The organism is Komarekiella delphini-convector SJRDD-AB1 (genome assembly GCF_014831675.1).
Lineage (GTDB): Bacteria > Cyanobacteriota > Cyanobacteriia > Cyanobacteriales > Nostocaceae > Komarekiella.
This window is the reverse complement of sequence record NZ_VJXY01000024.1, coordinates 1-115,343: the sequence shown is the minus strand read 5'-3', so window position 1 is coordinate 115,343 and position 115,343 is coordinate 1. Positions and strand designations below refer to the sequence as shown.

Below are 115,343 nucleotides of genomic sequence, written 5' to 3'. Positions count from 1 at the left end.
GATTATATAGAAAAAATTCCACATCCACTCGCTCAAACCTTGCTGTTTGGACAGAGAAGATGAATTATTTAAGCATTTTTTAACATGAGGTTGCAGAATCAATATGGGTAATAACATTTATTATTTACATATCTCCTTGATCGCCCTGACCAAGAGGGGTTAGCTGATAGGTATGGCAGAAGCTTGCAGTGTAAGATTGAGTGTGGAGTAAACCTGTGAGTTCCATCTCAGGGAAATACTTCGTGTCAAGATAAAGTGCTGGTTACTTAACAACCTGGTGCGGCGACTAAGTAGTAAGACTTAGTAGGTCGTTGATGAGGCGTTTGCCACAGAAGGTACATTATTTAAATTATGATTTGCATATACATATCTATCTACATACAGATTTCTATATTTCACTCCTTGATAAGATACTTAAACGAACTTAAAGGATTGTCGCATTCTAAATCATTATAATTCCTCAAGGTTCTAAAGCGAATCTTTGGAGCCATAATTGTTTTAACCGTTGCTATCGATGAGGAGTTTCAATACCAGTAGGATACAGAATCAGGCTAGTCACTGAAAAATTTGAGAGCAGCAAAGATAAACGCCACCGCTTGGAAAATTTAGACGCAGTCAAGTGTCCTTGAGGGCAAAGCCCATTAAATGATTTTAATGGCGTTGGTGTAACCAAAATAGCTTATGTGAGTCTTCTTGGAGAATATTACTTCAGGCTCAAAGAGCATCAGCAGTTGCCAGATGATCATGCCGGAGGTTCCCACAGGAAGAATGACCCCCAAATCCCTATGTCAATGCTACAGTACCCGCTTTATGACTTTCTAGCAACCGTACCCAGCTGCTTAGAAACAAGTACTCTGGCAGTGGTGCTGGAGATTTTTGAGAAAGAGCAGTGCGATCGCTTGGTGGTAGTGAATCAACAGCAAAGCCCTATAGGGTTGCTGTATTCTGCCCGTTTAATACAAAAATTATTAGCAGATGATGGTGATACATTTTTAAATTTACAGCAGTCACTCTCCACCTTAGGTCAAGCTCTAATTGACCCAATACAGACAATACCAGCTTCCAAGCATGTAGAGCAATTAAGTTGGTGGTTACGTTACCAACAAACCCAAAAACACCAGTTAGATTGGGCGCTAATTGACTCCGATGGCAAGTTTTTAGGGCTGATAGATAGCTTACGCTTGCTGCAATTATTGGCTAAGGAGAGAGTCACAAGCTCATTTACCCTTGGCTCAACTGCCCAAAGGTCGTCTCAAGAGACTTCCCCAGAGTATGATGCGGCTGTGACAACTCACTCGCGGGCACGGGTGCAAAATGAACATAAGTCGCTAGTACAGCTATTGGAAAGACTGCCTTGGCCTTTGATGTTGCAAACGGGTACAGGCGAGGTAGTGGCGCAAAATCCAGCTTGGTGGCAGCAATTAGGAGTTTTAAAAGATCCAGAAGGAGTCAAGCAACAGGTTGAGGCAATACTGGCCCCCGCCAAAGCCCAAAAAACAGAATACGCTACTCAAAAAGCAGCCAAGGTTCATCCTAATGGTAGAGGAAATGATCTTGATGATGAGGCACAACCGACGCCAAGCATACATCATCTAGAAGAACATACCTTGTCATTTCAGAGTGAAACAATACCCCAACCAGGCTTACCAATCTCACAGTCTCACAACCAAGAACAGCAAGCAGTTGTGGAGACTCCATTTAGTCGGTGCTTCTTGGATAGTCAAGTAGGTACTTGCACCTGTGTTGTCGAAGTTCAAAACGGTCAGGAGCGAATCTGGCAGTTTGCCAAAATCCCATTAGATAGTCCTGATTTGAAAGTCATGAATGCTGAGTCAGAGGTTTTTCTGGGCAACGCAGTAGCTTCTCAAATTGAGAGATCCGCCCACACGGCTGGTTCCTCAACACGGGCTACGCCCCTCTACGCTCACAGCACTGATTTATGGTTGGTGTTAGCTACTGATGTGACTGAACAGCAGCAGCTTTGCAAAGAACTGGCTGCTAAAAATGCCGATTTAATCCAACTAAATCGGTTAAAGGATGAGTTTTTAGCTTGTATTAGTCATGAACTAAAGACTCCGTTGACTGCCGTTTTGGGGTTATCACGGTTGCTCGTAGATCAGCAATTAGGAGAACTCAACGAGCGTCAAGCCCGTTACGCGGGACTGATTCATCAAAGTGGACGCCATTTGATGAGTGTGGTCAATGATATCTTGGATTTGACCCGCATGGAAACGGGACAGATGGATTTGACCTTAACCCCAGTTAAAATTCGGGCTGTGTGCGATCGCGCCCTATCGGAAGCAACAGCTATCCACACTCAAACCACCAAATCATCAGCCGCCCAACCTGAAACCAGCTCATCCACTCCTCAATTTACTCTCTCCATTGAACTAGGTTTAGACCAGATCGTGGCAGATGAGTTGCGCTTGCGCCAGATGCTAGTACATTTGCTTTCCAATGCCTTTAAGTTCACTGAAACATCTGGCGAAATTGGGCTGCGGGTGAGCCGTTGGGAAGGATGGATTGCCTTTACCATCTGGGACACAGGCATTGGCATTCCCGAACACCAACAACATTTAATATTCCAAAAATTCCAACAATTAGAAAATCCTCTCACCCGCCAGTTTGAAGGCACAGGTTTGGGGCTAGTATTAACCCGGGCCCTGGCTCGTCTCCACGGAGGAGATGTCAGCTTCTTATCTCGTGAAGGTAAAGGCAGCCAATTTACACTGCTTCTACCGCCCAGTCCTCCGAAAACAAGCTTTTCTGAGCCAGAGGTGGGAACCAGTGAAGACGGGGAGATACAGCCCAAAGGAATCACTACAACAGCTCGTCAGCTTGTGAGTGCGCCCTCACAGCATCACCCGACATCTTCACAACGTTTGGTCTTGGTAGTCGAAGCAGTAGCCCGATATATCGAGGATTTGACCGAACAACTCAAAGGTTTAGGTTATCGGGTAGTCATTGCGCGATCGGGAACAGAGGCGGTAGAAAAAGCTAGACGCTTGCAACCAATAGCGATATTTTTGAACCCCTTGCTACCCTTGTTGTCAGGTTGGGATGTACTAACACTACTGAAATCTGATACTGCAACCCGTCATATCTCCGTAATTGTCACGGCGACGGGAGCCGAAAAGGAGCAAGCATTTGCTAACCGAGCCGATGGTTTCTTAAGCTTGCCAGCCGAGCATCAAGTCTTAGCACCGATCCTAGAAAAATTATGTGCTACACCAGAAGTTCCTCAGCTAGGGTTAGATAGTAGCAAAATCATTCCGGCTAACACTCCACTACGAATTCTCAGGTTAGTGAATCCTGAGTTGGAATCGGTCAATCCCCACCCCTCACTTCGAGAACACCGAGTAATTGAAGTAGATGACTTAGATCAGGCAGAACTCTTAGCGCGAGTTTGGCAGTTCGATGTAGTTTTGCTAGATGTAGAAGGTTCCGTTGCCCAAACTTACCTGCAAAAACTGACAGGATACACACGCTTGGCGGCTCTACCATTGGTTACTTTTGATGTCGCAACCACTTTGGCTGCCTCTCAGATACCGGGATTGTCTGTGTTTCCCTGTTTAACACCAATTGGCAACAACAATCGCAGCGGCAAAACAGATGCTTTATTGTCAGTACTGCAAATTGCCTCTGGTATCTGCTGTCCTCCCAATATATTAGTAGTGGATTTAACAACGCTGCGTGATCTACCCCAGGGAAGACGCAAGCAGGTAAAAGGTTATCGAACAGAAAAAAATTGTTCAATCAGTAGTGAAACTGCTGAACGGGGATCTGAATGGTTCCAAGCCTTAATTCAGTACCTACAAACAGCAGGGTTTAAAGCAACGATGGCTCGCTGTTGGGCAGAAGTGCTACAACAAATTCGTCACCAAAGCGTTGATTTACTACTAATTTGCTTAGGAGAATCTGTCATTAATAAAGAGATGCTAAAAGCTCTGAGAGCTTTGAAAGATTTACCTTTAAAGTTACCACCAATTTTGATACTCAACCAGCGATTAAATCGCGCAGAGGTAATTTCTCAGTCTCAGGCTCATGAGCAAGGGGAAAAGCAGAGGAAGAATGGATTGGAATCTCTAGAAACTGTTGTGGGCGCGATCGCAACTCAAATCCTACCGCGTTCCATATCAATGGAAGACTTATTAAACCAGATTAATCATGCTTTAGCAGCCAACGGTCAACATAACAAATGCGAATGATGTCATTAGTCATTGGTCATTGGTCATTAGTTTTTCACAAAGGACAAAGCGCAAAGTCTGAGCGCCGGCTTTTGGCGATAGCTCCGCCAACGCCTGCCGTAGGATGCCCAAAGGGCTGTAGGGCGAACAGAACTTTGTAAGAGAGGACAAATCCCAAAAGACAATTTAATGAACATCAAATGATATATCCATTTTTTCACTTTTCCTTTTCTTAAAAGGAACTCGAATCAAGTTGTAAGCACCCTTGGTGGCTAAATTCTTGTAATCATCTGGCTGTAAGTCCATTTTGAGAAACTTTTTCTGTTCAGCCAGAAGCAGTAACGAAGGTGGCTGTGGTGTTTTAGCTGCCTCGTTTTGAATATGCTGGACAACTTCTTGGGGAAATCTTAAATAATTTACTTGGGTTTGGCTGTAGAATGCCACACTAGGTTTTTTAAAGCCCATCATCACTAATTCTTCATCTGGTTGTTTGGCTTGCAGTGCCATCACAGATAATTCCCTCAAAGGTAATTGACGCTCCCGATCAATAAAAAACATCGCAGGCGTCAAGACAACGATCAAAAACGCCACAAACCCCAGCAAATTAATATTGATAATATAATTCCAACGGCGATTTAGTAACAAAACTGCAACCAAGACAGCACAAACAAGCCAAATTACACCCCCTGTTACTGGTAAACCCGACTTTTGAATTAGTATACGGAAGTTGGGTATAGCCGGATCTCTACCTAATAATTGGCTTAAATTAAACATTCCTACTGCCAAAAATGAGAGAAATGCAACATTTACCCAACCGCTTACTCGGAGAAAGGAGGAGTAGGGGAAGGGAGGAGTGGAAGAGGGAGAAAGCAGAATTTGCTTGGTCTTCGGATCTAGGAAAAATTCGCTCCACAACAGCGCCACAAGGATAGCGGCGGCTGGCATTAAAGGCAACACGTAACTAGGGAGTTTGGTGACAGCAATGCTAAAAAAGCCAAAGATCCCAGCAAACCAGAACCACGCAAATAAACCCAATTGCTCAGAGCGTTCCTGGAGACGCCAGTGCGATCGCTGCCAAAACTTTAGCCTAACTATTGCGATCGGCAAATACACTGAATATGGCGCAAATCCTAACAGCACCACTAAAAAGTAAAAATACCAGGGAGCAGAATGGTGATTGACAACACCCGTAAAGCGTTCCAGATTATGATAACCAAAAAAGGAGTTAATATAACCCCAGCCATTGCGCCAAGTCACTAACGCATACCAGGGCGCTGATAAACCAAAAATAATCAAGATACCTACGAGGAGGCGCATTTCTCGCAACACCTCCCGCAGCTTTCCTAAATAGAGCAAAAACGCCACAATAATTAACCCTGGTAAGACAATTCCCACCGGGCCTTTAGCTAAAATTGCTGCTGCAATTAATACATAACAAGCTAAATACCACTTATTAGGTATTAAAGAGGTGATTTCGCTGCGAGATTGAGAAAATTCCTTCCTGATCCCTAGTCCCCCAGTTCCCAGTTTCCCAGTCCCCAGTCCCCATTGCCCCTTATCCCCAGAGGGGGCCCCGAGTTCCCCAGTCCCCCCTTTCCCTGCGTACCCCAGAAAGAAGCATAACAAAGCTGATGCCATGCATCCGGTAAGCAGCATATCTGAAACTCCAGTTCTCCCCCAAATAATCATTTCGGGATTGAGTGCGATGATAGCTGCTGCCATAAACGCTGTTAAATAGCGGCGCGCAGGACGTGAAACTTTCTCTAATTGGTCTTGTTTTGCTAGACACCACTGGATGGTGTAAAAAGCCAAACTAATTACGCCCATCGCGGCGATCGCAGAGGGAAGACGTACTGCCCACTCATTCACCCCAATAATTGCATAAGCGATCGCTTGACACCAATAAATTAAAACAGGTTTATCAAAACGAGTCTCGCCATTGAAAAATGGCGTAACCCAATCACCTGTAACAAACATTTGACGCGAAGCTTCAGCAAACAGTGGCTCTGTTTCATCAATCAAGCCAATGCTGCCTAAATTCCACCCAAAAGCTACCCAACCAATTAAACTCAACCACAAAACCGACACAGTCACAGCGAGGGCTGGACGCTTTTCTAGATTGTTGAACCACTGCTCAACAGCGCTTTTAACACTCAATTTCAGCCTCAATCAATCAATAGTCAACAATCAGTTACCAGTTATCAGATATCATTTTGCTAAGTCCCCCACTAATATAAATGGCTCATTCAAGTAGGGGCCAAATTCCTGCCTGAAACTTTAGTAACTGTTCACTGATTTAATAGTCGTTGGTTATTGATGTTTTGTTCTTCCTTATTTTTGAGTTTTTCATTGATTTTTGACTATGAACTACAAACTATGGACTCAGAACTAGTTGCCATTCCTTGTTTTGGGTGTTCCACTTAGGTGAAGGAGTTTCTCCCACAACATAAGGCCCCCAGTAGCGACGGGAACCATCTTGGGCAAAGGCAACTAAAATATCTCCCTTTTCCAGCTTTAAGTTACCTTGAGGCAAAGATAGAATCAGCCCCTTTTCACCACCTTCTTTGGGAGCAAAATCCCAATGTGCCGGAACATCATAGTTAGCCTGTTTAGAAGCTGCGCTTTTGACTCCTGACTGCCTTGCCAGTAAAGCCAGCCGCACAGGTTGATTGGTAAGATTACTCATCCGCAAAGTCCCTAATCCCTTAGCTTTGCCAGCTGATTGATTACGGGTCAAGACAGGATGAGTATTTTCTCTAGTGCTATATTCTACTTGCTTGGTTGGGATCGTAGCTGAAGTAGTTAGGCTGGCGGAGAGCGCTTTATCAGGTGAAACAGGTACAGAGGGAGTTCTCTCTAACTGTGAAGTCTCTGTTGACCTTTGTGTAGATATATTGGGTTCCGCCTCAAAAGATACGCTCATCTCAAAGCATCCCACCACTAGCCCAAGCAATCCCAAGCAAAAAGCTGCAACACCAACGTTACGGTATACTGAAAATCTCATATTGATAGTCTTTAAAAATAAGTATTTTGTTTAGGCTTGACCAAATAGTAGCCTATTATCACAAAAGGCAATCAAAGAAAGTAGCCTATTATAGATTCTCTTGAAATTTAGCTATCAAATGTATCATAAATATCATTTTTACTAGAAAACTTTGGTGGAAATAATTATCTTGATGCTTGTCCCAAAAGGGATGTAGACATTTATTTATTTAGGTATTAACCGTAGACTTAGAATAAAAAAATAAAATTTGATACAGATTAAGCGAATTCTCTTGTAGAATCAGAATTTCGGTTAGACCGCTAGCGATCGCCTACGGTGAGGCGTAGCCCATCATAACAAGGCGTCCTCTGCCAAACCTTATAGATAACTCTCCTAAGCTGTGAGATACTACAAGACGGGCAACTACCTTTCGGGGATCTATACTCCCCTGAAAATAATAAGATGGGTCAAGTTTTTTGGACACTGGAAAACCAGTACATATTCACATACTAACAAAGAAGCTTATGCTGAAAGCAATATCCTCAATATAAGAATATTTCACTAGTCGCGGCGATAGCGATAGCAATGAACAAGCGTCGGAGTTCCCCACCATATTAATTTGATTGGTGGCTCATGGCGAACCACTCCACTCAAAGAGTACTGGGAAATTGTTTCAAAATATATCTGGGGTTACAGCAAGTTCTATGATTTTTCCGCTGATTACCTAAGTTCCCAGTCCCCATTGCCCCTTATCCTCAGAGGGGGCCCCGAGTTCCCCAGTCCCCAGCCCCTTTTACGATATCTTGACTTTTGCCTAGAAGTCTCACTGATGCAAAATACTCGTCTCAACAACCTTTTTGATGCCATTGCTAGCCGTTTGGGGCAATGGTTTTTGAATCCTTGGCGGCGACTATCGCTGTTGATAATTAGTTTTTTGTTCGGTTTTTTTGTAGGAAACGCAGTTTCTACTACAGCTGGTCAAAGGGGTTTCTTAGACATTGTGGTAGCTGCGTTTTTAGTGGTGTTGACAGAATTTACTAGCAGGATATTTTATAGTCAGAGCTTTTTGTCTAGACGATCGCTTTGGGTAGACTCACTCAATTTCCTAAAAGTTGGTTTCATCTACAGCCTATTTCTTGAAGCCTTTAAGCTGGGATCGTGAGAAGAAGAGGGGAGCAGGGGAGGTAGGGGAGGCAGGGGGAGACTATGAAGTCGTGGTTTGAAGAGATTTTGACTGGAACAGAGGTAGAAGAAACTTGGCAGCAGGAAGCACGAGAAGCCGCGCTGACAGATAAGTTAAGGGCAACAGCTTTTGGGATCACACCAGAAAATGTGGATGAAGTTATCCAAGTGCGATCGCATTTACTAAAATCCGTTTTGCCAGCTTTTAGTGAATTCTGCCAGACTAATCTTCAGGTGCAACCCCAGGAAATGTTACAGGTGTTGTGGGACTTGTGGCTACCTTTAGGAATCAAACTAGCATCGCACTGCCAACAGTTGGAACGACCTCTAATTCAAGGGATTTTGGGAGCACAAGGCACAGGTAAAACCACAATGTCTAAGGTTCTCAACTTGATTCTTCAGCAGTTGGGATACCGGACTCTGGGTTTATCTTTGGATGACTTGTACAAAACTTATAGCGATCGCCTAGCCTTAATACAGCAAGATCCTCGCTTGATTTGGCGAGGGCCACCAGGAACCCATGATATAGAATTAGGCTTAAATTTAATAGATCAGATTCGCCAGCGGCAAAGTCCGGTTATAGTTCCCCGTTTTGATAAATCTGCCTATGGAGGTGCTGGCGATCGCACTACTCCAGAAATAATCACAGGTGTGGATATTGTATTGTTTGAAGGTTGGTTTGTGGGTGTGCAACCAATTAACGCAGATTTATTTGATACTGCACCGCCACCAATTATCACAGATGAAGATAAAACATTTGCCCGTGATATAAATCACCGCCTCCACGATTATCTTCCACTGTGGGCGCGATTAGACAGCTTAATTTTGCTCTATCCAACCGATTACCGCTGTTCCTTGGAGTGGCGTAAACAGGCGGAACAACAGATGATTGCTGCTGGTAAATCAGGGATGTCTAATGCAGAGATAGAGCAATTTGTCAATTATTTTTGGCGATCGCTTCACCCAGAATTATTTATCAAACCGTTGCTAGCAGATCCCACAGCGGTGGATTTAGTTATTGAGATTCAAGCTGATCATAGTTTTGGTGCAGTATATAGCGATCGCGCCTGATCTCGACTTTATCCATTTTTACGAAACCCAAAACCCGACGCTGAAAGCATCGCGGGAGTGTAGTTTTAGTTTTTCGACTTGATCGTGAATCAAGAATATAGGAAAAGTATTTGCCAAAAAACCAGAATTTTTGCCGGATAAGAAAAGCCGAGTTATTCATTTTGGATAAAGTCGAGCTGAGAGGATGTTTGAAAAGTCCTCTTGTTGGTAGCAAAACGTTCTAGATCCCCCTAAATCCCCCTTTCCAAGGGGGACTTTAATTCCGGTTTCTTCCCTTAAAAAGGGGAGCCAGCGAGGTCTTCTCCCAAAGGGAGAGGCTAGCGCCAAGGGGGTTTCCACGCCACTCCCCACAACGGATAGCGCAGCGTTAGCGAGTCATTGAGCGTCGGGAACCTCCGCAAGGGGGTGGCTCCCCATGAGCGACTGGCGTGGGTTAGAGGGGATCAACAAGTGCCTAAAATCACAGGTAACTACTTTTCAAACGACCTCTGATACCAAATTGAAACTGGACAATCAAAAATACAGGCAGAGCCTCAGATGCGACTCGCCTGTATTATTTTTAAGTGGAAGCAGATTTTAAACTGCTCGCCTTTGAATTTTGCTCAAACATAATTAAATTAAATTTGAATCTGAGCCTTCCACAACGGGAAGCCCATCAGTCTCAACATCTAACTCTTCTCGACGAAGCGTTTCTTGCGCTTCAACCATTTCTTGCTCGACCACTTTCTTAATTCTGACTTCTTCATGCACAAATGCTTCTTTGTGAATGTCAGCCGTCTCTTCATAAACTTCTATGCGTGCTACCTCACCTTCGCCGAAGTTAACACTACCAGGCGCAACCGCTTTTCCAGCATCTACAGGAGTCACTCGTTCAATCACAACTCGTTCTTTTTCGATTGGTACTGAAACCCGTGCAGTTTCAGTTTCAACACGTTTACCAATCGCTACTTCTCCTGTCTTAGTGCGAGTTTTACTTGCAATCAGCCGTTCTTGATATAGTTTGAATGTTTGATGATCCTGGTCATTGAGATCGTACAAAGAAGGCTCTTGTTGGTAGTTATAGGTATCGGGATTGTAAGTGCTAGCAGTCGAAGATGTTGCATCTAGAAATGTTGGGCGATAGACTTGCCTTACCCGTTCTTCATAGTCACGATCAACCTCTTGACGCTCATTAAACTCAGGTAAATTTTCCGCTTGCTCTTTAGTCATTCCCACAGCGTAAATACGGCTAGAATTCTGGTCAAGCCGAGAACGTCCAACTGGTAATAATACTTTTTTTCCAAAAATCCATAAGCCCAGATCAACTACAAAATATCGGAAAAGACCTTCTTCATCTACTAAAACATCACTAACTGTACCAATCTTCTCATCGCTATCTGTATAGATATCCATTCCCTTAATATCATTTTCATTAAAATTTTCATGATAGTTGGGATCGAAGTCTGCGATTTTTACAAGAGCCATAACATTTTTACTCCTACTTGGTATAGTTGATTTTTACGTCTTTAAGAACAGTCATAATTCGTAATTGATAATAAATTATGCCCCGCTGCGCTTTAAGCGTAGCTATGCCAAAGGCTTTACATAATTTGTATTTGTAATCAGTGCTTACTTTGCACTTTCTTGATTTACGAATTACATTAGCGTCGCGGGGCGTAGTCCATTAGTTAGCTTGCTTCTCGCTTTTTCTACGTTCGCATAGCGTGTCGTCGAAAGATGCTACGCGAATAGCAAGTATTACGAATTATTTGGTCATTGATTTACAAAATCAACCCCTTTTAGAGTCCAATTAAGTCCAATAAAGGGGTCGATTTCTCAAAGTTTGTCCAGCTTTTAAGCGTATTCTATGTAGAGTATGCTAGAAAAATTCAAATTTTACTAGTCAATATTCTTTTTAACTTGATCTTTAACGTCTTCTACGCCATGACGAACTTGGCTTTCAGCTTGCTTTGCTTTTCCTTCAGCTTTATCTTCAGGATCGCCAGTAATATTTCCTAGTGCTTCTTGAGCTTTGCCTTCGATGTTTTTACCAACAGCTTTTGCTCTATCTTCTATACTCATTTTACTTCTCCTTATGTTTTGACAAAATCGATTTTCAAGCTTACGTTTAGACTTACGAAATCGCTTTGTGATTGTATATACAGATTAGCTTTATCTTTTATATTGTGTCTTCTTCCAGAAGACACATAAGATTCTATGCCGAAAGAGTAATATATGTAAATTGCAATAAACTACTTAGGAAATCACTAGCATTGCACCAGATACTAATCGCTAATTGGTTATTACTATATATTTTGGTATTAACTGTAAGCGCGATCGCTCATTTAATCAGGCGGTAAGTATTGCTCCGTGAATAAACTTCTTCATGTCGAAAATGCTTTTTGTTTAAATGTGTTTATTTAGAGGGAATATTTATTTTGTTTTATGCGTTGCAATAGAAGTAAAGCATACTAGGTAACAAAAGAACAGCATGACAATAGACCAAACCAGCGATCAAGAAAGTAAGACAAATTTGCTTCAGCACCTTGTTGGAATCAGGATCATGCTGGTGGAAGATGAGCCAGATATTGCAGACTTGCTCATCTTCATTCTGGAAGCCGCAGGCGCAGAGGTGATGGCTTTTGTCAATGCAGAAATAGCCCTCGCCTTAGTTGAATCGCTTCATCCCGATATTCTGCTGTGTAATGTAAAGTTGCCCCATCATGATGGCAATTGGTTGATTGGGCAAATTCGGGTGCATTCTTGCCGATTTCTACGGCAGTTACCAGCGATCGCCATCACTTCTTATACACGTGAGGTTTCATGCCACAAGGCCTTGAGTGCTGGCTTTGATCGATTCATCACCAAGCTTGAGAATCCAGAGGAAATTATAAATGAGATTGCTTACCTGTTATCAGCCCGTGAGTAGCATAGGGCTAGAGGTGCAGGGGGGGCAGGGGAGTAGAGGGGGAAAGAAAAATTAATGATCAATAACTCTTGACAAATGACCAGAACTTACGCACGGGTAACGGAACGAACCACAGAGGACACAGCGAGAAGTCTGAGCGGAGGTTTCCTCCGGTCAGAACTTCTCAAGACAGAGGGCACGGAGAAATAAGAGTTTCAGAGAGTTTTTGCGTAAGTCCTAATGACAAATTAACCTACCCCTCTGTTTCACCTCCATATTGCAAAACGTCTTGAAGCATGGGTGCTAGTTGTTTATTTAACCGACCAGATTTGACAAATTCTGCATAAGTATCTGCTTCAATTGCTAGCAGTTCTCCTCGAAATTGTTCAGTTATAAAACTGCGAAGATTTGGATATTCAACCTGTAATTTGTCAATTTTTCCTTGCAAATCCGTAATTTCGCCCTTGATAAGTTTCTCTTGGTAACGGTAAAACTCTGGGTCGATGCCCGGACGTTGATCTGCCTGGAGGTGTTGCAAAACGCGTTCTAGAGCTATATAACGGGCAACTAACTCTAAATACTGCTCACGTAAGGGTGCGTTGCCTAGAAGATTCAGCTTTTGCAATAAAGGTTTGATGGTCAATCCCTGTGCAAGTAAAGTAAATAAAACTACTCCAAATACCGTAGCGATGATTTTCTCTCGTTCTATTAGTAGCGTCGGTACACTCAATGCCAAGGCAATGGCGACGGAACCACGTAACCCACCCCACCACAGTATAGTTTGGTCAGCCAAGGGAATTTCTGAGTTAGTGATTTTCACACTCAAGGTGCTGAGAATATAAGTAGCAATTGCTCGCATCAAAATCATTGCTCCCACTGTTATGGCGATGATTTGCAAGTTTTCTCCCAAACTAGCAAAGCGAATTTGATCACCAATTAGCAAGAACACAATCGAGTTAACAAAGAACGCTAAAAATTCCCAAAACTCGGAGACAATAATTCGCGTGCGGGGATTCATGCCGATGCGAGAGCCAAAGTTACCCAAAATCAAACCTGTGGTGACAACTCCAATTACTCCAGAACCGCCCAAGTCTTCGATAATCAGGTAAGTGCCGTAAGCGGACACCAAAGTTAAAGACTGTTCTACCATTGGCAAATCAAAGCGTTGCGTGAGGTAAGAGATGCCAAACCCAATTAAACCTCCCACCGCGACACCAATGCCGACAACTGTAAAAAACCGCACCAAAATTGGTTGTAAGCCCAATTCGACATTTCCTAAAGGCAGCGCTACCAAAAAACCGAAGGCAACCACCGCCATGCCATCATTGAATAAGCTTTCACCCTCCATTAAAGTGACTAAACGGCTACCTACACCCAATTCACGAAACAAAGCGGTTACAGAAACAGGGTCAGTAGCAGACAGGCTAGCGCCAATAAGCAAAGCTGTAGCTAACGAGAGTCCAGCTAGTTGATTGAGAGCGATCGCTACCCCTACAATCGAAATCACTACCCCCAGAACTGCATACAGGCAAATTGGCACTAAATCCTTTTTCAATTCTGACCATTTCAAATTCCATGCAGCTTCAAACAACAGTGGTGGTAAAAAAATGGACAAAATTAATTCGGGGGAAAGAGTCACCAGACGGACATCAACAAACGCCAACCCTAAGCCGACAATCACCAGTAGTAAAGTGTAGGGTATCTGGCGAAACCAGCTAAATATCTGCGGTAGTGTCGCTACGCTTAAAGATACCGAAAGTACCAAGAGAAACTGCTTGAGATTGGTGGCAATGACTTCCTCACCGATTGCTGATTCAAGTACCATAATGAGATTCCTAGTAAAATTTTGCACTTCATCTTTATCTGATTATTTTCAGACGACACCAGAGCAATATGAGAATTTAATTAGTCAGAAATCAAGAATTGACAACTAATCGAGCTTACATGTTAAAAATTTTAGACACAAGCGATCGCAGCCAGAGCAAATCTGAAGTTGCTAATTTAGCGACTTTAAGGTGAGAATCTATCAGTATTAAAATAACTTTTGAGAAAGTCATGTGGATGTTACTTTATTAGTCAAAGTTTCAATTATTCTCTTGCTAGTTGCTACAGGTGTAGCTTTACTATCCCGGCGATTACGAATCCCTTACGTCACAGGTTTAGTATTAGCAGGTTTACCAATCACTGAGTTATTATCTCGTCCGATTGGTTTAGATCCTTCCCTAGTTTTAAATCTTTTCTTACCAATTCTCATCTTTGAAGCTGGCATTAATACAGACGTCAGCCGCCTACGCAGCACATTTAAACCAATTGCCCTTTTAGCTGGCCCTGGGGCTGTGCTTTCTAGTGCTATTATTGCCGTCCTGTTGAAGCTGGGGCTGGGGCTGAGTTGGATACCTGCCTTATTTGTCGGAGTAATTCTGGCAAATACTGATACAGTTTCAATGATTGCGGTCTTTAAAGAGATACCAGTGCCCTCCAGGCTTTCTACCATTGTTGAAGGAGAAACCCTATTCAACGATGCCGCCGCCCTGGTTTCATTCAACCTGATTTTGCAAGTATATTCAACAGGTTCACTCACATTTCTAGAGGGAATCCAACAACTGCTATTTATCTCTCTGGGGGGTTGTCTTGTTGGGTTAGTTTTGGGCTACTTAAGTATACCTGTTTTTGCTCGTTTAGATGATCCTCTTAGCAGTCTCTTATTGACAGTCGCAGTTGCATTAGGAACTTTTCAGGTAGGGCAATTTCTCGGTGTATCTGGTGCTGTGGCTGTAGTTGTAGCTGGATTAATTTTCGGAAATTTTGGACTTTCTCGTAATACTTCTGCTTCTAGTCGCATTACCTTATTAAGTTTCTGGGAATATGCCAGTTTTACCGTCAATACCTTTATCTTTCTGTTGATTGGTGTAGAGATAGACTTGGTAACGCTTTGGAGAACTTTACCTGCAATTGCGCTTGCAGTTTTGGCTTATCAAGTAGGGCGAGTTCTTACAGTCTATCCGCTGCTTGCAGGGGTGCGTTGGTTTGACCGCCCAATTCCGCTACGCTGGCAACATTTACTGTTTTTAGGCAATATCAAAGGTTCACTCTCAATGGCTCTGGCGTTGAGCTTACCTACCACACTACCAGGGCGAGAAGTCCTCATTGCTTTAGTCTTTGGCAGTGTGCTGGTGTCGTTAGTGGGACAGGGTTTAAGTTTACCTTGGGTAGTAAAACGCTTAAAATTATCTCAATTTTCAGAAGCTCAGCAGCAAGTAGAAGAATTGCAAGCCCAGTTGATGACGGGTAAAGCAGCCCAAGATGAATTAGATAGCCTATTAAAGTCAGGGGTTTTACCAAAAGCCGTCTATGAAGAGATGCGTTCAGCTTATCAGGTGCGAATTGCTGGAGCGGAAAAGGCACTGCGGGAATTTTATAATCGCCGCCCAGAGGAGTTAGAAGCCAAAAATGGTGATCTTAGTAAACTCGATGCTGTTCGCCGCCGTTTACTACTGGCAGAAAAGGGAGCGCTTAATGAGGCAATGCGGAAGCGAATTCTCTCAGAAGAAATTGTGCGGGGGCGGATACAAGCTATTGATGAACAATTGCTTCAACTTGATGATGATTAAGTAGTTGTTGGGTATGGGGCATGGGGCATAGAAAGAAAGAGATCTTTTTATTTCCTGGTGTGCCTATTCAGACATGGAGGTTTAGATAGAACTAATTAAATTTTGTTTACAGGTAGAGATTAGGAGCAATACAAATATTAGACCTCTTGCAAAAGTCCCTAGCACCCCACCCCCAACCCCTCCCCTTGCTAAGGCTACGGTGTACACACAAGTCTTTGAGAGTGGCCTCACAAGTTTTTGATCCCCCCAACCCCCCTTAAAAAGGGGGGCAAAAACTTCTCAAAGTCCTCCTTTTTAAGGAGGATTTAGGAGGATCTACACGATTTTGGTTTGGTACAGAGATGTGTGTACACCGTAGTAGCAAGAGGAGGGGAGACAAAGCGTAGATTTGGCAGGGTGGGGTTCTTATTTTTGATTTATGCAAGAGGTCTATTGTAAATAAGTCTTTGATACTCGTGAATTAACCTCTGAGCTTTATCGATGAACCTTTGAGCTTCGTGAATGAACCTTTGAGCTTCGTGAATGAACCTTTGAGCTTTGTCGATGAACCTTTGAGCTTCGTGAATGAACCTTTGAGCTTTGTCGATGAACCTTTGAGCTTCGTGAATGAACCTTTGAGCTTTGTCGATGAACCTTTGAGCTTTGTCGATGAACCTCTGAGCTTTGTCGATGAACCTCTGATATTCATTAATATGTCTACCTACTTAGAACCACAGGTAAACACAGATATAGCCACCCTAAATTATTTGTGAGAAACTACAAATGAGAAATGAGCTTTCTAAAACAGTTATGGTGAAAGCGATCGCTGATTACTACTCTGATTTTGAATTATCCTACCAGGACTGATAAAAGAAATTCCTTGTTGAAAGTCAGTACCAATCATGATTGCCTCTACTATCGGCTCAGATATTTCTGTTTGGGCTACCCACTCTACAATGTAATTTGCGCCCAAACCTCCACTAGTGTCATTTCTATTTACAAAAAAATCTGTAGAAGCTAGTGCATCAAGTTGAATCGGGCGTTCTAAATACTGCTTGACTAATTTACCTTCTGAGTCATAGTAACGTACAGAAGTAATAACCATAGGATTGGTCAAATCTGTGTTCCGAATACTGAGCGTAACCGCTAAATTGAAAACCTCCTGCCGATTGTGATGATAAATATGAGAATAGACAGGAACATAGATAGTTTGACCCATTGCTATCTTGAAATTTTTATCCAGAGTTACTACCTTTTGAGATGGAGTTGACTCAGTAGTATTGGGTTTTGGTGATGTAACTTCTGTTGATTTACAAGATGTAAGAGCAATAATAGCGATCGCTAAATAAAAATGTGGATGCAGCTTCAAAACTATTTACAACCTTCGATAAAATCAATAACTTGATGTAATGACCCAGGTTTCGTCACAATCAGCACAGTTGAATCAGGTTCTAGTACTGTACTACCATTAGGAATCATCAAATCCTCGTGGGGATGAGGTTGATAGCCAATAATTAGAGAGCCAGTGGGAAACCGATAATCCTGAGCGATTTCGGCAACGCTACGACCAACAACATAGCAATTGTTTGGGATGGAAAGTTTTAGTACCTCAATCTGCCCCTGCTCAAAATGCATCATTGATTCTACTTGAGGATACTCAATGGAATTTACCATTGTTGAAACTGCTAGTTCAACGGTACTGATGATATGGTTGGCTCCAGCTAAACGCAGAGGTTCGGCAAAATCAGGGTGGCGCATCCGACTCAAAAGATGGGGAACACCGTAGTGCTTAGCAAGAGTTACCATTGCCAAGTTTAAAGCATCACTTCTCAGGACAGCCGCCAAGGAGCCAGCTTTGCGAATCCCAGCTTCTAACAAGACTTCTGTACTCACGGCACTGCCTTCAAAAGCCATTGCCCCCACTTGTTCACGGGCGTAGCGGCAAGCAGTAGGGTCGATGTCAATGATGGCAACTGTGTGCCCCAGTTCTACCAATTTCTGGGCCAAACTTAAGCCCACTAAGCCTGCTCCGCCAATTAGTACGTACATGGCTATTCTTAATGTTTGACTTCCTATTTCAGTTTACAGGTTAGCGAAAGAGTGTTGTCGCAGTGAATAGCTTAGATTTCCCAACTGTTTAACTTCTGGGAATGTCAAACACGCGCCATTCCTGAATACCCCAACGCTTAAGAATAGGCTCGGCTTGACGGATATCTTCTTCTGTGCTTTCTATTGTCACCAAATAATCGCCTTGGGATACTCGGTCGTTATAAAGTTGGGCGGCTTCTTCGGGAAGAAACCAACCTCGTAGTGCGCCAATCAGACCGCCAGCCGCCGCACTAGCTCCACTTCCTAAAAGGGTAGCTAAAACAGACTCTACTGCTAACGCTGGGCCAAAATCAGGAATCAGCAAAATACCTAGACCTGCAACCAAGGTAAGTAAACCTCCTGTCCTAGCACCTGCTAATCCACCCGCCCTAGCACCTTCAGCAGGAGTCATAGTATTATCACTCGTGTCGGAACTGTCAAGCTCCTCAAGCTGAGGTTTTTTAGTGATTACAGAAATTTTATTCATCGGAAAACCACTAATCCTCAGTTCATCGAGCGCTTGTAGTGCAATTTTCCGGCTGTGAAATATACCAATAGCGTGTTGGAGTTGGCTAGAAGCCATTTTGCCCTCCAATAAAGTGGGTTGTCGCTGGTTGATTTATTTACAGTATTACAAACAAATGTGACCAGAAAGTGATAGCACTTGTGAGCAGTTAGGCTTGTTTGAAACAAGATCCCCGACTTCTCAAAGAAGTCGGGGATCTGAAGCCCATTCGTGGGATTTTTTGAGCAAGTCTTTAACTTGAGCAGCTACAAGCGGATGTGGATCGTCTTGTAACTGGGGTAGTATTTCTAAAAGAAGGCGATGTGAAACCATGTTTAAATATGCGATCGCAGCTTCTCTGACAAAACCAGTTGGATGACGCAAAGCTGCCAAAATCTCAGCACTTGTCAGTCGGATACGAGTAATTTGAGCAAAATGAAAACAGCAAGCTAAGCACCAGTCAGAAAGTAAATTACTCAACAACAGTAATTTGTGGAGGCGATCGCTAATCAACATATTTTCATATACTACAACTTTGGCTTCTATAAGATGTTGCAGTTTTTCTTGCTGCGATCGGTTATCTAAAATATTCAGCAACAGACACTTTGAGGGTGAAGTCACGGTATGTTCTAAGATTTCTAATCCCCGTGCTAAGTTTACCCCTGATTGCGATCGCAGATTGAACGCCGCCGCCTGCATTTTGTCTGGGGAGTAAAGCAGCTTCAGTAACAACAGCAACCGCTCTTTAACATCCAATTCTAATTCTACTAGCGCACGTTGCATTAACTCAGAGACAGTCAGAATCCTCTGGCTTAATTGATCATATCCTAGAGGATCTATTGTTTTGAAATCTATGTATGCGGCGTAAATCTCACCTAAAAATCCTAATTCCTGCTTAATTAAATTTTCTACCCTACTTTCATAAAACCGATCTACTAAACCAGCAATTCCTGGTTGTTTGTGTATTTTTAGCAAGCTACGAAGAATATGATCCCTAGTAGTACCCCAAGATGTTTCTAAGTTTTGCCATAAAGACTCCATTGCTTCTTGAGTACTGATCTGACCAATAGTACGCCAAGCATACATCCGCACTACTTCTGGTTTGTAAATATTCGTAGCCACCTGCAACAGCATCTCTAAAGCTTCATTCTCCAGTCGTACTAGAGCTAACATTGCTGTACTGCGGGTTGATTTGTAGTAAAGTGCTGCAATTAGTGCCGAATAATATTCTTCTGAATGAGTTGCTGCAATCATTTCCAAGACAGCACAACGCACCCGTAAAGACTCATCCTGTAACAAATTCGGAATGTGAACCCGCAACGCCTGCAAATAAATTGCTTCTCTGAGCGCTCTGACTCCATTTACCCGTTCCCATTCTTGTTTATGAGTCAGCATTCGGCGCATGGTTTTAGTCGCTGCAACTTTTTGCATTGGCGTTCCCTGGCGTAAAACTAAAGCGGCGGCGGTAGCGCGGATGAGTGAATTTTGGCGGGGGTGCAAGTATTCTTCTAGTAGACTTAAATTGGGATTTGGTTCAGCCAACCAAACATAGCGTAGCGCTAAGGCAAAAACTTCAGGGGTAGTTGCTTCTGGCTGTTCTAACAAAGGGCGGATGGCGGGTAAATAAGCCGGATTTGCACCTCCCACTAGCATCACTTCCAAACTTTGGCATTGCAAATCTGGGGGTAATTTGACTAGTAGTGGTGCTAAAACTTCCGCTGCGCCTGGGGAATCAATTTGAGCTAAAAGTTCAATGCAAGAGCGTTTATCTGCCTCGCTGCCGTTTTCTCCTAAAGCTTTAACTACACCCTGCTTGAAGAATCGTAAGCCCACATTAGCCGCACTCAGGTTTCCTCGGGCCACACTTAAGACTAACAACTCAACATAACGCGATCGCAACTCCCAAACTACTTTTAAACAAGCACCAGCTACGACCATTGTTTCCCCTACCAACACCCACTTTTGTAGTGATACTGGTACAAATCGTCCACCAAGAAACAAAGTTGCAAAAATTACCAATCCTGTCAAACCAGTAGCGATCGCTTCCGCATTTCCGCCAGATAATGTCTGCATCCGGCTGCGAATGGCCTCTGGGATCGGTTGGTATAGTACTGGGCCACTACTCATGACAAAGGTGTAGCGCAAAAGTTCATCGCAGAATTTGAGAATTATCAGACCCCAGAAAAAGCTCTGCGATTGCATTGCTGGAACTAAATTTAGGAATATCAGCACTGCTGGTAATAAAAAACCTACAGTGATCGGTAAAAGCGTAGCGGTGAAAAATACCCCCATCCGTTCGATGAGTCGGCTAGAAATAAACCACTGCGTCAATAGCTCACACAGTCCGAGCATCCCACCAAATAGTCCCAAGAAACTGGCGAGTTCGCGATCGTCCAAATTAGACTGAAGTTCTCGTAGATACTGAAAATCTATTAACAACCCAATGACCTGTAACAGACCTACAAAGGCAAACAACTGCCAAACATAGTCCTTCAACGGACTTTTAACGAAACGCTGTCGTGATGCTTGTTCTTCAGGAATTAGTTTTTGGGGAGTTTCGGGAAAAGCTGCTCGATAGTGATGAGTTAAATAGAATAAAATCCCCGATCCCAATAGAATCATTACACAGCCGATGAGAATGACGTTATTCAACTTGGCAAATTGCACCAGCCAAGGCAAACTAAAGCCACTGATTACATCAGCGATCAATAAACCACTACTAACCAGTGGGTAAGTGCGCTTAATTTCCCGAATGTTAAATAGTTGGTTAGCGACAATGGACGTGTTGAGGTCATTGACCACGTAAAGTGCATCTACCCACAGCCGCAGCAGAAATATCGAAATAACTGCTAAGTATGAAACATGGGTTCCCCAATGTAATAAAACTAACAAAACTAATGGCATCACCATGCAAGGTGCGATCGCCACAATTACCCGGCGTAAGGGGAAAATCTTTTGCAGCCAAGAATATAAAAAAACCAGTCCTGCACCTAATCCAGCACTGGCAATATACATCCAAGGCAATAAGTCTGTCCCATATTCGTCTAAAAACAGTGCGACTGTACTGTCCTCTGCCCACCGCAATCCTACAGATACAGTTGTGTAAAAAGCAAACATCATCCAAGTCCGTTCGCTCTCTTCTGGCCGGAGATTTACCCACTGTAACAGTCGTGGTAGAACACCTCTATTTACAGTCAACCAGTCATTTTTCAGTTCCATGCAGTTTTAGTTTCTGGTATCGTCACGAGTGGGGGAGTCGAGGAGTGGAGAGGCAGAGAGCAGGGAGAGCAGCAAAGCAGAGAAGTAGGGGGAGAATATAATACTGACTCTTGACGGGCTAAACGCAACAGCACAGACTAAACGCCCCGCTACCGCTCCAAGCGCAGCCATGCCCGTATGGCTTTACAGCACTCAGCACTATTGACCCTTGACTCCTGTCTCCTGGACATAGCAAAAGTCCTGAGTAACTGAGTATTATGTTTCCCACTCAGCTCTCAGGACTATCGATTTCAGATAAATAAACCCAGAAACCTTGTAGAGACGTTGCAATGCAACGTCTCTACAATGCAACATCTCTACAATGAGCTATCTGTTGTTGCTATATCTTCAGAACTTACGCACTCAGATCCCCCAACCCCCTTAAAAAGGGGGCTTTAGAAATTCCCCCCTTTTGAAGGGGAGCCAGCGCGGTCTTGGGGGTTTCCCCCATGAGCGACTGGCGTGGGCTAGGGGGGATCTAGGTTTCAGCCTTCAGTGCGTAAGTCCTAATCTTTTGTACAGATAGACGTGATTAATCGCGTCTCCACTCCTGTATCCCCATAACAAAAGAATCCCCTGACTTTTAGCCAGAGGATTATCAAACTTCATCTATTAAAGAGTTAGAGGATTATTTTTTGGGCGAGATAAGCATCATCATATTTCGCCCTTCTTTTTTAGGCGCTTGCTGAACTTCACCAAATGGCTCTAAATCCGTCGCCATTCGTTTAAGCAAATCTTCTGCTAGGTCACTGTGTTGAATTTCTCGACCCCGGAACATCACAGTAGCTTTGACTTTATCACCATCTTTCAGAAAACGCTCTGCTTGCTTAACACGCACATTGTAGTCGTGTTCTTCTATCTTGTAGCGCATCTTAACTTCTTTAACATCAGCTGTGTGCTGCTTTTTCCGGGCTTCCCGCGCCTTTTTCTCCTGCTCAAACTTGTACTTCCCGTAATCCATAATCCGGCAAACCGGCGGATCAGCCTTGTCACTGAGTAGCACCAGATCTAGTTCTTTTTCTTCAGCTAGTTGTAGTGCTTCCTGTGGGGGCATAATTCCCAGTTGAGCGCCATCAGTATCAATAACCCGAATTTTCGGGAAGCGAATCCGTTCGTTAATTTGTGGCAGATCGCGAGTTCGTTTTTTCTCAATCACAGGCATTATGATTTGTGGGAGCTCTTAATGAAGGATTTGATGTGGTCTTGATTGGTGTAATCTTGATTGGTATGCCTCAGAGGCATAAATACTGGAATAACTAGGGTTTGAAGACATAGTCTCTGATTCTAGGGTAACTAATCCATAAAGTAGTTGCTTTGTTGTATTTGTCATTCTACTCACTCTGAGAGAATTTCTCTGCAATAGTTAATCTAAATTACACAACTTGGGACAATGTTAAGTATTGTTACAAATATTTACCAATACTTAATTGATAGTCGGGTTAACAAGCATATTTCCAAAATAACAAGGTTAGATATACAAGACGTTTATAAAAACCAATACAGTACATTGTATTACACAGAAATCGTAGTAGTATTTATAGTCAATAACTCTTGATAAATGTACTTAGAACGGATATGGTAGACATCTTTTACAGGTAGACAAAGGTAACAACTTCTCACAGCCTTGGCACTAAAGATTTGCAATTAAGCTCTTATATTGGAAGTAATGGTGTTTCAAAGCTGATGAATTGGAGGGACTGTGACTACTGCGGTACATTGGCAGGAGCGGGTTGGTAATCAAAGGGATTGGGTATGGCGGGGCTGGCAAACTCGTTACACGTTTATTCGCCCTGCCCAAAATCACCATCAGACAACACCATTAATCTTGCTACATGGCTTTGGTGCATCTATTGGGCATTGGCGGCATAATTTAGAGGTTTTGGGTGAGCATCACACGGTTTATGCCCTAGACATGCTGGGTTTTGGCGCTTCCGAAAAAGCCCCAGTCAATTACAGCATACAACTTTGGGTAGAGCAAGTTCACGACTTTTGGAAAACATTTATCCGTCAACCTGCGGTATTAATTGGTAATTCCAATGGTTCACTGATTTCTATGGCCGCCGCCGCCACCTATCCCGACATGGTACAAGGTATGGTAATGATGAGTTTACCCGATCCGTCATTAGAGCAAGAAGCGATCGCACCTGTACTACGACCAGTTGTCAGAACCATTAAAAATATAGTTGCTTCTCCGCTGATACTAAAGCCTGTATTTAACTTTGTGCGTCGGCCAGGTGTGCTACGCCGTTGGGCAAGTCTTGCTTATGCTAACCCAGAAGCAATCACCGATGAACTCATAGATATTTTAGCTGGGCCACCCCAAGATCGGGGTTCTGCCCGTGCTTTTAGTGCTTTGTTTAAAGCTGCGATCGGTATTAACTTTAGTCCTAGTGTCAAGACAGTATTACCGACCTTAAAAATTCCGATGCTTTTGATTTGGGGACAAAAAGACCGTTTTGTTCCTCCAGCCCTTGCTAACCAATTTGCTCAATATAACGAGAAATTAGAATTGCTAAATCTAGAGGATGTGGGACATTGTCCCCACGATGAATGCCCAGAACAAGTTAACCGAGCTATTTTAGATTGGATTGAGAGATGGGCTGGCGATCGCTAATATTCAGTTACTACCTAGATATCCTCAAATTCGATTAATACGTTCAACAATCAGCACCTAACCAATGGTCGTTTGATTGGTGTCAACATCTGTAGCACCACTTACAGAACGGGCTACAGAAATCATTTTGTTGAGGATTTCCTGGCTAGGAACTTTACCTTTCAATACTACAGTGCTACCCGTCTGAGCTACCCAAAGGCTATCAACATCATCAAGTTGGGGATCTTGATCGAATGCCAATGCTACTCGCTTTGCCAACCCACTTTGGTCGTACTCACCATTTAATCCCAAACGTTCTAGAGGAGTTGATTGAGTAGCAGTAGGCGCATTACTAGAAGTTTGCTGTACTTGTGGAGCCGGATTTACTTCTGCATTTTGAGGCTTTTCCATTCCAAATAGTCTTTTTAACCAACCCATAAATACTTTGCTCCTGTTGAAGGTTTTTCAAATATGAGTATAAATGCTTTGGAAAAATCCGGCATCTGCCAATGAAAAGATATGCACTCAGGAATATTCATACTTATGGCGTGATTTTTGCACAATTTCTTTTTAGGACTGCAATGAGTGTAGCTATTGAGTTTAAAATAGAAGGTCGCACTTACAATTTAATGCGGCAGTACCTCTAGCGCAGCCGTTAGCTAGTGTCTGCGTGATCAAATCCTGCTCTAGCCTTTTTGGCGAAGATGAAACATACTCTTTCAGTTCTCGTAGAAGATGAAGCGGGTGTTCTGTCCCGTATTTCTGGTTTATTTGCCCGTCGTGGTTTTAATATTGAAAGCCTCGCTGTTGGCCCAGCCGAGCAGGGAGGAGTTTCCCGCATTACGATGGTTGTACCCGGTGACGATCGCGTAATCGAGCAATTAACCAAGCAGCTATACAAGTTGGTCAATGTTCTCAAAGTACAGGATATTACCGAAACTCCTTGCGTAGAGCGGGAATTGATGCTCTTGAAGGTTAATGCTACCAGCAACAATCGCTCAGAAGTAATTGAATTGTCTCAGATTTTTCGGGCGCGTGTCGTAGATGTGGCGGAAGATTCCCTTACCTTGGAAGTTGTCGGAGATCCAGGTAAAATGGTGGCGATCGTGCAAGTGTTGCAGAAGTTTGGTTTAAGAGAAGTCGCCCGCACTGGTAAAATTGCTCTGACTCGTGAATCAGGTGTGAATACTGAATTGCTCAAGTCTTTAGAAGCAAAAGTTTAGTAGAAAGAGTTGGGCAAAGGTTAGCCTTTTCAAGGTGTAATCTATTTTTCTTGGTGTCTTAGTGGTTCAAAAATTGACTTTGAACCACTAAAGCACAAAAGTGAAAAGCCCAATATCGGGAACCGAATTTAAATTATTCATGCAACACACGCTTATTGTTAACTCCTCACACAAGAGTGGATTGCTAGTAATTGAGAACTGTGATCAAAATTTTGCCAAAGTGGCATGACTAAAGTGGCAAAAAATTGGTACAACATAAATGGACAAATATCTAATACTGCTAACTACCAACACAAACGAATTTAACGTTAGCTAAAAGTACTGTTTTTAATTGTATCAACTCCTTAGGACGATATTTAATGTATAAATTTCCGAGATTTTTGTAGTATGTCGTGATGATATAAATATTAATTGCTACTCACCAATTACTTGTTACTGAACTTTTAACTACATCTTAAGTTTGAGGAAAAAGAGAATTAATCAAAGTTTATAAAAACTGGTTCTTAGCTGAAGAACTTTTTAACAAATGCAGTATGAGAAAGTATTAACACTGCGCCACAATTTATCGTGGGCATTTATTGGCAATGCGGTCTATGCAGCTTGCCAATGGGGGATGCTTGTGGTGTTAGCTAAATTTGGTAATCCAAAAATGGTAGGGCAATTTGCCTTGGGTTTAGCGGTAGCAGCACCCATAATCATGTTGACAAATCTCCAACTACGATCTGTTCAAGCTACAGATAATAGAAAACAGTACAGTTTTAGTGATTACTTAGGGTTGAGGTTAATATCAATAGCGCTGGCACTTGTAATTATTACAGTTGTTAGTTTGTTAGGAGGATATGAATCGGAAACATCTTTAGTTATCTTCCTAGTTGGTCTAGCCAAAGCGTTGGAATCTATTAGTGACGTATTTTATGGGTTACAGCAAAACAAAGGCACGAATTGCATTGCTGTATCGCTGATAATTAAAGGTTTTCTATCGCTGTTACTACTGAGCATTGGTGTATATCAATCTGGCAATATTCTATGGGGAGTAACGGGGTTAGTATTTGCTGGGGCTGTGGTGCTGGTTGGTTACGATATTCATAATGGTGTTTTGATACTTAAGCATTTGTCAAAACTACAACCGCGTTGGCATCAGCCAATCCTACTAAAGTTGGTATGGCTATGTTTGCCTTTGGGATTTGTGATGATGCTAGTTTCACTCAATCACAACATTCCCCGCTACTTTATTGAGCAATATTTGGGTGTGGAGCAACTTGGGATTTTTGCAGCCATAGCTTACCTGATGGTAATAGGAGGGATGTTAGTGAATCTTCTAGGAGAGTCAGCTAGTCCCCAGTTAGCTAAATATTATGCCGCAGGAGATGCGATCGCTTTCCGCACTCTCTTGCTAAAGCTGGTAGGAATGGCTGCTTTATTGGGTGTCACAGGCGTTTTGGTGGCTCTCGTTGATGGACGGCAGATTTTAACTGTTCTGTATCAACCTGAATATGGCGAACAAGCAAATTTGTTTGTCTGGTTGATGGTTGCAGCGGGCATTGGCTATGTATCGTCCTCGTTAGGCTATGGAATGGCAGCAGCTAAATACTTTTGCATCCAAATACTTTTATTTGCTGTGGTGACAATTATCTTACCCATCGCTTGTATCTGGTTGCTGCCTCAGATGAAATTGCTAGGAGCTGCGATCGCTCTAATTATTGCAGCTACAGTACAAGTTGTGATGAGTTTAGGTGTGATTCTTCATAGCTTACACAAGCTCGCTACCAAAAACCTGAATCCATCCACAAAACTCACTTGAAAGTTAGAGAAAAGATATTACGCTATTTTTCGCAGTTTGAGTAGAAATGATCGCAAATATTGCGATTAATAGCATTTCTTTAAGAATCTCCTAAATATTCACTAAAAAACCTCTATTTCGTAAATAATATTGGCAATTATTTGAGTTGTTAAATTTATTCTTCCAAATGCTCCTTTGGGCAAGTATACAGGAATAACTTGCTGAGTTTCCGGTTACTTGGTGGAGGAAATAAGTTCTCAAAGAATTTGTTAGCGGTTCAATTTCGTACTGAGGCGAGAGATCCGCAAGTTTTTGCTGCTGCAATAGACTCTTGCATAAGTCGGTAAAAGGTGAAAGGAATTGTATTTCTCCTTTCTCACAAGCGTGCAAAAGGCAATGAATGCAAGAGGTTTAATACTTAAACACCTGGAATTTATGAATTGTCATACTTGCCTGTTCAAATAAAAGGAGCGTTTCATGCCTGTCACACCTACCTATCCTGGCGTTTATATTGAGGAAATTCCAAGTGGTGTTCGTACCATTACAGGGGTTTCAACTTCTATTACTGCTTTTATTGGATTTGCTCTGAAAGGATCAACCAATGATCCCATCCGAATTCAAAGTTTTGGTGATTATGAGCGCCAGTTTGGTAAGTTGACACTTAATAGCACTATGGGCTATGCCGTTCAGCAGTTCTTCTTAAATGGAGGAACTGACGCCCTAATTGTGCGCCTATCTGCAAAAACCAGAGCAACCACTGAACTCAAAGCTGCTGATAAAAGCTTGATTTTGGAGGCAATAGAACCTGGGAGAGAGGGCGATCGCCTGACCGCAACCGTCAACTACACTGAGGTTACTGATGACACCAGCTTTAACCTGATTATCAAAAAAGGTGAAAAGACGGTTGAAGAATTAAAGAATGTTAAATTCGATCAAATTGCTGGAAAACTATCGAAATCGGTGCGGATACTCAGTAGTACAATTACTCAGCGCCCCGATGCAATTGAAAACCAAGCCTTTACAGGTGGTACAGATGGAGGAGTCGAGGCTCAGGTTAGCTTACCCACGAGTAATGAAGCTGAGGCTCCAGCACTCGTCTTAAATGCTTCTAGCGAAGGAGCTTGGGGGAACGATCTGAAAGTTATTGTTGACCATGATACGGCTGATCAATCCAGTACACCCGAAGAGAAAAAAACGTTTAACGTAACGATTACATATATTGATGGTGAGCAAAGAACGAGTGAGAAACTCCGCAACCTCTCAATAGACAAAACTTCACCTCGCTACGTCGTCGAAGTTTTCAAAACTCAATCCTTCTTTGCGCGTGTTGATGAAGATAATATTCCCGCGGTTCGTCCTCAACCTAGCAACAATGAAGAAGGAAGTTCCTTTAATGGCGGACAAGATAGCAATGAACCGCCCACTAATGACAACCTCTACACTGGTAGCAAGTCTGAAAAGACAGGTATTTATGCGTTAGAAAAAGCAGACTTGTTCAACCTCCTCTGCATTCCACCTGTTAATCGTGAAATCGACATTTCGCCTGGAACTTGGGCTACAGCACTTCAGTATTGCTTTGAGCGCCGTGCCATGCTAATTGTCGATCCTCCTTTGGAGTGGATAAACAAAGATGCAGTCCTTAGAAATCTGAACAACCCTCAAGACTCTCTGCTAGCAGCCTTGGGCAAAAATAAGAACTATGCAGCCCTCTTTTTTCCCAGAGTGAAACTGGCAGATCCGTTAAAGGAAAATCGCCTAGAAACATTTGTACCTTGCGGGGTGATTGCCGGAACCTTTGCACGTACCGACGCTCAACGCGGTGTTTGGAAAGCACCTGCTGGCATCGACACAAGTTTGTCAGGCGTGCGAGGACTCACTGTAAGTCTGACTGATGGTGAAAACGGTCAACTGAATCCTTTGGGAATCAATTGTCTGCGATTCTTCCCAGTCTATGGCAATGTGGTTTGGGGTTCACGGACGCTAGAAGGAGATGATCGCCTTGCATCGGAGTGGAAATACATCCCCGTGCGTCGGCTGGCGTTATTTCTCGAAGAAAGCCTTTACCGGGGCACTCAATGGGTGGTATTTGAACCCAACGATGAGCCGCTGTGGTCACAAATTCGCCTGAACCTTGGGGCATTTATGAACAACCTTTTCCGCCAAGGCGCATTTCAAGGAAAAACGCCAAGAGAAGCTTATTTCGTTAAATGCGACAAAGAAACAACTACACAAAACGACATTGATCGCGGCATCGTCAACATCATCGTCGGGTTTGCGCCGCTGAAGCCTGCGGAGTTTGTAATCATCAAGTTTCAGCAAATTGCTGGTCAACTCGTCACTTAAATCAGTAAACAGTAAACAGTAAACAGTAAACAGTTGGGGGATTTAAACCTGCCAGATAGCGCCTGCGGCTAATCGGCTTTGGGCTATTAGTTTTCAGTTGGAAGTACTCACCCCCTTATTATGTTTACCGTTTCTTGTTTACTGTTTACCGTTTACTGTTAACTGTTAAAGGAGGATGTGATGGCTCAGTTTAGTGTCAATGCTCAACGATTTGACCCATATAAAAACTTCAAATTTCGGGTGAAGTGGGAAGGTAAGTATGTGGCGGGTGTGAGTAAAGTAGGAGCGCTCAAGCGATCAACCGAAGTGGTAACGCACCGGGAAGGTGGTGATCCTAGTAGCCCGCGTCACTCACCCGGACAGAGCAAATACGAACCGATCATGTTAGAACGGGGCGTAACCCACGATAGGGACTTTGAACAGTGGGCAAACAAAATCTGGAACTACGGTTCTGGGTTGGGAGCAGAGGTATCACTCAAAGACTTTCGCAAAGATATCATTATCGAGTTGTATAACGAAGCGGGACAGTTAGCGATCGCCTACAAAGTTTTTCGCTGCTGGGTATCAGAATTCACCGCTCTCCCGGAACTTGACGCCAACGCCAATGCTGTTGCTATCCAGAGTATCCAACTACAAAACGAAGGCTGGGAGCGAGATTATGAAGTGACAGAACCTACCGAACCGAGTTTCTTAGAACCGTCGTAGAAAGGCAGGGGGAGTAGGGGGGCAGAGGGGCAGGGGGGCAGAGGAGTAGGGGGGCAGGGGAGCAGAGGAGTAGGGGGAGCACGGGAGGTAGGGAAGATATGTTTTGCTAATGCAACAATGAATCTTTGATATTCGCGGGCGAATCTTTGATATTCGCGGGCGAACCTTTGATATTCGTGAACGAATCTTTAATATTCGTAAACAAATCTTTGATATTCGCAAACGAATCTTTGATATTCGTGAACGAATCTTTGATATTCGCAAACGAATCTTTGATATTCGCAAACGAATCTTTGATATTCGCAAACGAGCCTTTGATATTCGTGAACGAGCCTTAGATATTCGTGAACGAGCCTTAGATATTCGTGAACGAGCCTTAGATATTCGTGAACGAATCTTTGATATTCGCGAGCAAGTCTTTAACACTCGCCTCCCCTGCCCCTCTGCTCCCCTGCCCCCCTGCCCCCACTCCCCCACTCACCACCATGCGTCTCCTTTCTGCCGATCAGATTCTCCAAATTTGGGAAATTGGGCAAGCTCAGCATCCTTTGGATCGGGCGCTGACATTGTTATCTTTTGCGTTGCCTGAGCGATCGCTAGATGATTTAGCACAGTTCAGCATTGGGCAACGAGACGCGCTGCTGTTAACGTTGCGAGAGATGACGTTTGGCTCGGTAATGGATGGATTTGCAGTCTGTCCGCAATGCGGTGAGCAGTTAGAATTTACGCTGAAGGTGAAGGATCTGCGAATTGTCGAGCCAATGCTGACAATTAAGCCAGAGTATGCATTTTCCATAGAGGACTATACACTACAGTTTCGCCTGCCCAATAGTCGAGATTTAGCAGCAGTAGTACGCAGTCCCGATTTAGTAACAGCTCATCGGCTGTTGGCACAGCGCTGTATCCAGCAGGTTAGTTTGGGTGGGGAGATAGTCAAGAGTGATACGCTGCCTGATGCTGTATTAAATCAGTTGGGACAATATATGGCAGATTGCGACCCCCAAGCGGAATTACTGCTGGATCTTACTTGTCCTGCTTGTAATCACCGTTGGCAGGTGTTGTTTGATATCGTCTCGTTTTTCTGGATAGAACTAGGCGTTCAAGCAAAGCGGTTACTGCGAGAAGTCCATACTTTGGCACGCAGCTACGGCTGGCGTGAATCCGATATTTTATCCATGAGTCCGATGCGGCGACAATTCTATCTTGATCTTGTAAGCAGATGACAGACTTCCTAACACGACTAGCAGCACGCACGTTGGAGCTAATGCCGATGGTACAGCCCCAAATTGCGCCTATATATGCGGTGGGGGATGGGGATTGGGGACTGGGGACTGGGGACTGGGGACTGGGGACTGGGGACTGGGGACTGGGGACTGGGGACTGGGAACTGGGGACTGGGGACTGGGAACTGAGGAAGAGTTACGAAACACAAGATTCAGAGCAGTCTGCTGCTTTAGGGAGGACAGAACAAAGACAGAATCCGGCGTTGGCGATCGCCCGGCTCCCTCGCCTAACGCCGGAATCGCATTCGTTGGAATCTCAGGACATATCTCCAGCTATTGTGCGGGAAGAACCATCTGCCCCAGGGTTGGCAGAGGAGGTAAGGCGATCATTGCATCCCCCATCTGCACCAATAGCACCGTCTACCCCAGAACAAAACGCTATTTCTCCATCATCCGTCTATCCGGCAGTGCCACAAGTTCCAGTGCGATCGCCTGAACCACAGTCTTTGGGACAATCTATCATCCCTGATGCATCAGCAAAGGCTTCACAGCCTCAAGTCCCGGTGTTGTCACCGCCACCTTCGTTGGTACAAGTTATCCCTGATGCATCAGCAAAGGCTTCACAGCCTCAAGTCCCGGTGCTGTCACCGCCACCATCATCGGAATATCTGGTGACACCTGAAATGAATCGGTTGGTGCAGTTGAGACAGGCGCGGGTAACTCATGAAGAGGCAAACAAAGCGATCGCCCAGCCTATCGAATCACCAGCTGCTCAGTTGAATTTCCCTTTGCAAGATACTACTGCTCTAGTTCAGCCAGTGCAATCCGCAGGCTTGAAGCAGCTACAAGAGGCTGTGGTATCTCAATCAACAACGGCGTGGAGTGACAGACGTGTTGATGCAGCACCATCTGTACCCACTATTCACATCAGTATCGGGCGGATTGAAGTCCGAGCAGTGCCACCGCCTACACCAGCTCGTCCTCGCTCTGCTCCTGTTGCACCCCGCCTATCACTGGAAGACTATCTGAAATCCAGAGGAGGTAACGGATGAGTAACGCCCTCGCTATTGGTGCGGTAACTGCCGTAATTAAGAACTTGCTGGAAAACGGGCTAGTAAGACAGGGTATTGCTGCCAGTCTCGGAGACGCGCCCACTGTGACAGTAGTGTTGCCCAATCTGGACGGCACAAACGGCACGACGCCAGCTAAAGATCGGCTGAATCTGTTTCTGTATCAGACGACGTTCAATTCTGGCTGGCGCAACCTGGGTTTGCCCACTCGTAACAGCAGTGGGGAACGGGTGGCGAACCCTCCTCTGGCTCTTGATTTGCACTACTTGTTAACTGCTTATAGCCAAGAGGCGTTTCATGCCGAGATTATGCTTGGTTATGCAATGCAGTTATTCCACGAAACACCTGTACTGACACGGGATGTCATCCGCACCGCGTTGCAAAGTCTGGCCTCTAGCGAGAAACCAGCACTCAAGTCCTTATCTGTGGTGGATTTAGCAGAGCAGGTGGAGCAAATTAAGATATCACCGCAGCCAATGAGTACGGAGGAGATGTCAAAGCTGTGGTCAGCAATTCAAACACAGTATCGTCCGACAGCGGCTTATCATGTGTCGGTGGTGCTGATTGAGTCGCAGCGATCGCTTAAATCTGCCCTCCCCGTCCGAGAGCGACGCTTACACGTACTGCTCCTGCGCCAGCTGGTAATCACAGAAGTGCAACCGCAAATTGTCGCACCAGGCAATCTGCTGACGTTGCGGGGACAAAATCTGATGGCTGAACGTGTACAGGTTCAGTTTGGCAGCGTTACAGTGGAGCCGATGAAGGTAGGCGATCGCGAAATTCAGGTAAATGTCCCTACTGGCTTACAAGCAGGCATCAGTACAGTACAAGTCTTGCATCTACTAGATTTGGGCGCACCATCGGGGCTGCATCGTGGCTTTGAGTCCAACGTTTTGCCTTTCGTTGTACGTCCTCGAATTCTGCGGGTAGAGGCTCCAGGAGCCATTATTGCAGGCAGAGTAGATATTCGAGTGACAGTGGAGCCGGTGATTGGCAAGGGGCAACGGGTAACGCTATTGCTGAACGAACAAAACAGTGATACTACCATCGCTTATACCGCCACTGTTGACAAATCTAATGAAGATACCAACGTCATTACAATTCCAGTGGCGGGGGTAAAAGCGGGACGTTATCTGGTAAGAATTCAGATTGATGGCGCAGAAAGCTTACCAGAAGTAGATGAAAACAACCTGTATTCTGGGGAACCGACGGTAGCGATCGCCTGCGCTCAAAATTGCCTGCGCGTTACTCAAGACGACATCCAGCTGACAACCACACTGGATGGAAATCTCCTCATCGTCGAGGGAATTGTGACTGTCAAAGACCAAACAGGCGTTTTATTACCAGATGTGAAAGTTGCGATCGCCTGGACGCTACCTGATGGCTCCACCCGCCCCGACACTGGCAACACTGCCGCCGATGGTACTGCCACTTTCCGCATTATTGGCATCCCAGGTACATATACCCTAACTGTCACAAACCTCACGAAACCCGGTTTCTGTTTTGACCCCCCCGAAGACACCACCCAGATTCCCCCCCGGCGAACCCTGCCGTCTAATAGCGTCACACAGCCACCATAATTCGTATTAATGAATTCCGAACTTAATGAATTCTGAATTACGAATTACGAATTACGAATTATGAATTATTCAGTCATTATGACCAGCACCGTCCCCTTCACCTGGCAAGAACCCAACGAACAATATCTGGCGATCGCGATCGCCAGAGTGCGGACGGCGTTGCAGCAATACATCGCCAGTGCCCAAGGACAACCTGCACCAGAAGCACCTCCACCTATACAGCAACATCCGTTAACCCCGCCCGCAGCTCTCCAAACTCTCTGCACTGCTTTTGGTCTGACTTCCTTTGAGCGTGATTTGCTAGTGTTGTCTGCTGGAGTAGAACTGAGCGGTTCCCTCGCCCAACTGTGTGCAACCGCCCAAGGCAGCTTGCAACTAGCGTATCTTACCTTCAGCCTAGCGCTAGCAGCCCTGCCCGATGCCCACTGGAGTGCCTTGGCTCCCACTAGTCCCCTCCGCCACTGGCGCTTGATTGAAGTCGGCAATGGCGAAAGCCTTACCCAAAGCCGCCTCCGCATTGACGAGCGGGTGCTACATTATCTCAACGGCATATCATACCTGGACGATCGCTTGCGCGGACTGGTGGAACCAACAAAGAATACTGCTCCTCTCCCACCCTCCCACCAACAACTAGTCGAACGCCTTGTAAATAGACTGACAAAAAATCCCAGCATTTCTCAGCTCATTCAACTTTGTGGTGGTGAGCCGGAAGCTAAAGAAGCGATCGCCATTACCGCCTCTGCTAACTTGGGACTCAACCTGCATACTCTGCGAGCCACCGACCTTCCCACCACTGCCGCCGAACGAGATGCTTTAGCACGGCTTTGGGAGCGGGAGGCAGTTTTGAGCCGCAGCGCCTTACTAATAGATTGCGAAGTCGGAGAAAATCGAGATAAATTGCTGCCATTCCTCGAAACCGTTCAAAGCTTGGTAATGGTTGCCACCCGCGACCCTCTACATCTGCGTCGCTCCTCCCTGCGTCTAGATATCAACAGACCCACCTCTGCCGAACAGCGCCAACTCTGGCAAAATGCTCTGGGAGAAATAGCAGACCAAGACCTTGACCCCCTGATTGCTCAGTTTCACCTTAGCGCTGCTTCCATTCAGGCGATTTGTTCAGAAGACTCATTATCTGCTAAAGACCTCTGGGATGCCTGCCGTATCCATGCACGCACTCGTTTAGATGACATGGCTCAGCGCATTCAACCTGTTGCTACCTGGGATGATTTGATTCTGCCAGAACCTCAGTGTCGAACTCTCCGGGAAATTGTCGCCCAAGTGCAACAGCGGATAACGGTTTATGAAACCTGGGGTGTTGCGGCGGCCAGTGCGAACGGTTTGGGAGTAAGCGCTTTGTTTGCAGGAGCCAGCGGCACAGGCAAAACCTTAGCAGCAGAAGTGCTAGCACAAGAGTTACGGCTGGATCTGTACCGGATTGACCTCAGCCAAGTGGTGAGTAAATACATTGGGGAAACCGAAAAGAACCTGCGACGGGTATTTGATGCAGCAGAAGCAGGCGGCGCAATCTTGTTGTTTGATGAGGCGGATGCATTATTTGGTAAACGCAGCGAAGTAAAAGATAGTCACGATCGCTACGCCAATATTGAAGTCAGCTATCTGCTGCAACGGATGGAAGCTTATCGCGGACTGGCGATTTTGACAACAAATTTGAAAGGTGCGATCGATTCTGCATTCCTGCGGCGGATTCGCTTTGTGGTGCAGTTTCCATTTCCCGATGTAGCCCAGCGCTTAGATATTTGGCGGCGGATGTTCCCACCCAAACTACCAACCAAAGGGCTAGATCTAAATCGGTTAGCGCAACTGAACATCCCTGGCGGCAATATTCGGACTATCGCCCTCAACGCTGCCTTCCTCGCTGCCGATGCTAAAGAACCTGTGCAGATGAAACACCTGCTACGGGCAGCCCAAAGCGAATATCTGAAGCTAGAGAAAACCCTGACGGATGCGGAGGTAAGCGGATGGATTTGACACTTGGTAATATCGAGTTGCACATAGAAGAACTTATCCTGCATGGCTTTCCGGCAAGCGATCGCCACCGCATTGGAGCCGCCATACAACAGGAACTCACTCGATTGTTCACACAGGGCATCCCCCCATCTTTGATGCAGGGAGGAGCGATCGCTCAAATTAATGGCGGTATATTTGAGATAACACCTGGCACGCAACCAGAAATTATCGGTATGCAGATTGCTCAGTCTATTTACGGAGGGTTAAGTCAATGAGTACAAAAACATCAGCGGTAAATACAGCAGCTAAACCCTCCCTCAACAGCGATAAATCTGGACTGCTGCAACGCAAGTGTGCCTGTGGCAATTCTCCAGGGTTAACAGGCGAGTGTGCTGAATGCCAAAAAGAAAAACTCACGCTACAGCGACGGGCTACCACTCAGGATGATGTTTCTGAAGTGCCGCCAATTGTGCATGAAGTGTTGCGATCGCCCGGTCAACCCCTCGACCCCGAAACCTCTACTTTCATGGAATCTAGCTTCGGACACGACTTCAGTCAGGTGCGAGTGCATACAGATGGGAAGGCTGGTAATGCTGCACATCAGTTACATGCCCAAGCTTTTACCCAAGGTCAGGATATCTTTTTTGGTAATGGCTACTATCAACCTCATACCAAGACGGGGCAGACGTTACTGGCACATGAGTTAACGCATACAATACAGCAAATTCCTCAGAATTCAATCACGACGTTCAATTCAGATCTGTCTGGTTATGGTGTGAGCCAGCCTGGAGATCCATTGGAACATGAAGCAGAGGCGATCGCTAACCGGGTCGCTATGGGGAGTCCAGTTTCGGCAAACGCGATTTCAACCGGAGTATCTGAGGGCATAATTGCCCGCCAACTGATTGAGTTGCCCACTCCAAATCCTTGGACAGATGTAGCAGAGCCTACCGACGAAGTTGAAGCAGTCACCCAAGGAGTGGTTAAAAATCTTCAAGCCGATCCAGAAGACAGTTCTGGGCGAGTGAGACGACGGTTGAATGGGCTTGATTCATCTACTCGCGAAGTAGTGCTGGCACGAGTTCAAACCAGATTACCCGCATCTCTATGGGAAGAGTTCAATGCCATTTTGGCAGAACCTATTCCTGCGGGCGAAGAAAACGTTCCACCACCTCCACAGGTGGAAACAGAGGAACCTTATAAAGGAGCTGTCTCAGATAGTATGCTCCAGGAAGGTGGAGAGGCAGTCAGCAAAGAGGCAAGTGAACTGGTGTCGGCTGAAGCCGAAGCAACTGAAACTCAAACGGCTGCCGCTGAAACGCCACAAGCGGAGGTAGTGGATGCGGGATTGCTCGCTGAACCAACTGGAGCGACGACGGGTGAAGCACAAGCGTTATCCATTTCGGTTGCCCTTGCTACACCCCAAGAAAGGGCATCTGCGGTTTCATCTCCCACTGAAGCCGCTCCACCGCTTCTAGAAACGCCGTTGGTAGAACAGGGCAGTTTGAGTATGGCTACAGCCATCGTCGAAGCTGATTCTCCTGCCCTGAGTCAGGCGCGTGACTTCGCCAAATTCCGGGCAAGCCAGTTGATGGAGCGTTTAGCAATTAAACGGGAGCAGTTACGCGAACAAGGGACGATCGCCCTGAGCCAAGTTGCACAGCGGATTGAGGTAGAAAAGACACGGGTACTAACGGAAACTACCCAGGCTCGTACAACGATTAGCGATCGCTACACCGCTGCCAGAGAGCAAGCCACAGCCTTGTTTGCAGCCACCAGAACAGAAGTTACTTCCCTGATAGCCCAATATCGCGAACAAGTAAGCGCAATCGAGGCTACTGAGCAGGAACGCTTGCAAAATGCCTCAACCACGACGATAGAGCGACTACGAGAAGCCAGCAATCGTCATGACCAAGAGGCAACTGCTATTGGTGAACAGGAAGCGTCTAGAGCACTGAATGGCTCTGAGAATTTGGCCACTAAAGCCACTGCACTGGGCAGATCGCGGGCAACTGCCGCTACCGGAGATCAAACGCTGCGAGAAATAAAGGGTGAAGCAGTGACTACAGTGGCGTCAGAGACAGCAGCACACATTCGCTCAGTGGGCAGCGAAACGGCTGATGCAGCCCGCTCAACCGCTGCCGAAGCCCTAGGGTCATTTAGAGGGCAAGCAGAAGAACTTTTCACCCAGGTAGAACAAACGACCACTCAAGCGCAGGCGCAGCTTCCCAACATTTCTCAGGCAATGCTCAACCGTCTGGACGCCATGCTGAATGCAATTACACCTGAGTTGGAGAACGCCTACCAATCCATTCTCACCACGCTGAATGATGCCGAGCGGTTAGCAATTGAAACGGTTAATCAGTCACAAATAAGTGTCTTCGCTCAATTAGATCAAGCGAGGACTGACAGTACCGCAACAATCGAGTCGCAATTGACGCTGAATGATGCTCAACTGGTGCGGTATGCCGAATCTGTTCGGGGTTTAATTGAAACAGAAACAGCACCCAATATAGGGGCTGTCGAGGCATTGGCAACAGAAGCAGAATTGGCACTAGGCGATCGCGTCACGGCATTAGCAGCAGCCTTACAGGAAGGTTTGCAACAGCTGGATGCAGCGATAACTACCACAGGAAATGTGTTCAGCCAAGGATTTTCCGAGGCATATACATCTATTGATGGACAAATTCAGCAACTTCTTAGCTCCCTCGAAGCCAATCTAACTACAACGCGCAGCAGTGTCAGCGAACAGCTAGCTCAAGAATTTACTGTCTACCAACAGACCATCACTGAAGCAGTCAATTCTACACTGGGAACTTTAGACGAACTAGCAACTGGCATAGAGCAGTCCGTCGAGCAAGCACTGCAAGATTTACAGAATCAGATTACTACTTCAGTGGATGAAGCTTTAGACCACAACCAGTTGGAATACAACGTTTTGGGCCGCCCCAGTAAGCTAACTGAAGCCGAACGCCGCGCTCAAGAGGAATACAATAAGAGCTTCTGGGAGAAAGTCTGGGATGCCTTCATCAATGCGCTGCTGATCGGACTGCTAGTATTCGTATTGCCACTCGTAATTATTGGTTTGATATTTGGGGCAAAGGTGGCTGCGATTATCGGGCTAATCGTATTGGCAGGTGCTATTGTCTGGACTGTCTATCAACGTCTGCACCAACTCTGGGTCGAAGGCGCGCCTTGGTATCAGTGGGTTATTTATATTGGAGCATCTGTACTATTCCCAATTTTACCGATCGCAGATGCTTTGGGCATCGTAAGTCTCATTGAAGGTGCAGTCGGATACGACCTTGTAACGTGGCGACAACTGTCTGAAGATGAAGCAGCACAACGCTTGGGGGCTGGACTTGCAGGGGTTGTCTTACTCCTAGTTAGTCTTGGCATTGCGAAGGCGGTTGGAGCACGAGGCGGTGGGCGAGGAGTTACACCAAGAGGTAGTGAACCGCCTGTACCAGCTGAGCGTCCCCCCATTCCCGAACCAGGCCGTGGGGTTGAACCTATTAACGAACCTCCTCGTGGCTGCTTTGTGGCAGGGACAAAGGTACTCACCCTTGAAGGTGAGAAAAATATTGAGGCTCTTAGTGTCGGAGATAAAGTTTGGTCGTTAGAGCCATCATCGGCGACAAAAATTAGTCACCGAATTGAGCGCACGTTTATCCGACACGTCCCTGTTGTTTTGCATATTCAGATTGGCGAAATCACCATCACGTGTAGCCCCGAACATCCCTTTTGGATACCGTCTAGCGGTTGGCAGAAAGCCAGTATGCTGGAACCTGGAACTCCCCTGCTCACAATAACTGGTCAGGTTATTTTCGTTGATTCCATTAAAAATCAGCAAGGCGTATTTACTGTCTTCAACATTGAAGTAGATGGACTACACACCTACCATGTTTCGTCCCTTGGTATTCTTGTTCATAATAAAGCCATGCGGGCTGGACTTGTGATCGAGGGAACGAATACCTCACTTTCGGCTAAAGATCCAGGTACTAATGCTCTATTAGGATTAGCTGAATTAGATGCGGCCGGCTACGTTGAATTAGGGATTTACACAGCGGAAGCCAAGACCTCCTTTAGAGGAGGAGAGGTGTTCACTACCTTACTCAACGAATTTGCAGCCCGTGGAGTGACAGTTAGGGGAGTTCGTGGGCTATGGTATGGCGGTGATAATCTAGCTACCTTCAACAGCCTGATCCGGGCAGGGATGTCGCCAGAGAATGCAGCCTTACAAACCTTTACCGGAAAAATGGCTGGCAGACGAGGATTTACAAGGGTCAGAATTGATTATGCTCGTTCTCCTCGAAAGCCTGATGGAACATTTGAGAAAGCTGAGCTTTGGTTTGAGTAATGGCCGATATTGCATTGGAGTAGCAAAGTTTTATTTAATATTTAAGTTATGTTTGATACTTTCCTAAAATCAGGTCAGGCGATGACGATCCCTGTTACGGCGGCTTCCTTAAAGATTGCCATGATTTGGTGTCCTCCAGGAGAGTTTATAATGGGAAATCCAGAGGACGATCAACTAGCGGATATCACTGAAAAACCTCAATTTCGTGTCAAACTCAGTCAAGGATTCTGGATTGGGCGAACACCTGTTACTCAGGCGCAATGGCAGGGCGTGATCGGACAAATGCCACGCCTATTTGAAGACAATGCAGAGAGCAATGAACTTCCAGCCGAAGGAATAACATGGGAGGAGGCAAAGACTTTTTGCCAGAATTTGTCGCGGATACTAAGTGAAGAAGTCTTTCTACAAGACAATCAGCGAATTGATCTTCCAACTGAAGCCCAATGGGAATATGCCTGCCGAGCTGGAACTGGCTCTAGGTGGTACTTTGGAGACCAAGAAGCCACCCTATGCGAACACGCCTGGTATACGATAAACAGCAACGACAAAAAGCATCTTGTGGGACGCAAGGCTCCAAACCCTTGGGGCATTCATGACCTCTATGGAAATGTAGCAGAGTGGTGTTTAGATGATTTCAAGTTGTACAAGCCAACAACAGTTTGCTTAGTAGACCCGATTTCAATGAGTGAGGACTCGTACATGAAGATCGCCCGCGGAGGTGCCTTCAGCTACCCTGCTAGGGAATGCAGTTCTGCTAGCCGAGAGGCGATTCCGAAGCACAACCCATTTAATGAATCAACGGGACTGCGAATTGTCTTTGTTGATAGATAGTATGGTCGTACGTTTTTTTAATAAAGATCATTCGGTTTCGCTGCTTTACGAAAGCTAATCATAAGTGAAGGTGCGATCGCTAATAAAAAAAGGAATAATCATTAAAAATAAAAGGTACTCGCACTTAACTACAAACAAGGATGAATATTGAGCAAGTAAACGACTCTCAGATTAGGATGAAGGTATTAGTTAAACCAAGATTCACAGGGTGTTTTAACTCTGTCAACCTCACCTCCTTAACTTAAAGTGGAATTCTCGATATGCCTTTTGTTAAGTGACCACGCTGAGCATAACTGAAGACAATGGGGATTTAAAAAATGCGATCGCACACGACAACTAAACCACTACCAAAATCCTCCTTTACCCCAGCGCGATCGCCCTTACTCCAGCGAAAGTGTAGTTGTGGAAATTCGGCAGGATTAACGGGAAAGTGTAGCGCCTGCGATGAGAAATCACTAACCCTCCAAAGACGCTCTAAAAATCAAACAGAACCCCCTGCTGAAGTTCCGCCAATTGTGCATGAAGTCTTGAGTTCGTCCGGTCAACCTCTTGATCATCAAACGCTCAACTTCATGGGATCTCACTTTGGACATGACTTTAGCCGGGTAAGCGTGCATACCGATTCTAAAGCAGCAGAATCAGCACAGGCGATCAATGCTTTAGCTTACACAGTGGGACAAAATGTTGTGTTTGGAACAGGGCAATTTGCACCAAACACAACAACGGGTAAGAGGATACTGGCGCACGAACTAGCACATGTAGTTCAACAGAGCCATCAAGGATTAACTCCATCACTACAACGCCAATCATCTGCTGGAACACAGAGTGATGCACTTGAAGTAGAAGCAGACCAGATTGCTCAAAATGTAGTTACCAAAAGTCCGAAAAAAAAAGCTAGCTCACCTCAGAAGAAAAAAACCAAAAAAGCTGTCAGTTCTCTGTTGACCTTTGATCAGGTAGAGAAATATATTCTCAGCAATAACAATTCCAGCCTTAATAAGGAATTCCTGCTCTGTTTGATTTGGAAGGAAAGTGGATTTGATCCAAAAACCAAAAATTCTTCGAGCAGTGCAACTGGACTGATGCAAATGACCAAAGGAGCAGTCACAGAGGTCAATAAGAATACACCCAAGGGTGTGCATTTTAACCATAGTGAGATGACTGATCCTGAAAAAAATATTGCCTGTGGGACTTATTATCTAACTATCCGAATTAAGTGGGCAAAGGGAAATATCAAGAAAGGTGTAGAGGGCTTTGGTACTGGAGCCGGATATGCTGACAAAATCTTGGATTGTGAAACTTGCTTGCAAAAGCAGCCGCCTGAACCCAATGATTGCTTGTTTACTATTCATAAATAGCGTAAAATCATTGTTTTTTTGAACAATCTTTGAGGAAATATGCTAATGCTATCAATTTTGCAAACACTGATTTTTTTATTTGGGGCTGCATTCATCTTGGGTTTCCTTACCTATGGGCTAATTGATAACACCAATCCGCCCAAAAAAGATGATAAAAGTCCCGCGCCAATTCCTCCAGTAGTAGATTCTCCTACTGCTGAAAAAGCTGCACCAGTTTCTTCATAGCTTCAGGGTTTTTGGTGTCTAAACTTACGGATTCTTCTTTTGAGAGAGCAGTTCTGGATCGGGTTCTGGCAATAGTTGAGTGAGTTTTAAGTCCCAACCAAAGGCTTGTTTGAGCGTGCGATCAACCCAGATCGTCACAAGCTGAAAGGGTAGTAGTAAGACAGCAACAAATTTTTTCAAAATAGTCATCGGTGTGGGATTATCTGCTTCTAACCAGATGCGAAATCCGCGTCCTGTATGGAATCCCAGCAGCCAGACAAATAGAAAACCACCCACAATAGACAGCAGCAATAGCAGCAGCAACCGAGCAAGTTGAGTAAAAATCTGCCAAGTTTTCCAAACAGCTTCTTTGTATATCTTGCTAGTGTCGCGGCTAGTGACAGTTTGCCATAGTTCATTAGTCTGGCAAGAGAGCGTTGTCCACCAGCGTTGCCAAGCATCTTGCAGAGGTTGAAGAGTTGGAGGCTGAGAAGTCTGGGTTTGAAGAGAAGTCATATAGGTGATTATTTCGAAGGTAAGCTATTCAAAATTAGAGATTTTCTAGTTAATAAAACGTGAGTTAAAGCACTGTTGCAAACTATTGGGTAAGGGTTAAATCAGTTAACTGTTAACAGTTAACAGTTAACAGTTGACTGTTAAAGGTCAATGGGAAAAAAATCATGCCTTTAACGTTTGCCCCTTGCAATAAGTCTGATGAGTGAAGGGTATAACTTTTGTAAAACAATTATTGGGCGATCGCTAAAATCATTATGATTTTTAACAATTCTTTGGCTAAAAGTGAATAATCGTTACGTATTTATAGGAAGAGTTACAAATCTGGTAAAAACTGGCGGAAAACAGTATCCTTTTCACATAAAACTCTATCTTATCCAGCATAACAACTATAGTAATACTAATTAAATTTTGCAAAAAATAAATCAAAAATCTCGACTGAGCACAATCAGGCTTGTCCTTTTTTAAACCCTCGAAAGTTCATCATTGTTCAGCACCGTTTCAGTGAATATCCATTCATAATTTAGAAATCTAAATTAGCCTTTATGATTGCCTTTACTCTTTCTCCACGCCTGGTTAAAGGAGCCATCGTGGCAATTGATCCAACTACCAATCGAGTGGATCGAACGATTGTTTTTCAGTACAACCCAGAAACGCTTTCTCGGACTTTGCAGGTTCAAGCAATTGAAGAAAGTGGTGCTCGCTCAGAAGTATTTCGGCTCAAGGGAGCGCCAACTGAAACTATTCGATTAGAAATTGAAATTGATGCTACTGACCGTCTGGCCACTGGAGAAAACACGGCAGTCAATTTAGGCATTTATCCCCAATTGGCGGCATTAGAAACGTTAATTTATCCTGACGTTGAGCGGGTGTCTAAAAACATGGAAAATGCCGCTAAAGGAGTGTTAGAAATCATTCCGACGGAAGCTCCGATGACATTACTAGTGTGGGGAAAAAAACGAGTGCTACCCGTCCGATTGACCGATTTTAGTATCAACGAAGAAGCATACGATGTAAATCTCAATCCGATTCGCGCTAAAGTTTCCCTCAGCTTACGTGTCCTCAACTATGACGATCTTCCTTGGGGACAACGCGGTTCTAAGTTATTTCTGACACATCATCGCGAAAAACAAAACTTAGCTAAGCAAGGGCAAATATCGCTTGCTGAAGCTACTACAGTCTTTCAAGTTAACATCCCAAATCTGTAATTCACCGTCCCCATGTTCGACCCCAACAGCCGCTATTACCGCTTGGAAACTGCTGAGTACACCACCGCCGATGATCGCAAAATTGCCTATAAGCGGCGGCGCTTTTTGCCACAGGGCGAAATGCTGCCTCTACAGGTAGAAGTCACGGTAACACGGGACGATCGCCTGGATTTAATCACGGCGCAAACACTGGGAGAAGGAGAGCAGTTCTGGCAGGTTTGCGACGCCAACAACGCCATGCAGCCAGAAGACTTACTAGCAGAGCCGGTGCAAGTGTTGCGGATTCCAGTTCCTCAGCCACTTTCTCAGATGTGAGGACGCGACAATGCCCGGAATTACCCTAACGCTACGAATTGGGAAAAAAACACCTCAACTAGCTCCGATGCTGTTGACAGAGGCGTTACAGAGTGTGGAAGTCAGCCATAAAGACAGCGATCGCTCAGGGTTCCAGATAGTTTTTCAAGTCGGGCGATCGGGGTCACGCGATTTGCAGGATGATCGGTTACTGCAAAGTCCGCTACTCGAACCATTTAACCGAGTCATCCTAGTAATTACACTGAATGCCAAAGCACAGGTATTAATGGATGGCATCATTACACACCAAGAATTTTCGCCCAGTATGGAGCCAGGACGCTCTACACTCACGGTGACAGGGGAAGATGTGAGCGTGATGATGGCTAAGTCAAAGCTGAAGATTCAACATCCGCAACAAAGTGAATCGGCGATCGCTCGCAAAATTATCAGCAATTACTCAGAGTACAAACTCATCCCCGATATTCAGAAACCCCCAGTCGAAGCCGCACCCTCTCGAAATGAGCGCATACCCGCCCAATCTGGCAGTGATTTGGAATATTTGGGGTTACTGGCAGATCGTTTTGGGTACGTGTTTTACGTAACACCAGGGCCAGGAGTAGGACAGAATACCGCCTACTGGGGGCCGCCTCCACGTGGTACAAATCCCCAAAAAGCAATCACAGTCAACATGGGAGCCTTTAGTAATGCCGACTCAATTAACTTTCAGTTTGATGCTCAATCAGCAACGCAGATGCAAGGCAGTATTCAAGAACGGCAGAGAAACCAGATCCGGCGGTTGCAAGTGATGAAAAGCGATCGCTCCCCACTAGCGCGACAATCTGCCCTCCAGCTTCAACAAATCCAAGGTGTCCCACACATCAAGACATTTGAAGAAACTGGACACGACCTAGCCAGAGCACAAGCACGTACCCAAGCAATAGTCAACCAATCAACTGACAACGTTCTTACCGTCAGCGGTGAACTTGACACTCTGCGCTACGGCGAACTCTTAAAGTTGCGAGAACTAGTGAATCTGCGCGGCGTCGGCAACACCTACGACGGTACTTACTACGTCAAAAGCGTCACCCATCGCCTTCGCCAAGGGGAATACAAACAAAGCTTCAGCATCACCCGTGAAGGGCGAGGCAGCACGATTTCGGCTGTGAGGAGATAAATCTATGCCGCAATTTTTTGGTAAGTACCGAGGAAAAGTTGCCGCCAACAAAGACCCGCTTCATCTGGGCCGGGTTCAGGTTCAGGTGGCCGCAGTATATGGAGAAGGTCGAGTTAGTTGGGCAATGCCCAGCACACCTTACGCTGGAAAAGATATTGGCTTTTTTGCCATTCCCCCAATTAACACAAACGTCTGGGTGGAATTTGAGAAAGGCGATCCTGATTATCCCATCTGGAGCGGCTGTTTCTGGAATGAAGGGGAACTACCGCAAAATGCCAGGGTTGAAGATCCCGTTAAGGTGCAGGTATTTAGGGCTGAGGGCATTACACTAACCTGGAGCAATTTGGGAGAAAACAAAGGCGTCACCCTGGAGGTAGAAAGTCCTGTGGTAGAACGCAAACTCAAGTTAGTCTTTAACGCCGACGGGATTGAACTGAATAACAAAGATGAAACCACCATAAAACTTAAGGCTGATGTGATTGAGTTAAAAAACCGCAATAACTCCACCATCACCATTCGGGCGGATAACATCCAACTCCAAGAAAGTGGAATTGAAGTCAAACTGACCGCTAACAGCATCGACCTTACCTGCGCTCCCGCCACAATCAAACTCAGCACTTCCTCTGGAATTGAGTTAAGCAACTTACCAGCCACCGCCAAATTCAGTTCTTCTGGCATGGAAATGAGTGCTACTCCCGCCAGTTTGAAAATTTCACCAGCAGCAATTGAACTCAGCAACACTGCTGCCAATATCAAAATTTCTCCTGTTGCAGTCAATGTCAACAATGGCGCTCTGGAGGTAATTTAATGCCGGGTTTTGTATTGAATGTAAGCAGTACCGTTATTTGCGCTCATGGGGGACAGGCGAAACCCACCGTCCCTAATCCTCGCGTCCGGGTGATGGGGATGCCTGTGGTGACGCAAGGGCCGCCTTATGTGATTGCAGGCTGTGCCAATCCGCCGCCTCCTGTTAATGTGGGCCCCTGCGTGGTCGGAAACTGGGTGACAGCGGCAGTACGAGTGAAAGTCATGGGATTGCCAGTATTGCTTCAAGATAGTCAGGCAATTTGCGTGCCAACGGGAACTCCGTTGACTGTCATACTTGCTCAACCGCGTGTTAGAGGGATGTAATTTGTAATTCGTGAGGGTGCGATGCGAAAAAGTGCGATCGAAGTGAGCAAGGAAGTAGGGTCTACGAATATAAAAGGTTCGTTCGCGAATATAAAAGGTTTGTTCGCGAATATCAAAGGTTCGTCGGCGAATATCAAAGGCTTGTCCGCGAATATCAAAGGTTCGTTCGCGAATATAAAAGGTTCGTCCGCGAATATCAAAGGCTTGTCCGCGAATATCAAAGGTTCGTCGGCGAATATCAAAGGCTTGTCCGCGAATATCAAAGGTTCGTTCGCGAATATCAAAGGCTCGTTCGCGAATATCAAAGGCTCATTATTGCATTGCAAAAGATATCTTCCCTGCCCCCCCTCTAATACGCGGTGGTCAGATCCCCGACTTCTTTAAGAAGTCGGGGATCTAATAGCCCAGGGGATCTAATAGCCCAATAATCCTTGGACAATTTGGTAGAACTATGCAGATTGGCTATCCATTTCAAATTGATGGACGAGGACGAGTGGCGGATGCAACCCCAGAACAGCACATTCGCCAGATGATTGAGCAGGTTTTGTTTACACTGCCGGGGGAGCGAGTTAACCGTCCAGACTTTGGCAGCGGTGTACAACAACTCATCTTTGCACCCAACAGTGAAGAACTGGCAGCAGCGACAGAGTTTTTAGTGAAGGGGTCGCTGGAACAGTGGTTAGGGGAGGTGATTGAGGTAGAGGCGGTGGAGGTGCAGAACGAAGACGCCAGTTTACAGATTACAGTGCAGTATCGAGTGCGGCGAACCCAAGAGCGTCAGGTTGTGGAGTTTTCTCGCAATGGTTAGTACACAATATCGATGTAAAAATGAACGACGCCGAAACGAAGTTCGTAAACGCAAGGATGCAGACGGGCTGCCGATTCTGAATGGCATTGATTATTTAGAAGTCGCTACAGATCAAAAAACGCTGTTTGTTCATTTCATCCACATCCTGGAGCAAAATACTTTAACCATCGAAAACATTCAGGTAAGAAGGCTTGAGGGAACAACGGTGATTGAGGTTCCCATTGAATCGGTGAGTGCTTCAAGTCGGCTGTTAACAATTATGGTGACAGCACCTAAAGACGTATTTACGTACACGATGCGATTGGTAGAAGCATTCGGCAATGAAAAACCGCCAACCGGATTTGACTCGCAACTGGCACAGGTAGAATTTTTATTTCAGGTGGCAGATTTGAGCGAGTTTGACTGTAAGACACCTACTGAACCAACTGAAAAACCGCCGCTACCCCCAGTAATTGACTATCTGGCAAAAGATTATACTAGTTTTCGCCAATTGATGCTGGATCGGTTGGCGGTGACAATGCCGCATTGGCAAGAGCGGAGTCCCGCTGACCTAGGGATTATGTTGGTAGAGTTGGTAGCTTATAAGGCAGATTACCTCAGTTATTTCCAGGATGCGGTGGCAACAGAGGCATACTTGGGAACTGCTCGTAAGCGAGTGTCGGTGCGTCGTCATGCCCGTCTACTCAACTACCCGATGCACGATGGCTGTAACGCCCGCACTTGGCTAACACTGCGGGTGAATCAACCCGTGACATTGCCCGATCGCAACACTGCCAAAATACGCTTTTTAACAAATGTGCCTGGTCTTCCCAGCATCCTATCTGAAAAAGAATTTGATATCGCAATTAACCGGGGAGCGCAGGTATTTGAGGCGATGGAGGATACCAAGCTTGATCCTGTCTGCAACGAAATACATTTTTATACTTGGAGTGATCTAACGTGTGTGTTACCTACCGGGGCGATCGCTGCCACACTGAAGGATGAAACAGGGAAACTGGCGCAACTATTACAGCCGGGTACTGTGCTGATCATTGAGGAAGTCAAAGGAGCGCAAAGCGGTGAACCAGCAGATGCCGATTTGACTCATCGTCATGTGGTGCGGTTAACAAAGGTAACGTCAGATCGTGACCCGTTGGAAGATGTGAGCCTGGTAGAGATTGAGTGGTCGCAAGAAGATGCATTACCGTTTCCTATTACCATTTCCCAAATGGTGGGCGATCGCCCCATCTATAACATCAGCATCGTCCGAGGTAACGTTATTTTGGTCGATCACGGCTATACGGTGGATGGCTCAGAACGTATGCTCGACTGGGTATCAGCCAAAAACCGCTACCGGGCGCGTCTGCGGGAAAGACCGCTAACTCAACAGGGACGGGTACGAGACTTCCGTTTTGACCCCACCGCTTCAGCTGCGGCTGTTTGGAAGTGGGAGATGCGTGACGTCATGCCTGCCATTTTCCTAGAAGAACAGGATGCCTCAACTGAAGAGATCAACTTTTGGTATCCCCAGCGAGATTTGCTGAATAGCGATCGCTTTGCCCGCGAGTTTGTCGTAGAAATGGAGGATGATGGACGTGCCTATCTACGGTTTGGTGATGGCCAGGTGGGTAGACAGCCCCAAGCAGACGCTACCCTAACGGCAATCTATCGCATTGGCAACGGCACAGCGGGGAATGTGGGAGCAGAAGCGATCGCTCATCTCTTCTGTAAAGCATGGGATTTCCAAGAAGTTCTGCAAGCAAACACAAATCCCATTCGTAACCCCCTCCCAGCAAGAGGCGGCGTTGACCCAGAACCAATTGAGCAAGTGCGGCTCTATGCGCCCCAAGCATTTCGGACACTGCAACGGGCGGTAACAGAAGCAGATTATGCCGAAATTGTCCAGCGCTTTCCTGGCGTTTCTAGAGCGCTGGCCACCCGCCGCTGGACGGGCAGTTGGTACACGATTTTTATCACAGTAGATCGGCAGAATGGTTTGCTGATTGATGAGACGTTTAAGCAGGAATTGACCAGCTTTTTAGAACAATTTCGCCTAACGGGTCAGGATGTAGAAATCGAAAGTCCGAGCTTTATACCGTTGGATATTGCCCTCAAGGTTCAAGTCGCACCCGATTATTTTCAGAGTCAGGTGAAGGAAGCCTTGCTGAATGCCTTCAGTAATAAAGTGTTGGGTGAGGGACGCCTGGGCTTTTTCCATCCTGATAATTTCAGCTTTGGTCAGCCGGTTTATCTGAGCAAGGTGATTGCACAGGCGATGCAAGTGACGGGTGTACAGTCTGTTACCGCAAAGCGTTTTCAGCGCTGGGGATTGCCTCCACAAAACGAGTTGGAATTAGGGCGAATTGTCCTTGGGCGACTGGAAATTGCTCGCCTAGATAACGACGCCAATATGCCGGGACAAGGCAGACTTGAATTATTGCTGGAGGGAGGCTTATGACGTGTCCCGAACAACCGCAACAACCGCGCAATCGCCCTGGTTTACCCGCCCTGAGTTACCGGATTGGGGACTATGCCTCGTTTCGCGATCGCCTCCTTAGCCGCCTCACTTGCCCCATAGTCACGCCCGACAAGCCCCAGGGCATCTCCCTACGCCAGCTAAATACACGCACCAACGACGACCCCGCGATCGCTCTCTTGGATGCCTGCGCTGTAGTTGCCGATGTCCTCACCTTTTACCAAGAGCGGATCATCAACGAAGGTTATCTGCTCACCGCCACCGAGCGGCGCTCAGTACTAGAATTGGCGCGGATGATTGGCTACGAACTGAATCCGGGTGTCGCCGCTAGTACAGTTTTGGCGTTTACCGTCGAAGATGCCCCCGGTTCTCCCACCGTCGCCACCATTGCCAAAGGTACACAAATCCTCAGTATTCCTGAACAAGACGAACTACCACAGACTTTCGAGACTAGCGAAGACTTCACCGCTCATGTGGAATGGAACGCCCTCAAACCCCGCCCCAACCGTTCCCAAAAGATTACTGATACCCGCCAACTTTACCTCAATGGTACAAGTACCGGATTGCAGCCCGGAGATGTACTGCTACTAATGGATGGAGACGACTCAGACAAGCCTCATTATCTACTCAGTCTCGATACCGTTACACCCAACGCCAAAGATGGTTACACCGTCGTCACTTGGGAACGGCAATTACCCCCTACTCTAGAAAAACCACCCCGCAACCCCGCTGTTATCGCTTTTCGCCAGCGGGCAAACCTGTTTGGCTTCAACGCCCCCCGTTGGGACACCATGCCTGACGAGATTAAGCTAGCAAACGGCGGCAAAATTAAGGGTGGCGTTTATCGCTACAACGTTGGTAGTAATTCTCAGTGGCAGTCAGTCAATACAGGTTTGCTGAGTTTCGACATTCGCTGTCTCGTCGCCAATCCCAAAACAGGTTCCTTGTTTGCTGGAACACCCCTCGGTATTTTTCGCTCTAAAACCAACGGCGAAACCTGGACGCTGAATAACACTGGACTAACGAATTTCAGTATTCAAACCATCCTGGCAGCATCGAATGGGGAACTGTTGGCGGGTAGCACGGGTGGGGGTGTATTTCGCTCTACAGATGATGGCGAAAGTTGGTCGCCCATTGGTATAGGTTCGGTGAAAGTCAAGATTAGCGGAGCAGGTGGGACACAAACCTCGGAGCCGGAAATCACGGGCATTCCCAACACAGTTGTTCATGCTTTGGCGACTGATAATTTCACCCTTACGCCACCAACTCTATCCACAAATGGAACCACAATGACGATTACTAGGGGAGACGGAATTATTCCCCTGAACCTACAACCAGGAGATGCGATCGTTGTTGGGCAACAAATTAGATTTGTCATTGCGGTTAATGCTACAAATCCAGCACAAGTCACTATCAACGATTCGTTTCGCAATCCTCCTCCTCCGTTGCCGAATGGTGCAGAGATTAACCTACCAATTGGAACGGTTTTCATCGCGTTTCGTCCTTCCAGTTCTCCTGGTGCTTCCTCCCTCGTGCTAACGAGTAGTAGCGGGAATTACATCTTTGCGGCGACGGATGTTGGAGTTTATCGCTCCAATGATCAAGGGCATAATTGGGACGGTAAAAATAATTTATCTAATCAGGTTGTTCGATCGCTAGCAGTTTGTCCAGGTTTTATCTTTGCCAAAACCGATCGCGGCATTTCCCAATCTAGTAACCAAGGAGAAAGCTGGAATCCCACAAATCTCACAGATACAGATAAGGTAATTAGATCGCTGGTAGCGTTTGGCAATGATGCGTTTGTGGCTGCAAGCGATGGAGTTTATCAATCGCGCAGTGGGGGAAACTGGGAACAGAAAAACAATGGTTTAATTGATACCAATGTGTGGGCGATCGCAATCAACCAAGTGAGTCAGCAACCGGGTAATCTGTTTGCATTCACAGCTAGCGGCGTTTTCCAATCCATAGACCAAGGCGAGAACTGGACTGTATTTAGTAGTGCCTCGAAAAATCCTGACTTGACTGCCGTTACAGCTTGTGTAAAATCTGTTGTCGCCAATCCAAACCAAATCTTTGTGGGTTCTGCCTTTACTGGTTTTGAGAAAGTGAGTGAAGCAGGCTGGACAAACTACAATATTCCAACTCCACAACCGGGGCAAGATTTTAAAATTGATTTAGATACACTCTATCCCCGGATTATTGCTGATAGCTGGGTGGTGTTACATAATAAAAATCGCTTCCAACTGTGCAAAGTCACAGATGTTGTTGAAACACAGCGCAAGGACTTCACTTTAGACACGAAAATCACGCGAATTCTCACGGATACAGTAATTAGCCAGCTAGAGAAATTCAATCTGCGAGATACGATGGTGCTGGCGCAAAGTGAGACGCTTTTACTGACTAAAGATCCATTAACAGTTGCGGTACAGCAAGAAAATATCTTTTTTGACCCCATCTGGACAAATAAAGTACTGCTAAGTGAGTACATCAAAGGGTTACAGCCTCAGCATCCAGTGGTTATTAGCGGTAAACGCATTCGAGCCGAAGTCTTGAATGTGGGTGGAGTTGTGCAGTCTGGGGATAATGGCGATCGCTGGTTACGTAATAATATTGGCTTAGCTAACACCGAAGTTACTACATTTACTTCCCATCTTCAACCAGAATTAGGGACAATTACCAGAAATTTCACCGCCATCCAGGGAACAGAAACCACCTTCACCAAGGAACTCAAGGTTGGTGCAAGTATTACAGTAAATGGTGAAACTCAGACAATTGATAGTATCTATTCAGACACTTCTTTATTGGTGAAAACAAGATTCACCAATGAGCTATCCGAAGTTCCGTTTATATATACTGGAGCAGGAACAGGGACGATCGCCAGTAGTGACACTATGATTGCAGGCAGCAATACCGTTTTCACTAGAGAGTTGAAAGTGGGTGCTGAGATTAAAGTTGGTGAACAATCAATAAAAGTTAAGGATATTTTTTCTGATACATCGCTGGTTTTAGAGTCTGCTTTCAGTTTAGATTTACCGCCCGGAACAACCTTTACTTACGAGGGCGAGGGAACAGGCAGGATTTCGAGCGATCGCACTGCCATTACAGGCACCAATACTGAGTTTCTCACGTTAAAAGTTGGTCAAGCAATCACAATTAATAATCAAACCAGAGTTGTTACACGCGTTATTTCAGAGACTTCTCTATTTGTTGATGCTGATGTTGACGCTATAGCAAGTCAGTCTTTTGAAAGCAATACGCTGTTTGTGGGAACTAACGGCGGTGGTGTTTTCCGCTCGCTCAACAACGGTAGCACCTGGGAACCCATCAATCGCGGTTTAACAGATCTGATGATTCAGGCGATCGCTACTCAAACCATTCAACCAGAAACCAGTGATCAATCTCCAACTTCAGGATATAGATTGTTTGTGGGCACAGCAAACGGCGTATTCCAAACAGAGAAAGAAATTCAGTGGCAGGAAGTGAATACGAATTTAGTGTATTCTGATGTCCGTGCCCTAATAGTAATAGATAGTGGTGATTTACTGGCGGGGACGCTCAACGGCGGTGTTTTACGCTATGCCAATGATGGACAAACCTGGATGCAGACAGGATTGGATGTTGTCGATGTCCAGACTTTGGCAGTTGACTCTAATGGAGACATCTTTGCTGGAACTATTGCTGATGGTGTGTTCCGCTCTACTGATCAAGGCATCACCTGGAAAAAATTGGATGCGGGATTGGCTAATCCCAACGTTACTAGCTTGGTGGCTTACCGCAAATTGGGAACTGGAAAAGTAACCAGTATTGACGCCAAGGTACTCGGATTGATATCTGAACCGGATGAACCGGGTACAGCATTCACCACAGACTTTGCAGTCGGTGACACAATTACTGTTGCAGGGCAGACACGCCGAGTCACGAAAGTTATTTCTGATATTCGTTTAGATATTGACCGAAAATTTGATCGAGAAGATATCACCGAGGCTAGCAACTTTCAAGTAACACGAGTATTGGCGGGTACTGCTGGTAGTGGGATCTTTCGCCTCAAGTCCAATCAAGAACAGAACCCGATTTGGGAACCTGTTGCCAATAATCCCACCGATTTGAATATTCTGTGTTTGACGATTCAGCCTGTTACTAGCGATTTGTTTGCTGGTACGGCGAGCGGCGGTGTGTTCCGCTCCCGCGATGATGGCAATTTGTGGAAACCCAGCAATGCGGGACTGACTAGCCTAGATCAACAAATCAACCCTACAGGAAAGGTAAACACTGAGTTTCGAGCGATCGCAGTGCTCAATCAACATCTCTTCGCCGTCGGTATTGGTATCCTGATTTCGCCCGATCAGCTTTACACCGTACCAATTCGCTCAGGCGATCGCTTGCAAATTATGTCTCCACCTATACCTCTACCTGAAAAAGGTCGAGAGGAGCAAGCTGAGAACCTGGGACAAAAATGGTTGCTCAAAGACCGTGATGGCTTTACAGGCATAGTCATGACTGCTGAGATGGAAGATATACGGCTCTTAGGGGCAACAGCCGAGGATGAAGCAGTTAGTGAAATGAATGCGATCGCCATTCCACCCAGCGATCAGCAAGAACCATTGCTGACTTTTACAGAGCCAATTCAAAATAGCTACGACCCGCAAACTGTGCAGATTTACGCCAACGTAGTCCGGGCAACTCATGGCGAGACAATTCAAGAGGTGTTGGGTAACGGTGATGGCACAGTGGCGAACCAAAAGTTTATTCTCAACAAGCCGCCGTTAACATACATATCTGCATCTACACCCAGCGGTTCTCAAACCACGCTTCAGATTAGAGTCAACGATGTGCTATGGCAAGAAGTGCCTTCCTTATACCAGCGATCGCCTCTAGAACAGGTTTACATTACCCGCATCGCCAATGATCAAACAGTCACAATTACTTCTGGTGATGGCATCAGCGGGGCGCGACTGCCTACAGGCTTGGAAAATATCACCGCCACTTACCGCAGCGGCATTGGCTTGGCGGGACGAGTGGGTGCTAATCAATTAACTCTACTCAAGACACGTCCTCTAGGCATATCTGAAGTTACCAATCCGCTGCCAGCCACAGGCGCAGCCGACCCAGAAACCATGTTAGAAGCGCAGACAAGCGCCCCTTTAACTATCCGCACTCTGGGGCGAATTGTATCGTTGCAAGACTACGAAGACTTTGCACGGGCCTTTGCTGGTATTGGCAAGGCTCAAGCAAAGTTATTGTGGGCAGGTGAAACCCAGCAGGTGCATATTACTGTAGCGGCAATTGGAGGTGCAGCCGTGCTGCCTGATTCAGCGCTGTACATCAATTTAGTGAAGGCAATTGATGATGCTCGTGATCCGGTGCAACAGGTGCAGGTTGATTCCTACGAACCGTTGGCGTTTAACTTGGAGGCAAAACTGTTAATTGATCAGCGCTACTTGCCAGATAAAGTGCTGGCACAGGTGAAAGCAGCGCTAATGAAGCGGTTTACCTTTGAGCAACGCGACTTTGGGCAGGATGTGACGACAGCAGAAGCGATCGCCACTCTCCAAGCAGTCACAGGCGTTGTGGCCGTCGATCTGGACGCGCTACATCGCCGCGATTTGACCCGCAGTCTGGAATCATCTGTTTCAGCATTGCCCGCCCGTTGGGATGTTGTAAATCGCCAGATCCAACCTGCCCAGTTATTAGCAATCAGTCCGGCTGGAATTAGTCTGCGAGTGGAGGCAAGTTTATGATTCACAACGGCAAGCAACCCGAACGTCTTTACTCTCTTATCCCCGCCATCTACCGGATTCGTGACGAGTCCCAGGATGGAGCGCTGCGATCGCTGCTCAGCATCATTGAGAGCGAACTGCAATTAGTCGAAGAGGATATTGCAAACCTTTATGAAAACTGGTTTATCGAAACCTGCGACGATTGGGTAGTGCCCTACATCGGCAACCTGCTAGCAGTCCGTGAATTGAGTGCCGAAAGCCACCGCACCTCTGGACAGGAGCGCCGCGCCTTCGTTGCCAATACCCTCGCCTATCGCCAACGCAAAGGCACGACCCCTGTATTAGAACAACTGGCGCGAGATGTTACTGGCTGGGGCGTAAGGGCGGTAGAATCTCAAAGGTTGGTGGCAGCAACTCAAAACGTCAACCACATTCGCCCCCAAGCTGTCACCGTCGATCTGCGCCGCATCCGTCAACCAGAGCGGCTAGGCACTCCCTTTGAGGCAGGAGTTGCTTATACTACCCAGATTAGCCCTAGTCGTGGCGGCGGTAGGTATAATCCCAACAGCGTTATCCTCTACTTGTGGCGGTTACAATCCTATCTAGTTGAAAGAGGCAATCCCCGCGCTGTACCAGGGCTTGACTCCGAACCGCAAGGGCGCTATTTCACCTTTAATCCTCTTGGCTATGACAAAATTCCGCTGTTCAACACTCCGCAAACTGAGAGAGAAATCACCAAGTTGGCAGAAGAAATCAACGTTCCTGGCATCCTCACACGGGAACTGTTGAAGGCGTATCCACCAGAAGCGCGGCCAGTACAAGTATTTGTCAAGGGAGAACGGCAGCCGTATCAAGTAGACGACCTCTCAAATTGGCAGTCCGATGCTACTAGTACGCTCGTAGTCGATCCAGAATTGGGACGGTTGGCGTTCTTAAGCGAGCCGCCTGAGCAGGTAGAAGTAACCTATGCTTATGGCTTTAGCGGCGATGTGGGCGGTGGTGTTTACGAACGAACAGATGCGATCGCCCAGCAACCGCCAAGTCCGGGACAAATTACTTGGAAGGTAAATTCTGATGTGTCGGCGTTGTTACAGATGGTCAAAATCTGGAATCAATACGCCCGGAAGTGGCAACATTGCTATGACTTAATCAATTTCCCTGTGGCGCGACTGGTAGTCAGTCCTGAGCAACAGATTTATCGAGTTGATTTAGATAACAAGCAAAAAGAACGCAATCTCAATCTGTCTCCAAATATGCGGGCGGGTATCTTGCAGGGCTTAAAAGCGATCGCTCATCGTGGAGAAATTGACGTGGTGGTGACGCCCGGTATAGCGGTGGATATTCAGGGGCGAATGATGCGGCTAAATGTCCGGCATTCGGTGATTGTGGGCTGCTATCCCGGTCAAACGGTGCGACTGGTGATTTTTTACCCAGAACGAGAATGGGAGCCTCACTGGGAAATTCGGGCGCTACCTGTGCAAGAGTCGGAACAGATGCCAACGGCTTACATTCCGCTGGTAGAACTGACAATCAACGCTGACGGCAGAATTGAGAAAGTCAGCAACGCTGTACGCCAGAATTTTCAGCCGGGGTTTGTAGGTGATTTCAAGTTGTCCATCCCATCTAGTTTAAGTGGCTCGAATGACGTATTGGAGATTTCGACAGCGGGAGCTTTTGCCGTCAACCGTAATGGACAAAAGATAGATCTGATTCAGGTTGTTTCCTACTCATTGCCACCGGAACCACCGAAGACAATGTTGCTGTTTATCGCTCCTGGTAAAGAACCAGGGACAGGCAGACTAGATATTGTTCCCGATACAGAGCGTGTAATTATCGAACTCCAGGGCAACCACACCTATACTCGCAATTTAGCGTTCCAAATTCCCGCAGAAAAGCAGCTGCATCTAGTTGCTAGTAATGGCGATCGCCCCCACCTGTTGGGCAATCTCACAATTCGCGGCATAGCAACCCCCGATACCGAAAATGCAGGTGACTTTTTCCTTGAAGGGCTGCTGGTGGAAGGCAAACTTACTGTGTTACCGGGAAACCTGCAACGGCTGCAAATTGCCCATTCCACACTGGTTCCCCAGGCGGGAGGGCTAGTAGTACAAAAGGCGGAATACGAGATTATAGACGCAGATCCAGAAGATGTTACTTTACTGGCGCTGCTGATGTATAGCCTGACACTGTTGCAACGTTTGCTGCGAGTCGGGCTAAGTAGTAATGGCTTATCGACTCAAGAGCGGATTTCCCAAATGTCACAAATTGTCTTGCAGCAGGTGAGCACCTTGTTTGCAGGCATCCAGCGGGTGATCGAGCAGTTGCAACCGCCGCCGTCAGTATGTGAAGACGATGATTCAGCACAACCTCAACACGGCTGTGCTGCCTTGTGTCAAGAACCCGAAACGAACCTAGATGAGGATAATTCGCTCCTGGCGATCGCTATTTACCAGAGTATTTGTGGAGCGATCGCTTTGGTAGATACTGTGCCGGAACTCCGAATCACCGATAGTATTATTGATGCTGGGGAGGATAGTAATCAAGGGGCGATCGCTGCTTCTGGAGCCGATGTCGATGTGAAGACTTCTACTATTCTGGGTGCTGTTACTGTCCGCAGTTTAGAAGCCCAAGAGAGCATCTTTCGTAATCAAGTTTCTGTCTTACGCAGACAAGTGGGCTGTCTACGCTTCTGCTATGTACCGCAGGGTTCGCGCACACCTCGCCGTTACCGCTGTCAACCCGATTTAATTTTATCTGAACGAATAAAAGAACCTCCAGCAGCGATCGCTACCCTGTCTATTGACCCTGAAACAGGGCAAGTCTATGCGGGAACACGAGGTAATGGTGTATTTCAGTTGCTTGAAGAAGGAATCTGGATACCTCTAAATGCTGAACTGAGCAATTTGAATGTCACAGCCTTACTTGCTGCCGCCATTCCTAGTACTGGCAGTATCTCTAGTACACCCGCATCCCCAAATAGCGTTACAGGCATCAACACCCTCTTCACACAGGAGTTGAGAACTGGAGATTGGATTACTGCTGAAGGTCAAAACCGGATGGTGCGCGAAATTATCTCAGATCAGCAAATTAAGCTAGATGCACCCTTTAACCCCGCTCTCTCCAATGATGGAAAGCCGTTTACAATCCATACCTTATTTGCAGGTACAACAGATGGCACACTGCTGAGAGCAACGTCAACTATTCGTTCTGGTATTGGCACTCTTAGCAGTACTGGTTTGGATGCAAATAACTTCGTCGCGGTAACAGGCTGCAATACTTTTTTCCAAGAACAATTAGCAGCAGGGAGGATAATTACGATCGCTGATCAGCAGCGCACTGTACAGAGAATTGAGTCGAATACGCTGTTGTATATCGATACCGCATTTGATCGCACCGTAACGGGTGAAGAATTTTTGATTACCAATCCAGTTAATGGCACAACCACAGCCGGAACAGGAAAGGTCAGCAGTACGCGCGATCGCACTCTGGTTACAGGCTGTGATACGCGGCTGACTCAAGAAGTCTTTCCTGGAGACGACATCATAATTGTTAATCAACTGCCCACGGGCGAGGAGAAGATACAGAGGCGGACAGGAGTGGCGATCGCTTCTGATACTGTACTCAGCGTCAATGCAGCATTCGATGCTGATTTTGTCAATAGCTTCAAAATTCGGCGCACTGTTTGGACACCCATTACCCCCAACCTCACCAACACCCGCATCAACGCTTTGATGTCATACACTATGAGCGCTGGCACAATTACCAGCATTGGCGACACTGTTACAGGACAACAAACACTATTCAAAACACAATTTACCGCAGGTGACATAATTACCGTTACAGGGACAAAAACGCAAACGCGAAGAGTCACCGAAATTGTTTCCAACACCGAGTTGAAAGTTCACGCACCGTTTGATGCAGATTTAACAACTAACACCTCATTTCAGGTAACGGGTATTTTGATGGGAACGTCTGGGAACGGCGTCTTCCGATCTACCGATGGCGGTAGACAGTGGGTTGCAATGAATCAAGGATTAACAAATCTGGATGTGCGAGCGATCACTCAGCATCCCCGCACTGGCTACCTATTTGTAAGCACTCATGGCAACGGCGTCTTTCGTTCCACCGATCATGGTATGACTTGGACGGATGGCGACCCTCTCGACCCAGAAATCCGCCAGACAGGGTTGACCGTTCCTCACATCACTTGCCTAACCATCAATCCAATCACCGACGATATTTTTGCTGGAACCGAAGGCGGTGGCGTGTTCTGTTCCAGCGATTCTGGACAGCGCTGGATGCCTGCTAAAGATGGGTTATCTCATTCCACCATCACTGCTCTAAGTAGTTTCGCCCACAATGGTACAGGCACTCTTTCCAGCCGCTATACCCAAGTCACCGGACTCGATACCCGCTTTTGTTCAGAATTTCGAGAAGGCGATACCCTCACCATCAACGGACAAACCCGCACTATCATCCAAATACATGCTAATAACGACCTAATCATCAATGACGCCTTTGACCCCGATTTACTAGAAGGAACGACATTCAAAATTGCTAGCCTCTACGCAGGTGCTTCCGAGGGTACGATTTACCGTTCCACTAGCAATGGTAAAACTTGGGAAGTGATCGCCCACCTAACGGATACTGATATCTCAGCATTTGCCGTGCAGCAACGAGCACAAACACACCCAGTGTTATTTGCTGGAACGCAGCTTGGTAGTCTGTATCGACAACAGAGCGATCGCTGGATAGCCCTAAACGAAGGTATCCAAGGTATTGAAGAAACCTTACTGTTGCTGAACCAGATGCAACCTTGCTTCACTACCGAACAATATGGACAACCTGCCTATGCCCAACTTAGCAATATCTGTCCAGTAGAAATTTGCACAGGAGCAGAAGACGGCTCCGAAATGGGTGTTTTTCACTACCTGAAGCAACCGCAGCGTCAGGCAAACCTCCAAGCTAGCTTGCAAGAATATCTGCGCTTTGGGCTACAGGCAGACATTAACTATATAACTTAAATCAATTCTCCAAAATCAGGCTATAAACACAAGCCTGAAAACCTAAATTAAATCTAACTTTCTTAATTACGAATTACGAATTACGAATTACGAATTACGAATTACGAATTACGAATTACGAATTACGAATTACATTAATTCACACAAGGGGACAGCTCATGAAGGGCGACTTTACTCGATTCACCTTCCAACCAGAAAAGCGTTACATCAGCGTGCTGATGCAGCAGGGACGGCTGCAACTAGATGCCGACTGGAATGAGCAAATGAGCATCCTGGGATATCTCAACCAGACTCAAGCGCGAGACATGATTGGAGCTTCGGCCGGTACTTCCGAAACCGAAGGCGGATTCCAACTTCTCCCTACTCCCGACAACACCGACTTAATTATTCGGGAAGGGCGCTTTTATTTGGGTGGGCTATTGTGTGAACTGCGCCTAGGCACACCGATTAGCGTTAAGTGGCTTGATGAGAAGACTATCCAAGTTCCCTTTGTGATGGTGGACGGTTTGACATTGGCCAAAGACCAGTGGGTGGAAATCACGGGACAGAAGTTTAAGAAACGCATCAAAATCTTAAAAGATGACTTGAAGCAACAAACTCTGGAATTAGCAGAGCCAGTACCCAAACCCACAGATGTCGGCGAAACGCTGCAACTACGTCGGCTTATCACCTATAAAACTCAACCTGAATATACCAATCCTCCCGCTCCATCTGCCAACTTACTCTATCTTGTCTATCTAGATCTATGGCAACGACATGTTACGGTAATTGACGATCCAGAACTGCGGGAGGTGGCGCTGAACGGGATTGATACGACTACGCGCCTAAAAACCATTGCTCAGGTGAAGTTGCTGGATGTTACCGAAGATATTCATAAATTGGCACAGATGCAGCTCCAACTGAATCAAGAAACCGGCCTCTTGAAGCAAAAACCGCCGCTTTCAACCTTGGAAAACCTGCCAGCATGGCAAAAACTGCTCAACCATGATGTATGGATGACTGCAAGTACGGCATTAGATCCCACTAGTAGCAATACTTTGGGAAACTATCTGTGTAATGAGAATCGCCTCTACCGGGTGGAAATTCATGCAGATGGCACGTTGGAAAAAGCGACTTTCAAATGGTCGCGCGACAACGGCAGCATTGTTAGTGCTGTAAAGTCTATTGAAGGCAACGTGATCAAGCTCAAAGGTCAGGATGAGTACAAGCTGTTTGCAGATCCATTTTCGCAAGAGAAACCCTGGATTGAAATTATCAGCGAAGCCCAGGAACTCCACAATCAGCCTGGTATTCTAGTTCGGCTCAAGGAGCTAAAACCGCCTAATCAACTATTATTTGACCAGAGCCAAGTACAGGGTACTGAGATTCCCAAAGCAACGCTGAAACAAGCAGAACAGCAGAAGTTAAAGGTGCGTCGCTGGGATGGCAAGGATTCTACCAGTAGCGATTGGAAGGTTCTGGAGGAGGGAATTAAGGTACGTTTTAATACTACCAGTTTGGGCGATGAGTTCCGCAACGGCGACTTCTGGCTGATACCGGCGCGGGCGGCTGGGAAGCAAATTGAGTGGCCAAGGGATCTAGCGAAAGTAAAAGACCAACCAGGGGAACCACTCCCGCAAAAGTCCACAGGGATTGAACACCGTTACGCCATTCTAGCGCTGGTGAAAACTGAAGCAAATACTGGCGAGTTTGTCCCGGCGATTGAAAATGATGATTGGACTCAATCTGATCTCCGTATTAAGTTCCCGCCATTAATCAACTGTTTCGACAAAAACACTGGTTATACTGATGGTTCTTTTGGGATTGGAATTCAGCCAGAAGCGAGATTGCACGTCCGGGGAAATGCGACTCAAATAGCCCAAGGAAAAATTTCGACAGTCGGAAGCGATCGCTCAAAGATTGCGATCGCAGATACTAACCCCAATCAGATTTTAATCTACAAAGGTTACACGCTAACAGTTAACGGTAAGACCAAGCTGGTAACTGATGTTGATATTAACGGTGTCTTAACAGTTGATCCGCCATTTGATGCTCCCCTAACTGAGCAGCTAGTTGAGTTCCAATATCAACAACCCATCATCCGCTTTGAGAGTAGTGCGATCGGCATTTCCCCGCAATTTTTCCTGAACCCACAGGGTAATATTGGCATTGGAACGTTTAACCCATCGGCAAAGCTGGAAATTAGAGGCATTCCCCAAGACCAAACTCCCAGCTTACTGCATATCAGAAATTCTACTGGAGCCAGTTTACTAAACGTCCAAACTGACGGCAAGGTAGGCATCGGTATCGAGCAGCCCCAAGCTAGCCTGGAAGTTAAAGGTATTCTCAAAACTACAACTGGTACGATTAATCCTGGTTTTCTAGAAATTCAACCGCAGGATAACAGTCACGTCAACTTCAGATCAAATGCAGGCTACAGGTTCGACAATAATATCTCAATCGCTAGCGGTGGACTCACAATTACCCAAGGCAGTGCAACGATCGCCAATGATGTCACAGTTAAAAATGGCAATATTAAGGTTCAAACGGGTAGTGCAATCATAAATAATGATGTCACTGTTCAAAATGGCAACCTGAAAGTTGAAAAAGGCAACGCTGCGATCGCCAATGGCCTCACCGTTCAAAATGGGGGAATGACAGTCAAAGGAAATGTGCAAATCAACGAAGGCACTTTAACTATTGGCACTTTCCAAATTACCACCGACGGATTGCAATTTAATAAGCCCATAACTTTTGGTGACAGCATTACTGTCAACCAAGGAATTACCGCCAGAAATGGCATTTCAATTCCCACTGGTGATGTGAATATTGGTACAGGAATTTTGCGAATTGGCAGCTTTCAAATTCGCGGTACTGCGCCCCAATTTAGCGAAGCTGTTAGCTTTAACAACGGCATCACCATCAATCAGGGCGGTGCTACAATTTCTGGCAACATTACCTGTAATTTTAGTAGTGCAGAAAAACTTACCCTGAGAAATTCAATAGGAGAGCCACCAGAGAATTCGCCAGTTATTGATCTTCCTAACCAAAGACTTTCAATTCAAGATGGAGCAAATAAACTCGTTACTTTCTCGCCTCTACAAAACACAAATAACATCAAACTGAATATCTGTGGCAGTGCTGTCATCGGTAAAGAATATGTGAATCGGAATGCTCTAGTAAATTTGGCGCTGGATAATGGACTTCTGGTTGAGGGAGATGTGGGAATTGGTGTATTTGATACTACTCCTCCTATAGCAAAATTAGAAGTTAGAAGTACATCAGATGCTAATAAGATTGCGTTGAATATTACCAAATCAAACCGTGATAGTTTGTTTTATGTGAGAAACGATGGGCAAATTGGAATTGGTACGGGAGGATTAAATCCTTTATTTGCTCCTGTTTTTGATAGTAGTATTCCCCAGGCAGCAGTCAATCAAACTAAGCTATATGTGAAAGGTAACGCTTACGTTGACGGAAATATTTTTGTCAAAAAAGTAACGGGTGGAACGTTCACCAGCAATGATTTTGTCCAGATTTCATCTCGAACTTTAAAGGAAAATATTGCCAATCTATCTAGTCAAGAAGCGACAGAGATGTTGAAAGCGCTCAATCCAGTTAAGTTTAACTATACGATTGAGGGGGATGATCGCACTCCTCACGCCGGATTCATTGCCGAAGAAGTGCCCTCGCTACTTGCATCGTCTGATCACCAAGCAGTACGCCTGCTAGATGTGATCGCAGTGTTGACAAAAACAGTCAAAGATCAGCGAGAAATGTTGATATCGTTAGCTAAGATTGTCAAGCAGCAACAACAGGCGATCGCTACTCTTACAGATAAACTTAATACTTCGGATAAATAACAATCTACTCTTTTGATAATCCCCTAGTCTTAGCATAATACTTTTGAATTAACCAATTCACGAAAATCTTGATACGTATAGATTTCTCATAGGGGCACGGCATTACCCATACGTGTTAACTTAACGTGAAAGCTTAGTCTGATAAGCATTTCAAAGTTTTTCGATGTACCACCTAGATTTGAGATCCCCCCTAACCCCCCTTTCCAAGGGGGGAATTAGAATCGAATGCCCCCTTTTGAAGGGGGTTGGGGGATCTGAAACTACGGGAAATTGAGTGTTTGAGCTTAAGTTGACACGTATGGGCATTACCGTGCCCCTACCAACGTATTTGTATCATTTTTAAAGTTAAATGGTATTAAGGTCTATTAACGATACTAAATCGCGGTGTCTTTAACGAAAAAATTCAGTTGATTAGACTTCTTGCAAAATCCGAATGAAATTAAAAATAACCACAGATAAACACGGATATTTATCTGTATTTATCTGTGTTTAAATTTAAAAAATCTTGACTTATGCAAAAGGTATACTCTAGATACCAGAATTATTTATTGCCGTTGCCGTTGCCATTACCGTTATTGTGAAGGACACGTTCAGCAAGTTTTTCCGGTACTTCCTGGAGATGATCGTATTCCCAATGGAAAGAACCAACACCAAGAGTAAGCGATCGCAACTCTACAATAAAGTTTTGCATCTCTGCTTGCGGCAAGTATGCAGATACATTATCCCAGCCTTGCCAATCGTTTTTACCCTCATAACCCAAAATCTGTCCGCGTCTACCGCTCAGTAGTTGCAACACTTTGGAGGTAAATTCACTAGGGGTTGTCACCTCAATTCGCAAAATCGGTTCTAGAAGGGTAGGTTGGGCTTGGGGTATCCCCGTTTGCATCGCTAGACGAGCTGCTTGCTTAAACGCTTGCTCAGAACTATCGACGCTGTGATATGAACCATTGGTTAGAGTTACCGCTACATCTACTATTGGGAAACCCAAAGGCCCATGTGACAGAAACTCTCGCACGCCCATTTCCACCCCAGGAATATACTGTCTAGGAACTACACCGCCCACAATGGTTTCATTGAAGTTAAATCCTGTACCACGGGGTAAGGGCTTAATGTCGAGAAAAACATCACCAAACTGTCCGTGACCACCGCTTTGGTGCTTGTAGCGCCCATGAACCGCAGCCACCGTTTTACGGATAGTTTCTTTGTAAGGCACTTGCGGCAAGTGGGTTGTCATCGGTAGGTTATATTTGCGGCGTAGTCTATCTAAGGCGACTTGCAGATGAATTTCGCCTTGTCCCCAAAGGATCACTTCGTGAGTATCGCCATGTTGCTCCCAAGCAAGTGAGCAGTCTTCTTCCAACAGCTTGGTGATGGCACTGCTCAGTTTAACTTCATCGTTGCGCTTTTCAGGTGTAATAGCCAGAGCATACACGGGTTCTAATTTTTCAGCTTTGGGTAATTCTATAGCCAACTGCTGATCTGTAGAGATTGTATCCCCTGTCTTAATTCCCTCTAAACGGCTCAATGCGACAATTTCACCAGCACTAATTTCATTAACTGATTGCTGTTGTTGTCCCATGAGGCGATAAATTCCACCAGTGCGAATGCCATTGAGGACAATACCATCAGTTAATTTTCCCTGCCAAACACGCACCAGGGATAGTTTGCCACCTTGAGGAGTATAGTAAGTTTTTAGTACCTGGGCTAAAGGAGAAGTTGTTTTGCTTGTGAAGTTTTTTAAGCGACGTTCTGCTGTGGTTTCTGGTTCGGGAGCTTCTCTTAACAAAGCTTCTATTAGAGGTCTAACACCATAATCTTGTTCTGCCACACCAAAGAAAACGGGCACTACTAAATCTGCCCCTAATTCTAGTTTCAAGTCTTTGAGGATTTCCTCTTGGGGTGGCTCAATGTCTTCTAAAAGTTCTTCTAGTAAGTGGTCATCAAAATTTGCCAGGGCTTCAAGCATTTCTGCCCGTGCTATATGTTCTTCTTCTTTTAAACTTTCGGGAAAGGGGATGGGGTCAGCAGGTGCGCCTGGATGATATTGATATGCCTGTTCGCTCACCATGTCGATAAAGCCGGTGAGCTGCTCCCCATTCATGATGGGATATTGGTGCGCTACTAAAGGACGGCTGGATACTGCTTTGAGAGCGTGCAATGTTTCTAAGACGTGAATATTTGCCCGATCCATTTTATTAACAAAGACGATGTGGGGAATTTCCCAATCGTCTAAGAATTTAAATAAAGGGGCTAAGGTGAGGACTCGTTCGCGGATGGGTTCACAAACTACAATTGCTGCATCGACTCCCATTAAAGCATTGTATGTTTCTTGGGCAAATTCCACGCTTCCCGGACAGTCAATAAAGGTAAAGCGAGTGTCGTTATACTCTGTGCTAGCGGCACTTACTTCTACACTCATTTGGCGATCGCGTGATTCGGCGGCACTGTCTCCGACTGTGTTACCATCCTTGACATTGCCTTTGCGCGTAATCGCCCCTGTGACAAATAACAAGCTTTCTAGTAAAGTGGTTTTTCCACTTAAATAAGGCCCAACAATTGCAACATTCCGCGAACCCGATTTTACTTTTTCGTTCATAAAACCTCCCTTGCGGCAAGTCACTCTAACCGCATGATTCTGTTGATTTCAGGGATAAAAAATGGTTCTCTGGAGTCAAAATTACCCCTTCTTTAATTTGTTATTATCCTCCCTTTAATCAAAAGCTAAAAAAATTGTAGTCTCTTGTAAGGTTTAGCTTAAGAAAAGTTAAGTATCACAAAATTTAATGCCAAATTAAAAAGTTTTGTAAGAGACTTCATCTGTAACAAAACTTTATGTGAAGTAAAACTAATTAAAAGTGTTGCAAGTCAAAAAATCAATGGGATCATCATTCTCTAAATATCGCATAGCAACAGTGGCGAGTTTAATTTTGCTGGGAGAAAGCATCCTCTTTTCCTCTGCCTCCCCTGCTCCCCCTGCCTCCCCTGCTCTCCCTCTGCTTGCACAAGCAGGTGGTCAAACTGCCACAGACTGGTTAAAGCAAGGCTTACAGGCAATTCAGGCGGGAAAGGTACAAGATGCGATCGCTGCCTTTAAACAAGCAACTCAATTAGATCCAAATTTGGCAGCAGCCCACTATAATTTAGGGCTAGCACTGCGGCAAGTGGGACAATTACAACCCTCTGCTGATGCGTTTTATCGGGCAACGCAAGCTGATCCCAAATTTGCTCCAGCTTTTGCCAATTTAGGTGGAGCATTGTTAGAAGGGAATAATTTACAGTTAGCAAATGATTACTTGCAGCGAGCATTAGAACTTGATCCCAAATTGGGTTTTGCTCACTATAACTTGGGGTTGGTAAGAGAGCAGCAACGAGATTGCAATCGGGCGATCGCATCTTTTAAAAAGGCAATGGAATATAGCAAAAATGCCCCGGAGCCTGCCTACCATATCGGCATGTGTTATCTTCAACAAAGCAAACTAGACAAAGCAAAAGATGCCTTTCGTCAGGCAGTCAAAATTAATCCAAAATATTCAGAAGCTCACTACAATCTTGGTTCAATTTGGTTTAACCAAGGCAAATTACAAGAAGCTTTGGCAGCTTTTAGAAAATCAGCCGAAGCTAACTCCAACTACCCCAATGCCTATCACGGTGCAGGGTTAGTTTTTATGCAGTTACAGCAATATGGGGATGCAGCCCAAGTATTGCAATTTGCTAGAGATTTATACAACGCTCAAGGTAATTCCCAGTGGGCAAAAAATGCCGAACAATTGTTGCAACAAGCACAAAATTTAAATTACCAACCTCGCTGAGGCGCGATCGCTTAACATTGCGTAATATAAGATTATTGGGTTGACTCGCTGGTGTGGTGTGAACTAGTCCCGATTGGAATAAAATCTACATGCAAAAGCGCCTCAAGAGTCGATTTTTATTTTGCGATCGCTGGCTTGATCGGCAATCAATTGTTCGCAACATGGAGGCTTTCCAAGACTTAATTGTGATCGTCCTGTGTTTGGGTTTGTTTGCCGTCATGCTCATACAGTTGTGGGGGATACTTATCGCCCTAACGCAGCCGCTAGATTATAAACATGTGACCGCAAAAATACTATTTGTGTTGATTTTAGTTGAGTTATTTCGATTACTAATGGTCTACTTGCAAGAACATAGTATTTCTGTTGGTGTAGCAGTTGAAGTCACAATTGTCTCTGTACTACGGGAAGTAGTTGTTCATGGAGTGATGGAAATTTCTTCAGTTCAGACCGCAGCAATTTGTGGTTTATTGTTGATTCTGGGTGGGCTGTTAGTAGTGTGTGCTAAGACGCCACATATGGATTGCATAAGTGCTAATACTAAGTTTTGCCCGATTGTCTATGAAGACCGTAGAGAACTGCAAAACGATCTAGAATTCCATTATTCACGTCACCGTGATGAGAATCAACCTCGTGTATGAATGTTAGTAAAATATTGCACTTCATCACGAATTAAATTTAGAAAATCTCTGCGTCTCTCTGCATTTGAAAAAGCGATAATTGTACCCAAAATCGTCTTGTACGCTTTGATTTGGCACTGCTTCAGCAGACTTGATGTATCAACAGGTGACGATTGCTAATCTAACAGTAGTACTTAACGCACCTTTACAAGATTCTTCTGGCGTATTGAACTATACTCTTTTAGGGAGATGAATCACCCTTTTAAGATGAGTAAAAATTAATTGGAAATCTTAAAAGAGGATCTACCAATGGCTAATAATACAGGTAACGGACAGTCTCAACAGCCCATTAGCAACCTAGAGTACGATTTTATCACCGTGTTGCACAACAAGGCTGAAGCAGTTAAAGCTTACGATACTTACATTCAAGATGCACAGCAAGTTGGTTCCCAACCTTGTGTAGAGTTGTTCCAAAAATTACGCCAATCTGATATTGAGCAAGCACAAGAGATTCGCCACCATCTGCAAGAAGTAATGCAGCACGGCAAGATGTAACCTAAGTATTTACAGCCGTTTTCAATTGAATAGACTACACGCGTAGGGGCACATATATTGTTTGTGCCCCTACAATGATCTGTATTCCAGATCATCAGAACTTCGGTGGCTGCTCAGGCTTTGGGAGCGTTTTGTGATAATCGCTCTCCATTTAGATAGACAAAGAACAAAGGGGCAATGTTCACAACAAGCCGCTACGAATGTGTCTACGCACTTTAATACAACAAAAAGTATTTTATTAAGAAATTTATTCTTTTAGTTTTGTTGACTTTTGCTTATAGGTGCAGAGAAGCCCAAAAGCTTATATTACAAGGCTTATAAAACTTTATATTACTCAAAATTACAGATGTTAAAAATCAAAAAGCCTAAACATAACTGATAAAGGCTTGATTTCTCATAACTAGATATGCAATACTCTATTTCACAAACATCGGTAAATCAATCAAATTACTGGAGTTAAGTTTATTTAGATAATACTGCATAAAAAATTATCTATCTAAGTGTTTCGGATAGCTAAAATAATACTTTTTGGTTGAGACTAGCACCACCTGAGAAATGGTGAGATATCTAAGTATTAAATATTACTAACCCAAGGAGCTTAGTGTAAAAGAATATTACATAAAGCTCTCCTTGATTTTAGTAAAACTCTATACATTTTCAATGTTAAGGGATAGCTTTTATTGTCATCTGTGCTAATTTTTACCCTTAAAAAATTATTTAGTTAGGGAAATGCAAGCTTATATCATCAAATTTCTACAAACAATGCAACTTTTATACCAACGCATAATTAGAATTTGGTTGAAGAAACGCCGTGTGCAAGGCTTTGTGAGTCTATTGCTAATAGGCACTGTTTTAAGTATAGCGATCGCCTCTTGCTCTGGAGGTGTTTCAGCGAACAAGGCTGACGTCAAGCTTAAGCTTGTCTCCTTCTCCGTCACCAAAGCAGCTCATGATCAGATAATTCCCAAATTTGTCGAAAAGTGGAAGCAAGAACATAATCAAAACGTCACGTTTGAACAGAGTTATGGGGGTTCTGGCGCTCAAACGGCTGCTGTAATTGCTGGCTCGCAAGAAGCAGACATAGTACATTTGGCCCTTCCTTTAGATGTCAACAAAATTCAGCAAGCAGGTTTGATTAAATCAGGTTGGGAAATCAAAGCTCCGAGAAGTGGTATTGTTAGCAGATCCGTAGCTGCGATCGTCACTCGCGAAGGTAATCCTAAAGGCATTAATACTTGGGAAGATTTGGCAAAAGACGGCGTGACATTGATTGCAGCTAACCCGAAAACTTCTGGTATTGCTATCTGGGAATTCTTGGCTTTTTGGGGTTCGGTAACTCTTACAGGAGGTGACGAAGCGACAGCATTAGATTATGTCACTAAAGTTTATCAAAACACCTCTGTGCTGATAAAAGATGCCCGTGAGGCTAGTGATTTATTTTTTCAAAAAGGTCAAGGAGATGTCTTAATTAACTACGAAAATGAAATAATTTTGGCAGAAAAGAATGGGCCAAAATTACCATATAGCGTACCAAAAATTAATATTTCCATTGATAACCCTGTAACAGTAGTTGATAAAAACGTTGATAAGCACGGTACAAGAGAAGTTGCACAAGCATTCGTTGATTTCCTTTACTCAACAGAAGCCCAACGCGAATTTGCTAAATTACAATATCGTCCTGTTAACCCTACAGTTACTCAAGAAGTAGTATCAAAATACCCTAAAATAGAAACTTTATTCACATCTCAAGACTTAGGTGGCTGGGATAATATCCAAAAAAAGTTTTTTGGAGATGGGGCAATTTTTGACAAAGTGCAAGCTGCTAAAAAAGCATGATATCTATTTTTGTCATGCAGCATTCTCTACTTGCGTATAGCCAAGCATAAGAAATTCTCAATCACTTTATCATAATTGATGATTTATGAGCTTTCATAGTCGATTTAAGAATAGCTTTTTCCTCACATCTTTAATGCTTATTGCCAGCAGTATCAGTGGTTGTAACGGCGGACAAGAATTGAAAAGTCAGGTGAGTATTGACGGTGCGGCTGTAGGTTTTCCTGTTTCTTTAGCAGTCGCAGAAGAATATGGGAGGGTTAAACCTGAAGCTAAAGTTAGCGTTGCTTCAAGTGGTACTGGTGGTGGTATTAGTAAGTTTTGTGCTGGCGATATTGATATTGTTGGTGCTTCTCGTACCATTAGAGATGAAGAAATCAAAAAATGTAAAAGCAAGAACATTGAATTTGTCGAGTTGCCTATAGCTTTAGACGGTATCGCCGTGATTGCCAACCGTCAAAATAACTTCGCAAAATGTCTAACTATTAAGGAATTGGGCAAGATTTGGGGCGCTAAATCAGATGGCAAAATTTTGACTTGGAATCAAGTGAATCCCAAATTCCCTAATCAAGCACTGAAGTTATATGCTCCGGCTTCTGATACTGGAACATTTGATTATATGACTCAAGCTGTTACTGGTAAAGCCAAGAATGGTCGTACAGATTACAGTCCCAGTCACAATCAAAACCTTCTGGTACAAGGGGTTTCAGGTGATGCCTCAGCTTTAGGTTATGTAGGGATATCTTACTACATTCAAAACCAAGATAAACTCAATCTAGTTGCTGTAGAAAGCCCCAAAGGCAAGTGTGAAAAACCAGTTCCGGTAGATAATGTAATTAAAAATATCTATACACCTTTGTCTCGTCCACTCTTCATATATGTCAGTAAAAAATCTTTAGATAGTAAGCCAGCAGTCAAAGAATTTGTAGACTTTTATCTAGAAAATTCTTGGAAGTGGGTAGATAGCGTGGGTTATGTAGCATTACCTGATGAAGCTTATGTCAAGGTAAAACAAAAATTGGCTACTGGTGAAACGGGTACAAAATTTAAAAAAGCAAAACCAGGTGAGCCAATCACCAACTTTATTTAAATAAAGTCCCAGTCCTTATAGTGTCAATGTAGCCAAAACTTAATTGTTTATGCAAAATACAAATTTTTCAGACAATCCTTATCTACAATCTAGACAGTCATTAGATAAAAATGCATCTGAAGATATTTCAGAAAAGATTATTGCAGTGATTTTATTTGCTTGTGCTTTAGTTTCGGTTTTGACTACCTTTGGTATTGTTGTAATTATCTTTCAGGAAGCATTCGGTTTTTTCCAAGAAGTTTCGTTTGCTGAATTCTTTCTTGATACTAAGTGGACACCTCTATTTGCAGATAGACATTTTGGTGTTTGGCCTTTGATAGCTGGCACTTTTTTAACTACAGCTATTGCTATGGTAGTTGCTATTCCTTTGGGTTTGTGTTCTGCAATTTATTTAAGTGAGTATGCTCAACCCAAAGTAGCAGCAATTTTACGTCCAGCAGTGGAACTTTTGGCAGGGATACCCACGGTAGTATACGGTTACTTTGCGCTGCTGTTTATCACGCCATTGTTACGAAATTTTGTCACTCTGGAAATATTTAACGCTTTAAGTGCAGGGTTAATGATGGGAGTAATGATTACTCCGACTGTGGGTTCCATCAGCTTAGATGCTATTCGAGCAGTTCCACGTTCTTTGCGAGAAGGAGCTTACGCTTTAGGTATCACTAAGCTGGAAAGCATTTTTAAAGTAGTTCTCCCAGCAGCGCTTTCTGGAATTATAGCCTCGATTATTTTGGGTATTTCTCGCGCTGTGGGTGAAACTATGACTGTCCTTATCGCCGCAGGTCAACAGCCAAAACTAACTATTAACTTTGCGGAATCAGTAGAAACAATGACAGCTTACATGGCGCAAATTTCTGGTGGGGATAGTCCGCGTGGTAGTCTCAATTTCCAGACTTTATATGCTGTGGGTGCTCTTTTATTTCTAATTACCCTGGCTTTGAATATTGGTAGTTACTGGATTGCTAATCGCTTTAAAGAAAAGTACGAGTAATAGGCATGACGACAAGTTATCAACAAGATGATTCTTTGGATTTAGCGGCAGAATTTACTGATAATGTTGATCAAAGAGAAAGTTTAGGAAAAGTATTTGAAATAATTTTTTTGTTGGGGTTGCTAGTTGGTTTATTTGTCCTAGCGTTGCTACTTTTTGATATTTTTCGAGATGGACTAGCCAGATTTTTAACACCCGGCTTTTTAACAGAAACCCCTTCTCGTTTTCCTGACCAAGGTGGCATCCGTCCTGCTATTGTCAGCAGTATCCTTTTAGGAATTATTGTTATTTTAGTCACTGTACCCATTGGTGTCGGAGCAGCTTTATATCTAGAAGAGTATGCACCTAAAGCTTGGTGGACAGCGATTATTGAGATTAATATCAGCAATTTGGCGGGTGTGCCTTCTATTGTCTACGGGTTGCTAGGTTTAGGAGTTTTCAATTATTTGCTTGGGTTTGGCCCCGCTTTAATTTCTGGAGCATTGACTTTATCTTTACTGTCTTTACCAGTAATTATTGTGACGGCCAGAGAAGCAATTCGTGCCGTCCCAGATTCCTTAAGAAATGCTTCCTACGGATTAGGCGTCACCAAATGGCGAACTATCAGCAATCATGTTATACCCTATGCTGTTCCTGGTATTTTAACAGGGGTAATTATCTCTGTATCCCGTGCCATTGGTGATGCAGCATCTCTAATTGTTGTAGGTGCTGTGGGTTTTCTGACGTTTAACCCTGGTTTGTTCCAGAGATTTATGGCATTACCCATTCAAATTTACAGTTACATCACTCGTCCTGAACCAGGTTTTGCTAATGCAGCAGCAGCCACAATTATAGCTTTGTTACTCTTGATTTTAGTTTTAAATGGTGTAGCAATTTATATCCGACAACGCTTTTCAATCCGTTAGGTAACTGACTAAATAATTGGATACATTCTCGTTTATTAGGAGATACGCAAAATGACTTATAGCAACAGTAGAAGTCAACGAGATAGTGCCACAATAGACCAAGATAATGCCGTATTTAATGTTGAAGGTGTGAAAGTATACTATGGCGGATTTTTGGCACTTATAGATGTTTATTTGAAGATTCCTGACAAACAAATTATTGCTTTTATTGGGCCTTCAGGATGTGGTAAAAGTACTTTATTGCGTTGCTTCAATCGCATGAATGATTTAATCCCTGGAGCTAAGGTAGAGGGTAGGTTGAATTACCGCGATCGCAATATTTACGACCCTAAGATCAATTCTGTAAAATTACGACGCCAAGTCGGAATGGTTTTTCAAAGACCGAATCCTTTCCCCAAGTCAATATACGAAAATATTTCCTTTGGGCCGCGTGCTAACGGTTATAAAGGTAACGTTGATGAATTGGTAGAAGATTCCCTGAGACGCGCCGCCATCTGGGATGAAGTCAAGGACAAACTCAAAGAAAAGGGTACTGCATTATCTGGTGGACAACAGCAACGACTTTGCATTGCCCGCGCGATCGCTATGAAGCCAGATGTATTATTGATGGATGAACCATGTTCTGCTCTCGACCCAATTTCTAGCCGTCAAGTAGAAGAACTCTGCTTAGAACTCAAGCAGCAATACACCATCATTATGGTGACTCACAATATGCAACAAGCTTCCAGAATTGCAGATTTTACGGCTTTCTTTAATACAGAAATTGATGAGCATAGCAAACGTCGCGGAAAATTAGTCGAGTTCAATCCTACAGCCCAAATGTTCAGTTCTCCTCAAACTAAAGAAGCTGAGGACTATATCAGTGGACGCTTCGGTTAAGCAATATACTGCACAGTATTCCCAAAAGATAAAGCGCAAGACATAAGCAGTTGAGAATCAGCCAGACTGATTTTCAACTGCTTGCTGCACTCGCTCTATGGTCAAATCGAGAGCTACTGCTACTTGTTCAACACTTAATCCCAGTGCCAATAACCGGGGTATAGATTCTAACTTAGCTTGGAGCTTACCTTCTTCTAAACCTTGTTGTCTACCTTGCTGTCTACCTTGCTGTCTACCTTCCTCCAATCCGTCTTCTTTGATTGACTGATACATTCTGCTCTTTTTGAATTCATCGTCTATGCCTAACATTTGAGCCAACTCCTCTCGGCTTAGCCGGGTGAATTTGTATAAAAGGATGGTTTCTATCAATTCTATAATTTGCTTCCTGGTTGTTTCATCTACCAGTTGTTGCTTTGCCTGCAAAATCAATTCTCTACCTCTCTCAACAGCTGTCTCTTCTCTTTCGATAATTAATTTAACAATTGCCACTTGAAGTGAGTTCTCTGCTGTATCTAATTCATCTAAATAAATGCACTGTACTTGCGGACTGTTTAGCAGCAAACGATATGGTAGTTTGTCTTCTGGATCTAAATTCCTTTGAGGATAGATAACCACAGCACGCCAAAAATTAACAGATTCGTTTTGACGCAGGTAAAGAAAGATTTCAGCAAACAAGCGTCTATAAAAAGTCAAGTCTAGTTGAAACTGAACTTCAACAAAGTACAACGGTTGGTTTGTCGTTTCATCTCTTGGAATGAACACTCCATCAATGCGAAAGGCAGTGTCTTTTAGCTCAACAGAAACAAATTCATAGGCGTTGGTATTGACAGTTTTGTCACCAACTATTTCAAAAAATATGCTAGGGAAAGCTTGAAATATGCTATAGAATATTTTGTCAGTTTGCACCTAGATTTGACCACAGCGAAAATTTTATATTCAAAGTTTATCAAGGATGGCGATCGCGTGATAATTTAGCATCAAATAAAGAGTTTCACAAGACACTTAAGCCAATGCCAAATTATAGGAAAAAATAATTTAATTTAATTTTTAATTACTAATTACCTTGTATTGCTATGTCGAGTTTTTCTAAATTTTGACGGACATTAACAGTACGAGGATGATTTGCGCCCCAAACTCGCTGACAAATATCTAAAGCTTGCAAATAAAGGGGTTTTGCTTCACTGTAGCGTTCTGTTACACGATAGATTTCTGCAAGATTGTTGAGACTTTCAGCAACATTAGGATGGTTGTCTCCTAACAGATGTTTATCAAATTCTAACGCTTTTAAACACAAGGGTTCTGCCTCATTATAACGCCCCTGTTCTCTGTACATATAACCAAGAGCGTAGATGGTATCTGCCAAAAGAGGATGAGCCTTTTGTAATACACGCTCTTTAAGTTCCAAGGATTGTAAAAATAATGGTTCAGCTTGGTCATAACGTCCTTGAGCACGGTATATTAATCCCAAATTATGAAGGTCTGTAGCCACATCGGGATTATCTTCTCCTAAAAAATGTTTATCTAGTTCTATTGCTTGTTGTGATAACGGTTCAGCTTCACTGTAGCGTCCTTGATGATAATAGAGTAGCGCTAGATTATTTAGTATGAGAGCGAAAGAGGGATGGTTTTCACCAAGCAGCCGTTTTCCCAATTCTAATGATTGCAGATACAGAGGTTCTGCTTCGTCATAACGTCCTTGTTCATCGTATAGTAGTGCCAGGTTGTTAAGACTAGCGGCAACATCGGGATGGTTATCTGCCAATAAGTGTTTTCTTAATTCCAAAGCTTGTTGATATAGAAGTTCCGCTTTGTTGTACTGTCCAGTAGATTTGTAGAGTCCCGCTAAGTTATTGAGACTAGTAGCAAAAGCAGGATGATTGTCTCCCAGCAGGCGTTTCCTCAGTTCTAAAGCTTGTTGATACAAGGGTTCAGCTTCACTGTAGCGTCCTGTAGCACGGTATAGTCCTGCTAGGTTATTAAGACTAGTGGCTAAGTCTATCTGTAAACCTGATTCATTTTGCAGTTCAATCGCCTTACGCCAATATTTTATCGCTAATTCCTGTTCTTCTTGATAATTCTGAGATTCCCCTCTATCTAATCTGCTGCGGTAAATATCAGCCAACCTTGAATATAAGGTAGCCAAGCTGGGATCTCTAACTCCTTTTTCCTGTTCTATCTTCTCAATTAAACTTTGTAAATCTTGAATGGGCAAGAAAAAAGGATTATTTTCATTAGTATCTGTGCTAGCTAATTCTGTGTCTCTAAAAACAAAGCGTATAGGTTCTAATTCTTTACAAGCAATAGCATTCGTTTTTTTAGATACAAACCGAAAAACACCATTACGCCAACTCCAAAAATCAGGAGCTTTTTTAATTAAGTTGACTAAAATTTGGTTAGTTACCCAAAGCACGATCGCAAAAGGAAATTCACGTAATCCTTCCCGTGTCCATTGTAAATAACCAAAAAATTTTTCCTGTTCCGATTGCTCATTCCCCAATCTGAGAAAATAAAGTTGCTCAGCACCCGTTACAGTAATCACCGCTGGATTACGCTGACGCAGATATTCTTCTTGTTGTACAAGTTGATTAAGAGCAGCTTTCAAGCTCGGTTCCTGACGTGCTAACGTCACTCGATATAAACGGCAAGTGGATTGTAATTCGGCTTCATATTGAGCAATAATCTCATCACGAAAGTTAGCATCATCGCAAACTGCAATCAGTAAATTCAATCCTTGTTTTTGAGCTTCAATAGAAACGATTAAATCATCATAAGCATCTTGATTGTCTCCATCTTCATCATCTATAAAATCCTCATTCAACATGAATAACTCCCTGGACTTTCAAGCTTTCTATAATAATTGGGTGAACATCATACCAAGTTTCATCAGTGCGATATTCCAAAACATATAGTCCATGTAGCAAATCCAAAAACTCTGTTTGTTTAGGGTCATCGGGCATAAATTGCTTATAAATACTTTGCAAAATATCTATGTCAACTTTTCCTAAACGTATAGAAAAATCATTGCGTATCTTATTGATTGCTTGGAATAGAATTTTATCATCAATAATAACTTGCGCTGTTGGATTTCGCCGAATCATTCGCAAACAAATACGGCAACATTCTTTAGAAATCCGAATTAGCTCTCGTAAAACACCACCACTGTATATCACAATTTTTTCAGATGTTTCTGCTGCTATTAATTCACTAGAAATCCGTTTTCGTAAAACTGCACCGAGAATCTTTGTTGCTTCAGGGCGTGGCTGAGCATTAGGCAGTCGATTTTTACCTTTCTCAAATATTTTTAATACAGGCATTGCCACAACTTGGTCGTTAGTCTCAGTAGCAATTATTGTACTAATAAACGTTTCGCGCAGTACAGCAATTGGTATAGTATAGATAATCCGAAAATTAGGTTGACAAAGAGCTTTGATGTTGTCTCTATAAATTTCATTGACTCTTCCTAAATCAAGTTTATCTAAATCATCAATAATTACTAATACATCTTGTTTTGTAGCCGCTTGAATAAGAGCAGCTATTTCATTAATTCTGGCAACCAAATCTGATATTTTACGTTCAAACTCTTGCTTAATTTCATCCCTAACAATAGCATCAGCTTTTAATTTAGAGCTAATCAACTTTAGTAAATCAAACCCAATTGCAGCTTCTATCTGCAAATTTAATTCTTCAGTGCGAGTTCTGGTAGCAAACCACTTATAAAGAGCTTCCTTAGTTGATTGAGGAATTTCAACTCTACGGGCTTCCGCTTCGGTCATTAAATTAACTGCGATCGCAAACAATATATTAATATGATTAACAGCCGACATTTCAATTTTGTCAGCAATAGAAAATAAAACTACAAAATATTTATTTTGAATTTGTCGGCTAAATTCAGCTAATAAAGTAGACTTACCACATCCCCGATGTCCTGTAAAGACAATTTTGCCATCTCCATTAGGGCTATCTTCCACTAATTGGTTCAGGTCTGCAATCAAATCATCACCATATTCGACTCGAAATCTTTCCATTTCGTTCTGTTCCATCAACGGAAACAGTTCGAGATTGCTGTATGCTTCTTGAAAGGAGTTTAATAAGTCTTTAGACATTGGATAGTGCCGTAAACGTGCTAACTATCCATATAATGGCTCATGATTTTTGCAGCAAAAGTTTAGGCAAGTGCAACCTTACCAGTTATGTCAATAAATTATTACTAAGTAGCTAGTAACTTATATTTTCAAAACGCAAGCTGTACCTCCGAGAATTGTAACGAAAAAATGAGTAATAAAGGCTTTTAATAAATAAAAGTGAATAGCATATTATACATTTGATGAATTCTAATAAAAGATGAATTATACCTTTGAAATAGCGAAAGTTACTTAACAGATAAATAAAATAAAATTTTCAGTTATAAAATTTAATTTTCCGTATCCTGTGCTTATGTCTCCTCTGCCTATTCTTGCTACAGTAGCGGTTACACAACTTACGGGAGCGGTTACACAACTTACGGGAGCGGTTACACAACTTACGGGAGCGGTTACACAACTTATGGGAGCGGTTGCACAACTTATGGGAGCGGTTGCACAACTTATGGGAGCGGTTGCACAACTTATGGGAGCGGTTGCACAACTTACGGGAGCCGTCTAACTAGTGACAGCAGTGGTCTTTGTTACAACATTGGTCGTCTATAAAGTATCTGCCCATTCACGTACACGGTCATGCGCTACTTCTGAACCTGTGCGACGGTACGCTTCGAGAGCGGATTGGCTCTGCTCAACCGTTTGAGCTTCAGTAAGAGGTTGCAAATTCAATGCTGGGTCTATCTCACCATACTCAAATAATTCTTCTGTCGTTTGAGTAAAGCGATGTCTAGCTTGAAAAGTGACGCTCCTGCGTCGCTAACAGAACGGCGGAAACCACCGCTCTAACTTTGCGCTTCCGACGCAAACGCGATTGTTCGCACTGGCTCGACTTTTCGCTGCGACAGGCTACGCCTACGCACTAATTACCATTGAAATCAAACTTGGCAACACTACTACCCAATAGCTCTAAGCAGGCTCTCCTTGTTAGCTCTCGTGCTTCAATTCTTTCATGAATAGCCTGCTGTACCATTTTTGTTACTTTTCCCTGCAACAATTTGTCTTTTGGAATAGGTAATATAAGTTCATTAATCCGATCTCCTAAAGAATCAATAATGTCTTGAGTAAATCTCTTGGATTTAATCTGCTGTTGAACAGGAACAGAACTTAATGCCGCGAGCAGTAGATAAGGGGAAAGTTTAGAAGTATCAGTTACACGAAGCTTGTATAGGTGACTTTGGTAAATAATGCGAGTATCATATTTTGTAACAAATGCACAAGTACCAATCAGATAAGTCCCATCTCGCACCATCAAAATGTCTCCTTCTTGAACATCTTGTTTTTTGGCATAAGTAGCATAAATTTCTTCACTGATACAATGTTTTGGATCTACTTTTATTTCCCAATTAGATATGTCAGAGGTGCGAATAAAAGGTATATCTCCATTTCCATAAGCGAGCTTACCTACTTCATCTCCTGTACTAATTGTTATCACTCCTGATGAAACTAAATCCCCAAATTTTATTAAGTGATGAGTATCTTTAAGCAGTTGCAGCGAATCATTAACTTCGGGATTGTAATATCTAGGAGCTAAAACATTATCTACGATTTGATTATCGGAGATGCTATAGCCCAGATGACTATACTTTTTTGGTATATTGCTTAAAAATTCATGGTATTTCCTACCAATTTCAGGTAGTTCATCACATCCAAGTTGTCTTCCCCTGCTATCGTGACCACACCATTTAGCTTCTGCCATGAAGATTCTGATTTTGCCACCATCTAATTCTCTTTCGGACTTCTTTTGAAAAAGAACTAAGCAGGTTTTAGTGTGAGTTCCTCCCTTCCCTGAAATTTTAAAAAGAGATTCTGGCATACCCAGTACTGCTTTGATGTATGCATATTCTCTAATATAATTAATAACATACCGATAATTTTTACTAGATATAAGGCTTTCTGGAACGACCATGCCTATGCGCCCATTAGATTTCACTAAAGAGAGGCAGCGTTCAACAAAAAGTACCTGTGGTGGAACGGAGTTTTGAAGTATATCAGATCTGACAAATTTACATGTTTTCTTATCTGTTTTCCACTTATAACCGAGCTCAAAAACTTTCTGCACATTGCTTATTACCGACACAATACGAGAGCCAAAAGGAGGATTGGTCACTACACCATCAAACGTGCCCAAACTGTCTTTCAATAGGAAATTTCTTTCTCCTTCTGCTACCCAAGCAAGCGAGTCTGCACAGAAAACATTAACGGGTGAGAGTGTAACCAGCGACAAGCGAGCTGCTGCGAGATTAACTAGATAGTTATCTTTATCTACTCCAAAAACACTGTTGGAGATATCGTTTAGAGAAACACCAGCATTAACTAGACTACGTGCTATGGCATTGAGAAACCCGCCTGCTCCACAAGCTGGGTCAATGAATCTTTCTCCTGACTTGGGGTTTACAAGCGAAACTAAAAGTTCAACGGCATTTTGAGGTGTAAAAAACTGTCCTTCTTGTCCTCTAATAGTAGAACCTATAAAAATTTCGTAGGCGTCCCCAAAAGGGTCACGGCTCCAGTTATCAAGGTTGATTTTATCAAGTTTATGATCAATATACGTGATGCTTGCTGGGTCAAGCAATAATTCTTCTCCGTGGCTAAAAATAGCCTGTGTACCAAACAAGTTGGGCAGTAAATCACGTAGCTCTGAGAATGCTTTTCTATACTGCTTGGCAACTAAAAAGGCATCGTTGTTATCAAACTGTAATTGCTGCTTTATAAGATACAACTTGCAAAAGAGACACTTAATCACCTCTACTAGCAGTGCTTCGTCACGAGTTGCTCCTACGTATTGACCAGCAAGATAGTTGCGGATTTGGCGGTAAGCTTCTTTGTAATCCAAGCCCTCACTGGCTTCTGATGGTAGCAATGACAACTGCTCATGATTCTGAAGCCTATTTTTCATCTTCTGTGATAGAGTTTTTGATTTTCATATTTTGATTAAATGAAATACTAAAACAGATTCTGTTATTAAACAAGTCTTAATAGAAAATTTTGACTTTTGAATCATAACCACTTGAAGTTACTGGCTTAGCTTGTTCTCTGGAACTACTTAGCAAGAATTTCTTACTGCTGGCTTTGAAGTTACTGGTCTGTCTAAGAGACAATAGAGAACTATTGAGCAAATTAAAATAAAACAGCCCTAGTAGTCTGCCAAGGAAACTTTGCATGGTGATAGGCTGAGGAAGCTGGAGAGGCTGGGGGAGAAAAAGCATTATTGAAAAAGAATTATTTCTCCCCCTGCTCCCCCTGCTGCACCTCTCCCCCTGCTTTGCCTACACGGCAAAATTGGGTTGGTGAACTACTAGTTTCAGGCTATTTAGCAACCCAAATTTGTTAGCTACGAAGCTAACGCAGATAAGTCTGCTACTAAGACCGTTAAAAAAGTCGATTTTTGACTATTCTAAATCAGACTTTAAGATCTGAGGCAATGTATTTCAAAACATGCCAAAATCTCTGTTTTCCAAGGATTACGCAGTTTTTCTGGCAGTTCTCATAGAAACCAGAAAAAAAGCTGGTTTAACACAAGAACAAATTGCTGATCGCCTTGGCACAACTCAATCGGTCATTAGTAAGTGTGAACGTGGTGAAAGAAGATTGGATATTGTTGAATTGCGTCAGTGGTGCAGTGCGATTGACATCGGATTGCTCAATTTCATTGCCGACTTCGAGGAACGCTTGAGCGAATAAATATGCATCCGCTTCAGGTATCTATTGAGCAGGCTTGTAATGCAGAGCGCTTCAATATGACTAATCTGTATCAAGTTGCATTGCCATTACTCAGTAGTGATTCAAGAATATCACAGCTGATCATGCCTATCACTGCACAACTTTGCAGTGAAAACTATCTCCGTTTAGCCAGTGGGGCAATTTTACGACATGTATTCCTCATTGAACTTGTCAAAGTTCCAAAAATAGATTCGACTAAATTCCGAACACGTTGGTTTGAGCAACTAAATGGCGATCAACGGTATTGCTCCTTTGATGAATGTCTTGAAATTGCCATAGACCTTATTTCAAAACTAGATCAGTGGTTACAAACGCCAGAACATAGAGAAAGCTTAGAACTATTTTTCAGATACCCACTACTTCCCTACGAAGCACCTATCGACTATCTCGCTAAGCCTGCTATATCTGATAAGACTACAAGGATACATCGACTTGGTAATGTAGCTTGGACATACACTCAAACAATTCTACGCACGTTAAAGCTGCGAAAATTTCTGACTCAAGGCGAGACTAGCCCGGATGCAAAATTTTTCAAATTGGTTCTGAGGGATAAGATCACAGTTAAAACTTATCTGACTGATCGTGCTTTAACTGGTAATTTCAAAACCAACAGAGAAAAGCGATGGGAAACGCATCCGCATTCAGTTCAATTTGCTGACCGCCGAACTTGCATGGAGATTGAGTACGTTTTAATTGAACAGCTTTGCACTTTTGATGGTTTTCCAGCTACATCAAGACAAGCACTTGAAAGGGAGAAAGTTCTCTTTAATACACAGATAGTGTTTCAATGCCCAATCACACTCATTCCTATGTCCTTTGAGAAATTCGAGGCGGAGCTAACAACCCGAACGCACGGCAAATCAAGCTTCCAAGTTGGTCATCTTAACCCGCTGAAGCTCGATGATCCTGCAAGCACTACATCTGGACACACCGCTGACAACATAAGCTGGATTTCCGATGACGGCAATCGCATTCAAGGAAGCAGAAGTCTAGACAGCATCCGAAAGCTGCTTAAGCAAATTGCAGATAACTATCAAAAACTTAAACTTCATTAGCTAAAAATTAGCTAAGTGCCAAAATACATTTATTACTAAATAAGTACAGTTGAGCATTTGCAACTCATGCCCTTGTAAAAACATAACCCCTCTCCGCCACCGGAAAGGGGTTAATCACTACTGAAACTCAGAACTCAGCACTAATTAATAAGCATCTTGCAACTCGTAAAAATCAGGCGAGATGTAATCCTTTCGCAAAGGCCAACCTACCCAATCTTCCGGCATCAAAATCCGCTTGAGATTTGGGTGTCCTTCGTAGATAATGCCAAACATATCGTAAGACTCGCGCTCTTGCCAATCTGCGGTCTTCCAAATCCAGTACACTGATGGCACAGTGGGGTTTTCTCGTGGTAAGAACACCTTAACCCGAACTTCTTCAGGGCGATCGCTATTATCACCGACTTTAATCAAGTGATATACACTGACCAATTCCTGTCCTGGGCCGAGGTCAACACCACCTTGAAACTGGAGATAATTAAACCCATAAGCATATAGGGCTGTAGCGGTGGGGAGCAAAAAATCTGGCTCCACCTTAATTATCTCTACCCCGTTCTTGTCTGGTTCTAAAAACTCATGGTCAAAACCATTTTCTGTTAACCACTGAGAAACTTTACCCGCTTTTACCAAGAACTCTTCTTTGGCTGCTGGTACTGGTTTAGATTCTTCTTCAGCCACGGGTTTGTTCCTCCTTTTCGGCCTTTGCTGTTAACAGCGCAGGTGGTATTGGCATACCAATCGCTTCCGTCAATTCCTTCGGTGGTGTAAAGCGAGTTTCTGACTGCATATACTTACCAGTTAAAATTTGCTCAACTGGCTTCAAGTTATGGGTCGTGCTGTAGTAGCGGTGAGTTTGCTTGATTTTACCCCGCTCTTGCATCGAATCATTGGTGATCTTCTTCCGCAGCTTAATAATCGCGTCGATAATTGCTTCGGGACGAGGAGGACAACCGGGCAAATACACATCCACAGGAATCAGTTTATCAACTCCACGCACTGCCGTAGGAGAATCAACGCTAAACATCCCGCCAGTAATCGTACAAGCTCCCATCGCAATTACATACTTCGGCTCTGGCATTTGCTCATAAAGACGCACCAGTTGAGGAGCCATCTTCATGGTGATTGTGCCTGCCGTAATAATTAAATCGGCTTGGCGAGGACTAGAACGGGGAATTAGCCCAAAACGGTCAAAGTCAAATCGTGAGCCAATTAAAGCTGCGAACTCAATAAAGCAGCAAGCAGTGCCAAATAGCAATGGCCACAGACTAGAAAGCCGCGCCCAGTTGTAAAGATCATCAACCGTGGTCAGAATGACATTTTCTGAAAGGTCTTGAGTGACTGTGGGGCGCTCAATAGGGTTGATGATTCGCTCTTTGTCCTGAGTTGTTAAGTTAGAATTCAAGACCATTCCAAAGCTCCTTTACGCCATGCGTAAACTAAAGCGACTACAAGAATTGCAATAAAGACTAGCGCTTCAATAAATGCCAATAGCCCCAAACGATGGAAAGCTACCGCCCAAGGATACAAAAACACCGTCTCCACATCAAAGACGACGAACACCAAGGCAAACATGTAGTAGCGGATATTAAACTGAATCCAGGCTCCCCCAATGGGTTCCATGCCAGATTCATAAGTAGTGCGTCGTTCCGGGCTGGAACCACTGGGTCGTAGGAGCTTGGACGCTGAGAGCGCTAGGGCAGGCACTAGGCTACAGATTATGAAGAAGCCTAGAAGGTACTCGTAACCGCTGAGGACAAACACAATGAATATCTACCGCTTATAGTGTAAATAAGGCTGTTACTTTCTTTTACATTATATCTTTTTGACTTTTCTGAAACCTAAGAAACAGATGCACTTCAGGTATTTGATTCGTTTTGGCTGATGATAGAAAAGTCTAACAATTATGTCATAATTTTTAACGTATATTTAAGATTTTTTCTCTGTGAGGCCTTAGCCATGAGTGAACCAGCTGTTGAGACTCCAGTGCTAGACCGCTATGAGTGTCGCGCCTGCGGTTATGTTTACGAACCCGAAAAAGGCGACGACAAGCATGATATTGCTTCAGGGACACCCTTTGCAGAACTACCTATAAATTGGCGCTGTCCAGTTTGTAGTGCTAAAAAGACCGCTTTTGCCAACATCGGCCCAGCAGGTACAGCATCCGGTTTCAAAGAAAATCTCGGTTACGGTCTTGGTGTCAACAACCTAACGCCAACCCAAAAAAATATCTTGATTTTTGGTGCTTTGGCTCTTGGCTTCTTGTTCTTTATCAGTCTCTACGGCTTACAATGACACATGTTACCTTTTTGACCTACCTCGGAGGGTGGCCACTGCCTTAAGGTAAACCTTTTAGAAAACCCTTACACAAATTTAGAAACAACTAAGAGATACTGATGCATTCATTTGTGAGAAGTTGGCAACGAATATTTGCCTTGTTAATCGTAGTCCTCATGTGTATAGGCTGTAGCAAAGTTCCCTCCGTTAGCTACAACCCCTGGAAAATTATTTCTGTGCCGACAGACTCAAATCTACTGGATATTTCTTTTACTGAAAATCCTCAGCATGGCTACTTAGTAGGTAGCAACGCTACACTTTTGGAAACAAATGACGGTGGTTATACTTGGAAACCTCTAACACTCGAACTGGACGAGCAAAAGTATCGCTTTGACTCAATAAGTTTCGTGGGTAAAGAAGGCTGGATTGCTGGAGAGCCAGGGCTGCTACTGCATACTACTGATGAAGGTAGTTCTTGGTCACGCATTCCCTTGAGCGAAAAGCTACCCGGTAGCCCGATCGCAATTAAAGCACTAGCCGAGAATACAGCTGAAATGGCTACTGATGTTGGAGCAATATATCAAACTACGGATGGCGGCAAAAACTGGAAAGCTAAGGTGGAATCAGCTGTTGGTGTAGTGCGTAACATCGAACGTTCTGCTGATGGCAAATATGTTGCCGTTTCTGCTAAAGGTAACTTCTACTCAACTTGGGAACCAGGACAAAATGCTTGGGTTCCTCATAACCGCAATAGTTCGCGACGAGTAGAAAATATGGGTTTCGCTGACGGTGGTCAGTTATGGATGCTAGCAAGGGGAGGTCAAATTCAGTTCAGCGATCCAACTAAACCTGACGAATGGCAAAAGGCGCAATATCCAGAACCGTCCACCAGTTGGGGTTTACTGGATTTGGCATATCGCACACCCAACGAAGTTTGGATAGGTGGCGGTAGCGGTAATTTGCTACGCAGTACCGATGGTGGCAAAACCTGGGAAAAAGACCGTGAGGTCGAAGAAGTAGCTGCTAATTTGTACAAGATTGTTTTCTTGAAGCCAGATCAGGGATTTATAATCGGCGATCGCGGTGCTTTGCTGAAATATATCCCAAACCCTGAAACAACTTCCCCACCAGAAGCAACTTAGTAATCAAAGAAGCAAAGGAGTCGAGGAGAATAACTAATACCCAACGCTCAATGACGCCAGTTGCTACAACGCAGGGAACCTCTGCAACGCACTGTCTCCCCAATGTCTAATTTCTGAGAAGGACGTTGCAACTTGTAACTCTTTCTAAACTTTGTAGGATAATAAACTCAATAACATTCTTTGTGAAGGTAGGGATCTAAATGTCAGGTACTACTGGAGAACGTCCGTTTTCGGACATCATTACCAGCGTTCGTTACTGGGTGATTCACAGCATCACCATCCCAGCATTATTTATTGCAGGTTGGTTATTTGTCAGCACAGGGCTGGCTTATGATGCGTTTGGCACACCCCGCCCCGATGAGTATTTCACACCAGCGCGCCAAGAAGTGCCGATTGTGAAAAACCGTTTTGAAGCTAAAAAGCAAGTTGAACAATTTATCGGAAAGTAGTTTGAGATCATGACTAGCGGCAATAACATCAATAATCAACCAGTTACCTATCCAATTTTTACGGTTAGATGGCTTGCAGTTCACACCTTGGGTGTACCAACTGTGTTCTTTCTAGGCGCGATCGCCGCAATGCAGTTTATTCAACGCTAGGAGAAATTTATGGAAAGATCGCCCAATCCTAATAATCAACCGGTTGAACTAAACCGGACTTCATTGTACCTAGGACTTCTACTAGTTTTTGTTCTGGGTATACTATTTTCCAGTTACTTCTTCAACTAATTAGAAGTACTGTTGTTAATCTTTGTTTATTGATCGTGTGTTGATTTGTTGTTAAGGGAGGAGAAAAGCTGTGTCTGGAAGTGGGAGAATTCCCCTGTGGGTCGTCGCTACGGTCGCAGGTTTAGGTGTAATTACTGTTTTAGGCATTTTCTTTTATGGTGCCTACGCCGGACTCGGTTCTTCGATATAACAATAGTCTGAACCGAATACTATAGAGTCTGAATTTTCTAGTAATTGTTGAAAAATCAGCGTAAAAAAAACCGCCTGTCTCCATGAGATAGGCGGTATTAATTTTTAGTCAATAGTTTAGAAAAATCTACCACGGACTTGAGCACAATCGCTTACCCAACAACTTGACTAATGACTACATCAGCTGGCATCACTGATATCATCGCTTTCCATATATAAAAATAGAAATGCGAAGACCACACCGGGCAAAATCCAACCAATTGTGTAAACCAAGATAGAAGGCAAAAATGGAGCTGCCATAGTAAAGATTCCTGTTTAATCACACTACAATTCAAAATGAGCTTACTGCAAATTCAGCCTGAATTTTGAAATTCTTTCATATTTTTAACACAGACTATTTTTGAAGCATCTTCACATACCCAGTAGTTCATCTAGCTGTAAAATCGGCAAGTCGGGAGGAATCACAGTCCGCACTATTGTGACTTTGTGACTCTCCTGTTGAGTTACCATATCTAGAGCGATCGCCTCTAAGCGAATTTCTAAACAGCCAAAGGGAATATTTAATTGAGTCATCACTTCCAAACCTCCCCAGGAGTTAGGCAGCAAATTTGTCAGCAAATGGGGGCCATCTAGCAACCCGCGAGTTTGGCAATCCTCAACCCATAACTTAATAACAACTTGCGGGTGTACATCAGGCATTTCTACGCGCACTGTTATAGACTTGCCAGCAATCAGTTCGCCGCCTGGCACATACAACTGTGGAATTGGCAAAGGGTCAATTATTGCCGCAGTCATAGGCAAAGAGTGGGATGAATTTAACAGTGTTTGTGCCTCTTGTTCAGAGAGGTAGTTACTTGTCACATCGGCTGGTAATTCATTATGTGTATCATCTATAACAATTTCTTGCGCCAACCAAGCTGACACTGTCTTAATAAGAGAAGAAGGGGGTAGTTGTGGTAATGGATGCTGTAAAAATGAGGAGTTTCCTGATACATTTTCTGTTTCTGGGTGTCCCTGTGTCTCCATCTCCTCTACTTCCACCAAGTTCGTGTCTGCCTTTGTTTCCGTTTCAGTATCTAAATTTAATGACAAGTTGACATCAACAGTTATAGTTTCAGCACTAAGCAAAACCGACGTCTCTTGGGCTGGAACATAGGTATCGTCTTGGTACTGCAAATTGATAGATTCAGGCGAATATCCTTGAGTTTGCATCCACTTCTTGATCAGGGGTGACGAGTGAGAGCTAGCCGCTGTGATGGATTCTGCACTAGAAAAGGTTACTTCGGCTATAGATTCATCGAGGAATTCTGCACTCGACAGGGCTAATACTTCTGGTGCAACAGATTCATGCTGGAATTGGATATCGTCTGTCACCAATTCAGGTGTATTTTTATCCTCTACTACAGTTGTGTCTAACTGCGGCAATTCCTCAGCAGCTTGAAATTCCAGTGCATTTGGTACATTGTTTTTTACTTCTTCTCTACTATCTGGCAAAGCTTTTAGCCGTCTCAAGTATGGAAAAGTTGGGTTGAGCATTGGAGATCGACGATGCTTGATAACCAACTGCTCTAAATTGATGGCAGCCATTGTAGTATGGTTCTCCACAGGTTCCTCCTGTGTAGGGATTTCTGCAACAAGAGCAGTGACAGTGAGCGCCGAAGTTATTGCAGCAGTTTGGCTAGGAGGCAACTTTGGCAATTGAGGCGAATGCTCAGTTGCGGAATTCTTGAGTATAGATGCTCGTAGGGCGGCTTCTCGCAAAACTCGCGGGTTAATTCGCGGTGGCAGGGGTTTCTTTGGGGATGGATTAAATATCTGAGACTGGCCTGTTTTTGGGGCTTTGACCAGATTGAAAAGTTCCAAATCGAGGCTGACAGATGCCTCTGGCTCTGTGAAGGCAGCAAGTGGTACTGATAATGCGCTAGATTCTGACACTTCTGGTGTGCTAGGCTTTGCTACTACTGTCATTGCCAGTAATTCTGTTACATCTGCTGTAATTGTGAAGGATTGGCTGGCTAAACGTATGACTTCATCAAGATCAGTAATTTCACCATATAAACAGATATCTGCCAAAATTAGTTTAGATTCACAGTCAACAGGAACATCAATTGAGGTGTTGATTGTAAAGGGCAGTACTTGATTGGGTAATGATTGCCGTACCTGAGCCAGGATTTCCGACTTTAAAGGCGATCGCAGTTCAATTCCTAGTTCAAGCGTACAGAGGCTTTTTAGGGATAATGTTTCAGCTAAATCTAAATCTGTCTCTTCCTTTAATTCAACGTGCCCATTGATTGTGAGAGCTTGCCCCCAACGAGCAACATAAGTTTCCTGATCTAAAGTTAGTGATAATGGTGGCGGTGGTTGCGTTGTTATAGAATCTGTCACCGTTTCATCTTCCAGCAAGGGTTCAGAAGCAGGTAGAGCTAATTCTATCAAGTTTTGTAAAATCTGTTCTGCCGTCTCACCTTTAAGCCAGACAGGGCTGACAGGCTGATCAATTTCTTTAGTTTCATCTAATAGAGTAGTGTTAGTAGGACTCCTGTCTATAATAATTCCCAGTTCTGCGGGAATTGCAATGGCGTCATCTAACGTCATTGCGGTTTCTGCTACAGTGGATACCAAGTTAGCATCAGAAATAGTATCTGGGTAATCAGGAACTAACGGTTCCCAGGTAGACTTGTGTAGCGCAGCTTCTCGTTTATTAGTTAAGTTGGTAAATAATGGAGTAATGCAGTCATGCGTAGAATTGGATTCTGCATTTTCTCCTTCTCTCCCTCTTTCCCCCTCTATTTTCTGAGGTAAGACTTGCAGTAGAACTCTGTATTGCCAGGATTTACCTAGTAGATCCGACATTAAATCGCCAGAGCAACGCAACTCCCAGACTCCCGGATTGAAGTAGGTAAAGGGAATTACCGCCATTAAGCCTTCAGAGTTAGTGCGACGCGATCGCCTAAAAATTCGCCGCTTTGGTGGAACTTCTTGGGTTGAAGAGTGAGAAACCCGCACTTCCACATCTGTATTAGGAAGGTTAGAACGAGCCAAAACTCTATATTCACCTTCCAAAATTTCTACATTTGGCGATTCCAGGGTATGCCAGGAGCGATCGCCCTGTTTTTGTATCAGAAATTGCCAGTGTTCCATTATAAGTTATGCCCAGACCGAAGAGCCGCTGAGTAATATTTTGCATTACCTTGCTTGCAAGTTTACCTCAGCAATTTATAATTGCATCACCTAATTATGATGCTTTGATTTACACACTGGCAAAACTGACTTGAGTGTAGCAAGTCAAGGTTTCAGAACACTTCTACTTACCTAACTTCTAGCACTTTACCTGGGCGCGTAAAGCCAATTCAATGCGTCGCCGTTTCGCATCTGATCAATGCAACGCCATTTTGTGAGTTTCTCCCCTCGATTCTTTCGGGAAATTAATATTAACTCAAATTGTCAGAAGACAAGATAGCGATTTTGATAGTAAGTCAAAATTTCGTTGACGCGTTGCCGACTTTCTAAACCAGAGTTGGCTGTCCAAGAAATCCACAAGCCACCAATTTGACTTTGATTGTAATCAAACTCTTGGGATGACTGAGAAATCAAATCCACTTCTACCCCTTCTACTTGACGCAAATGAACTGCTATCTCTCTATAAACTGCTAAAGGCAAACCAGTAAATTCAATTTTTTCCTTGTTCTCCATCTTAAATAAAGCTCCAGCAGTAACAAGATTTTAAAGCGGCATTGCCATCGAAACAGAATTATTAGTAGCAGATGCAGCTGATGACGTTGACTTGGCAGGGCTTTCCCCTACCATTTTGGCAACCTCAATACCATATTGTTCCAGAATTACGACAGGATTATAGCCTTCATTCATTTCAATACGTTTAATCAGCACACCGTTCGCTAATCGCTGTCCTGCCTGCACATAACGACTTGTCGGCTCATTCGGCACTTTGATAATTGCCTGGGGTTCTCTACCAATTAGAACTACACCAGTTACAAGAACTGCCTTTGCTAACTCAGGTTGTGCTGGTGGTGGTAACACAGATACTAAAGTAGGATTAGAAATAACTTGAGGCAAAACTTTAGGTAAAACCGAAGTCAACCTAGTACTGGGTCTTTTCGCTATTTGTGTCGAAGAGATTTTATTTTTTTGTTGATTTAAAGCTGTGCTGCTGACTGGAAGTTTTCGGCCTACTATCGATGCAGTAGGTAGGCGAGGCAACACAGGCACAGGTCTTGCAGCTGTATTGTAGGGCATTGCGGAAAGCGTCTGTCCGGCAATTTGAGCAAACGGGTCAGTCCGCCCTTTTGATACCACGACTACTCGCTCTGTGGCATTAGTCGGTTGAATCAGGTTGAGAGTTGCAGAAGCAACTTGTGAAACCTGTTTGGCAGGCACTACTGGATTTTTAAAAGATTGAATTGCTGGTTGCGACTTTGCTGCCGTTTGGGGAATTGGTGTAGGATTAATCGCTTGTTGTGTATCTTCAGAAGCACATCCAGCGATCGCCAAGGTTAAAATGGCTGCAACTGCAATTTTGGAATTTTTGCCCATGAGTTTTTCTCAAAAGCCATTAGAAAATTTACTTGTGGAAAGCAACATGCCTGAAATTAGTATCAAAGGCGAAGTCTGTTCCTTTATAACCTAATTTTTTGCATTTCAAGGGTTATTTTTAGCACTACTAGCCCAGCATAACTGCGGTTTGAGTTTGTTTGCAGTTAATCCTCTGCTACACCCATGAGGTGTTTCATCAAATCCAGACCTTTCTTGACTCTACGGGAAACCGTTACTACACTAATCCCCAAATGCTCTGCTACTTGTTTTTGTGTCAAATCCTGTAAAAAGACACATTCTAATACTTCGCGGGTGCGTTTTTCGAGTTGCAGTAGTGCTTGTTGTAAGCGAAGCTGATCTTCTTGTGCTAGTTGAAAGCTGCGGTAGTGAGGATCTGGAACCAATTCTCCCAGGCAAGTAGCACCTTCTTCTCCATCCTGGATTGGCACATCTAAACTCAAAGGGGCACGATTAACCCATGCTAATTTAATTTCTTGCCATTCGTTTGGAGAAATTTCCAGTGCTGCTGCTAATTCCGAGTCGGTAGGTTGGCGATTGTATTTTTCACGCAGAGAACGTGCAACTCCTATTGCCTGCTGTTGTAGTGCTAACCATCGCCGAGGGATTCGTACGGTGACACCTTTGTCTCGGAGGTAGTGTTGAATTTCACCCCGAATATAAGGAATGGCATAGGAACTGAATGCATGCCCCTTGGAAATTTCAAATCTTTCAATAGCTCGAATTAAACCCAAACAGCCAACTTGTAGCAAATCCTCGTAGCTTTCATGACATTGATTTAGCCAGTAGTGAGCTTCTTTTCTCACAAGTCCAAAATTGAGTTTAACCAGTTGATTACGAACATTTTCTGACCGAGATTGCTGATACTCTCGCAACAACTGCCAAATTTCATGTTTCAGTTCATTGGTGACTGTGGTAGGCATAGCACCATTTTTATTTAGTAAATAAATAGTCAATTTCTAATTTTTAAACTCAGCTTTGATTACACGATACAAAATAAAATACCGCGCTAAATGTCTTAGTAAATCCTATGGCATATAGAAAATTTTTTGTGGGATAAATGCCATAATTGAATTGACATTGAGCAAAATTTAAATGGACGAAACTGGTATTTATATTTGGGATGTCATGTAGTTTTTTAAAACCACATGGAAACAAAATATAAAATTAATTACTAAATATCAAACCGAGATTGTACTTAATTTGATTAATTAATTATGAAATTAACTTATAAATACAAAATTATATTGTTCAAAACTTTGTTGGATGAGTAAAATTTGCATTCACTGTAAAATTACGTATTTGCTCAAATGATATTTCTCCCATCTTTAGAAAATACTGATACAAAGCGGAAATGTTTATGTATATTCACTGAAGTCAATAAAAAAAGGGCGAGATGCCCCTTGTTGTACTTCAGTTCGTAGCCATTTAGCAAAAAACCCGCTTATTACCCTGAAAAACCTATCCATTAACCATATTTTTTTTAACAAGCTTGTAACCCTTATTTGATAAGGCTCGCAAGGCTGAGATTTTATCGCTATTTTGACAAATCAGACCTGACTATTCTCGACAAAAACTCAATTTTATTGAGAATTAGATCCGAAGATATAAAGGTTTGATTATTGATGAGCGTAGACAAAAAGACAATTCTGAGAGCGAACTTACTGCGCTCAGAACTTCGGGAGTAGTTTGTCATCAGACATAGCGATCGCAAATGTTAATAAAGATCTGAGTAATGGATAGCTTTTCAGAGAAGTAAAAAAGTTAAGTTTTGTGATGAAACCTGATGCTTACAGAATTGTAATTCTGTGCCAGTCAGTTGCATGACTCAAGAGCATTTAGCCACGAGTCGGCTCAACTCGACCATAAAATAGACCGCGAATCTTGACTTCTTTTGGTTCGCCAGCACCTAAATCAGTATCAGATGGCTGTTCGCTCTCAAAAGTACCAGCAATTTCACCACTAGAGCTATCGATTTTAGCTACTTGCAAAGAAATTTTGCCATTAAGAATTTCAGCACGTTTAACGTTAGTGCGGGTAAGTTCTTCATCATCCGCTTGGGCGGGGAGAGCCACGGCATTATCGTAGCCACTAACAACACCACGACCTTTAGGATCTAGAAAAGCAGCACCACGATAGGAAGGAACTTTGAAAGTGCCTTCAAAGTCCGTGGAGGTACTAATACTGGTCAAATTGGGTTGTGTTTGAGCAACCAAGTTTTTGATGGTGAACAGGAAAGGTACTCGTTCACCACCAGGAAGTTGCACAGTGATAGCTTGGAAGTCAAGACCATCAGTTTCCACAAAGGTCAAGCTATTATCTGGGTTGATTTTCAGGTCACCTTGCACCTGGTCAATAGTGGAAGTATATCTGGTCAACAATTTGCCAGCAACAAATTCTGCTTCTTGGCGTTTATTAGCAGGTTCTTCTTTAACAAAGAAACTAGTTGGTTCCAAGCAAAGTTCTTTGATGGCATAAGACTGGCTAGCATCAAGGGGAATCGAACCACGGCGTGTTTCTGCTAGTTGGGGGCATTTGTTAGCTAAGCCAGTGCCTCGAATTTGTTCATAAGTAAGTACATCCCTACCACTACTAGTAGAAGAACCATCACTACAAGCAGTTAGTAGACCCAGGCACAAAGCCAAGAATCCAACAATTAAAGCGCGATACCTCATAATCAACCTCAATTTCAAAAATTAATTTCTAAGTTGTAGAACTGCTTTGGATGTGTGTTCCTAGGGGAGCAAAACCAGCAGTTTCACTATTGGTGGCATTTGTTAGAGTTAGGCACGTGGATAAGCAAGCTCCAACACAGAGCGGCATAAGTGCTTGCCTCTAAAAGCGCAAAGAGAGGTGTCTGCTTCACGCTTGGCTCTTGCTCGTGGCAAAAGCTGTGTCGTTCTCATTCTGTATTATGTATGTGTTGCCACTACATACAACCCATTGTTTGATGGGTAAATCAGCCAGATCATACGATTTTTTTTAACTCAAAATCAAAGCACTCCAGTCTTAAAGTAAGAACGCTGCGATCGCATCTAGCTCATTTGGAAGGTTTAGCAAACATCATCGCTCCCTTTTAGAAGCGATCGCAATTGCCTTTTAACTTCGATCTAGACCTGACTATACCCAGCCTCTACTAAGACAGTACAACGATGATGAACTAAAATATCAGTCAGCAAGGTGAGCCGAGAAAAATCTCTTTAGAACCCTCTATGAGCCTGCTGAAGGTTCATCTTCTGTGTTCTTTTAGGAACTATATCAACTCATTAATAAAGCAAGGGCTTGGGCAGAGTTTTGAGGTAGGGTGTAAAAAATTGGAAAAACACCACATCCTCCACCCAGCTTTAGAAGATAATTCTGCTACGTCAGTCATGCTCTTGGTATAAAGTGACAAACAGAAAATTAACAATCTCTTGTAAATTTGAGTTGACTTCATTTACACGGAAAGGGTGGCATGAGCAACGACAAAAGTTTTGAATCAGGAAAATTGTCCTGTAACGTGCAAGCGATCGCAACTGTGGTACATGAAGCGGCTCAGAGTTGTCAAGGAGATACTGTAGCTCTTTTGGCTTTGCTGCGGCAGTTGGAGCAGTTACACCGAGAGATCAGGGATGGGGCTTTTCAAAAGAGTTTGCCTGATAACCGTCGGCAACTCTACTCACTACTGAAAGATATTGAGTCTGAGGGGGGCTGGCCCTATATTGAGCGCATGAGACTACAGGCATTTTTAGCGAATTTTCCCCAAGAAGCAACTGAGGAAAACAGTGATCTCAAAAACAGTGATGATGTGTTGATTAGCGATCGTTCCTTTGAGTGGTAAACTCGAAACTTAATTTCGAGATTTTAATTAACAACCCTGAGTGCCTCATCAACCGCTAAACTGATAGCGATTGTTTGTTGAGGCTTCAGGGGATGAGAAAACAGGTAAAAATTAATACATACTCAATCAAGCGAATCTAATTTAGGAATTGTAGGTAATGCCATTACAAAGAAAGCGATCTTGCCCTTCAACATTGCGGTTGTGTTTGAGGTAATTACTTACCAAGTTGCAACTTTGAACAATTAGGTCATCAAGATCTAAATTCCACATAATTATGGTGTTGTCATCACTAGCTGATGCCAGTGTTTGACCATCAGGGCTAAAGCTAACGCTTAAGACAGGAGCGCGATGCCCGTTGAGAATTTTAATTAATTCACCTTCACGACTCCAAAGTTTGACTGTGCTGTCCCAATTGGCGGCGGCGAGCAGTTCCCCATTGGGACTGAAAGTAACAGCATTGACGCTATCGCTGTATCCCTTTAACAAAGTTTTTAACAACGTACCATCTCTTTCCCACAACCTAACTGTGTTATCCCAGCTAGCAGAAGCTAGCAACTGGTCAGTAGGACTAAAGCTCACACCTAATACCCAGCTGTCATGCGGCGAAAAAGTTTTAATCAAAGTACCGTCCCGCCGCCAAAGTTTGACTGTTTGGTCATCACTGGCTGAGGCCAGAACTTGACCATCGGGACTGAAATTCACGCTATTCACTCGCGCCTCATGCCCTACCAAGGTTTTTAGCAAGCGACCATCACGATTCCAAAGTTTCACTGTCTTATCCAGACTAGCTGATGCCAACAGTTGACCATCTGGGCTGAAGTTGACGCCCGTCACGCCATCGCTATGTCCTTGGAGAGTCTTGATTAAAGTACCGTCGCGCCACCAAAGTTTCACAGTTTTGTCATAACTACCAGAAGCCAGTATTTTTCCATTGGTGTTAAAAGTGACACTAGTAACTCTATCTGTGTGCCCCACTAGAGTTTTGTAGAGTTGGGTTTTAACCTCGCCGCTACTAGTATCTCTTTGCCAGAGTTTTACCGTATGATCGCGACTACCAGAAGCCAACATCTGGCCATCGGGACTCCAAGCCACGCTCAAAACTCGATCCTGATGTCCCTTGAGAGTTGGTAATTTTGGGGTATCCAGACTCCACAGTTTCATGCTTTTGTCATGACTTCCTGATGCCAGTAATTTGTTATCTGGGCTGAAAGCTACGCTGACAACAGCATCGTTGTGTCCTTTGAAAGTTTTAAGTAATGTGCCAGTGATACTCCAAAGGTTAATAGTATTGTCTTCACTTCCAGAAACTAACTTTTCACCATCAGAACTGAAGCTTAAGCTCCAAACTGTACTGGTATGCTGCTGCAAGGTTTTATAGGTACGAAAGTCCCAACTATCTTTACTACTGTACTCTCGGCGCCAAAGTTTCACTGTTTTGTCTCGACCTGTAGACGCTAGTAGCTCACCATTAGGGCTAAAAGTGACAAAAGTCACACTCTGCTGATGCCCTTGCAAAGTTCTGACCAAGCTGCCGTCCCGTCGCCAAATTTTCACTGTCTTGTCTTCACTTGCTGAGGCAATAAATTGACCGTCAGGACTAAAGCTTACCCAGTTAACCCACCCTTTATGTCCCTTGAGTATTTTGACTAAGCTACCGTCCGGGCGCCAGAGTTTGATGGTTTTATCCTTACTACCAGTAGCTAGCAACTCCCCATCAGGACTAAAACTGACGCTATAAACCCAATCTCCTTGTCCTGACAAGGTTTTGAGTGGCTGTGGATCAAATTCGCCTGTAATTGGGTTTTTGTGCCAGATTTGTACAGTTTTGTCGAGGCTGGCTGAAGCTAATCTTTGACCATCAGGGCTAAAGCTGACGCTAGTAACAGCATCGGTATGACCTTTGAGGGTTTGAAGTAAAGTACCGTCAGGACGCCATAGTTTCACCGTCTGATCTCGACTGCCTGATGCCAATAATTTACCATCAGGACTGAAAATTACACCCCAAACTGTATCTGTATGCCCTTCTAAGCGATTTACCTCCGTTAGTCCGTAAACTGCCTGTTGGAGGGCTGTCACCACTCGTATTCGGGTTTCTGGTAGAACTTTGTTTGTTTGTTTAAGTTTTCTCCAAGCCCGTAAACTTTCTAACAAAGCATCAAATTCCTTATTAGATGCAAACAGAGCTTCACTGGCCGCGGTGATCGCACTAATTTTAAAATTGGTTTCACTGTGTTCAGCTCGTAGAGTTTGGCTAATTGCGGCTCTTTTTTGTAAATCAGCTTGCCACCATAATGCCGCTATTGTCCCCCCCATCATTGCTAAAACTGCGCCTGCTATCCGTGCTTCTCGTAGCCGTCGTTGTAATACTAAATTGAGTTGTTCTTGACTTAGTTTTTGGGCTACTTCGGCTTTATTTTTTTCAATTTTTATTTTTTCTAATTCGGCAACCATACCATAGTTGTTTTTTTGGCGAATTGGTTCAACTAGATAATCGTGAACTAGCTGGTAGCGATCGCCTAACTCTTCTCGTACTCGCAACACCAAGCCTGAACCAACCAAAATTTCTAAAATCAATTCCCAAGCTGGGTCAAGGTTCGATATTCTATCACTATGGTTATTTTTGCCTAATGTAGTTATTAAATCAGCTTTAGTTTTGAGTGGTCGTGTACCCTTTTCATCGGTTAACTCAAATAATAATTTCCAACTGAACTCTTCGTTTTCTTGACCGCAGTCTTTGATCACTTCTTCAAGCCAGCGTTTCACTAATTTTATCGAGCCGCCGCAAAGCTTGTATTGTTTAAGCGTGGTAATGTTTTCTGCTTGCAGCTGAGCACCGACTATTTGTAATTCAATTGGATGTACTTCGTCTAGTTCTCCTGCTAAATCGTTTACTAATTGATTAATTAATTCGTCGCTTAATTCATAATGCGAACGTTGAGTAAGACTATGAATTATAGTTATTGCATCTTGGCTAGAAAATTTACCTAGGTAATAGCGAATATCTTTATCAAGAATGTTTTTATTAATTACATCTAAATCATTTAAACCATTGCTACATTCTTTATTTAAACGTTCAAACTCTAATAAATAGTGTAAATAATCTTCTCTTAATGAAAAAATAATTTTTACAAATGGAATATTTAAACATTCACTAAAAAACTTATAAAATTGTATTTTTTCTGCTGGAGAATTGCTAATAAAAAAAAACTCTTCAAATTGATCAAAAATAAGAATAATTGTATAATTGTGCTCAGCCAAAAAACGTATTTTTTCAATTATCTTAGTCGCAGTATTTTCTATATTATTAAATATTTCAATATGTGTTAATGCATGGTTAATACTGCTGCATAAAGCTGTAATCCAATCAGTATAAACAGATAAAACAATTGGTATCGGAATGCGTTCACCAATGACTTTTCCCTTCAAAGCTGGTACTAAACCAGCTTTGATAACTGAACTTTTACCAACACCTGATGGCCCATGAATTACTGTAAGTTTATAGTCAGCACGAGTAATTCTTTCAATCAAGCGATTGACATCTTGCTGTCGTCCAGAAGCAGAGATTTCTTGGGCAACCTCTTCAGGAATAAAAGATGTTTGTTGTGGCTCTAAAACTGGATTAATTCTGTAGTGTTGAGGTTGCAATTGACTGGCTCCAATGAAAGCACGAAAGCCATATTGATGTTCTATTTGAATTTTTTCTTGCTTGAGGCTAAAGGCTTCTGTATAGTTACGACGCTCACAAAAGTAGAGCGATCGCAATTCCTCTAAAATCTCTAAGTAAAGTGACGGCTCATGTTGTAACTCACATACTACTTTTGCCCATTCTAGGTTGTTGATGGCTTCTTCCCACTCACCTAAATGTCGCTGTGTACGTGCTAACAACAAAAGATACCAACTTTCTTGCTGCCGTGAGACTTCTGTTGCTGTTTCTGAGATAGAAAGTGCCGTATTTGCTAATTCATGAGCTAGTACCCAATTTGATTCAGAAGCCGCCACATATGTTAAAAAGCCATAATCTTGAGCAACTTGCGCTGAAGTTCCGTAAGTTTCATGCAGTCGTAATGATTTTTGAGCTAATTCTTTTAAGTCTTCCCAAGCTTGTAAGCGTTGCATACTTTCACAAGCAAGCAAAATAAATTTGGCAACTAAATCTTCTCTTTGTGTCTCCTCTAATACATCTAAGCATTGCTTAAACCATAAAAGAGCATTTTGCCAATAACTACTGTTGGCATTCTGATGTAAATCTGCCATTCGACGATAACATAGCCCTAGGTGAAATAATACTATTGCTTTCCACAGTAAAGAGGAAGAGAAGAAAGAAGAAGACAAAAGTAATTGTTCAGTTACTTTACCCACTTTTATGCTTTTGCCTTCTCCCACTCTCCTAGCTTCCTGTTGCCACAAAGCTAAGCTTCTTTGATAATGAGCTAAAGCACCATTAATTTGATCATTGGCGTATTTATCTCGTCCCAACACAACTTCTAAACTAGCTTCTAATCCTGGTTCTAATTTGACACCATATAAGCGCAGTAAATCATTACGAGCCGATTCTATTTCGTGTCTGTGTTGAGATTTAGGATCTAAATCTAGAGATGCATTAGATAAAAATCTTTCGGCACCTGCTTCTAAAACTTTGGTAAAGAGAGATTCTGTTTCTTGGCGAATCAAAGTAATTAAATCTGATTTTTCCATTTCAAATTTAATAGTGGTTGCAGCCCAGCTTTTAAAATCGGGCGCTAGTCTAGAAAGCAATGATGCCACTTCATCTTGTAACCATAACACCAGTGGAAAGTGAAATGTTGTGGCATAAATATCTCGTGCTTGGTTAATGCTGGTAAGTAAGTCGTCAAGGTCGATAATTGACTCTAGACCAAAAACCATCACAGCTGATGGCAAAGAATCTGTAGCAACTACAGAATTGTCTAGGAATAATTCTGTAGCTATTGTGCTGTGTAAAGAGCTAGTTGATGAATTGATAACGATTTCACGTAAATTGATATCTTGAGTGATGGAGCGGAGATGTTCTAACATTTGCTCTCGTAATTGCCCATAGTTACACCGGACTAAAATCAAGGCAAATTGACCTTTGGAAAGCGCGATCGCCCGAATTAGTCTTTGCAGAGCATCTTGATTTTCATTGGCGATCGCGCCTGTGAACTGCCACTTTGTCATAACTAAACATCAAGCTAGAAAGGAAGAAAAAACATCACATCAAAAAGAGCCTATGAGCCTTTTAAATTTTTGATTTCTTATGGCTCATACACTATGTCGATATGCCTGAAGATGCCCTACAGCCGTCTCTACTCTAATTCAAAATTCATAATGATCAGAAATTCAAAATTAAAGATTGTCTGAATTTTGAATTTCAAATTTTTAAGGCTTCGACCTTGCTACTTATTTTGTTGCCAAGCAAGGACTTTTTCTGTTTCTGACAATGCTGGACTGATGCCAAACCAGCGCCCCAAAGGATCGCGATATTCAAACAGGTACATACTCCGCAGTAAACTTTGGTAATCAGACTCGCCTTTAACCCTTTGCTGTTGCACTACTTCAAACAATAATTCCCACTGGTATTCATCAATTGCCAATAGTAAATCATCACGGTAGTCCTTAATTACGGCTTCTAAACAATTCCTAGAAAAAGGTGGATCTTGCCGTTGCAAGCAGCTATAAAGTAAACCTAATAAATTACGAATGTGACCACCACTAACGCGACATAGACGATCCAGGGTTTCGGGATGATCAAATAATTCTGTGATGATTAACATCCTTCCATTCCAGGAAACTTCTGGAAAAGCTCTTGCTAAAACTAATTGGCGCAATAGTAACATTCCTGGTTCGTAGTCACTACCATCTCTTTGCCGCACTAGTACCATAGGCAACACTTTGGGCGCAATACCTCCCCCAAGGCGATTTTTCAGTGTCTCGTACTCATTGGAGAAAATTAATGCTAGGGGAATTGTATAAACTAAGTGACATTTGAGTCGGCGTAACTGTTCGCCTCGATCAATAAAAAGATATTCTGGTTGCGATCGCCCGGATGCAACAGGGCGCATATCCACTCGATCCAAGTTATCTACAATTACTACCAGCCCTTTTTGACCTCGCAGCTTTAACTGTTCGACAGCCTTTTCTAATACCTCTTCGTTAATCGCTTGTAAAATACTATTGGTACGTGGTTCTAAATATTGCCTCAGTTGATTACGTAACTGAGCGCTATCTTTAGTTTTAGCGGTAATTTTGGCAATACCCAAGGACAACTCTGCTTGTGCTGAAAGCTCTATGGGGCTTTGTAAAAAGTCGCCAACTTCTTTAAACAAATTGGTAAAATAACTGGGCTTGAGTTTGATGCCAATCCCTTCTAAACTGACACTGACTTGACGGGCTACACTCAACAGAATATCGCTGACATCAATATCTGCCATGTCTAGGTCTTGACTAGACTCAAAATAAACTACGTGAAATTCCGCCAACTCCAGTTCTGCTTTCAGGCGTTGCAACTCTGTTGACTTACCACAGCCAATGTGACCCGTAAATAACTGGCAAGTTGGCTCATCGGGAGAAATACGGGTAATAGTTCGTTGCAATTCTTCAACAATCTTACAACCACGTACATCAGCAAAATCTATGTAGTACTGCTGATCTAGCACGTTACTTATGTTTAAGGTGTAACTTGGATTACAAGCCTTGTAAAAACGTGACAGATTTAGTGTCGTTCTCATGTATATAGAGGTGTATGTAGAGGTATATGTAGATGCAGTTTAATTCGTATTTTTTATACAAATAATCTCTAGCCGAAATATAGGCATACAACTAACCTGCAAGTTGGTTGTATCTTGCAGGGGACAGCACTCGCGGCAAAACCACTGCCAGTAACTAACTGTCAGTAGTATGGTAGAGATTAATTGACCCTAATAACATTAAGCATATGTGTCCTTTTTACAGCTGCTGTTGAGGTTTTGACGATCTTTAGCTTTTAATTGACCTGGCATAAACCTTTATGGTTTTGCTAATCAGTAAAAAACTATTAGAGGGTGTAAGTCTCAGTTTTTATAGCTGATGAGGTAGGACTGGTATTAATTCTAGCAAGGTACTCAGAAATTAGTACAGTATAAGCACCATTTCACATAATGTTTGTCAAGAAAAATCTTCACATTACAGCTTTCCTCCTTAACTACCGTGAGCTAGTTAAAAACATCCATTTAGATTATGGTAAATTTGTCAATTACTGCTTTGTAGTTCTTTTGGCAGGTATTGGCTGTCACACTACAGTAAAGAGGCTACAGTTGGTTGAAAGTGGACACAGAAAACTTGAACAAGTAGAATTACTGGCGTCATGATATCTTTTGTGGTTACTGTAGAGTGTTAATAAAAGTAAAAAAATCTTGAGATTAAAGTGGCTAATACATGCCAACAGGGTTTACTACACTTAATTGATGATACGAGCGCATCAATGAATTGAATTGAAACCAGAAAGGGGTTTGAATGGCTGGCATAGTATCAGTTTCCCGCACGGATTTAGCCCAACGCCGCAAGAAGTTACGTCGACAGCGGCAGATGAAAATTCTTCAGACTATTTGGCGAACCTTTGCCATAAGTGGGCTGGCGGGTGGATTGCTGTGGGTGGCAATCCAACCAATATGGGTGCTAAATACTCCCAAACAAATAGTAATGAAATCAGGCAATCAATTATTGTCGGATGATGCCATTAAGTCACTACTGGTGTTATCCTATCCCCAGTCTTTGTGGCGGATTAAACCGTCTGCGATCGCCGACTCGTTGAAGCAACAACCAACTATTGCACAAGCAACAGTTAGCCGCCGTCTTTTTCCACCTGGATTAAACATCGAAATCCAGGAACGAATACCTGTAGCTATTGCTCAAAAACGCATAGAGGAACACAAAACTACTAACAAAAAAGTAATTGTAGGCTTGCTAGATGCCAATGGGGTTTGGATGCCCTTAGAAAAATACAAATCACTAAATCCTACCAGTAAATTGCCCACTCTCCAGGTTATTGGTTTGCCAGAACAATATAGTTCTTACTGGACTCAACTTTATCAAGCTGTCAGCCAAAGCTCCGTGAAGGTGATAGAAATTGATTGCGAAGATCCAACTAATTTAATTTTGAAAACAGAATTAGGAAAAGTGCATCTTGGTGTTCCAAGTCTCCAGTTACCTGAACAAATTAGGTTACTCGCCCAAATGCGCCATTTACCAGCAAAACTCAATTCCAGCCAAATAGAGTATATTGATCTCAAAAATCCCGAATCTCCATTAGTACAAGTGAACCAAAAAAAACCGAAAATTGATTCCCAAAATCCTTAGCTCTAAATAACGTGATTTATATATCAAGTGCTCCTAGTAAATCAATAAGTTTTATGCTAATAAAGATATTTATTATTTTGAGTTTTCCAGCAATCTACGAAAAAATGGGTATTAATTTCTAATTAAAATGAGAGGATCAATCATCAAACCTTTTCTCAGAGCAAAAGACCTTGAATTGTTATCCTAACATCTAGTGATAAGGTACAAGATGTTAGACAATCTGATGATGGCATCTGGTGTGCAAAATACCTTTTGTCTGTATGGTCTTCGACTGAAACCAGCGCGTCAACACAAAATACGTAAGTTTTTCATTAAAGTCTGACTGACAAGCCAAGGACACTAGTAAGAACAAATGATGCTACTAGATTTGTGTAGATCCCAAAATGTTCTAACTTTGGTAAGTTGAGGATACTTCCAAAGACGGTTTACCAAAGTTCCTAACCGTAACGAGAAACCATAAGTTCTATAGCGTTGCTTTTGGTGAGTCAGTTTGGATTTCTTTATGCTGTGCTTCCTATTGAGTTGCGAAGCATCTCTGAAACTCTTGGTTTGTTGACGGCACTGGTTAGGGTTCTTGCAAGATAAAATATTGCTCCAACAAAGTGTCCATTAAAATCCACCAAATAACAAATCAATCAGCTATAGTCTGACAAGCAAATTCTTCTTTACCCTTACCGGAAGAACAAGTAAGTAAAAGGTAAATATTGTGTCTTAAGTTGCAATTATCCCCAATGGTGAAACAGATTAACAATATTATTATGACAAGCAAGACGCACTGTGGCGCGACTTTACAAGTTATACCATCCGCAGATAATTTTGAGTGCGGGGTTGGTTTTACTATGCTTACGTGTATACGTAATTACGTAAGATTATTCTCAGTAATCAATTTAAAACCAAGACTGAATTGCTACCAGCCGTATTTTTATTTTTTATTTGATTGCATTTTATACAACACAAACACTGTGGTTGTGGTAGCTAACCAAAAAATAACTGAGATTCACAGCTGTAAAATTAATGACCAACTTAAATCATTAACGCAAATAGAGGGAGGACATTGGAAATGCCAAAGGGAAACTGAAAGAGATTGTCAGCATTGCAGGGCACAAATTAATGTCTGGTTGAGGTTATACAGATCAATTTTAAGTAAATGTAGGTATACTTCTCTAGAATCGGCTGTGCGATCTGCTGCATTGAAGGTTTATTCCATAGCAAATTTCCGCACTATCAATCCTGTTAGGGTTGGAAGTAGCGAGAACAATAAAGAACAGTGCCATAGATTGTGGCAGTGTCAAACTATAGTTGACTCTTAGGTGAATAACACCTAAAAAAGTCGTTTATCTACCTTTCTGAATGCAATGACACTTGATAATAACCAAGGACTTACCTATAAAAACTCCCAATCTGCGGGACAGCCAGGGTTCTCTCTGGCAGTTAATTCGACGAATCCCTTTAATAACTCTGGGCTAAACTTTGGACAAAATCACGATAGTAAGAAGATTTCTCCTGAAAATAGCCGAATTGGCGAGATTGTTCCAGGTCGGGTTGCCAACATCAAAGTCATTGGTGTAGGTGGTGGCGGCGGTAATGCGGTAAATCGCATGATCGAGTCTGATGTCTCTGGGGTGGAGTTTTGGTCAATTAATACTGATGCCCAAGCTTTGACTTTGGCAGGTGCTCCTAGTCGATTGCAAATTGGACAAAAACTGACTCGAGGTTTAGGAGCAGGTGGTAATCCTGCCATTGGTCAAAAAGCAGCAGAGGAATCACGGGACGAAATTGCAACGGCTTTAGAAGGTGCAGACTTAGTATTTATCACTGCTGGCATGGGGGGTGGTACTGGAACAGGTGCAGCCCCGATTGTGGCAGAGGTAGCTAAAGAAATGGGCGCTCTCACTGTTGGCGTAGTTACACGTCCATTCGTATTTGAGGGACGCCGCCGTACCAGCCAAGCAGAACAAGGTATTGAAGGACTAAAAAGTAGGGTAGATACGTTGATCATTATCCCCAATAACAAGCTGCTGGAAGTGATCCCTGAGCAAACGCCTGTGCAAGAAGCTTTTCGCTATGCAGATGATGTGCTACGTCAAGGGGTACAAGGAATTTCTGATATCATTACGATCCCCGGCTTGGTAAACGTTGACTTTGCCGATGTCCGAGCTGTGATGGCAGATGCAGGCTCCGCGTTGATGGGGATTGGTGTTAGCTCTGGAAAATCTAGAGCCAGAGAAGCAGCGATCGCTGCTATTTCCTCGCCTTTACTAGAATGTTCTATTGAAGGAGCCAGAGGAGTTGTCTTTAATATTACTGGTGGTACTGATCTGACCCTGCATGAAGTAAATGCTGCGGCAGAAGCAATTTATGAAGTGGTTGATCCCAACGCTAATATTATTTTTGGCGCAGTGATTGATGATAGACTCCAAGGTGAAGTAAGAATAACTGTAATTGCCACTGGGTTTACAGGTGAAGTACAAGCTGTACCACAACAAAATATAGCTAACGCCAGGGTAGTAACCCCAACTCAAAAGCGACCAACACCGCAACAGCCACCTACGGTTAATCCTCCAACCCCAATTCCAGAACCAAAAGAAAAACCTGGATTGGATATACCTGATTTCCTGCGAAACCGAAATAAGCCAAGGAATTAAGTGATTTTGGATTTGAGATTTTAGATTAAATTTACAGTCTCAATCCAGGCTGAGGGCTGTATAAAATCTATTATTGCTAGGGTTTGAGCGGAGTTATCCCTGATACCAATTGGTGACGGTACTCCTCAATGCTACCTATAGAGCGAATAAAATAGGGCAGGAGTCTGCTGATTCTTATGTCCTGTTGTGCTTTTGGAGAAAAGCGGGAAGACTTACCCGACTAAACGGTTGCGATCGCGTTATATCTACCCTCGCGATCTATTGTCCTATGGCTGCCTCTGCTCGGAATAGATGCGGTTTGTAATCAAGTGTTCTCTAGCTTTGCTAAAGTTTGAACACATAACCATTTTTCACATGCCTTGGCTGAATCTCAGCACTAGATACTGCTGTAATTTTTAGGTCAACGCAAGTGATCATCATATTTTTGAGCTAACTGTAAAAGCCTATAGACAGGTAAGCGGCTTCCCGTAGGGTAGAACACTAAGAAAAAAGCGAAGTCAATATAAATTATTTCGGTTTTTTGGTTTGTAGAGTCTGTTCAACCCATTGAATTACTTGATGACCAAGGCGCGTGCTATCGAGTCGGTCGATCTCGCGAATTCCGGTTGGACTGGTAACGTTGACTTCAGTCAGGTAGCCACCGATAACGTCAATACCCACAAAAATTAAGCCGTCTTGGCGTAAGCTCTCAGTGATTTGAGCACAGATTTCATGCTCTCTTGGAGTAATTTGGGTTGAAGCGACTGTGCCACCCGCTGCCATATTATTGCGAAAATCAGTACCGCTAGAAAGCCGATTGAGCGAACCAATTGGTTCACCATTGAGCAGAATAATTCGCTTGTCTCCCTCTTTTGCCTCTGGTAGATAGGTTTGTACCATTACTGGCACTCGGCCTTGAAGAGTACTGAGTTCGACAATGGAATTGAAGTTGCGATCGCCTGATTGCAAAAATAAAATCCCTTCCCCAGCTTTATTACCCAGTGGTTTGAGAACTGTTGCCCTTTTTGCTTCCACAAATTGCCGAATAAACTGCTTATCGGCACTGACAATCGTTTCTGGAATCGCTTTGGTAAACTGAAGAGCATACATCTTTTCGTTTGCTCCCCGGATGCCACTGGGACTGTTAATTAACAAGGTTTTGTTTTGGTCAATGTAATCCAGAATATATGTGGCATATAGGTAGGAATCATTGACAGGTGGGTCTGTCCGCATAAATACGGCATCCATTGTGTCTAAAGGATTTAAGGAGCGATCGCTCAACTTGTACCAAAGATTTGCCGCTACCCAGCGTCCCTCTACTAATTTTACTGGTACAAGTTCTACTCGCTGTAAGACAGCCCAAGCTTTGCCCTCCATCACGCTCAGCAGATTTGCTTGAGTCACCCAAACTTCGTGTCCTAGAATTTGCGCTGCTTCCATGAGGGCAACGCTGGTATCATGACACGGGTCAAGCTGATGAATGGGATCAATTATAAAAGCTAGTTTCACGCTTTCTACCTACCTCAATCACCAGGAAATTTAATAGTTATTCAATTTAGATTATCTCTTGATGATCTCACTAATTGACGTACATGTGTACTGCTGAAGATAACCATTTAGTTTCCCAGGTAATGTTTTGTTGTCTAGGCATAGTTTTTGTATAAAAAACTGGGATATATAGTGCCTTGTCCTTGAATATTAGCAATACCTTCTCCACCTACACACTATTGCTAGAAGCTAGTAATTCATCAAGTTTGCCTTGACGGTCTAAAGCATGGATATCATCACAACCACCAACATGCTCATCGTTGATGAAGATTTGTGGTAAAGAGCGTCTTCCATTTGCCCTTTGAGCCATTTTGTTCCTTGCGGCTTCATCTCCGTCAATACTGTATTCGATAAATTCAACTCCCTTATTATGCAGCAAACTTTTAGCACGGATACAAAACGGACAAGTTCTCCAAGTGTAAATTTCTACTTTTGCAGTCATAAAGCTCTCAACTTAATTTAGTACTTCTTAATTTTAGAACGTTGCCAACTATTCCTAGTGGCAACGTTCTATTTTGCTAAAACTGTATATAAAATTTTTTATGTATTAACCGAGTTGATAAATGTAGCTATTAACCTAATTTGTTTATTTTATAAAGTAAGTGTACTTTCTGATCAAGTAGTACTAAGCTGAAATGCTTATTTAAAAAATAATTACCGCTATCTAGCTAATGGGAGAAGAAGTACCTTTGTGCTTCTCCACCCAAATTGAATTAGCAGTGTTGCTGACTGCTATGGAGACTGTTTGCTTTTTTGGTGAGTCTCAAAACACCTACAGCAAATAAGCCAAGAGCGGCTAGTGTGCTAGGCTCAGGTACTTTTTTAGGTGGAGGTGGTGGGGGGGTATAGTAAGGAGCTTGTCCTTTAAGTTTGCTACTTCCTTCGCGACTACTTCCAGAACCGACGCTCATTAGACGCACTCCGAAGTTCTGCTGAGAAAATTGAGCCAGGGTTAAAGCTTGTGAACTGTGGGATAGGGTAAATGTAGTTGATTGAATGTCGCCTTTTCCATTCCCTATACCTTCTTGACCAATTTCTACCGCAGCATCAAAATTACCGCCACCACCGTTGAGATTGTTACTACCGCTGCCGACAGAATTAATTGTTCCAGCAGGGCCAAATTTGCTAGCTGTTATATCTGTACCTACTACTTGGAGACCACTGAGGAGCGAATCGTTCAAAATATTAAAGAAAACGCCGCGTATGTCAGCAATTGTGTTACTACCAGTCGGTAAAAAGTCTACCTTGAACCGAACTTTGCCAGCTCCTGCTATTTCGTCATCCAAGGTAAACTTCACCTGAGTATCATAACCTGTGAATTCGTTGATAGTGAAATTTATAGAAGCGGCGTTAGCAGGGGAAAAGGCAGAAAGTGATATGACAACGGCTGTAGTAGCCAAGACGCCGGGTAATACAGAAGTTGAAAAGGGGTTTTTCATGTTTATCAGTAATTACGAAACAGAACGTTGAGACTAAATTGGTGAAGATGGGAATTTAATAAATTGCTATCCATCTGACTGATATTAAAAGCACCCTACAAATAGGCCTTACACTAATCTAGGCATCCAAGGCTAAGTTGTCTATAATACACACCTTATATTCAAGAATACTTTATCTTTAGCTTCATACCATGAAAAAACCCAGTATTACTACTGGGTCATAAAGTGCTAAAAAATCAATTAAGTTTCTATATTTACCCACCATCTACGGCGTATTGAATCAGCTGAGCAAGGCGCTGGCGTAGAGTTTCTAATCCCAAGCGCTGACTCGCAGAAATAAATACCGCTAGAGGAAATTCTTCCCTAGCTAAAGCTAATGTCTCGCTACTTGCTTGATCAATCTTGTTAAAAGCAACCAGTGCCGGGCCAGGGGTCACTGGCATTTGCGCCAGGATTTCCCTGACTGCACGAATATGACTCAACCAAGCAGGATGAGACAAATCTACCAAATGCAGTAGAGCATCGGCTTCTGTGACTTCCTCCAAGGTAGCGCGGAAGGCATCCATTAAAGATGTGGGCAGTTCGTGTATGAACCCTACCGTATCTGTGATCAGAATTTCTTGAGGTTCATCAGCTTCGCCATGAGGAATTACGAGGCGGCGCGTGGTGGGATCGAGAGTGGCAAATAACTGGTCGGCTGTATAAACTTCAGCATTAGTGAGAGCATTCAGCAAGGTAGACTTGCCCGCATTAGTATAACCAACCAAAGCAACTGAAGGAACTTCTCGATGCTGCCGTCGCTGCCGTAACCGCGAACGATGTGCTTGTAATTGGTTTACTTCTTTTTGCAGTCGGGAAATGCGCTGTTGGATGGCACGTCGTTCTGTTTCTAGTTTAGTTTCACCAGGCCCACGAGTCCCAATACCACCACCCAATCTAGACATTGTACGACCTCTACCAGCAAGTCGCGGCTGCATGTATTCTAACTGTGCTAGTTCTACTTGTAATTTACCAGCACGGGACTGAGCGCGTTGGGCAAAAATATCCAAAATTACTTCGGTGCGGTCAACCACCCGGATACCAATTTGCATTTCTAAGTTGCGGACTTGGGAGGGTGAGAGGTCGCGGTCAAAAACGACTAGATTAACTCCTAGGGTTTGGGCAGTTAAGGCGATTTCTTGTACTTTACCTTCGCCAACTACTGTTTGAGGATGAATACGCGATCGCTTTTGTTGTACTGTTTGTAATACATCTCCACCAGCAGTATCCACCAACCGTGCTAATTCTGCTAGAGTGTCCTGAAATCTTTGGGGACTTGTTTCACTGGTCATCAGCCCCACAATTAGCACGCGATCGTGGTCAGCGTCTACTTCTTGGGCGATGAATTCCCGCTGGAATTCCGCTTCCAGATTTTCCACCAAGTCTACTAAATCCTGCTCTGCAAGATCATCCAAGCTAAGAGGCGGCGATATATTCCAAGCTGGAGTTTGGACTTGACTCTGCTCTACCTTGAATGCAGCAGGACTAGTTACAAGGGTGCGAGACTCTTGGGGTGTCAAATGAGCCAGATAAGCTTCTTTGACGTATCCAGTAGCGCCGCCTCCTCGCTTTGTAAATCCTGTTCCAGTAATGTTTAGGACGACCAAAGCATCTAAGCGTTGCAGTGCCATAGCCGTCAGCGCTGCCTCATTAGGTGGTTCTGGCTTGAGATGGGTAGCGATACAACGAATACCGCTGAGTCGTTCTGCACCGTAACGCGGCAATTCCAGCGGTGGGATTTGTGTTTGACGCGGTGTACCTACGCCTACACGAATCACTTGCCCGCGACGGTTGAGGTACGCACACACAGGCTGATTGACTTCTGTGCTAATTGCTGCCAAACGCTGGGAAAACTCGGACGTGGTGATGCGATCGCCCGGTATGCGCTGGTGATACAGCCGCTGTAATTGCTTCAGCTGGCTGGATTTTAAACCTTGGAGATTTCCAAAGATAGTTTCTATAGGCGTTTATGACCAGTAAATGGCCCCCCAAATCCTTCTATAATGTCTATTTTACAACAGGATCTAGGGTACAAACTCTCTCCTATGAGGGATGGTATCTAAGAGGACAAATTTTAGGTGTCTATTTCACCAGTTTGTTGCAATGGTAAATTGATCAGTAGCGATCGCATTTGATTTCAAAATATGCTCGTGATTGCTGCGCCGATCTTCTTTGACTATGTGTACAATCCGAGCAAGGTTATCGGCGATAACTACTAATTGAGAATATCCAGAAGGTAAGCGTTTTTTGCCTCTTTAAATAAACTGATTCAACGCTGCAATCAAAGTTGTAGTGTACGGATCAACTCGCTTAAGAATTTTGTGACGAAGACTTGCTAACAAATATCAAAGACTCATTCATAAGTATTAAAGACTCGCTAACGAGTATTAAAGACTCACTAAAAAAGAAACTACAAGGAAACGGGAAAATTTCTACTCCCTTGTCTTTACAAAAGAGAAACTGGGTTTAAAGTATTTCGCCATCGTCTCACTGATGTTTGCAACTCTTCCGACAACCAGCTATCAAATTGCGGATAAATCGGTAAACGCGGCACTAACTTCCACCAAGCAGGTTGTAAAATTTCTCTCAATGCTTGCTCTTGAAGATGGGGATAATCAGGATTCACTTCATCTTTTGGGCCAATTCCACCCAAGTCTCGCGCACCAGCTTCGATACAAGCAAGTAACCATTGCTTATCTTTAACTAAATTCGGCGGAATTTGAATCGTAATATCTGGCGGTAAAATTTGACGTGCTTTAGCAATCACTTCTGGTAGTTGATGGGGGTCAAAGGGAGGTGCATTAAAGGTTTGCTGATTTCCGGGACTGTGGGGTTGCAGAATGACTTCTTGAATGTGATGGTAACGTTGATGCACATTAGATATGGCTGCCAATGTTTCCCACCAGTCATCCTCAGTTTCCCCAATTCCCAACAGTAGCCCGGTTGTAAAAGGAATCTGCAACTCTCCCGCCCATTGTAATTGTTGCAACCTTACTGCTGATAATTTACTCGGTGCGTGTTGATGAACAGTATTTAACAATTTTGGTGTTAATTGTTCCAACATTAATCCCATTGAAACATTCACACACTTCAGCTTTTGCATTTCCTCAAAACTCAGTGGGCCTACATTAGTATGCGGTAAGAACTCCATTGAAAGCGCTAATCCACACAAATCATAAATCAGCTGAAACCACTCCTGACGCCTTGCTGAATAGGGATATACTTCACCACTGAGTATGAGGATTTCACAGATATTTTGGCTTTGAAGCTGTTTTAGGATGCTTTCTGCTGCTGAGAGGCTCATCCAGGGACTTTTGCCCGGTTCGGTGCGAAAGTTGCAGTACGTGCAGCGATTAAAGCACTCATAAGTCGGAACAATTGTATAAGCAGGGCTATAAGTGACAATGCGGGAATAATCAATTGGCATAAAACAGGATCTATCTCACTACGCTACAATCTCTACCTGAGTAAGGTTACAAAAACTGAGCCGATTCAAATTGTCATATTAGCTAGGCGATCGCAATTAAAGTTTATATTTATTACATTCTTACTCTCACTGGGTTTTAGGCAATTTAGGCTAGGAAAATAGCACTTTGGAGCTTTATACAGAGTTATTAGAAAAATTTCTTTGCAAAACACTTTACAAAATGCAATATTTTCTTTAAGATAAATTACAGGTAGCAAAGCCTACCTAAACATTCATACACAAATCGTAATCATTAAACCATGACAGCAACCTTACAACAGCGCTCTAGCGCCAACGTATGGGATAAATTCTGTGAGTGGATCACCAGCACCAACAACCGCCTATACATCGGTTGGTTCGGCGTCCTCATGATCCCCACCCTACTAGCAGCCACCACCTGCTTCATCATCGCCTTCATCGCTGCTCCCCCCG

Annotated in this window: 84 protein-coding genes and 1 pseudogene (1 of these 85 running past the window's edge); 51 read left to right on the top strand and 34 right to left on the bottom strand. The window is 43.6% G+C overall.

Annotated elements, in window-relative coordinates; all coding sequences use genetic code 11:
* Window positions 1–117 carry the 5' portion of a KaiA family protein gene (locus tag FNW02_RS21155; RefSeq protein ID WP_191759470.1) on the bottom strand. Its footprint begins 465 nt before the window's first position, so the window shows 117 of its 582 coding nt (coding positions 1–117); the start codon lies at window positions 115–117; the stop codon falls past the left edge of the window.
* A 668-nt stretch (window positions 118–785) separates the two neighbouring features.
* On the opposite strand from FNW02_RS21155, the gene FNW02_RS21150 reads away from it, so the two are divergent.
* Entirely contained in the window at window positions 786–4,208 is a 3,423-nt protein-coding gene (locus FNW02_RS21150; protein WP_191759481.1) for a hybrid sensor histidine kinase/response regulator, read from the top strand.
* A gap of 165 nt (window positions 4,209–4,373) precedes the next feature.
* Here the strand turns inward: FNW02_RS21150 and FNW02_RS21145 are convergent, their stop codons facing one another.
* Both FNW02_RS21145 and FNW02_RS21140 read right to left on the bottom strand, forming a co-directional pair.
* The gene (locus FNW02_RS21145) at window positions 4,374–6,356 is read right to left on the bottom strand and encodes an ArnT family glycosyltransferase (RefSeq protein WP_191759469.1); all 1,983 of its coding nucleotides are present in this window, start codon (window positions 6,354–6,356) and stop codon (window positions 4,374–4,376) included.
* Window positions 6,357–6,561: 205 nt separating this feature from the next.
* On the bottom strand, window positions 6,562–7,191 hold the full coding sequence (locus FNW02_RS21140; RefSeq protein ID WP_191759468.1) for a hypothetical protein: 630 nt from the start codon (window positions 7,189–7,191) through the stop codon (window positions 6,562–6,564).
* Window positions 7,192–7,999: 808 nt separating this feature from the next.
* Between FNW02_RS21140 and FNW02_RS21135 the strand changes: the two genes are divergently transcribed.
* Together FNW02_RS21135 and FNW02_RS21130 are read left to right on the top strand one after the other, a co-directional pair.
* The gene (locus FNW02_RS21135; RefSeq protein WP_191759467.1) at window positions 8,000–8,332 is read left to right on the top strand and encodes a DUF565 domain-containing protein; all 333 of its coding nucleotides are present in this window, start codon (window positions 8,000–8,002) and stop codon (window positions 8,330–8,332) included.
* A 44-nt stretch (window positions 8,333–8,376) separates the two neighbouring features.
* On the top strand, window positions 8,377–9,423 hold the full coding sequence (locus tag FNW02_RS21130) for a glycerate kinase (RefSeq protein ID WP_191759466.1): 1,047 nt from the start codon (window positions 8,377–8,379) through the stop codon (window positions 9,421–9,423).
* A 612-nt stretch (window positions 9,424–10,035) separates the two neighbouring features.
* On the opposite strand, the gene FNW02_RS21125 is transcribed toward FNW02_RS21130, so the two are convergent.
* Together FNW02_RS21125 and FNW02_RS21120 are read right to left on the bottom strand one after the other, a co-directional pair.
* Window positions 10,036–10,887: a DUF2382 domain-containing protein gene (locus FNW02_RS21125; protein ID WP_191759465.1), complete on the bottom strand. Its 852-nt coding sequence runs from the start codon at window positions 10,885–10,887 to the stop codon at window positions 10,036–10,038.
* A 414-nt stretch (window positions 10,888–11,301) separates the two neighbouring features.
* The gene (locus FNW02_RS21120) at window positions 11,302–11,484 is read right to left on the bottom strand and encodes a CsbD family protein (RefSeq protein ID WP_191759464.1); all 183 of its coding nucleotides are present in this window, start codon (window positions 11,482–11,484) and stop codon (window positions 11,302–11,304) included.
* A gap of 409 nt (window positions 11,485–11,893) precedes the next feature.
* Between FNW02_RS21120 and FNW02_RS21115 the strand changes: the two genes are divergently transcribed.
* Window positions 11,894–12,331 carry a response regulator gene (locus FNW02_RS21115; RefSeq protein ID WP_191759463.1) on the top strand — a complete coding sequence of 146 codons (438 nt, stop codon included), beginning with the start codon at window positions 11,894–11,896 and terminating at the stop codon, window positions 12,329–12,331.
* 232 nt (window positions 12,332–12,563) lie between these two features.
* Here the strand turns inward: FNW02_RS21115 and FNW02_RS21110 are convergent, their stop codons facing one another.
* Window positions 12,564–14,135 (bottom strand): cation:proton antiporter, encoded by a 1,572-nt coding sequence (locus FNW02_RS21110; protein WP_191759462.1) that lies wholly within the window; start codon window positions 14,133–14,135, stop codon window positions 12,564–12,566.
* Window positions 14,136–14,367: 232 nt separating this feature from the next.
* On the opposite strand from FNW02_RS21110, the gene FNW02_RS21105 reads away from it, so the two are divergent.
* Both FNW02_RS21105 and FNW02_RS21100 read left to right on the top strand, forming a co-directional pair.
* Window positions 14,368–15,921 (top strand): cation:proton antiporter domain-containing protein, encoded by a 1,554-nt coding sequence (locus FNW02_RS21105; protein WP_191759461.1) that lies wholly within the window; start codon window positions 14,368–14,370, stop codon window positions 15,919–15,921.
* A gap of 497 nt (window positions 15,922–16,418) precedes the next feature.
* Entirely contained in the window at window positions 16,419–16,673 is a 255-nt protein-coding gene (locus FNW02_RS21100; RefSeq protein ID WP_191759460.1) for a hypothetical protein, read from the top strand.
* Window positions 16,674–16,708: 35 nt separating this feature from the next.
* Here FNW02_RS21100 and FNW02_RS21095 read toward each other — a convergent pair whose 3' ends face one another.
* The 5 genes from FNW02_RS21095 to infC all read right to left on the bottom strand — a co-directional run bounded on the left by FNW02_RS21095 (window position 16,709) and on the right by infC (window position 22,913).
* Window positions 16,709–17,269 (bottom strand): DUF3124 domain-containing protein, encoded by a 561-nt coding sequence (locus FNW02_RS21095; RefSeq protein ID WP_191759459.1) that lies wholly within the window; start codon window positions 17,267–17,269, stop codon window positions 16,709–16,711.
* A gap of 2 nt (window positions 17,270–17,271) precedes the next feature.
* Window positions 17,272–17,949, bottom strand: a complete 678-nt coding sequence (locus FNW02_RS21090) for a potassium channel family protein (protein WP_191759458.1) — start codon at window positions 17,947–17,949, stop codon at window positions 17,272–17,274.
* A gap of 88 nt (window positions 17,950–18,037) precedes the next feature.
* On the bottom strand, window positions 18,038–18,571 hold the full coding sequence (locus tag FNW02_RS21085) for a hypothetical protein (protein WP_191759457.1): 534 nt from the start codon (window positions 18,569–18,571) through the stop codon (window positions 18,038–18,040).
* 123 nt (window positions 18,572–18,694) lie between these two features.
* Entirely contained in the window at window positions 18,695–21,712 is a 3,018-nt protein-coding gene (locus FNW02_RS21080; RefSeq protein ID WP_191759456.1) for an MFS transporter, read from the bottom strand.
* A gap of 667 nt (window positions 21,713–22,379) precedes the next feature.
* Window positions 22,380–22,913 (bottom strand): translation initiation factor IF-3, encoded by a 534-nt coding sequence (gene infC, locus FNW02_RS21075; RefSeq protein WP_086687969.1) that lies wholly within the window; start codon window positions 22,911–22,913, stop codon window positions 22,380–22,382.
* A 537-nt stretch (window positions 22,914–23,450) separates the two neighbouring features.
* Here infC and FNW02_RS21070 point away from each other — a divergent pair.
* Window positions 23,451–24,365 (top strand): alpha/beta fold hydrolase, encoded by a 915-nt coding sequence (locus tag FNW02_RS21070; RefSeq protein WP_191759455.1) that lies wholly within the window; start codon window positions 23,451–23,453, stop codon window positions 24,363–24,365.
* 57 nt (window positions 24,366–24,422) lie between these two features.
* Here the strand turns inward: FNW02_RS21070 and FNW02_RS21065 are convergent, their stop codons facing one another.
* Window positions 24,423–24,782 carry a BON domain-containing protein gene (locus FNW02_RS21065; protein ID WP_191759454.1) on the bottom strand — a complete coding sequence of 120 codons (360 nt, stop codon included), beginning with the start codon at window positions 24,780–24,782 and terminating at the stop codon, window positions 24,423–24,425.
* Between the two features lie 266 nt (window positions 24,783–25,048).
* On the opposite strand from FNW02_RS21065, the gene ilvN reads away from it, so the two are divergent.
* The 13 genes from ilvN (at window position 25,049) to FNW02_RS21000 (ending at window position 43,010) form a co-directional block, all read left to right on the top strand.
* Window positions 25,049–25,567 carry an acetolactate synthase small subunit gene (ilvN, locus tag FNW02_RS21060; protein WP_191759453.1) on the top strand — a complete coding sequence of 173 codons (519 nt, stop codon included), beginning with the start codon at window positions 25,049–25,051 and terminating at the stop codon, window positions 25,565–25,567.
* 526 nt (window positions 25,568–26,093) lie between these two features.
* Window positions 26,094–27,368, top strand: coding sequence for a lipopolysaccharide biosynthesis protein (locus FNW02_RS21055; RefSeq protein ID WP_191759452.1), 1,275 nt, complete (start codon window positions 26,094–26,096; stop codon window positions 27,366–27,368).
* Window positions 27,369–27,824: 456 nt separating this feature from the next.
* Window positions 27,825–29,690 carry a phage tail sheath C-terminal domain-containing protein gene (locus tag FNW02_RS21050; RefSeq protein ID WP_191759451.1) on the top strand — a complete coding sequence of 622 codons (1,866 nt, stop codon included), beginning with the start codon at window positions 27,825–27,827 and terminating at the stop codon, window positions 29,688–29,690.
* Between the two features lie 180 nt (window positions 29,691–29,870).
* A complete protein-coding gene (locus FNW02_RS21045) occupies window positions 29,871–30,395 on the top strand; it encodes a phage tail protein (RefSeq protein WP_162398893.1) in 525 nt (174 codons plus the stop codon).
* Window positions 30,396–30,880: 485 nt separating this feature from the next.
* Window positions 30,881–31,618 (top strand): T4 family baseplate hub assembly chaperone, encoded by a 738-nt coding sequence (locus FNW02_RS21040; protein WP_191759450.1) that lies wholly within the window; start codon window positions 30,881–30,883, stop codon window positions 31,616–31,618.
* Window positions 31,615–32,670 (top strand): hypothetical protein, encoded by a 1,056-nt coding sequence (locus FNW02_RS21035; protein ID WP_191759482.1) that lies wholly within the window; start codon window positions 31,615–31,617, stop codon window positions 32,668–32,670. The genes FNW02_RS21040 and FNW02_RS21035 overlap by 4 nt, the downstream gene beginning before the upstream one ends.
* On the top strand, window positions 32,667–34,268 hold the full coding sequence (locus FNW02_RS21030; protein WP_191759449.1) for a Pvc16 family protein: 1,602 nt from the start codon (window positions 32,667–32,669) through the stop codon (window positions 34,266–34,268). Before FNW02_RS21035 ends, FNW02_RS21030 begins: the two co-directional genes overlap by 4 nt.
* Window positions 34,269–34,328: 60 nt before the next feature.
* Complete coding sequence (locus FNW02_RS21025; RefSeq protein WP_225225799.1) at window positions 34,329–36,257, top strand: ATP-binding protein; 1,929 nt, start codon at window positions 34,329–34,331, stop codon at window positions 36,255–36,257.
* Complete coding sequence (locus FNW02_RS21020) at window positions 36,248–36,511, top strand: hypothetical protein (RefSeq protein ID WP_191759448.1); 264 nt, start codon at window positions 36,248–36,250, stop codon at window positions 36,509–36,511. The genes FNW02_RS21025 and FNW02_RS21020 overlap by 10 nt, the downstream gene beginning before the upstream one ends.
* On the top strand, window positions 36,508–40,596 hold the full coding sequence (locus FNW02_RS21015; protein WP_191759447.1) for an eCIS core domain-containing protein: 4,089 nt from the start codon (window positions 36,508–36,510) through the stop codon (window positions 40,594–40,596). Before FNW02_RS21020 ends, FNW02_RS21015 begins: the two co-directional genes overlap by 4 nt.
* A gap of 81 nt (window positions 40,597–40,677) precedes the next feature.
* Window positions 40,678–41,427, top strand: coding sequence for a formylglycine-generating enzyme family protein (locus FNW02_RS21010; RefSeq protein ID WP_191759446.1), 750 nt, complete (start codon window positions 40,678–40,680; stop codon window positions 41,425–41,427).
* Between the two features lie 317 nt (window positions 41,428–41,744).
* Window positions 41,745–42,785 (top strand): eCIS core domain-containing protein, encoded by a 1,041-nt coding sequence (locus FNW02_RS21005; RefSeq protein WP_191759445.1) that lies wholly within the window; start codon window positions 41,745–41,747, stop codon window positions 42,783–42,785.
* A 45-nt stretch (window positions 42,786–42,830) separates the two neighbouring features.
* Complete coding sequence (locus tag FNW02_RS21000; RefSeq protein ID WP_191759444.1) at window positions 42,831–43,010, top strand: hypothetical protein; 180 nt, start codon at window positions 42,831–42,833, stop codon at window positions 43,008–43,010.
* A gap of 24 nt (window positions 43,011–43,034) precedes the next feature.
* Here the strand turns inward: FNW02_RS21000 and FNW02_RS20995 are convergent, their stop codons facing one another.
* Entirely contained in the window at window positions 43,035–43,505 is a 471-nt protein-coding gene (locus FNW02_RS20995) for a hypothetical protein (RefSeq protein WP_191759443.1), read from the bottom strand.
* Window positions 43,506–44,047: 542 nt separating this feature from the next.
* Between FNW02_RS20995 and FNW02_RS20990 the strand changes: the two genes are divergently transcribed.
* From FNW02_RS20990 to FNW02_RS20945, 10 genes are all read left to right on the top strand, one after another.
* Window positions 44,048–44,710: a CIS tube protein gene (locus FNW02_RS20990; RefSeq protein ID WP_191759442.1), complete on the top strand. Its 663-nt coding sequence runs from the start codon at window positions 44,048–44,050 to the stop codon at window positions 44,708–44,710.
* A 12-nt stretch (window positions 44,711–44,722) separates the two neighbouring features.
* The gene (locus tag FNW02_RS20985; protein WP_191759441.1) at window positions 44,723–45,025 is read left to right on the top strand and encodes a hypothetical protein; all 303 of its coding nucleotides are present in this window, start codon (window positions 44,723–44,725) and stop codon (window positions 45,023–45,025) included.
* Window positions 45,026–45,035: 10 nt separating this feature from the next.
* Window positions 45,036–46,178 carry a hypothetical protein gene (locus FNW02_RS20980; protein WP_191759440.1) on the top strand — a complete coding sequence of 381 codons (1,143 nt, stop codon included), beginning with the start codon at window positions 45,036–45,038 and terminating at the stop codon, window positions 46,176–46,178.
* A 4-nt stretch (window positions 46,179–46,182) separates the two neighbouring features.
* Window positions 46,183–46,986 (top strand): phage baseplate assembly protein V, encoded by an 804-nt coding sequence (locus tag FNW02_RS20975; RefSeq protein WP_191759439.1) that lies wholly within the window; start codon window positions 46,183–46,185, stop codon window positions 46,984–46,986.
* A complete protein-coding gene (locus FNW02_RS20970; RefSeq protein WP_191759438.1) occupies window positions 46,986–47,309 on the top strand; it encodes a hypothetical protein in 324 nt (107 codons plus the stop codon). Before FNW02_RS20975 ends, FNW02_RS20970 begins: the two co-directional genes overlap by 1 nt.
* A gap of 451 nt (window positions 47,310–47,760) precedes the next feature.
* Window positions 47,761–48,117 (top strand): GPW/gp25 family protein, encoded by a 357-nt coding sequence (locus FNW02_RS20965; protein WP_162399784.1) that lies wholly within the window; start codon window positions 47,761–47,763, stop codon window positions 48,115–48,117.
* The gene (locus FNW02_RS20960) at window positions 48,110–50,554 is read left to right on the top strand and encodes a putative baseplate assembly protein (RefSeq protein WP_191759437.1); all 2,445 of its coding nucleotides are present in this window, start codon (window positions 48,110–48,112) and stop codon (window positions 50,552–50,554) included. Before FNW02_RS20965 ends, FNW02_RS20960 begins: the two co-directional genes overlap by 8 nt.
* Window positions 50,551–56,310, top strand: coding sequence for a putative baseplate assembly protein (locus FNW02_RS20955; RefSeq protein WP_191759436.1), 5,760 nt, complete (start codon window positions 50,551–50,553; stop codon window positions 56,308–56,310). The genes FNW02_RS20960 and FNW02_RS20955 overlap by 4 nt, the downstream gene beginning before the upstream one ends.
* Window positions 56,307–61,313, top strand: a complete 5,007-nt coding sequence (locus FNW02_RS20950) for a WD40/YVTN/BNR-like repeat-containing protein (protein WP_191759435.1) — start codon at window positions 56,307–56,309, stop codon at window positions 61,311–61,313. Before FNW02_RS20955 ends, FNW02_RS20950 begins: the two co-directional genes overlap by 4 nt.
* Before the next feature lie 158 nt (window positions 61,314–61,471).
* Entirely contained in the window at window positions 61,472–65,155 is a 3,684-nt protein-coding gene (locus tag FNW02_RS20945; RefSeq protein WP_191759434.1) for a DUF6519 domain-containing protein, read from the top strand.
* Window positions 65,156–65,696: 541 nt separating this feature from the next.
* Here the strand turns inward: FNW02_RS20945 and FNW02_RS20940 are convergent.
* Window positions 65,697–67,751 (bottom strand): elongation factor G, encoded by a 2,055-nt coding sequence (locus tag FNW02_RS20940; protein ID WP_191759433.1) that lies wholly within the window; start codon window positions 67,749–67,751, stop codon window positions 65,697–65,699.
* 280 nt (window positions 67,752–68,031) lie between these two features.
* Between FNW02_RS20940 and FNW02_RS20935 the strand changes: the two genes are divergently transcribed.
* From FNW02_RS20935 to pstB, 8 genes are all read left to right on the top strand, one after another.
* On the top strand, window positions 68,032–68,964 hold the full coding sequence (locus FNW02_RS20935; protein WP_191759432.1) for a tetratricopeptide repeat protein: 933 nt from the start codon (window positions 68,032–68,034) through the stop codon (window positions 68,962–68,964).
* Between the two features lie 89 nt (window positions 68,965–69,053).
* Complete coding sequence (locus FNW02_RS20930) at window positions 69,054–69,602, top strand: phosphate-starvation-inducible PsiE family protein (RefSeq protein ID WP_191759431.1); 549 nt, start codon at window positions 69,054–69,056, stop codon at window positions 69,600–69,602.
* Window positions 69,603–69,890: 288 nt separating this feature from the next.
* Window positions 69,891–70,136, top strand: coding sequence for a hypothetical protein (locus FNW02_RS20925; RefSeq protein WP_191759430.1), 246 nt, complete (start codon window positions 69,891–69,893; stop codon window positions 70,134–70,136).
* Window positions 70,137–70,898: 762 nt separating this feature from the next.
* Window positions 70,899–71,972, top strand: a complete 1,074-nt coding sequence (locus FNW02_RS20920; RefSeq protein WP_225225798.1) for a sulfate ABC transporter substrate-binding protein — start codon at window positions 70,899–70,901, stop codon at window positions 71,970–71,972.
* 85 nt (window positions 71,973–72,057) lie between these two features.
* Window positions 72,058–73,059, top strand: a complete 1,002-nt coding sequence (locus FNW02_RS20915; protein ID WP_191759428.1) for a PstS family phosphate ABC transporter substrate-binding protein — start codon at window positions 72,058–72,060, stop codon at window positions 73,057–73,059.
* 49 nt (window positions 73,060–73,108) lie between these two features.
* Window positions 73,109–74,050 (top strand): phosphate ABC transporter permease subunit PstC, encoded by a 942-nt coding sequence (pstC, locus tag FNW02_RS20910; protein WP_191759427.1) that lies wholly within the window; start codon window positions 73,109–73,111, stop codon window positions 74,048–74,050.
* Between the two features lie 5 nt (window positions 74,051–74,055).
* On the top strand, window positions 74,056–74,955 hold the full coding sequence (gene pstA, locus FNW02_RS20905; protein ID WP_191759426.1) for a phosphate ABC transporter permease PstA: 900 nt from the start codon (window positions 74,056–74,058) through the stop codon (window positions 74,953–74,955).
* 51 nt (window positions 74,956–75,006) lie between these two features.
* Window positions 75,007–75,834 carry a phosphate ABC transporter ATP-binding protein PstB gene (gene pstB / locus FNW02_RS20900; RefSeq protein WP_191759425.1) on the top strand — a complete coding sequence of 276 codons (828 nt, stop codon included), beginning with the start codon at window positions 75,007–75,009 and terminating at the stop codon, window positions 75,832–75,834.
* A gap of 57 nt (window positions 75,835–75,891) precedes the next feature.
* On the opposite strand, the gene FNW02_RS20895 is transcribed toward pstB, so the two are convergent.
* The 3 genes from FNW02_RS20895 to FNW02_RS20885 form a co-directional block, all read right to left on the bottom strand.
* Window positions 75,892–76,740 carry an Rpn family recombination-promoting nuclease/putative transposase gene (locus FNW02_RS20895; protein WP_191759424.1) on the bottom strand — a complete coding sequence of 283 codons (849 nt, stop codon included), beginning with the start codon at window positions 76,738–76,740 and terminating at the stop codon, window positions 75,892–75,894.
* A gap of 148 nt (window positions 76,741–76,888) precedes the next feature.
* Entirely contained in the window at window positions 76,889–78,655 is a 1,767-nt protein-coding gene (locus tag FNW02_RS20890; protein WP_191759423.1) for a tetratricopeptide repeat protein, read from the bottom strand.
* Window positions 78,645–79,937 (bottom strand): ATP-binding protein, encoded by a 1,293-nt coding sequence (locus tag FNW02_RS20885; protein WP_191759422.1) that lies wholly within the window; start codon window positions 79,935–79,937, stop codon window positions 78,645–78,647. Before FNW02_RS20885 ends, FNW02_RS20890 begins: the two co-directional genes overlap by 11 nt.
* A 331-nt stretch (window positions 79,938–80,268) precedes the next feature.
* On the opposite strand from FNW02_RS20885, the gene FNW02_RS20880 reads away from it, so the two are divergent.
* Window positions 80,269–80,475 carry a hypothetical protein gene (locus tag FNW02_RS20880; protein WP_191759421.1) on the top strand — a complete coding sequence of 69 codons (207 nt, stop codon included), beginning with the start codon at window positions 80,269–80,271 and terminating at the stop codon, window positions 80,473–80,475.
* 354 nt (window positions 80,476–80,829) lie between these two features.
* On the opposite strand, the gene FNW02_RS20875 is transcribed toward FNW02_RS20880, so the two are convergent.
* Window positions 80,830–82,803, bottom strand: a complete 1,974-nt coding sequence (locus FNW02_RS20875) for an N-6 DNA methylase (protein WP_225225797.1) — start codon at window positions 82,801–82,803, stop codon at window positions 80,830–80,832.
* Between the two features lie 602 nt (window positions 82,804–83,405).
* Here FNW02_RS20875 and FNW02_RS20870 point away from each other — a divergent pair.
* A complete protein-coding gene (locus tag FNW02_RS20870; protein ID WP_191759419.1) occupies window positions 83,406–83,651 on the top strand; it encodes a helix-turn-helix domain-containing protein in 246 nt (81 codons plus the stop codon).
* Between the two features lie 56 nt (window positions 83,652–83,707).
* Complete coding sequence (locus tag FNW02_RS20865; RefSeq protein WP_225225796.1) at window positions 83,708–84,745, top strand: hypothetical protein; 1,038 nt, start codon at window positions 83,708–83,710, stop codon at window positions 84,743–84,745.
* Between the two features lie 144 nt (window positions 84,746–84,889).
* Here the strand turns inward: FNW02_RS20865 and FNW02_RS20860 are convergent, their stop codons facing one another.
* From FNW02_RS20860 to ndhC, 3 genes are read right to left on the bottom strand one after another with little or no spacing between them, the layout of a single operon-like run.
* Entirely contained in the window at window positions 84,890–85,420 is a 531-nt protein-coding gene (locus tag FNW02_RS20860) for an NAD(P)H-quinone oxidoreductase subunit J (RefSeq protein WP_191759417.1), read from the bottom strand.
* The gene (locus tag FNW02_RS20855) at window positions 85,413–86,150 is read right to left on the bottom strand and encodes an NADH dehydrogenase subunit K (protein WP_191759416.1); all 738 of its coding nucleotides are present in this window, start codon (window positions 86,148–86,150) and stop codon (window positions 85,413–85,415) included. Before FNW02_RS20855 ends, FNW02_RS20860 begins: the two co-directional genes overlap by 8 nt.
* Window positions 86,141–86,503 carry a photosynthetic/respiratory NAD(P)H-quinone oxidoreductase subunit C gene (gene ndhC / locus FNW02_RS20850; RefSeq protein WP_162399779.1) on the bottom strand — a complete coding sequence of 121 codons (363 nt, stop codon included), beginning with the start codon at window positions 86,501–86,503 and terminating at the stop codon, window positions 86,141–86,143. The genes FNW02_RS20855 and ndhC overlap by 10 nt, the downstream gene beginning before the upstream one ends.
* A 195-nt stretch (window positions 86,504–86,698) precedes the next feature.
* Between ndhC and FNW02_RS20845 the strand changes: the two genes are divergently transcribed.
* The 6 genes from FNW02_RS20845 (at window position 86,699) to FNW02_RS20820 (ending at window position 89,076) form a co-directional block, all read left to right on the top strand.
* Entirely contained in the window at window positions 86,699–87,034 is a 336-nt protein-coding gene (locus tag FNW02_RS20845) for a rubredoxin (protein ID WP_191759415.1), read from the top strand.
* 101 nt (window positions 87,035–87,135) lie between these two features.
* Window positions 87,136–88,158, top strand: coding sequence for a photosynthesis system II assembly factor Ycf48 (locus FNW02_RS20840; protein WP_191759414.1), 1,023 nt, complete (start codon window positions 87,136–87,138; stop codon window positions 88,156–88,158).
* A 200-nt stretch (window positions 88,159–88,358) separates the two neighbouring features.
* On the top strand, window positions 88,359–88,607 hold the full coding sequence (psbE, locus tag FNW02_RS20835; RefSeq protein WP_162399775.1) for a cytochrome b559 subunit alpha: 249 nt from the start codon (window positions 88,359–88,361) through the stop codon (window positions 88,605–88,607).
* Window positions 88,608–88,616: 9 nt separating this feature from the next.
* Window positions 88,617–88,757 (top strand): cytochrome b559 subunit beta, encoded by a 141-nt coding sequence (gene psbF / locus FNW02_RS20830; RefSeq protein WP_162399774.1) that lies wholly within the window; start codon window positions 88,617–88,619, stop codon window positions 88,755–88,757.
* Window positions 88,758–88,766: 9 nt separating this feature from the next.
* Window positions 88,767–88,886 (top strand): photosystem II reaction center protein L, encoded by a 120-nt coding sequence (locus FNW02_RS20825; RefSeq protein WP_015209609.1) that lies wholly within the window; start codon window positions 88,767–88,769, stop codon window positions 88,884–88,886.
* A gap of 70 nt (window positions 88,887–88,956) precedes the next feature.
* Window positions 88,957–89,076, top strand: a complete 120-nt coding sequence (locus FNW02_RS20820; RefSeq protein ID WP_073644363.1) for a photosystem II reaction center protein J — start codon at window positions 88,957–88,959, stop codon at window positions 89,074–89,076.
* A gap of 179 nt (window positions 89,077–89,255) precedes the next feature.
* Here FNW02_RS20820 and FNW02_RS20815 read toward each other — a convergent pair whose 3' ends face one another.
* The 6 genes from FNW02_RS20815 to psbO form a co-directional block, all read right to left on the bottom strand.
* Window positions 89,256–89,375 (bottom strand): photosystem I reaction center subunit VIII, encoded by a 120-nt coding sequence (locus FNW02_RS20815; protein WP_191759413.1) that lies wholly within the window; start codon window positions 89,373–89,375, stop codon window positions 89,256–89,258.
* Between the two features lie 111 nt (window positions 89,376–89,486).
* Window positions 89,487–92,216 (bottom strand): hypothetical protein, encoded by a 2,730-nt coding sequence (locus FNW02_RS20810; RefSeq protein WP_191759412.1) that lies wholly within the window; start codon window positions 92,214–92,216, stop codon window positions 89,487–89,489.
* Between the two features lie 303 nt (window positions 92,217–92,519).
* The gene (locus FNW02_RS20805; RefSeq protein ID WP_191759411.1) at window positions 92,520–92,768 is read right to left on the bottom strand and encodes a hypothetical protein; all 249 of its coding nucleotides are present in this window, start codon (window positions 92,766–92,768) and stop codon (window positions 92,520–92,522) included.
* Window positions 92,769–92,798: 30 nt separating this feature from the next.
* Window positions 92,799–93,626, bottom strand: coding sequence for a hypothetical protein (locus FNW02_RS20800; protein WP_191759410.1), 828 nt, complete (start codon window positions 93,624–93,626; stop codon window positions 92,799–92,801).
* Between the two features lie 164 nt (window positions 93,627–93,790).
* Window positions 93,791–94,567 (bottom strand): RNA polymerase sigma factor SigF, encoded by a 777-nt coding sequence (locus FNW02_RS20795; RefSeq protein ID WP_191759409.1) that lies wholly within the window; start codon window positions 94,565–94,567, stop codon window positions 93,791–93,793.
* A gap of 915 nt (window positions 94,568–95,482) precedes the next feature.
* Window positions 95,483–96,319 (bottom strand): photosystem II manganese-stabilizing polypeptide, encoded by an 837-nt coding sequence (gene psbO, locus FNW02_RS20790; protein ID WP_191759408.1) that lies wholly within the window; start codon window positions 96,317–96,319, stop codon window positions 95,483–95,485.
* 779 nt (window positions 96,320–97,098) lie between these two features.
* Here psbO and FNW02_RS20785 point away from each other — a divergent pair.
* Entirely contained in the window at window positions 97,099–97,464 is a 366-nt protein-coding gene (locus FNW02_RS20785) for a hypothetical protein (RefSeq protein WP_191759407.1), read from the top strand.
* Between the two features lie 141 nt (window positions 97,465–97,605).
* On the opposite strand, the gene FNW02_RS20780 is transcribed toward FNW02_RS20785, so the two are convergent.
* Window positions 97,606–102,639 carry a WD40 domain-containing protein gene (locus FNW02_RS20780; protein WP_191759406.1) on the bottom strand — a complete coding sequence of 1,678 codons (5,034 nt, stop codon included), beginning with the start codon at window positions 102,637–102,639 and terminating at the stop codon, window positions 97,606–97,608.
* A gap of 218 nt (window positions 102,640–102,857) precedes the next feature.
* Window positions 102,858–104,189: a P-loop NTPase fold protein gene (locus FNW02_RS20775; protein ID WP_191759405.1), complete on the bottom strand. Its 1,332-nt coding sequence runs from the start codon at window positions 104,187–104,189 to the stop codon at window positions 102,858–102,860.
* 763 nt (window positions 104,190–104,952) lie between these two features.
* On the opposite strand from FNW02_RS20775, the gene FNW02_RS20770 reads away from it, so the two are divergent.
* Together FNW02_RS20770 and ftsZ are read left to right on the top strand one after the other, a co-directional pair.
* The gene (locus FNW02_RS20770) at window positions 104,953–105,795 is read left to right on the top strand and encodes a cell division protein FtsQ/DivIB (protein WP_191759404.1); all 843 of its coding nucleotides are present in this window, start codon (window positions 104,953–104,955) and stop codon (window positions 105,793–105,795) included.
* A gap of 1,355 nt (window positions 105,796–107,150) precedes the next feature.
* Complete coding sequence (gene ftsZ / locus FNW02_RS20765) at window positions 107,151–108,440, top strand: cell division protein FtsZ (protein WP_191759403.1); 1,290 nt, start codon at window positions 107,151–107,153, stop codon at window positions 108,438–108,440.
* A gap of 507 nt (window positions 108,441–108,947) precedes the next feature.
* Here ftsZ and gshB read toward each other — a convergent pair.
* From gshB to cofG, 5 genes are all read right to left on the bottom strand, one after another.
* Window positions 108,948–109,928, bottom strand: coding sequence for a glutathione synthase (gene gshB, locus FNW02_RS20760; protein ID WP_191759402.1), 981 nt, complete (start codon window positions 109,926–109,928; stop codon window positions 108,948–108,950).
* A 208-nt stretch (window positions 109,929–110,136) separates the two neighbouring features.
* Window positions 110,137–110,409 carry a glutaredoxin 3 gene (gene grxC, locus FNW02_RS20755; protein WP_191759401.1) on the bottom strand — a complete coding sequence of 91 codons (273 nt, stop codon included), beginning with the start codon at window positions 110,407–110,409 and terminating at the stop codon, window positions 110,137–110,139.
* Between the two features lie 271 nt (window positions 110,410–110,680).
* The gene (locus FNW02_RS20750; RefSeq protein ID WP_191759400.1) at window positions 110,681–111,406 is read right to left on the bottom strand and encodes a PEP-CTERM sorting domain-containing protein; all 726 of its coding nucleotides are present in this window, start codon (window positions 111,404–111,406) and stop codon (window positions 110,681–110,683) included.
* Window positions 111,407–111,660: 254 nt separating this feature from the next.
* A complete protein-coding gene (gene hflX, locus FNW02_RS20745; protein ID WP_191759479.1) occupies window positions 111,661–113,406 on the bottom strand; it encodes a GTPase HflX in 1,746 nt (581 codons plus the stop codon).
* Between the two features lie 485 nt (window positions 113,407–113,891).
* Entirely contained in the window at window positions 113,892–114,872 is a 981-nt protein-coding gene (cofG, locus tag FNW02_RS20740; RefSeq protein WP_191759399.1) for a 7,8-didemethyl-8-hydroxy-5-deazariboflavin synthase subunit CofG, read from the bottom strand.
* A 299-nt stretch (window positions 114,873–115,171) separates the two neighbouring features.
* Between cofG and FNW02_RS20735 the strand changes: the two are divergent.
* Window positions 115,172–115,343, top strand: a pseudogene (locus FNW02_RS20735) (photosystem II q(b) protein); the annotation flags it as partial.

Excerpts from the sequence above, each read along its gene's own strand:
- FNW02_RS21150 (WP_191759481.1), top strand. The coding sequence starts at position 786 with ATGTCAATGCTACAGTACCCGCTTTATGACTTTCTAGCAACCGTACCC.
- FNW02_RS21140 (WP_191759468.1), bottom strand. The coding sequence starts at position 7,191 with ATGAGATTTTCAGTATACCGTAACGTTGGTGTTGCAGCTTTTTGCTTG.
- FNW02_RS21135 (WP_191759467.1), top strand. The coding sequence starts at position 8,000 with ATGCAAAATACTCGTCTCAACAACCTTTTTGATGCCATTGCTAGCCGT.
- FNW02_RS21130 (WP_191759466.1), top strand. The coding sequence starts at position 8,377 with ATGAAGTCGTGGTTTGAAGAGATTTTGACTGGAACAGAGGTAGAAGAA.
- FNW02_RS21125 (WP_191759465.1), bottom strand. The coding sequence starts at position 10,887 with ATGGCTCTTGTAAAAATCGCAGACTTCGATCCCAACTATCATGAAAAT.
- FNW02_RS21120 (WP_191759464.1), bottom strand. The coding sequence starts at position 11,484 with ATGAGTATAGAAGATAGAGCAAAAGCTGTTGGTAAAAACATCGAAGGC.
- FNW02_RS21115 (WP_191759463.1), top strand. The coding sequence starts at position 11,894 with ATGACAATAGACCAAACCAGCGATCAAGAAAGTAAGACAAATTTGCTT.
- FNW02_RS21110 (WP_191759462.1), bottom strand. The coding sequence starts at position 14,135 with ATGGTACTTGAATCAGCAATCGGTGAGGAAGTCATTGCCACCAATCTC.
- FNW02_RS21090 (WP_191759458.1), bottom strand. The coding sequence starts at position 17,949 with ATGTACGTACTAATTGGCGGAGCAGGCTTAGTGGGCTTAAGTTTGGCC.
- FNW02_RS21085 (WP_191759457.1), bottom strand. The coding sequence starts at position 18,571 with ATGGCTTCTAGCCAACTCCAACACGCTATTGGTATATTTCACAGCCGG.
- FNW02_RS21080 (WP_191759456.1), bottom strand. The coding sequence starts at position 21,712 with ATGGAACTGAAAAATGACTGGTTGACTGTAAATAGAGGTGTTCTACCA.
- infC (WP_086687969.1), bottom strand. The coding sequence starts at position 22,913 with ATGCCTGTGATTGAGAAAAAACGAACTCGCGATCTGCCACAAATTAAC.
- FNW02_RS21065 (WP_191759454.1), bottom strand. The coding sequence starts at position 24,782 with ATGGGTTGGTTAAAAAGACTATTTGGAATGGAAAAGCCTCAAAATGCA.
- ilvN (WP_191759453.1), top strand. The coding sequence starts at position 25,049 with ATGAAACATACTCTTTCAGTTCTCGTAGAAGATGAAGCGGGTGTTCTG.
- FNW02_RS21055 (WP_191759452.1), top strand. The coding sequence starts at position 26,094 with ATGCAGTATGAGAAAGTATTAACACTGCGCCACAATTTATCGTGGGCA.
- FNW02_RS21050 (WP_191759451.1), top strand. The coding sequence starts at position 27,825 with ATGCCTGTCACACCTACCTATCCTGGCGTTTATATTGAGGAAATTCCA.
- FNW02_RS21045 (WP_162398893.1), top strand. The coding sequence starts at position 29,871 with ATGGCTCAGTTTAGTGTCAATGCTCAACGATTTGACCCATATAAAAAC.
- FNW02_RS21040 (WP_191759450.1), top strand. The coding sequence starts at position 30,881 with ATGCGTCTCCTTTCTGCCGATCAGATTCTCCAAATTTGGGAAATTGGG.
- FNW02_RS21035 (WP_191759482.1), top strand. The coding sequence starts at position 31,615 with ATGACAGACTTCCTAACACGACTAGCAGCACGCACGTTGGAGCTAATG.
- FNW02_RS21030 (WP_191759449.1), top strand. The coding sequence starts at position 32,667 with ATGAGTAACGCCCTCGCTATTGGTGCGGTAACTGCCGTAATTAAGAAC.
- FNW02_RS21025 (WP_225225799.1), top strand. The coding sequence starts at position 34,329 with ATGAATTATTCAGTCATTATGACCAGCACCGTCCCCTTCACCTGGCAA.
- FNW02_RS21020 (WP_191759448.1), top strand. The coding sequence starts at position 36,248 with ATGGATTTGACACTTGGTAATATCGAGTTGCACATAGAAGAACTTATC.
- FNW02_RS21015 (WP_191759447.1), top strand. The coding sequence starts at position 36,508 with ATGAGTACAAAAACATCAGCGGTAAATACAGCAGCTAAACCCTCCCTC.
- FNW02_RS21010 (WP_191759446.1), top strand. The coding sequence starts at position 40,678 with ATGACGATCCCTGTTACGGCGGCTTCCTTAAAGATTGCCATGATTTGG.
- FNW02_RS21005 (WP_191759445.1), top strand. The coding sequence starts at position 41,745 with ATGCGATCGCACACGACAACTAAACCACTACCAAAATCCTCCTTTACC.
- FNW02_RS21000 (WP_191759444.1), top strand. The coding sequence starts at position 42,831 with ATGCTATCAATTTTGCAAACACTGATTTTTTTATTTGGGGCTGCATTC.
- FNW02_RS20995 (WP_191759443.1), bottom strand. The coding sequence starts at position 43,505 with ATGACTTCTCTTCAAACCCAGACTTCTCAGCCTCCAACTCTTCAACCT.
- FNW02_RS20990 (WP_191759442.1), top strand. The coding sequence starts at position 44,048 with ATGATTGCCTTTACTCTTTCTCCACGCCTGGTTAAAGGAGCCATCGTG.
- FNW02_RS20985 (WP_191759441.1), top strand. The coding sequence starts at position 44,723 with ATGTTCGACCCCAACAGCCGCTATTACCGCTTGGAAACTGCTGAGTAC.
- FNW02_RS20980 (WP_191759440.1), top strand. The coding sequence starts at position 45,036 with ATGCCCGGAATTACCCTAACGCTACGAATTGGGAAAAAAACACCTCAA.
- FNW02_RS20975 (WP_191759439.1), top strand. The coding sequence starts at position 46,183 with ATGCCGCAATTTTTTGGTAAGTACCGAGGAAAAGTTGCCGCCAACAAA.
- FNW02_RS20970 (WP_191759438.1), top strand. The coding sequence starts at position 46,986 with ATGCCGGGTTTTGTATTGAATGTAAGCAGTACCGTTATTTGCGCTCAT.
- FNW02_RS20965 (WP_162399784.1), top strand. The coding sequence starts at position 47,761 with ATGCAGATTGGCTATCCATTTCAAATTGATGGACGAGGACGAGTGGCG.
- FNW02_RS20960 (WP_191759437.1), top strand. The coding sequence starts at position 48,110 with ATGGTTAGTACACAATATCGATGTAAAAATGAACGACGCCGAAACGAA.
- FNW02_RS20955 (WP_191759436.1), top strand. The coding sequence starts at position 50,551 with ATGACGTGTCCCGAACAACCGCAACAACCGCGCAATCGCCCTGGTTTA.
- FNW02_RS20950 (WP_191759435.1), top strand. The coding sequence starts at position 56,307 with ATGATTCACAACGGCAAGCAACCCGAACGTCTTTACTCTCTTATCCCC.
- FNW02_RS20945 (WP_191759434.1), top strand. The coding sequence starts at position 61,472 with ATGAAGGGCGACTTTACTCGATTCACCTTCCAACCAGAAAAGCGTTAC.
- FNW02_RS20940 (WP_191759433.1), bottom strand. The coding sequence starts at position 67,751 with ATGAACGAAAAAGTAAAATCGGGTTCGCGGAATGTTGCAATTGTTGGG.
- FNW02_RS20935 (WP_191759432.1), top strand. The coding sequence starts at position 68,032 with ATGGGATCATCATTCTCTAAATATCGCATAGCAACAGTGGCGAGTTTA.
- FNW02_RS20930 (WP_191759431.1), top strand. The coding sequence starts at position 69,054 with ATGCAAAAGCGCCTCAAGAGTCGATTTTTATTTTGCGATCGCTGGCTT.
- FNW02_RS20925 (WP_191759430.1), top strand. The coding sequence starts at position 69,891 with ATGGCTAATAATACAGGTAACGGACAGTCTCAACAGCCCATTAGCAAC.
- FNW02_RS20920 (WP_225225798.1), top strand. The coding sequence starts at position 70,899 with ATGCAACTTTTATACCAACGCATAATTAGAATTTGGTTGAAGAAACGC.
- FNW02_RS20915 (WP_191759428.1), top strand. The coding sequence starts at position 72,058 with ATGAGCTTTCATAGTCGATTTAAGAATAGCTTTTTCCTCACATCTTTA.
- pstC (WP_191759427.1), top strand. The coding sequence starts at position 73,109 with ATGCAAAATACAAATTTTTCAGACAATCCTTATCTACAATCTAGACAG.
- pstA (WP_191759426.1), top strand. The coding sequence starts at position 74,056 with ATGACGACAAGTTATCAACAAGATGATTCTTTGGATTTAGCGGCAGAA.
- pstB (WP_191759425.1), top strand. The coding sequence starts at position 75,007 with ATGACTTATAGCAACAGTAGAAGTCAACGAGATAGTGCCACAATAGAC.
- FNW02_RS20890 (WP_191759423.1), bottom strand. The coding sequence starts at position 78,655 with ATGTTGAATGAGGATTTTATAGATGATGAAGATGGAGACAATCAAGAT.
- FNW02_RS20885 (WP_191759422.1), bottom strand. The coding sequence starts at position 79,937 with ATGTCTAAAGACTTATTAAACTCCTTTCAAGAAGCATACAGCAATCTC.
- FNW02_RS20880 (WP_191759421.1), top strand. The coding sequence starts at position 80,269 with ATGTCTCCTCTGCCTATTCTTGCTACAGTAGCGGTTACACAACTTACG.
- FNW02_RS20870 (WP_191759419.1), top strand. The coding sequence starts at position 83,406 with ATGCCAAAATCTCTGTTTTCCAAGGATTACGCAGTTTTTCTGGCAGTT.
- FNW02_RS20865 (WP_225225796.1), top strand. The coding sequence starts at position 83,708 with ATGACTAATCTGTATCAAGTTGCATTGCCATTACTCAGTAGTGATTCA.
- FNW02_RS20855 (WP_191759416.1), bottom strand. The coding sequence starts at position 86,150 with ATGGTCTTGAATTCTAACTTAACAACTCAGGACAAAGAGCGAATCATC.
- FNW02_RS20845 (WP_191759415.1), top strand. The coding sequence starts at position 86,699 with ATGAGTGAACCAGCTGTTGAGACTCCAGTGCTAGACCGCTATGAGTGT.
- FNW02_RS20840 (WP_191759414.1), top strand. The coding sequence starts at position 87,136 with ATGCATTCATTTGTGAGAAGTTGGCAACGAATATTTGCCTTGTTAATC.
- psbE (WP_162399775.1), top strand. The coding sequence starts at position 88,359 with ATGTCAGGTACTACTGGAGAACGTCCGTTTTCGGACATCATTACCAGC.
- psbF (WP_162399774.1), top strand. The coding sequence starts at position 88,617 with ATGACTAGCGGCAATAACATCAATAATCAACCAGTTACCTATCCAATT.
- FNW02_RS20825 (WP_015209609.1), top strand. The coding sequence starts at position 88,767 with ATGGAAAGATCGCCCAATCCTAATAATCAACCGGTTGAACTAAACCGG.
- FNW02_RS20815 (WP_191759413.1), bottom strand. The coding sequence starts at position 89,375 with ATGGCAGCTCCATTTTTGCCTTCTATCTTGGTTTACACAATTGGTTGG.
- FNW02_RS20810 (WP_191759412.1), bottom strand. The coding sequence starts at position 92,216 with ATGGAACACTGGCAATTTCTGATACAAAAACAGGGCGATCGCTCCTGG.
- FNW02_RS20805 (WP_191759411.1), bottom strand. The coding sequence starts at position 92,768 with ATGGAGAACAAGGAAAAAATTGAATTTACTGGTTTGCCTTTAGCAGTT.
- FNW02_RS20800 (WP_191759410.1), bottom strand. The coding sequence starts at position 93,626 with ATGGGCAAAAATTCCAAAATTGCAGTTGCAGCCATTTTAACCTTGGCG.
- FNW02_RS20795 (WP_191759409.1), bottom strand. The coding sequence starts at position 94,567 with ATGCCTACCACAGTCACCAATGAACTGAAACATGAAATTTGGCAGTTG.
- psbO (WP_191759408.1), bottom strand. The coding sequence starts at position 96,319 with ATGAGGTATCGCGCTTTAATTGTTGGATTCTTGGCTTTGTGCCTGGGT.
- FNW02_RS20785 (WP_191759407.1), top strand. The coding sequence starts at position 97,099 with ATGAGCAACGACAAAAGTTTTGAATCAGGAAAATTGTCCTGTAACGTG.
- FNW02_RS20780 (WP_191759406.1), bottom strand. The coding sequence starts at position 102,639 with ATGACAAAGTGGCAGTTCACAGGCGCGATCGCCAATGAAAATCAAGAT.
- FNW02_RS20775 (WP_191759405.1), bottom strand. The coding sequence starts at position 104,189 with ATGAGAACGACACTAAATCTGTCACGTTTTTACAAGGCTTGTAATCCA.
- FNW02_RS20770 (WP_191759404.1), top strand. The coding sequence starts at position 104,953 with ATGGCTGGCATAGTATCAGTTTCCCGCACGGATTTAGCCCAACGCCGC.
- ftsZ (WP_191759403.1), top strand. The coding sequence starts at position 107,151 with ATGACACTTGATAATAACCAAGGACTTACCTATAAAAACTCCCAATCT.
- grxC (WP_191759401.1), bottom strand. The coding sequence starts at position 110,409 with ATGACTGCAAAAGTAGAAATTTACACTTGGAGAACTTGTCCGTTTTGT.
- FNW02_RS20750 (WP_191759400.1), bottom strand. The coding sequence starts at position 111,406 with ATGAAAAACCCCTTTTCAACTTCTGTATTACCCGGCGTCTTGGCTACT.
- cofG (WP_191759399.1), bottom strand. The coding sequence starts at position 114,872 with ATGCCAATTGATTATTCCCGCATTGTCACTTATAGCCCTGCTTATACA.